Origin of the sequence: Pseudomonas sp. DR 5-09 (assembly GCF_001655595.1) — a bacterium.
Taxonomy (GTDB): Bacteria; Pseudomonadota; Gammaproteobacteria; order Pseudomonadales; family Pseudomonadaceae; genus Aquipseudomonas; species Aquipseudomonas pharyngis.
Window position 1 is genome coordinate 3,885,284 of sequence record NZ_CP011566.1, and the last position, 112,808, is coordinate 3,998,091.

Annotated in this window: 109 protein-coding genes and 2 pseudogenes (2 of these 111 running past the window's edge); 57 read left to right on the plus strand and 54 right to left on the minus strand. The window is 59.8% G+C overall.

The genetic code is table 11. From position 1 onward, the window contains the following. Positions 1-814, plus strand: partial view of a CAP domain-containing protein gene (locus PDR5_RS17350; RefSeq protein ID WP_064597492.1) — the 3' portion only. It extends 38 nt beyond the left edge of the window; the window shows 814 of its 852 coding nt (coding positions 39-852); its start codon lies off the left edge, out of view; it ends in the stop codon at positions 812-814. Positions 815-986: 172 nt separating this feature from the next. Here the strand turns inward: PDR5_RS17350 and PDR5_RS29385 are convergent, their stop codons facing one another. The 4 genes from PDR5_RS29385 to PDR5_RS17365 all read right to left on the minus strand — a co-directional run bounded on the left by PDR5_RS29385 (position 987) and on the right by PDR5_RS17365 (position 6,009). Beyond that, positions 987-1,139: a DUF2474 domain-containing protein gene (locus PDR5_RS29385; protein WP_074688757.1), complete on the minus strand. Its 153-nt coding sequence runs from the start codon at positions 1,137-1,139 to the stop codon at positions 987-989. Beyond that, positions 1,126-2,142, minus strand: coding sequence for a cytochrome d ubiquinol oxidase subunit II (gene cydB, locus PDR5_RS17355; protein ID WP_064597494.1), 1,017 nt, complete (start codon positions 2,140-2,142; stop codon positions 1,126-1,128). Before cydB ends, PDR5_RS29385 begins: the two co-directional genes overlap by 14 nt. Positions 2,143-2,159: 17 nt before the next feature. Next, complete coding sequence (locus tag PDR5_RS17360; protein ID WP_064600879.1) at positions 2,160-3,575, minus strand: cytochrome ubiquinol oxidase subunit I; 1,416 nt, start codon at positions 3,573-3,575, stop codon at positions 2,160-2,162. 109 nt (positions 3,576-3,684) lie between these two features. Further along, positions 3,685-6,009: an FdhF/YdeP family oxidoreductase gene (locus PDR5_RS17365; RefSeq protein WP_064597496.1), complete on the minus strand. Its 2,325-nt coding sequence runs from the start codon at positions 6,007-6,009 to the stop codon at positions 3,685-3,687. Positions 6,010-6,365: 356 nt separating this feature from the next. Here PDR5_RS17365 and moaA point away from each other — a divergent pair, with 356 nt between their 5' ends. Both moaA and PDR5_RS17375 read left to right on the plus strand, forming a co-directional pair. After that, entirely contained in the window at positions 6,366-7,364 is a 999-nt protein-coding gene (moaA, locus tag PDR5_RS17370; protein WP_064600882.1) for a GTP 3',8-cyclase MoaA, read from the plus strand. Positions 7,365-7,393: 29 nt separating this feature from the next. Further along, complete coding sequence (locus tag PDR5_RS17375; protein ID WP_064597498.1) at positions 7,394-8,293, plus strand: bestrophin family protein; 900 nt, start codon at positions 7,394-7,396, stop codon at positions 8,291-8,293. A gap of 34 nt (positions 8,294-8,327) precedes the next feature. Here the strand turns inward: PDR5_RS17375 and PDR5_RS17380 are convergent, their stop codons facing one another. The 3 genes from PDR5_RS17380 to PDR5_RS17390 form a co-directional block, all read right to left on the minus strand. Beyond that, positions 8,328-9,614 (minus strand): ATP-binding protein, encoded by a 1,287-nt coding sequence (locus PDR5_RS17380; RefSeq protein ID WP_064597500.1) that lies wholly within the window; start codon positions 9,612-9,614, stop codon positions 8,328-8,330. Next, a complete protein-coding gene (locus PDR5_RS17385) occupies positions 9,615-10,322 on the minus strand; it encodes a response regulator (protein WP_064597502.1) in 708 nt (235 codons plus the stop codon). A gap of 140 nt (positions 10,323-10,462) precedes the next feature. Continuing rightward, on the minus strand, positions 10,463-11,071 hold the full coding sequence (locus PDR5_RS17390; RefSeq protein WP_064597504.1) for a tRNA-(ms[2]io[6]A)-hydroxylase: 609 nt from the start codon (positions 11,069-11,071) through the stop codon (positions 10,463-10,465). A gap of 159 nt (positions 11,072-11,230) precedes the next feature. Between PDR5_RS17390 and PDR5_RS17395 the strand changes: the two genes are divergently transcribed. Then, complete coding sequence (locus tag PDR5_RS17395) at positions 11,231-12,094, plus strand: universal stress protein (protein ID WP_007958823.1); 864 nt, start codon at positions 11,231-11,233, stop codon at positions 12,092-12,094. Positions 12,095-12,218: 124 nt separating this feature from the next. Here the strand turns inward: PDR5_RS17395 and PDR5_RS17400 are convergent, their stop codons facing one another. Next, complete coding sequence (locus PDR5_RS17400; RefSeq protein WP_039767141.1) at positions 12,219-12,689, minus strand: DUF1289 domain-containing protein; 471 nt, start codon at positions 12,687-12,689, stop codon at positions 12,219-12,221. Positions 12,690-13,158: 469 nt separating this feature from the next. Here PDR5_RS17400 and acnB point away from each other — a divergent pair, with 469 nt between their 5' ends. Continuing rightward, on the plus strand, positions 13,159-15,768 hold the full coding sequence (gene acnB / locus PDR5_RS17405) for a bifunctional aconitate hydratase 2/2-methylisocitrate dehydratase (protein WP_041475328.1): 2,610 nt from the start codon (positions 13,159-13,161) through the stop codon (positions 15,766-15,768). 167 nt (positions 15,769-15,935) lie between these two features. Here acnB and PDR5_RS17410 read toward each other — a convergent pair whose 3' ends face one another. From PDR5_RS17410 to PDR5_RS17415, 3 genes are all read right to left on the minus strand, one after another. Further along, positions 15,936-17,216 (minus strand): HAAAP family serine/threonine permease, encoded by a 1,281-nt coding sequence (locus tag PDR5_RS17410; protein ID WP_064597506.1) that lies wholly within the window; start codon positions 17,214-17,216, stop codon positions 15,936-15,938. A 255-nt stretch (positions 17,217-17,471) separates the two neighbouring features. After that, positions 17,472-17,642, minus strand: coding sequence for a hypothetical protein (locus PDR5_RS29900; protein WP_172829490.1), 171 nt, complete (start codon positions 17,640-17,642; stop codon positions 17,472-17,474). Between the two features lie 48 nt (positions 17,643-17,690). Further along, positions 17,691-17,885, minus strand: coding sequence for a hypothetical protein (locus PDR5_RS17415; RefSeq protein ID WP_064597508.1), 195 nt, complete (start codon positions 17,883-17,885; stop codon positions 17,691-17,693). Between the two features lie 274 nt (positions 17,886-18,159). Here PDR5_RS17415 and PDR5_RS17420 point away from each other — a divergent pair, with 274 nt between their 5' ends. The 4 genes from PDR5_RS17420 to PDR5_RS17435 all read left to right on the plus strand — a co-directional run bounded on the left by PDR5_RS17420 (position 18,160) and on the right by PDR5_RS17435 (position 21,773). Next, positions 18,160-18,543 carry a tautomerase family protein gene (locus PDR5_RS17420; RefSeq protein WP_064597510.1) on the plus strand — a complete coding sequence of 128 codons (384 nt, stop codon included), beginning with the start codon at positions 18,160-18,162 and terminating at the stop codon, positions 18,541-18,543. Positions 18,544-18,714: 171 nt separating this feature from the next. Continuing rightward, positions 18,715-19,683: a 2-hydroxyacid dehydrogenase gene (locus PDR5_RS17425; RefSeq protein WP_064597512.1), complete on the plus strand. Its 969-nt coding sequence runs from the start codon at positions 18,715-18,717 to the stop codon at positions 19,681-19,683. A 216-nt stretch (positions 19,684-19,899) separates the two neighbouring features. Then, positions 19,900-20,967 carry a phosphotransferase family protein gene (locus PDR5_RS17430; protein ID WP_064597514.1) on the plus strand — a complete coding sequence of 356 codons (1,068 nt, stop codon included), beginning with the start codon at positions 19,900-19,902 and terminating at the stop codon, positions 20,965-20,967. 38 nt (positions 20,968-21,005) lie between these two features. Continuing rightward, a complete protein-coding gene (locus PDR5_RS17435) occupies positions 21,006-21,773 on the plus strand; it encodes an SDR family oxidoreductase (RefSeq protein ID WP_064597516.1) in 768 nt (255 codons plus the stop codon). 46 nt (positions 21,774-21,819) lie between these two features. On the opposite strand, the gene PDR5_RS17440 is transcribed toward PDR5_RS17435, so the two are convergent. From PDR5_RS17440 to PDR5_RS17450, 3 genes are all read right to left on the minus strand, one after another. After that, complete coding sequence (locus tag PDR5_RS17440) at positions 21,820-22,473, minus strand: trimeric intracellular cation channel family protein (protein ID WP_236189071.1); 654 nt, start codon at positions 22,471-22,473, stop codon at positions 21,820-21,822. Between the two features lie 854 nt (positions 22,474-23,327). Beyond that, positions 23,328-23,570 carry a DUF1652 domain-containing protein gene (locus PDR5_RS17445; RefSeq protein ID WP_039767197.1) on the minus strand — a complete coding sequence of 81 codons (243 nt, stop codon included), beginning with the start codon at positions 23,568-23,570 and terminating at the stop codon, positions 23,328-23,330. Positions 23,571-23,760: 190 nt separating this feature from the next. After that, positions 23,761-25,251, minus strand: a complete 1,491-nt coding sequence (locus PDR5_RS17450; protein ID WP_064597518.1) for a helix-turn-helix transcriptional regulator — start codon at positions 25,249-25,251, stop codon at positions 23,761-23,763. Positions 25,252-25,421: 170 nt separating this feature from the next. Between PDR5_RS17450 and PDR5_RS17455 the strand changes: the two genes are divergently transcribed. Then, positions 25,422-25,628 (plus strand): hypothetical protein, encoded by a 207-nt coding sequence (locus PDR5_RS17455; RefSeq protein ID WP_039767201.1) that lies wholly within the window; start codon positions 25,422-25,424, stop codon positions 25,626-25,628. Positions 25,629-25,688: 60 nt separating this feature from the next. Here the strand turns inward: PDR5_RS17455 and PDR5_RS17460 are convergent, their stop codons facing one another. Next, positions 25,689-26,972, minus strand: coding sequence for a Zn-dependent hydrolase (locus tag PDR5_RS17460; protein ID WP_064597519.1), 1,284 nt, complete (start codon positions 26,970-26,972; stop codon positions 25,689-25,691). A gap of 143 nt (positions 26,973-27,115) precedes the next feature. Next, entirely contained in the window at positions 27,116-28,600 is a 1,485-nt protein-coding gene (locus tag PDR5_RS17465) for an NCS1 family nucleobase:cation symporter-1 (protein WP_064597521.1), read from the minus strand. A 620-nt stretch (positions 28,601-29,220) separates the two neighbouring features. On the opposite strand from PDR5_RS17465, the gene hydA reads away from it, so the two are divergent. The 3 genes from hydA to preA all read left to right on the plus strand — a co-directional run bounded on the left by hydA (position 29,221) and on the right by preA (position 33,470). Next, positions 29,221-30,660 (plus strand): dihydropyrimidinase, encoded by a 1,440-nt coding sequence (gene hydA / locus PDR5_RS17470; protein ID WP_064597523.1) that lies wholly within the window; start codon positions 29,221-29,223, stop codon positions 30,658-30,660. Positions 30,661-30,827: 167 nt separating this feature from the next. Then, a complete protein-coding gene (locus tag PDR5_RS17475) occupies positions 30,828-32,195 on the plus strand; it encodes an NAD(P)-dependent oxidoreductase (protein WP_064597525.1) in 1,368 nt (455 codons plus the stop codon). Next, entirely contained in the window at positions 32,196-33,470 is a 1,275-nt protein-coding gene (preA, locus tag PDR5_RS17480; protein ID WP_064597527.1) for an NAD-dependent dihydropyrimidine dehydrogenase subunit PreA, read from the plus strand. Between the two features lie 228 nt (positions 33,471-33,698). Here preA and PDR5_RS17485 read toward each other — a convergent pair whose 3' ends face one another. After that, a complete protein-coding gene (locus tag PDR5_RS17485) occupies positions 33,699-34,319 on the minus strand; it encodes a TetR/AcrR family transcriptional regulator (protein WP_007952885.1) in 621 nt (206 codons plus the stop codon). A gap of 147 nt (positions 34,320-34,466) precedes the next feature. Between PDR5_RS17485 and PDR5_RS17490 the strand changes: the two genes are divergently transcribed. Genes PDR5_RS17490 through copD form a run of 3 tightly spaced genes read left to right on the plus strand, consistent with a single transcriptional unit; the run spans position 34,467 to position 36,172 of the window. Further along, positions 34,467-34,901 (plus strand): GNAT family N-acetyltransferase, encoded by a 435-nt coding sequence (locus tag PDR5_RS17490; RefSeq protein WP_064597529.1) that lies wholly within the window; start codon positions 34,467-34,469, stop codon positions 34,899-34,901. Positions 34,902-34,948: 47 nt separating this feature from the next. Continuing rightward, on the plus strand, positions 34,949-35,311 hold the full coding sequence (copC, locus tag PDR5_RS17495) for a copper homeostasis periplasmic binding protein CopC (RefSeq protein ID WP_064597531.1): 363 nt from the start codon (positions 34,949-34,951) through the stop codon (positions 35,309-35,311). A gap of 3 nt (positions 35,312-35,314) precedes the next feature. Next, positions 35,315-36,172, plus strand: a complete 858-nt coding sequence (gene copD / locus PDR5_RS17500; RefSeq protein WP_064597533.1) for a copper homeostasis membrane protein CopD — start codon at positions 35,315-35,317, stop codon at positions 36,170-36,172. Positions 36,173-36,174: 2 nt separating this feature from the next. Here copD and PDR5_RS17505 read toward each other — a convergent pair whose 3' ends face one another. Beyond that, a complete protein-coding gene (locus tag PDR5_RS17505; RefSeq protein WP_039767224.1) occupies positions 36,175-37,317 on the minus strand; it encodes an HlyD family secretion protein in 1,143 nt (380 codons plus the stop codon). Further along, positions 37,314-38,969: an MFS transporter gene (locus PDR5_RS17510; RefSeq protein ID WP_064597535.1), complete on the minus strand. Its 1,656-nt coding sequence runs from the start codon at positions 38,967-38,969 to the stop codon at positions 37,314-37,316. The genes PDR5_RS17505 and PDR5_RS17510 overlap by 4 nt, the downstream gene beginning before the upstream one ends. 208 nt (positions 38,970-39,177) lie before the next feature. On the opposite strand from PDR5_RS17510, the gene PDR5_RS17515 reads away from it, so the two are divergent. From PDR5_RS17515 to PDR5_RS17545, 7 genes are all read left to right on the plus strand, one after another. Beyond that, positions 39,178-40,128, plus strand: a complete 951-nt coding sequence (locus PDR5_RS17515) for a polysaccharide deacetylase family protein (protein ID WP_064597537.1) — start codon at positions 39,178-39,180, stop codon at positions 40,126-40,128. A gap of 171 nt (positions 40,129-40,299) precedes the next feature. Continuing rightward, positions 40,300-41,595 (plus strand): OprD family porin, encoded by a 1,296-nt coding sequence (locus tag PDR5_RS17520; RefSeq protein WP_064597539.1) that lies wholly within the window; start codon positions 40,300-40,302, stop codon positions 41,593-41,595. A 149-nt stretch (positions 41,596-41,744) separates the two neighbouring features. Further along, entirely contained in the window at positions 41,745-42,569 is an 825-nt protein-coding gene (locus PDR5_RS17525) for an NAD-dependent epimerase/dehydratase family protein (RefSeq protein WP_064597542.1), read from the plus strand. Positions 42,570-42,610: 41 nt separating this feature from the next. Beyond that, complete coding sequence (locus PDR5_RS17530) at positions 42,611-43,504, plus strand: SMP-30/gluconolactonase/LRE family protein (protein ID WP_064597544.1); 894 nt, start codon at positions 42,611-42,613, stop codon at positions 43,502-43,504. Between the two features lie 60 nt (positions 43,505-43,564). Further along, a complete protein-coding gene (locus PDR5_RS17535) occupies positions 43,565-44,536 on the plus strand; it encodes a TRAP transporter substrate-binding protein (protein ID WP_064597546.1) in 972 nt (323 codons plus the stop codon). 78 nt (positions 44,537-44,614) lie between these two features. Next, on the plus strand, positions 44,615-45,142 hold the full coding sequence (locus PDR5_RS17540) for a TRAP transporter small permease (protein WP_039767235.1): 528 nt from the start codon (positions 44,615-44,617) through the stop codon (positions 45,140-45,142). Then, entirely contained in the window at positions 45,142-46,422 is a 1,281-nt protein-coding gene (locus tag PDR5_RS17545; protein WP_039767236.1) for a TRAP transporter large permease, read from the plus strand. The genes PDR5_RS17540 and PDR5_RS17545 overlap by 1 nt, the downstream gene beginning before the upstream one ends. Positions 46,423-46,470: 48 nt before the next feature. Here PDR5_RS17545 and PDR5_RS17550 read toward each other — a convergent pair whose 3' ends face one another. Genes PDR5_RS17550 through PDR5_RS17560 form a run of 3 tightly spaced genes read right to left on the minus strand, consistent with a single transcriptional unit; the run spans position 46,471 to position 48,902 of the window. Beyond that, positions 46,471-47,271 carry a sulfite exporter TauE/SafE family protein gene (locus PDR5_RS17550; RefSeq protein ID WP_064597548.1) on the minus strand — a complete coding sequence of 267 codons (801 nt, stop codon included), beginning with the start codon at positions 47,269-47,271 and terminating at the stop codon, positions 46,471-46,473. Between the two features lie 9 nt (positions 47,272-47,280). Next, entirely contained in the window at positions 47,281-48,525 is a 1,245-nt protein-coding gene (locus PDR5_RS17555) for an NAD(P)/FAD-dependent oxidoreductase (protein ID WP_064597551.1), read from the minus strand. A gap of 38 nt (positions 48,526-48,563) precedes the next feature. Beyond that, entirely contained in the window at positions 48,564-48,902 is a 339-nt protein-coding gene (locus PDR5_RS17560) for an ArsR/SmtB family transcription factor (RefSeq protein WP_007952897.1), read from the minus strand. Between the two features lie 98 nt (positions 48,903-49,000). Between PDR5_RS17560 and PDR5_RS17565 the strand changes: the two genes are divergently transcribed. Further along, complete coding sequence (locus PDR5_RS17565; RefSeq protein WP_064597553.1) at positions 49,001-49,864, plus strand: MBL fold metallo-hydrolase; 864 nt, start codon at positions 49,001-49,003, stop codon at positions 49,862-49,864. Positions 49,865-49,874: 10 nt separating this feature from the next. Here PDR5_RS17565 and PDR5_RS17570 read toward each other — a convergent pair whose 3' ends face one another. From PDR5_RS17570 to bkdR, 3 genes are all read right to left on the minus strand, one after another. Continuing rightward, entirely contained in the window at positions 49,875-51,401 is a 1,527-nt protein-coding gene (locus tag PDR5_RS17570) for a metallophosphoesterase (protein WP_064597555.1), read from the minus strand. Further along, the gene (dctP, locus tag PDR5_RS17575; protein ID WP_064597557.1) at positions 51,398-54,220 is read right to left on the minus strand and encodes a TRAP transporter substrate-binding protein DctP; all 2,823 of its coding nucleotides are present in this window, start codon (positions 54,218-54,220) and stop codon (positions 51,398-51,400) included. Before dctP ends, PDR5_RS17570 begins: the two co-directional genes overlap by 4 nt. Before the next feature lie 122 nt (positions 54,221-54,342). Continuing rightward, the gene (gene bkdR, locus PDR5_RS17580) at positions 54,343-54,831 is read right to left on the minus strand and encodes a Bkd operon transcriptional regulator BkdR (RefSeq protein WP_007915088.1); all 489 of its coding nucleotides are present in this window, start codon (positions 54,829-54,831) and stop codon (positions 54,343-54,345) included. Between the two features lie 185 nt (positions 54,832-55,016). Here bkdR and PDR5_RS17590 point away from each other — a divergent pair, with 185 nt between their 5' ends. From PDR5_RS17590 to PDR5_RS17610, 5 genes are all read left to right on the plus strand, one after another. Further along, positions 55,017-56,252 (plus strand): 3-methyl-2-oxobutanoate dehydrogenase (2-methylpropanoyl-transferring) subunit alpha, encoded by a 1,236-nt coding sequence (locus PDR5_RS17590; protein WP_064597562.1) that lies wholly within the window; start codon positions 55,017-55,019, stop codon positions 56,250-56,252. Between the two features lies 1 nt (position 56,253). After that, positions 56,254-57,312 (plus strand): alpha-ketoacid dehydrogenase subunit beta, encoded by a 1,059-nt coding sequence (locus tag PDR5_RS17595; protein ID WP_003224000.1) that lies wholly within the window; start codon positions 56,254-56,256, stop codon positions 57,310-57,312. Further along, entirely contained in the window at positions 57,313-58,593 is a 1,281-nt protein-coding gene (locus tag PDR5_RS17600) for a dihydrolipoamide acetyltransferase family protein (protein ID WP_064597564.1), read from the plus strand. It abuts the gene before it with no gap. A gap of 4 nt (positions 58,594-58,597) precedes the next feature. Next, entirely contained in the window at positions 58,598-59,971 is a 1,374-nt protein-coding gene (gene lpdA / locus PDR5_RS17605; RefSeq protein ID WP_064597566.1) for a dihydrolipoyl dehydrogenase, read from the plus strand. A 165-nt stretch (positions 59,972-60,136) separates the two neighbouring features. Next, entirely contained in the window at positions 60,137-61,156 is a 1,020-nt protein-coding gene (locus tag PDR5_RS17610; RefSeq protein WP_064597568.1) for a branched-chain amino acid aminotransferase, read from the plus strand. 52 nt (positions 61,157-61,208) lie between these two features. Here the strand turns inward: PDR5_RS17610 and PDR5_RS17615 are convergent, their stop codons facing one another. Then, positions 61,209-62,048: a TIGR03915 family putative DNA repair protein gene (locus PDR5_RS17615; RefSeq protein ID WP_064597570.1), complete on the minus strand. Its 840-nt coding sequence runs from the start codon at positions 62,046-62,048 to the stop codon at positions 61,209-61,211. Continuing rightward, positions 62,045-63,265: a putative DNA modification/repair radical SAM protein gene (locus PDR5_RS17620; RefSeq protein ID WP_064597572.1), complete on the minus strand. Its 1,221-nt coding sequence runs from the start codon at positions 63,263-63,265 to the stop codon at positions 62,045-62,047. Before PDR5_RS17620 ends, PDR5_RS17615 begins: the two co-directional genes overlap by 4 nt. Positions 63,266-63,526: 261 nt before the next feature. Between PDR5_RS17620 and PDR5_RS17625 the strand changes: the two genes are divergently transcribed. Then, on the plus strand, positions 63,527-64,270 hold the full coding sequence (locus tag PDR5_RS17625) for an SDR family NAD(P)-dependent oxidoreductase (protein ID WP_064597574.1): 744 nt from the start codon (positions 63,527-63,529) through the stop codon (positions 64,268-64,270). Here PDR5_RS17625 and PDR5_RS17630 read toward each other — a convergent pair. Further along, on the minus strand, positions 64,267-65,028 hold the full coding sequence (locus PDR5_RS17630) for an ArsR/SmtB family transcription factor (RefSeq protein ID WP_064597576.1): 762 nt from the start codon (positions 65,026-65,028) through the stop codon (positions 64,267-64,269). The genes PDR5_RS17625 and PDR5_RS17630 overlap by 4 nt on opposite strands. 79 nt (positions 65,029-65,107) lie before the next feature. Between PDR5_RS17630 and PDR5_RS17635 the strand changes: the two genes are divergently transcribed. Then, positions 65,108-66,208, plus strand: coding sequence for a cytochrome P450 (locus PDR5_RS17635; RefSeq protein WP_064597578.1), 1,101 nt, complete (start codon positions 65,108-65,110; stop codon positions 66,206-66,208). Positions 66,209-66,227: 19 nt separating this feature from the next. Here PDR5_RS17635 and PDR5_RS17640 read toward each other — a convergent pair whose 3' ends face one another. Further along, positions 66,228-66,542: a helix-turn-helix domain-containing protein gene (locus PDR5_RS17640; protein WP_064597580.1), complete on the minus strand. Its 315-nt coding sequence runs from the start codon at positions 66,540-66,542 to the stop codon at positions 66,228-66,230. Between the two features lie 511 nt (positions 66,543-67,053). Between PDR5_RS17640 and PDR5_RS17645 the strand changes: the two genes are divergently transcribed. Together PDR5_RS17645 and PDR5_RS17650 are read left to right on the plus strand one after the other, a co-directional pair. Beyond that, positions 67,054-67,425, plus strand: a complete 372-nt coding sequence (locus PDR5_RS17645; RefSeq protein ID WP_064597583.1) for a DUF6124 family protein — start codon at positions 67,054-67,056, stop codon at positions 67,423-67,425. Between the two features lie 9 nt (positions 67,426-67,434). Next, the gene (locus PDR5_RS17650) at positions 67,435-67,716 is read left to right on the plus strand and encodes a hypothetical protein (protein ID WP_064597585.1); all 282 of its coding nucleotides are present in this window, start codon (positions 67,435-67,437) and stop codon (positions 67,714-67,716) included. A gap of 74 nt (positions 67,717-67,790) precedes the next feature. Here the strand turns inward: PDR5_RS17650 and PDR5_RS17655 are convergent, their stop codons facing one another. From PDR5_RS17655 to PDR5_RS17665, 3 genes are all read right to left on the minus strand, one after another. Then, positions 67,791-68,201 (minus strand): hypothetical protein, encoded by a 411-nt coding sequence (locus PDR5_RS17655; protein ID WP_064597587.1) that lies wholly within the window; start codon positions 68,199-68,201, stop codon positions 67,791-67,793. Between the two features lie 43 nt (positions 68,202-68,244). After that, a complete protein-coding gene (locus PDR5_RS17660) occupies positions 68,245-68,583 on the minus strand; it encodes an FKBP-type peptidyl-prolyl cis-trans isomerase (RefSeq protein WP_064597589.1) in 339 nt (112 codons plus the stop codon). 101 nt (positions 68,584-68,684) lie between these two features. Next, on the minus strand, positions 68,685-71,537 hold the full coding sequence (locus tag PDR5_RS17665) for a P-loop NTPase (protein WP_064597591.1): 2,853 nt from the start codon (positions 71,535-71,537) through the stop codon (positions 68,685-68,687). Between the two features lie 289 nt (positions 71,538-71,826). On the opposite strand from PDR5_RS17665, the pseudogene PDR5_RS17670 reads away from it, so the two are divergent. Further along, positions 71,827-72,902 (plus strand): annotated as a pseudogene (locus PDR5_RS17670) (diguanylate cyclase domain-containing protein). Positions 72,903-72,905: 3 nt separating this feature from the next. On the opposite strand, the gene PDR5_RS17675 reads toward PDR5_RS17670, so the two are convergent. Together PDR5_RS17675 and PDR5_RS17680 are read right to left on the minus strand one after the other, a co-directional pair. After that, positions 72,906-73,370 carry a hypothetical protein gene (locus PDR5_RS17675; RefSeq protein WP_064597593.1) on the minus strand — a complete coding sequence of 155 codons (465 nt, stop codon included), beginning with the start codon at positions 73,368-73,370 and terminating at the stop codon, positions 72,906-72,908. Between the two features lie 99 nt (positions 73,371-73,469). Further along, positions 73,470-73,778, minus strand: coding sequence for an RcnB family protein (locus tag PDR5_RS17680; protein ID WP_064597595.1), 309 nt, complete (start codon positions 73,776-73,778; stop codon positions 73,470-73,472). Between the two features lie 281 nt (positions 73,779-74,059). Between PDR5_RS17680 and PDR5_RS17685 the strand changes: the two genes are divergently transcribed. Then, on the plus strand, positions 74,060-75,352 hold the full coding sequence (locus tag PDR5_RS17685; RefSeq protein WP_064597597.1) for an MFS transporter: 1,293 nt from the start codon (positions 74,060-74,062) through the stop codon (positions 75,350-75,352). Positions 75,353-75,362: 10 nt separating this feature from the next. Continuing rightward, entirely contained in the window at positions 75,363-76,133 is a 771-nt protein-coding gene (locus PDR5_RS17690; RefSeq protein WP_064597600.1) for a substrate-binding domain-containing protein, read from the plus strand. Here PDR5_RS17690 and PDR5_RS17695 read toward each other — a convergent pair. Continuing rightward, positions 76,123-77,037 (minus strand): LysR family transcriptional regulator, encoded by a 915-nt coding sequence (locus tag PDR5_RS17695; protein WP_064597602.1) that lies wholly within the window; start codon positions 77,035-77,037, stop codon positions 76,123-76,125. The genes PDR5_RS17690 and PDR5_RS17695 overlap by 11 nt on opposite strands. A gap of 306 nt (positions 77,038-77,343) precedes the next feature. Between PDR5_RS17695 and PDR5_RS17700 the strand changes: the two genes are divergently transcribed. Then, on the plus strand, positions 77,344-79,152 hold the full coding sequence (locus PDR5_RS17700; RefSeq protein WP_064597604.1) for a monovalent cation:proton antiporter-2 (CPA2) family protein: 1,809 nt from the start codon (positions 77,344-77,346) through the stop codon (positions 79,150-79,152). A gap of 73 nt (positions 79,153-79,225) precedes the next feature. Here PDR5_RS17700 and hcnC read toward each other — a convergent pair whose 3' ends face one another. From hcnC to PDR5_RS17720, 4 genes are all read right to left on the minus strand, one after another. Continuing rightward, positions 79,226-80,485, minus strand: a complete 1,260-nt coding sequence (gene hcnC / locus PDR5_RS17705) for a cyanide-forming glycine dehydrogenase subunit HcnC (protein ID WP_064597607.1) — start codon at positions 80,483-80,485, stop codon at positions 79,226-79,228. Beyond that, complete coding sequence (gene hcnB, locus PDR5_RS17710; RefSeq protein ID WP_064597608.1) at positions 80,478-81,887, minus strand: cyanide-forming glycine dehydrogenase subunit HcnB; 1,410 nt, start codon at positions 81,885-81,887, stop codon at positions 80,478-80,480. The genes hcnC and hcnB overlap by 8 nt, the downstream gene beginning before the upstream one ends. After that, a complete protein-coding gene (locus PDR5_RS17715; protein WP_064597610.1) occupies positions 81,884-82,198 on the minus strand; it encodes a (2Fe-2S)-binding protein in 315 nt (104 codons plus the stop codon). The genes hcnB and PDR5_RS17715 overlap by 4 nt, the downstream gene beginning before the upstream one ends. 245 nt (positions 82,199-82,443) lie before the next feature. Then, positions 82,444-82,983, minus strand: coding sequence for a hypothetical protein (locus tag PDR5_RS17720; RefSeq protein WP_064597612.1), 540 nt, complete (start codon positions 82,981-82,983; stop codon positions 82,444-82,446). Between the two features lie 311 nt (positions 82,984-83,294). On the opposite strand from PDR5_RS17720, the gene uppS reads away from it, so the two are divergent. Further along, positions 83,295-84,047, plus strand: a complete 753-nt coding sequence (gene uppS / locus PDR5_RS29390) for a polyprenyl diphosphate synthase (RefSeq protein WP_172829491.1) — start codon at positions 83,295-83,297, stop codon at positions 84,045-84,047. Between the two features lie 48 nt (positions 84,048-84,095). Beyond that, positions 84,096-85,118: a terpene synthase family protein gene (locus tag PDR5_RS17725; RefSeq protein ID WP_156669345.1), complete on the plus strand. Its 1,023-nt coding sequence runs from the start codon at positions 84,096-84,098 to the stop codon at positions 85,116-85,118. 165 nt (positions 85,119-85,283) lie between these two features. On the opposite strand, the gene PDR5_RS17730 is transcribed toward PDR5_RS17725, so the two are convergent. Continuing rightward, the gene (locus tag PDR5_RS17730; protein WP_064597616.1) at positions 85,284-86,222 is read right to left on the minus strand and encodes a hypothetical protein; all 939 of its coding nucleotides are present in this window, start codon (positions 86,220-86,222) and stop codon (positions 85,284-85,286) included. Positions 86,223-86,519: 297 nt separating this feature from the next. Between PDR5_RS17730 and PDR5_RS17735 the strand changes: the two genes are divergently transcribed. Together PDR5_RS17735 and PDR5_RS17740 are read left to right on the plus strand one after the other, a co-directional pair. Continuing rightward, entirely contained in the window at positions 86,520-87,203 is a 684-nt protein-coding gene (locus PDR5_RS17735; protein WP_007952956.1) for a response regulator transcription factor, read from the plus strand. Further along, entirely contained in the window at positions 87,181-88,575 is a 1,395-nt protein-coding gene (locus PDR5_RS17740; protein ID WP_064597617.1) for a sensor histidine kinase, read from the plus strand. The genes PDR5_RS17735 and PDR5_RS17740 overlap by 23 nt, the downstream gene beginning before the upstream one ends. Before the next feature lie 124 nt (positions 88,576-88,699). Here the strand turns inward: PDR5_RS17740 and PDR5_RS17745 are convergent, their stop codons facing one another. From PDR5_RS17745 to PDR5_RS17755, 3 genes are read right to left on the minus strand one after another with little or no spacing between them, the layout of a single operon-like run. Beyond that, the gene (locus PDR5_RS17745) at positions 88,700-89,110 is read right to left on the minus strand and encodes an SRPBCC family protein (RefSeq protein ID WP_064597619.1); all 411 of its coding nucleotides are present in this window, start codon (positions 89,108-89,110) and stop codon (positions 88,700-88,702) included. A gap of 23 nt (positions 89,111-89,133) precedes the next feature. Beyond that, entirely contained in the window at positions 89,134-89,931 is a 798-nt protein-coding gene (locus PDR5_RS17750) for an SDR family NAD(P)-dependent oxidoreductase (RefSeq protein WP_064597620.1), read from the minus strand. Beyond that, a complete protein-coding gene (locus tag PDR5_RS17755; protein WP_064597622.1) occupies positions 89,928-90,950 on the minus strand; it encodes an aldo/keto reductase in 1,023 nt (340 codons plus the stop codon). Before PDR5_RS17755 ends, PDR5_RS17750 begins: the two co-directional genes overlap by 4 nt. A gap of 112 nt (positions 90,951-91,062) precedes the next feature. On the opposite strand from PDR5_RS17755, the gene PDR5_RS17760 reads away from it, so the two are divergent. Next, complete coding sequence (locus tag PDR5_RS17760; RefSeq protein WP_064597624.1) at positions 91,063-91,959, plus strand: LysR substrate-binding domain-containing protein; 897 nt, start codon at positions 91,063-91,065, stop codon at positions 91,957-91,959. A 193-nt stretch (positions 91,960-92,152) separates the two neighbouring features. Beyond that, entirely contained in the window at positions 92,153-92,524 is a 372-nt protein-coding gene (locus PDR5_RS17765) for an endonuclease domain-containing protein (protein WP_064597626.1), read from the plus strand. A gap of 315 nt (positions 92,525-92,839) precedes the next feature. On the opposite strand, the pseudogene PDR5_RS30220 reads toward PDR5_RS17765, so the two are convergent. Further along, a pseudogene (locus PDR5_RS30220) lies at positions 92,840-92,968 on the minus strand (pyridoxal-phosphate dependent enzyme); the annotation flags it as partial. 88 nt (positions 92,969-93,056) lie between these two features. On the opposite strand from PDR5_RS30220, the gene PDR5_RS17770 reads away from it, so the two are divergent. Continuing rightward, the gene (locus PDR5_RS17770; RefSeq protein WP_064597628.1) at positions 93,057-93,716 is read left to right on the plus strand and encodes a methyltransferase family protein; all 660 of its coding nucleotides are present in this window, start codon (positions 93,057-93,059) and stop codon (positions 93,714-93,716) included. Here PDR5_RS17770 and PDR5_RS17775 read toward each other — a convergent pair. Next, on the minus strand, positions 93,710-94,378 hold the full coding sequence (locus PDR5_RS17775) for an HAD family hydrolase (protein WP_064597633.1): 669 nt from the start codon (positions 94,376-94,378) through the stop codon (positions 93,710-93,712). The two genes, PDR5_RS17770 and PDR5_RS17775, sit on opposite strands and share 7 nt — an antisense overlap. A 63-nt stretch (positions 94,379-94,441) precedes the next feature. Next, a complete protein-coding gene (locus PDR5_RS17780) occupies positions 94,442-94,855 on the minus strand; it encodes a response regulator (protein WP_039767308.1) in 414 nt (137 codons plus the stop codon). Between the two features lie 188 nt (positions 94,856-95,043). Between PDR5_RS17780 and PDR5_RS17785 the strand changes: the two genes are divergently transcribed. Then, a complete protein-coding gene (locus PDR5_RS17785; protein WP_064597635.1) occupies positions 95,044-95,985 on the plus strand; it encodes a class I SAM-dependent methyltransferase in 942 nt (313 codons plus the stop codon). A gap of 6 nt (positions 95,986-95,991) precedes the next feature. On the opposite strand, the gene PDR5_RS17790 is transcribed toward PDR5_RS17785, so the two are convergent. Continuing rightward, positions 95,992-96,765 (minus strand): helix-turn-helix transcriptional regulator, encoded by a 774-nt coding sequence (locus PDR5_RS17790; protein WP_064597637.1) that lies wholly within the window; start codon positions 96,763-96,765, stop codon positions 95,992-95,994. A gap of 112 nt (positions 96,766-96,877) precedes the next feature. Here PDR5_RS17790 and PDR5_RS17795 point away from each other — a divergent pair, with 112 nt between their 5' ends. The 4 genes from PDR5_RS17795 to PDR5_RS17810 all read left to right on the plus strand — a co-directional run bounded on the left by PDR5_RS17795 (position 96,878) and on the right by PDR5_RS17810 (position 101,837). Further along, the gene (locus tag PDR5_RS17795) at positions 96,878-97,981 is read left to right on the plus strand and encodes a polyamine ABC transporter substrate-binding protein (protein WP_064600883.1); all 1,104 of its coding nucleotides are present in this window, start codon (positions 96,878-96,880) and stop codon (positions 97,979-97,981) included. A 38-nt stretch (positions 97,982-98,019) separates the two neighbouring features. Continuing rightward, positions 98,020-99,138: a DmpA family aminopeptidase gene (locus PDR5_RS17800; protein ID WP_064597639.1), complete on the plus strand. Its 1,119-nt coding sequence runs from the start codon at positions 98,020-98,022 to the stop codon at positions 99,136-99,138. A gap of 441 nt (positions 99,139-99,579) precedes the next feature. Next, complete coding sequence (locus PDR5_RS29705; RefSeq protein ID WP_156669346.1) at positions 99,580-101,034, plus strand: hypothetical protein; 1,455 nt, start codon at positions 99,580-99,582, stop codon at positions 101,032-101,034. After that, positions 101,031-101,837 carry a C1 family peptidase gene (locus tag PDR5_RS17810; RefSeq protein ID WP_064597643.1) on the plus strand — a complete coding sequence of 269 codons (807 nt, stop codon included), beginning with the start codon at positions 101,031-101,033 and terminating at the stop codon, positions 101,835-101,837. Before PDR5_RS29705 ends, PDR5_RS17810 begins: the two co-directional genes overlap by 4 nt. 76 nt (positions 101,838-101,913) lie before the next feature. Here PDR5_RS17810 and PDR5_RS17815 read toward each other — a convergent pair whose 3' ends face one another. Beyond that, the gene (locus tag PDR5_RS17815; protein ID WP_064597645.1) at positions 101,914-102,600 is read right to left on the minus strand and encodes a GNAT family N-acetyltransferase; all 687 of its coding nucleotides are present in this window, start codon (positions 102,598-102,600) and stop codon (positions 101,914-101,916) included. 183 nt (positions 102,601-102,783) lie between these two features. Between PDR5_RS17815 and PDR5_RS17820 the strand changes: the two genes are divergently transcribed. Then, positions 102,784-103,011: a YXWGXW repeat-containing protein gene (locus PDR5_RS17820; RefSeq protein ID WP_039767335.1), complete on the plus strand. Its 228-nt coding sequence runs from the start codon at positions 102,784-102,786 to the stop codon at positions 103,009-103,011. 6 nt (positions 103,012-103,017) lie between these two features. Here PDR5_RS17820 and PDR5_RS17825 read toward each other — a convergent pair whose 3' ends face one another. Both PDR5_RS17825 and PDR5_RS17830 read right to left on the minus strand, forming a co-directional pair. Then, entirely contained in the window at positions 103,018-103,575 is a 558-nt protein-coding gene (locus PDR5_RS17825; protein WP_064597647.1) for a YceI family protein, read from the minus strand. A gap of 86 nt (positions 103,576-103,661) precedes the next feature. Then, positions 103,662-105,017 (minus strand): MATE family efflux transporter, encoded by a 1,356-nt coding sequence (locus tag PDR5_RS17830; protein ID WP_064597649.1) that lies wholly within the window; start codon positions 105,015-105,017, stop codon positions 103,662-103,664. 146 nt (positions 105,018-105,163) lie between these two features. On the opposite strand from PDR5_RS17830, the gene PDR5_RS17835 reads away from it, so the two are divergent. From PDR5_RS17835 to PDR5_RS17855, 5 genes are all read left to right on the plus strand, one after another. Further along, positions 105,164-105,730, plus strand: coding sequence for a chorismate mutase (locus PDR5_RS17835; RefSeq protein WP_064597651.1), 567 nt, complete (start codon positions 105,164-105,166; stop codon positions 105,728-105,730). Positions 105,731-105,856: 126 nt separating this feature from the next. Next, positions 105,857-106,336, plus strand: coding sequence for a phage infection protein (locus PDR5_RS29395; RefSeq protein ID WP_082934426.1), 480 nt, complete (start codon positions 105,857-105,859; stop codon positions 106,334-106,336). Between the two features lie 112 nt (positions 106,337-106,448). Then, positions 106,449-106,850 (plus strand): hypothetical protein, encoded by a 402-nt coding sequence (locus PDR5_RS17845; protein WP_064597655.1) that lies wholly within the window; start codon positions 106,449-106,451, stop codon positions 106,848-106,850. Positions 106,851-106,939: 89 nt separating this feature from the next. Next, positions 106,940-107,257 carry a DUF6966 domain-containing protein gene (locus PDR5_RS17850; RefSeq protein WP_011334909.1) on the plus strand — a complete coding sequence of 106 codons (318 nt, stop codon included), beginning with the start codon at positions 106,940-106,942 and terminating at the stop codon, positions 107,255-107,257. A gap of 115 nt (positions 107,258-107,372) precedes the next feature. Then, the gene (locus PDR5_RS17855) at positions 107,373-107,735 is read left to right on the plus strand and encodes a hypothetical protein (RefSeq protein WP_064597657.1); all 363 of its coding nucleotides are present in this window, start codon (positions 107,373-107,375) and stop codon (positions 107,733-107,735) included. A gap of 72 nt (positions 107,736-107,807) precedes the next feature. On the opposite strand, the gene PDR5_RS17860 is transcribed toward PDR5_RS17855, so the two are convergent. Next, on the minus strand, positions 107,808-108,143 hold the full coding sequence (locus tag PDR5_RS17860) for a hypothetical protein (RefSeq protein WP_039767351.1): 336 nt from the start codon (positions 108,141-108,143) through the stop codon (positions 107,808-107,810). Between the two features lie 173 nt (positions 108,144-108,316). On the opposite strand from PDR5_RS17860, the gene PDR5_RS17865 reads away from it, so the two are divergent. Then, positions 108,317-109,996: a sensor domain-containing diguanylate cyclase gene (locus PDR5_RS17865; RefSeq protein ID WP_064597659.1), complete on the plus strand. Its 1,680-nt coding sequence runs from the start codon at positions 108,317-108,319 to the stop codon at positions 109,994-109,996. After that, the gene (locus tag PDR5_RS17870) at positions 109,989-110,483 is read left to right on the plus strand and encodes a hypothetical protein (RefSeq protein ID WP_064597664.1); all 495 of its coding nucleotides are present in this window, start codon (positions 109,989-109,991) and stop codon (positions 110,481-110,483) included. The genes PDR5_RS17865 and PDR5_RS17870 overlap by 8 nt, the downstream gene beginning before the upstream one ends. Before the next feature lie 6 nt (positions 110,484-110,489). Here PDR5_RS17870 and PDR5_RS17875 read toward each other — a convergent pair whose 3' ends face one another. From PDR5_RS17875 to PDR5_RS17885, 3 genes are all read right to left on the minus strand, one after another. Continuing rightward, the gene (locus PDR5_RS17875; protein ID WP_064597666.1) at positions 110,490-111,185 is read right to left on the minus strand and encodes a hypothetical protein; all 696 of its coding nucleotides are present in this window, start codon (positions 111,183-111,185) and stop codon (positions 110,490-110,492) included. Positions 111,186-111,380: 195 nt separating this feature from the next. After that, positions 111,381-111,767 carry a c-type cytochrome gene (locus PDR5_RS17880; RefSeq protein ID WP_064600885.1) on the minus strand — a complete coding sequence of 129 codons (387 nt, stop codon included), beginning with the start codon at positions 111,765-111,767 and terminating at the stop codon, positions 111,381-111,383. 55 nt (positions 111,768-111,822) lie between these two features. Continuing rightward, on the minus strand, positions 111,823-112,808 hold the 3' portion of the coding sequence (locus tag PDR5_RS17885) for an aminotransferase-like domain-containing protein (RefSeq protein WP_064597668.1). It continues 346 nt past the right edge of the window; 986 of the gene's 1,332 nt are visible here — the last part of the coding sequence; its start codon lies off the right edge, out of view — the gene reads right to left on this strand; its stop codon occupies positions 111,823-111,825.

Genomic DNA, 112,808 nt, shown 5'->3' on the forward strand with positions numbered 1-112,808 from the left:
GTCCGTGGGCCTGGCGCTGGCCACTTCGGCCATGGCCACCGACGAGTCGCAATTGATCGAATCGATCAACAGCTACCGCAGCCAGCCGCAGCGTTGTGGCAGCCAGGCGTCCAGCGAATTGCCGCCGCTGTCGGCCGATCCGCGCCTGATTCTGCCGGCCACCGGCGTGGTGGATTTGCAGCAGGCGATGTCCAGCGCTCGCTACCCGATGGTCAACGTGCAGGCGATCACCCTGAACGGACCACGGGACGCGGCGTCGGCGATGAAGGCGATTCAGGAGAGCTTCTGTCAGGTGGTGCTGGATCCGCAGTTCGTCGATATCGGTGTCAGTCGCGCCGACCGTGACTGGCGCATCACTCTGGCCCGACCGCTGCTGTCGGCCCGCCTCGGCGACGGTCAGGCGGAAGGCCAGAAACTCCTCGAACAACTCAATGCCGCCCGCGCCCAACCGCGCCAGTGCGGCAGTCAGGCATTCGCGGCGACCACGCCGCTGGCATGGAACGCCGTGCTTGGCGGCGTTGCCCAGGAACACAGCCGCGAGATGGCCAACAACAATTATTTCGACCACAAGGACCGCAACGGCGGCACTCCCGGCGACCGCGCCGAACTGGCCGGCTACAGCGGCCAGCAGGTCGGCGAGAACATCGCCGCCGGCCAGGACACGGTGCAGAAGGTCGTCGCCGGCTGGCTCGCCAGCCCCGGTCATTGCGCCAACCTGATGAACCCTCAATATCGTGAGCTTGGCGCTGCCTACGCAGTCGATCCGAAGAGCAGTGCCGGCATTTACTGGACCGCGATGTTTGGTGGCGAATGATGACTTGAATCCACCGCTGCCCTTGTGGGAGCGAGCCTGCTCGCGATAAGGCCATCACATCTTCATAGACTGAAAGATCGCTATCGCCAGCAGGCTGGCTCCCACAGGGGGTGTGCAGGGATGCAAAATGCAGGCAATAAAAAACCGGAGCCAGGCTCCGGTTTTTTTATGCTCAGTGGGTTCTCATTCCCGCTGCATACATCGCCAGCTTCAGCAGGCTCGCCACCACCGCCAGCGAAACCACGCTGCCGGACCAGATCAACAGCAACCAGCCCAGGCGTTTGTACCAGCGGCTTTTCACTTCACGCATCTCAATGGTAGCCATCGCCAATCCTCACTTTGCCGCGGAACACGTAGTAGCTCCAGAAGGTGTACATCAGGATCACCGGCAGGATGAACAGCGCGCCGATCAAGGCGAACAACTGACTGGTGGCCGGTGAAGCCGCCGCCCACAGGCTGACCGACGGCGGGATGATGTTCGGCCAGATGCTCAGTGCCAGGCCGATGTAGCCGAGAAACATCAGCACCAGGGTGAACACGAACGGCCAGTGGGTGTGGCGCTGACGCAGCGAACGCAACAGCCCGAACAACGCCAGAACCGCCAACACCACCAGCCCGGCGAACACGGTCAGGTGCGCATGGTTGAACCAGCGACTGGCCAGTTCCGGATGCAGTTGCAACGTCCACACGCCGATCACCACCACCATCGCCAGCAACAGCCACGCCAGCGGACGGCTGTAGTGGCGCATCCGCGATTCGAGCATGCCTTCGGTCTTGACCAGCAACCAGGTGCTGCCGAGCAAGGCGTAGGCGATCACCAGACCGACGCCGCATACCAGCGGGAACGGCGCCAGCCAGTCGAGACCGCCACCGGCAAACTGCCGATCCACCACCGGAATCCCCGCCACATACGCGCCGATCACCACGCCCTGGGAGAACGTCGCCAGCAGCGAACCGCCAATGAACGCCCAGTCCCACAGATGGCGTTTTTCAGCCGGCGCCTTGAAGCGAAACTCGAACGCCACACCGCGGAAAATCAACCCCGCGAGCATGAAGATCAACGGCAGATACAGCGCCTCGAGAATCACCCCGTAAGCCAGCGGAAATGCGCCGTACAACGCCGCGCCGCCGAGCACCAGCCAGGTTTCGTTGCCGTCCCACACCGGTGCGACGGTGTTCATCATCACGTCGCGTTCCTGCTCGTCGCTGATCATCGGGAACAGGATCCCGAGGCCCAGATCGAAGCCGTCCATGATCACGTACATCATCACCCCGAAGGCAATGATCACGCCCCAGATCAACGAGAGATCGATACCTTGAATACCCATGACTCAATGCTCCTTTTTCAGTGGACCCGGGTCGCGGATTCGAGGTTGTCGGTGACCGCCGAAAGTGGCCGGCGCGGGGTCTGCACCTGAGTGCCTTCGGGCGGATGTTCGTGGTGCGGCTGCGGGCCCTTGCTCACCAGTTTCATCATGTAGCCGATGCCCACGGTGAACACCGAGCAGTAGATGACGACGAACAGCGCCAACGAGGTGCTCATCTGCGCCACCGAGTGATGGGACGCGGCGTCATGAGTGCGCATCAGGCCGTACACCACCCACGGCTGGCGCCCGACTTCAGTGGTGATCCAACCGGCCAGCAGCGCAATCAGTCCGCTCGGCCCCATCAGCAGCACCAGCCGCTGGAAGCCGCGATGACGGTAGACCTTGCCGTTGCGACGCAGCGCCAGGCCCAGCACACCGACCAGAATCATCAACATCCCCAGCCCGGCCATCACGCGGAAGCTCCAGAAAATCACGGTCGAGTTCGGCCGGTCTTCTTTCGGGAAGCTCTTGAGCGCCGGGATCTGCTTGTCGAGGCTGTGGGTGAGGATCAGGCTGCCGAGGTACGGAATCTCGATGGCGTATTTGGTCTTCTCCGCCTGCATGTCGGGGATGCCGAACAGCACCAGCGGGGTCGGCCCGTTGTCGGCGTTTTCCCAGTGGCCTTCGATGGCGGCAATTTTCGCCGGTTGGTGTTCCAGGGTGTTCAAGCCATGGGCGTCACCGACCACCGCTTGAATCGGCGCCACGATCAGCGCCATCCACAGCGCCATGGAAAACATCTTGCGCACCGGTTTGCTGTCGTTGCCGCGCAGCAAATGCCAGGCCGCCGAAGCACCGACGAAGAACGCCGTGGCAACGAACGCGGCAATCGCCATGTGCGCCAGACGAAACGGAAACGACGGGTTGAACACGATCGCCAGCCAGTCGACCGGCATTACCCGGCCGTCGACAATTTCGAAGCCTTGCGGGGTCTGCATCCAGCTGTTGGAGGCGAGAATCCAGAAGGTCGAGATCAGCGTGCCGATGGCGACCATCACCGTGGCGAAGAAGTGCAAGCCACGGCCGACACGGTTCCAGCCGAACAGCATCACCCCGAGGAACCCGGCCTCGAGGAAGAACGCGGTCAGCACTTCATAGGTCAGCAACGGCCCGGTGACGCTGCCGGCGAAGTCGGAAAATCCGCTCCAGTTGGTGCCGAACTGGTACGCCATGACCAGCCCCGACACCACGCCCATGCCGAAGTTGACGGCGAAGATCTTTGACCAGAAGTGGTAAAGATCGCGGTAAGTGTCGTTACGGGTTTTCAGCCACAGGCCTTCGAGCACCGCCAGGAAACTCGCGAGACCAATGGTGATCGCCGGGAAAATGATGTGGAACGAAACCGTGAACGCGAATTGAATTCGCGCCAGGTCCAGTGCCTCCAGGTTGAACATGATGATGTCCTCATCAAGGCTGAAAAGCGGCAGCACACGGCCGGGCCACCGCCAGGCGCGAACGCCTGCAGCCAGTCAAAATGCAAAAGGGTTGGATCGCGTGGTTCGGTCAGGCCACCGACGACGGGATCAGGTTGCTCGCCTCGGCCGCTTCGAGGCGGATCGCCACGAATTTGGAGGTCGGCGTGTAGGTGCGGTCGCCGTAGCTTTCCAGCGGCACCAACGGGTTGGTTTCCGGGTAGTACGCGGCAGCCTGCCCGGCCGGAATGTCGTAGGCGATCAGGGTGAAACCGCTGACCCGACGCTCGCGCTCGTCGCCCCACAGCGCCACCAGATCGACCTGTTGCCCCGGTTCAAAACCGAGCCGGCGGATGTCCTGTTCGTTGGCGAACACCACGTCGCGCATCCCGTATACACCGCGATAACGGTCGTCGAGGCCGTACAGCGTGGTGTTGTACTGATCGTGGGAACGCATGGTTTGCAGGATCAGATGCGGTTTGACCGGCAGGTTGCGCACGCCTTCGCTGATCAGATGTTCCGGCAGCACACACGGGGTGAACTGGGCCTTGCCGGATTCGGTGTTCCAGACCCGGTCGGAGGCGTTGTTGCCGAGGTGGAAACCACCGGGGATCAGCAGCTTCTCGTTGAAGTTCTCGAAGCCCGGAATCACGTCGGCGATCAGGTTGCGGATGCGCCCGTAGTCGCCCACCGCCCATTCCCAGTCGATCGGGTGTTTGCCCAAAGTAGCGGCGGCGATCCCGGCAATGATCGCCGGCTCGGATTTCAGGTGCGCCGACTTCGGCTTCAGTTGGCCGAACGACAAGTGCACCATGCTGAAGGTGTCTTCCACCGTCACGCCTTGCGGACCTTCGGCCTGGACATCGATGTCGGTTCGGCCCAGGCACGGCAGGATCAACGCATCACGCCCGGTCACCAGATGGCTGCGGTTGAGCTTGGTCGAGATGTGCACGGTGAGGTCGAGTTTGCGCATTGCGGCGTGGGTGCGCGGGGTGTCCGGCGTGGCTTGAGCGAAGTTGCCGCCCAGACCGATAAACACCTTGGCTTCGCCGCGCTCCATGGCGCCAATCGCCATCACCGTGTTGTGGCCGTGCATGCGCGGCACCTTGAAGTTGAAGCGCTTTTCCAGGGCGTCCATCAGCTCGGTCGGGGCCAGTTCGTTGATGCCCATGGTGCGGTCGCCCTGCACATTACTGTGGCCGCGCACCGGCGACAGCCCGGCGCCCGGACGGCCAACGTTGCCGCGCAACAGTTGCAGGTTGATGACTTCCTGCAGGGTCGGCACCGAGTGCACGTGCTGGGTCAGGCCCATGGCCCAGCACATGATCACGCTCTTGGCCCGGGCGTACATGCGCGCGGCCAGTTCGATGTCATGCAGCGGCACGCCGGACTGCTCGACGATGTGCTCCCAGCTCGTGGCATCGACTTCGGCAAGATAGCTGTCGAGACCCGACGTGTGCTCGGCAATGAAGGCGTGATCGAACACCGGTTCGCCGCCAGTGGCCTGGGCTTCGCGCTCCCACTCCAGCAGGAATTTGGCCATGCCGCGAATCATCGCCATGTCGCCGCCCAGTGCCGGGCGGAAGTACGCGGTGTTGGTCGCTTCCCAGCCGTTGCTGAGCATCTCGATCGGGTTCTGCGGATTCTGGAAGCGCTCCAGTCCACGCTCCTTGAGCGGGTTGATGCACACCACCTGCGCGCCGCGTTTCACCGCTTCACGCAGTGGTTCGAGCATGCGCGGGTGGTTGGTGCCGGGGTTCTGGCCGATCACGAAAATCGCGTCGGCGTGGTGCAGGTCTTCATAGACCACCGTGCCTTTGCCGACGCCCAGGCTCTCGCCCATGCTCACAGCGCTGGCTTCGTGGCACATGTTCGAGCAGTCGGGGAAATTGTTGGTGCCGTAGGCGCGGACGAACAACTGATAGAGAAACGCCGCTTCGTTGCTGGCACGACCCGAGGTGTAGAACTCGGCCTCGTGGGGCGATTTCAGGCCTTTGAGGTGCTTGGCGATCAGCGCAAAGGCGTCGTCCCAGGTGGTTTCGACATAGCGGTCGACCCGCGCGTCGTAGCGCATCGGATGGGTGATCCGGCCCTGATACTCAAGCCAGTAATCACTTTGCTCGGCCAGGCTCGAGACTGTGTACTTGTTGAAGAACGCCGGATCGACCAGGCGGCCGGTGGCTTCCCAGTTCACCGCTTTGGCGCCGTTCTCGCAGAACTTCAGCATGCTCGCGCCGGGTGCCTCACCCCAGGCACAACCGGGGCAGTCGAAGCCGCCGTTCTGGTTGGTCTTGAGCATGGCGCGGATGTTCTTCAGGGCGTTTTCACTGCCCAGCCAGTTCTTGGTGAGACTGATGACAGCGCCCCAACCCGCAGCGGCGCCCTTGTAGGGTTTGTAACGGTCGACTTGTGACATGGGACTTCTCCATGACGATGCACACAGGCAAAAACCTGATCGGGTTTAAACAGCGACGACTGACTTTCAAGTTAAAAAGCGGTCGTTTCGTTTGACGGGGCCAAGGATAGGAACCGCTGCAAAAACTTGTCTAATCGCTATTAATGACTGCGTTATCGAAAGCATCTATCACCGACTTAATCCCTTTAAATCCGGGCACTTGCAAAACCAGGAAGGGAAAAATGACGAATAATTTTTTCATCATCGACAGCATCAATCGGCCGGTCATTAAGAGTGATTGGACGCTGTTCGAAGTTGCTCATAACCTGCGCCGACCCAATCCCTTCAATAGCGGATTTCACCCAAGCGAGGCTGTCATGTCAGAGCGCGTCTTGATCGATGGTTACAACCGCCGCGTCGACTACCTGCGCATGTCGGTCACCGACCGCTGCGACTTTCGCTGCGTGTATTGCATGGCCGAAGACATGCAGTTTCTGCCGCGCCAACGGGTACTGACGCTGGAGGAGATCTATCAACTGGCGCAGAGCTTCGTTGCGCTGGGCACCCGCAAAATCCGCCTGACCGGCGGCGAGCCGTTGATTCGTCCCGGCGTCGTCGGCTTGTGCAAGCAGATCGCCGCCCTGCCCGGTCTGCGCGAACTGTGTCTGACCACCAACGGCTCGCAACTTGGCAAACTGGCCAGCCCGCTGTTCGATGCCGGGGTCAAACGCCTCAACGTCAGCCTCGACAGCCTCGATGCCGAGCGCTTCAAGCAGATGACCCGCACCGGCGACCTGGCCCAGGTGATCGACGGCATCGACGCCGCGCGCGCCGCCGGATTTACCCGCACTAAACTCAACTGCGTGGTGATGCAGGGCCGCAACGATCACGAGATCAACGATCTGGTGCAGTTCGCCATCGAGCGGGATCTGGACATTTCCTTCATCGAGGAAATGCCGCTGGGGATCATCAGCGAACACAGCCGCGCCGAGTCGTTCTTTTCCAGCACCCAGGTGCGCGAAAAGATCGCCGAGCGCTACACCCTGATCGACTCCGCCGAATCGACCCAGGGCCCGTCGCGTTACTGGCGGCTGGCCGAAGCCCCGCACATCCGGCTGGGGTTTATTTCGCCCCACAGCCACAACTTCTGCGGCACCTGCAACCGGGTGCGGCTGACGGTCGAGGGGCGTTTGCTACTGTGTCTGGGGAACGAGCACTCGGTGGATCTGAAAGCGGTGCTGCGCGCCCATCCGGGCCAACCGGAACGGCTCGAGAAAGCCATCATTGAAGCAATGAAACTCAAGCCTTACCGGCACAATTTTGAAGTGAACGACGACGTGCAAGTGGTGCGTTTCATGAACATGACCGGCGGCTGATCCGCCACGTTTGCAAGGCAGAGAGCCGCATGATCATCCGACCCAAGGTCAATCAATTCGCCATTCTCTTCACCCTTAAAGGCTCGATTGCCAAGCGCATCGCCCTGCGCGCCCTGATGGTGACGCTGCTGGCGTCGGCCATCGTGCTGGTGGAAATGCTCCACCCGAGCAACTTCACCAAGGTCAACGCCACGCCGTTCACCCTGCTCGGCCTGTCGCTGTCGATCTTCATGAATTTTCGCAACAACGCCTGTTACGACCGCTGGTACGAAGCGCGCAAGGCCTGGGGCGAAGTGATCGTGCATGTGCGCTCGATGATTCGCGAGACCCATGTGATTCGCGAATCTGCGCAGCGCCGTCTGTTGCTGCTCAACCTCGCAGGTTTTGCCCATGCGCTGAATGCGCGGTTGCGCCGGGAAGACGAAGCCGCCGCCAGCGCCGAGTGGATCACCCCGCAGCACGATGCGCTGGTGCCGGACTACAGCGGGCGCATCCTGCAGACTGTCGGTCAGCAATGCTCCGATCTGCACGAATCTGGCGAGCTCAGCGAATGGCGTTACATGCTGCTGGCCAATCACCTGACCAGCCTGACCCAGGCGCAGGCGGTGTGCGAGCGGATCAAGAACACGCCGCTGCCCTTCCCTTACACCCTGCTGCTGCACCGCACGATTTACCTGTTCTGCATCCTGCTGCCGTTCGCCATGGCCGAACCGCTGGGCTGGCTGACGCCACTGTTCACGGCAATTGTCAGCTACACCTTTTTCGGGCTGGATGCGATTGCCGATGAACTGGAAGACCCGTTCGGCCGGGATGAAAACGATTTGCCGACCGATGCGCTGGTGCGCAGCATCGAGCGGGATATTCTCTCGGAGCTGGGGACTGAGCCGTTGCCGCCAGCGCTGAAACCGGTGGACTACGTCCTCAGTTAATCGACTGCCTCCCCCTTCCGGGGAGGGAAACTCATCAGTCCAGATGCGCCCAGGTCATACGGAACGACGCCCCGCCCCACAGTGAATCGCCGACGTCGACCTGCCCGCCATGGGATTGCGACACCCGCCGCACCAGCGCCAGACCGAGGCCAAAGCCGCCCGTGCGGCGGTCACGGCTGGCGTCCAGGCGCGAGAACGGTTCGAAGATTTTCTCCCGTCCTTCCAGCGGCACGCCCGGGCCGTCGTCGTTGACCTGCACTTCGTATTGATCGCCGATGCGCACCAGCGACACCTCGACCCGCTGCTCGGCATAGCGAATGGCATTGCGCAGCAGATTGATCACCGCCCGCGCCATGAACCGCGGTTCGATCCGTACTTCATCGACTCGGCAATCAACGATCAGCAATTGCACACCAGCCGCCTCGGCCTCCAGGGCTACGCTGCCGACCACGCTGTCGAGCCAGTTGGCCGCCTGGATGTTTTCGCGGGTAATCACCGTCGCGCCACGTTCGAGGCTGGCGTAGGTCAGCAGTTCGGAGACCATTTCTTCCAGCTCGCCGAGGTCGGCATACATGTCGGCGATCAGTTCGCGGTTCTGGCTGGCGTCCGGTTGCTGCTTGAGTTGATCGAGCTCGAACGACAACCGGGCAATCGGCGTGCGCAGTTCGTGGGAGACGGCGTTGGTCAGTTCGCGCTGATTGGCGATCAGCCCTTCGATGCGCGCTGCCATCAGGTTGAAGTGGCCGGCCAGGTCGCGGATGTTCGAGCGTTTGGACAGCTGAATCCGCACCGAGAGGTCGTTGTCGCCGAAGCGCTCGGCGGCCAGCCGGAGTTTTTCCAGATCGCGCCAATGCGGGCGAACCCAGAAGTACAGGACGATGCCCAGTAGCACCGCCAGCATCAGGTAGGCCCCGGCAATGTAGAACGGCATCAGGCTCGGCTCGGGCGGCAGCTTGATGCTGAGCAACTGCGAACCTCCGTCGATGTTGCTGATGAACTGGGTGTAATCGTCACGAATAACCAACACATCCTGGGCCAGTTCGGCTTTTTCCTGATCATTGAGGTTCAATTGGTCAGCCTCGACCAGGCTCAACGTCAGCCCGTAGTGCGGCCGCAACGCCTCCAGTTGCGCCTCGCGCGCCGCGCCCTGCTGGTCGCGCATGTGTTCGACCAGCGACCAGGCCTGACCGCGCACCGCTTCACGGTTGTAGGCCTGCATCTGGTTGTCGAGCAACGCGTTGAAGGTGTGTTCGACGGTTTGCAGCGCCGCTACCAGCCCGACGGTCATCACCAGAAACAGCCCGAGAAATAACCGCAGCATCTACAACTCCCACGCGAACGGATTGAACAGGTAACCCTTGCCCCACACGGTCTTGATGCACGCCGGTTCGCGAGGGTTGTCCTTGAGTTTGTTGCGCAACTTGCTGATGTACACGTCGACGCTGCGATTGAGGCCATCGAACGCGATGCCGCGCATGCGGTTGAGAATGTCATCGCGCGACAGGATCTTGCCGGCGGCGCTGGCCAGCAGCCACAGCAGTTCGAATTCCATGGTGGTCAGCTCGATCAGCTCGCCCGCCAGACGCACTTCGCGGCAACTGCGGTCGATGACCAGGTTGCCGAATTCCAGTGAACTGACCACGCCGCTGTCCGGCACCTGCCGGCGTTGCAGGGCCCGCAGGCGCGCGAGCAGGACCGGCGGCTTGATCGGTTTGATCACGTAGTCATCGGCGCCGGACTCCAGGCCCAGAATGTGGTCGAGGTCATCTTCCTTGGCCGTCAGGATGACAATCGGTGTGTCCGACACGCTGCGGATTTCCCGGCATACGTGCAGGCCGCTCTGCCCTGGCAGCATCAGGTCGAGCACCACCACTTTGGGCTTGAATTCGAGAAACGCGGCCACGGCCAGGTCGCCGCGATGCACCGTGCGTACCTCGTAGCCGTGTTGTTCGAGAAAGTGGGCGATCAGCGCGGCCAGCCGCTCATCGTCTTCCACCAGCAGGACTCTGCCAAAACCCAGGTTATCCATAACAACCGCCGCCAACCGCTTTGTGAAGTGGGCGCCATTATGGCGGCATTCGCGGGCGAGTCGTTTATCGCAGGCAGCAAAAACCGGCCTCTGGGGCCGGTTTTCGTTGATGTTTCATACTCTTAAGAGTTTTTAACAATTCATGCCGCGACGGGTACACCGCTGTGGAAGCGGAATTCCTCGTCCGGCGATTCGATCAGGTCCTGCTCGGCGGCGCGGACTTTCTCGATCACCTGGGCGATGTCCTTGGCGTCACCGTACTGGTAGGCCAGTTTCAGGTAACCCTGGAAATGCCGGGCCTCGCTTTTCAGCAGGCCGAAGTAGAACTTGCCGAGTTCTTCGTCCAGATGCGGCACCAGCGCTTCGAACCGCTCGCAACTGCGCGCTTCGATGAAGGCGCCGACCACCAGGGTGTCGACCAGTTTCACCGGTTCATGGCTGCGCACCACTTTGCGCAGGCTCGAGGCATAACGGCCGGCATGCAGCTGGCGCAGTTCGATCTTGCGCCGCTTCATGATGCGCATCACCTGCTCGTGGTGCACCAGCTCTTCCCGGGCCAGACGCGACATCATGTTGATCAGATCGACATGGGAATGGTACTTGGCAATCAGGCTCAACGCGGTGCTGGCGGCCTTGAACTCGCAGTTCTTGTGGTCGATCAGCAGGGTTTCCTGATCGGCCAGCGCGGCTTCAACCCAGGCATCAGGCGTGCGGCAACCAAGGAATTCGTGGATTTCGGGAAGGATCATGGGGCTCACGGTCAAAAGGTGTTCGAGCGAAGGGCGCCGATTATACCGGCCTGCCCGCAGACCACCAGCCGCGCGCGTTGATATGCATCAAGTCGCAGACGGATGCGCAGCAACTATAGTTGTGCAACGCCGTGCCTTTTCATTGCTGGAGACTCACTCATGCAAGCCATTCGCAGCATTCTGGTGGTCATCGAACCCGAACACGCGGAAAGCCTGGCGCTCAAGCGCGCCAAGCTGATCGCCGGGGTGACCCAGGCCCATCTGCACCTGCTGGTCTGCGACAAGAAGCACGATCACGCCGGCATGCTCAGCGTGCTCAAGGCCGCGCTGCTGGCGGACGGCTACAGCGTCACCACCGAACAGGCGTGGAACGAGAGCCTGCACGAAACCATCATCGACGTGCAGCAGGCCGAAGGTTGCGGGCTGGTGATCAAACAGCACTTCCCCGACAGCTCGCTGAAAAAGGCCCTGCTGACCCCGGCGGACTGGAAACTGCTGCGCCACTGCCCTACTCCGGTGCTGCTGGTGAAAACCGCCGGTTCGTGGAAGGACAAGGTGATTCTTGCGGCGGTCGACGTGGGCAATGCCGACGGCGAACACCGTCATCTGCACACCACGATCATCGACCATGGGTTCGACATCGCCAGCCTGGCCAAGGGGCATCTGCACGTAATTACCGCTCATCCGTCGCCGATGCTGTCGGCGGCCGACCCGACGTTCCAGCTCAAGGAAACCATCGAGGCGCGCTATCGCGAGCAATGCCGGGCGTTTCAGGCTGAGTTCGACATCGATGACGCTCATCTGCATGTCGAGGAAGGCCCGGCGGACGTGCTGATTCCGTTCATGGCGCACAAGCTGCAGGCGGCGGTGACGGTGATTGGCACCGTGGCGCGCAGCGGCGTATCCGGTGCGTTGATCGGCAACACGGCTGAACAGGTGCTGGATCAGCTGGAAAGCGACGTGCTGGTGCTAAAGCCTCAGGAGGTTGAAGACCATTTGGTCGAATTGGCGGTGAAGCATTAAGTATTGTGGCGCCTGCAAGGCCGTCATCGCTGGCAAGCCAGCTCCCACAGGAACTTCGGTGTGCACTCCATGGAGAGCTTTACACCATCATTGTGGGAGCTGGCTTGCCAGCGATAGCAATAGGTCAGTCGCCGAGGGCGTCCTTGAGAAAACCGGGCGCGATGTAGCGCTGATAGTGCGCTTCCGACAGCAGGAAAAATTCCCGATCAATGGCATCGCGCAGTTCCGGCAGGTTCCAGTCGCGAAACTCCGGCAGCAGCACCATGCCGTAGGCTTCCAGATTAATGATCACCCGCGCGCCCCGGGCGATCAGCTGATACGCCCAGCAATATTCCGACTGATGCGGCACGAAGCGGATCTTGCGCTGTTCCAGTTGCAGGCGCAGACGCGCCGGATCGAAGACCTCGACCTTGCTCGCCATCACTTGTGACAGCAATTGCTCAAGACGCAGCCAGACCGCACGCTTTTCCTCCTCGTTGTAACCGTTCCAATGGATCACTTCGTGGTGGAAACGCTTGCAGCCACGGCACACCAGATCACCGTAAACGGTGGAGCAGAGGCCGACGCAGGGGGTCTTGATGGTCTGATTGGGCATAGAATGGGCAAAACACTTGAAACGCGGAACAGGTCGGCATGTTAGCCCTTTGTCCGCCATTCATCACCCCTCAAACGTAAGGGACAAGCGCTGGATCAAGGTTTGCCCCACCCGTACACAACGCAACCAAAGTCCAATAGAGCGCGACTTACCTTTAAATTTTTTTTGCCGTAGAATCAGCCAGCCTTTTTAGGCGCCAATGTCCGTTAGAAGCTGTTTTCAAAGCGTCACGAGCACAGTCGTTCCTTCAGAGCGGTGTTGGCGTAAGGTTTTTCCAGCGGGGAAAAGCCATACGCCAACCCTCATCAGCTCCCCGTTCTGCAGGCGTAAAACTTTGAAAGCAGCTTCTGTAAGGAATTGCCGGTAATTCTGGCCGAACGACCCACAACGTCGTGAGGAGCATGAGTACGGCAATTTCGGGATGAGCGTCCCGGACACCCATTTGGGACCACTGATGAGGGTAATAACTGTGCTTGAAGCCTACCGCAAACATATCGAAGAGCGTGCAGCCCTGGGTATCGTTCCCCAGCCGCTTAACGCCGAACAAACTGCAGGCCTGGTCGAGCTGCTGAAGAATCCTCCGGCTGGCGAAGAAGCTTTCCTCGTTGACCTGATCACCAATCGCGTACCACCAGGAGTGGACGAAGCCGCCTACGTCAAGGCCGGTTTCCTCTCCGCACTGGCCAAGGGCGAAGTCTCCTCCCCTCTGCTGGACAAGAAGCGCGCTGTAGAACTGCTCGGCACCATGCAGGGCGGCTACAACATCGTGACCCTGGTTGAACTGCTGGACGACGCCGAGCTGGCGCCAGTGGCCGCCGAGGAACTCAAGCACACCCTGCTGATGTTCGATGCCTTCCACGACGTGGCTGAAAAAGCCAAGAACGGCAACGTTCACGCCAAGGCCGTACTGCAATCCTGGGCTGACGGCGAGTGGTTCAAGAAGCGCCCGGTGCTGGCCGACAAGATCAGCCTGCGCGTCTTCAAGGTCACCGGCGAAACCAACACCGACGACCTGTCCCCTGCCCCAGACGCCTGGTCGCGTCCAGACATCCCGCTGCACGCCCTGGCCATGCTGAAAATGGCCCGTGACGGCATCGTTCCGGACGAGCAAGGCAAGACCGGCCCGATGAAGCAGATCGAAGAAATGCGCGGCCAGGGCTTCCCTATCGCCTACGTCGGTGACGTGGTCGGTACCGGTTCCTCGCGTAAATCGGCGACCAACTCGGTCCTGTGGTTCTTCGGCGACGACATCCCTTACGTTCCGAACAAGCGCGCTGGCGGTTTCTGCTTCGGCAGCAAAATTGCCCCGATCTTCTACAACACCATGGAAGATGCTGGCGCACTGCCAATCGAGTTCGACGTATCGAACATGAACATGGGCGACGTGATCGACCTGTACCCGCACGCAGGCAAAGTCTGCAAGCACGGTACCGACGAAGTCATCACCACCTTCGAAATGAAAACCCCGGTGCTGCTGGACGAAGTCCGCGCCGGCGGCCGTATCCCGCTGATCATCGGCCGTGGCCTGACCGAGAAGGCTCGCGCCGAACTGGGTCTGCCAGCGTTCGACCTGTTCAAGAAACCGGAAGCTCCGGCTGAAAGCACCAAGGGCTTCACCCTGGCGCAGAAAATGGTCGGCAAGGCTTGCGGTCTGGCAGAAGGCAAAGGCGTTCGTCCTGGCACCTACTGCGAACCGAAGATGACCACCGTAGGTTCTCAGGACACCACCGGTCCAATGACCCGTGACGAACTGAAAGACCTGGCGTGCCTGGGCTTCTCCGCTGATCTGGTGATGCAGTCCTTCTGCCACACCGCGGCTTATCCAAAGCCGATCGACGTGACCACCCACCACACCCTGCCTGACTTCATCATGACCCGCGGCGGTGTTTCCCTGCGTCCGGGCGACGGCATCATCCACTCGTGGCTGAACCGCATGCTGCTGCCGGACACCGTCGGTACCGGTGGTGACTCGCACACCCGTTTCCCGATGGGCATCTCGTTCCCGGCCGGTTCCGGTCTGGTCGCGTTCGCCGCTGCCACCGGCGTCATGCCGCTGGACATGCCGGAATCGATCCTGGTGCGCTTCAAAGGCAAAATGAAACCTGGCATCACCCTGCGTGACCTGGTTCATGCCATTCCTTACTTCGCCATCCAGAACGGTCTGCTGACCGTCGAGAAGAAAGGCAAGAAAAACGCCTTCTCCGGCCGCATCCTGGAAATCGAAGGCCTGGAAGGTCTGACCCTGGAACAGGCGTTCGAACTGTCCGACGCCTCGGCCGAACGTTCGGCTGCCGGTTGCACCATCAAGCTGTCGAAAGAGTCGATCACCGAGTACCTGCAGTCCAACATCACCCTGCTGCGCTGGATGATCGGCGAAGGCTACGGCGATGCGCGTACCCTGGAGCGTCGTGCTCAAGCGATGGAAGCCTGGATCGCCAACCCGCAACTGATGGAAGCCGATGCCGACGCCGAGTATGCCGAAGTCATCGAAATCGATCTGGCCGATATCAGCGAGCCTGTGCTGTGCGCGCCGAACGATCCGGACGACGCCCGTCTGCTGTCCAGCGTTGCTGGCGAGAAGATCGACGAAGTGTTCATCGGTTCGTGCATGACCAACATCGGTCACTTCCGCGCTGCCGGTAAACTGCTGGACCAGGTCAAGGGTCAGCTGCCAACCCGTCTGTGGCTGTCGCCGCCGACCAAGATGGACGCTCACCAACTGACCGAAGAAGGCTACTACGGCATCTACGGCAAGGCCGGCGCCCGCATGGAAATGCCAGGCTGCTCGCTGTGCATGGGTAACCAGGCACGCGTTGAGCCGAACAGCACCGTGGTGTCGACCTCGACCCGTAACTTCCCGAACCGTCTGGGCGACGGCGCGAACGTCTACCTGGCTTCGGCTGAGCTTGCGTCCGTCGCTTCGATCCTGGGTCGCCTGCCGACCGTCGAGGAGTACATGGAATACGCTGGCAAGATCGACAGCATGGCGGCCGACGTTTACCGCTACCTGTCCTTCGACCAGATTGCCGAGTTCCGTGAAGCTGCTGCGAACGCCAAGATCCCGGTCGTTCAAGCCTAACGCTGCAACGCAATGAAAAACGCCGCCCATCGCGAGATGAGCGGCGTTTTTTTATGCCTGTCGGATGGGGCCTCGCCCCGCGCTGATCGCAGGCACAAAAAAGGCCGACCTGCGAGGCAGATCGGCCTTTCTGTTTCACCAGATCAAACGGGATCTTGTGTTGGATCTCACGCCGTCAGCGAATAGATCAACGCCGAAATGGCCACCAGACCCACTGCGGTGACAAACACGTTCGACATCTGCCCACGATAACGGGCCATCGCCGGCACCTTGCGGATCGCGTACATCGGCATCAGGAACAGGATCGCCGCGATGACCGGGCCACCGATGGTTTCGATCATGCCGAGGATGCTCGGGTTCAGGGTCGCCACGATCCAGCACACCACCAGCATGAACGCCGCCACGATGCGGTCCAGCGCCTTGGCGCCCGGACGCTTGCCGCTTTTGACGATCAAGCCCTTCAGGCCTTCGCTGGCACCGATGTAGTGACCGAGGAACGACTTGGAGATGGCCACGAACGCAATCAGCGGCGCCGCGAACGCGATAGTCGGGTTGCTGAAGTGGTTGGCCAGGTACGACAGGATCGACAGGTTCTGCGCCTTGGCTTCCGCCAGTTGCTCCGGCGACAGGGTCAGCACGCAGCTGAACACGAAGAACAGCACCATCACCACCATCAGCAGGTGCGCGCGGGACAGGATCTGCGAGCTGCGCTCATCCGCGTGAATGCCGTAACGACGCTTCTGATCCACAGCAAACGCCGAGATGATCGGCGAGTGGTTGAACGAGAACACCATCACCGGAATCGCCAGCCACAGCGTGTGCAGCAGCGCCGACGGTGCCGGCACCTGCGAAGCGGTGGTCAGGATGCCGCCGTTCCAGTGCGGAATCAGGTACACCGCCAGGAACAGCAGCGCGACGATGAACGGATACACCATCAGGCTCATGGCCTTGACGATCACTTGCTCGCCGCAGCGCACCACGGCCAGCAGGCCGAGGATCAGCACGAACGAAAGCAACGCGCGCGGTGGCGGCGTGATGTGCAGTTGGTGCTCGAGGAAACTGGCGACCGTGTTGGTCAGGCCAACGCTGTAGATCAGCAGGATCGGGAAGATAGCGAAGAAGTACAGCAGGGTGATCAGCGCGCCGGCCTTGATGCCGAAATGCTGTTCCACCACGTCCGTGATGTCGGCGCCTTCGCGACCGGAAAGCACGAAGCGGGTCAGGCCGCGGTGTGCGTAGAACGTCATCGGGAAGGCCAGCAGCGCGAGGATCACCAGCGGCCAGAAGCCACCCAGACCTGCGTTGATCGGCAAAAACAGGGTACCGGCGCCGATGGCCGTCCCAAACAGTCCCAACATCCAGGTAGTGTCATGGCGATTCCAGCTCGACAGTTCGGCTGGTGCTGCCGCCTCAAAGCGTTGTTCGACGCTATTGGCCTGATCATTCATCCGGTCGGATCTCCGCATTCCGGTCACTTGCCACTCGGTCAGGACGCGTCGGAAAAAACCGACAGACATGCTCCGGCCGAAACAGGGGCGCGATTCTCCGCGATAAATGAGCAGAAGCAAAGACTTAGCTGAGGAATGGTTGTGCGGAGCAGATCGGAGGCTTGTCGCTTTTGGGAAAAAGACTGTCGGCGCCAGATACGTCACATGTCGTTCTATGGCATGTGCTGGCGCCGAATGTGCCATGGGAAAACCCGATCAGATCGATCGGGCCAATATGAAGCCGAGGGACATGCAAAAGATGCCCAATCCCAGCAACCCCCAGATCGGGCGCATTTCTTTCCTGTTCTTGATCCGTATTTTTTCGGCCCACTCATCGTGTTCCCGTTCCAATTGCTCCATTCTGGCTTTGGCGTCATAGGTGCTCATGTTTATTTCCTTTTGGGTCATGTGTCTGAAGATTGCGAAAACGAACGTTCAAAACTTGAAAAAGACGCCCGCTAACGCCGCGCTTGCCGTCAACACGCCGGCCACCACCGCGACTGGATAGAAATACGTCTCCCACTTCAGCTTCTTCTCTTCCGCCAGAAGCTTCTGCCGCTCAGCCACCAGTTTTCGCGTTTCGTTATGCAGCCTGTCCAGTTCCAGGTTTTCACGGTTGTTCTGAAGCATTGGCCTTCCTTGGCTGATGGCAATTTCCGTCCGGGTTGCCGCTCCGTCCTGAAGAGCGCATCCCGTCCTGCTCTCTATGGTTCCGCGCTTCTCACCCCGCCGTATAGCGGATGAATCCGGCAGCACTTGTAGGCAACATCCGTAAATCCCGCAGGATGGTGCGTCCATTTCCTAACGTTTTTAAACAACCTCACTGACCGGCATTTTTCGGCTATACCCAATGGCGAATTGACTGACATTCCCGTCCAGTCCCCCTCGCCTGTGGAGCCATCCCATGCCCCTCGTCCGCGTCGACATCAAGAAGAACCCGGACCCGACGTTCGCCAAACGCATTGGCGAAGTGATCTACGCCGCCCTGCGCAGCGAGATCAATGTGCCGGAACATGACAACTTTCAGGTGCTGGCCGAGCACGACGACCAGCACTTGATCTATGACCCGCAATATTTGGGAATCCAACGCAGCGACGGCATCGTGTTCATCCAACTGACCATCAGCGAAGGCCGCACCGTGGAGATGAAACAACGGCTGTTCCAGACCATCGCGCGCAACCTGAACCAGCAACTGGCCGTGCGTCAGGAGGATGTGTTTATCAACCTGGTGGAGGTGAAAAAAGAGAACTGGTCGTTCGGCAACGGCATCGCCCAGTACGTGACCTGATCCTGTGACCACCGGCGCCGGCCTCACCTTCTGACGAAGCACCCGAGCGCTCCCCGCATCAGCTCCTACACTGCCTGATGCGGGGCCGCGCCAGCCATTGCCAAACCGCTCTGGAGTCAGCACTCTGAACCGACTTTTGCGCCTGAAGACCGACGATCAAGGAGCCGAGCAATGCCCGCCACCGTTCTGGTACTGGTTGAAACCATCAATGACTATTTGCCGATTCTAGAACATCAGGGTTTTCACCTGATTCTCGCGCCGACCCCTGCCGAACGTGCGCAAGCCATCGCCACCCACGGGGCGCGGATTGACGCGGTGCTGACCCGCGGCCCGCTGGGTTTATATGCTGAAGAGATCGCCGCATTGCCCGCGCTGAAAATCATCTGCGTGATCGGCGCCGGTTACGAGCAGGTCGACCTGCAGGCCGCCAGCGACCGGGGTCTGATCGTGACCAACGGCGCCGGCGTCAATGCTTCGTCGGTGGCCGACCACGCCATGGCCATGCTGCTGGCGCTGGTGCGTGACATACCGCGCTGCGACGCAGCCGTGCGTCGGGGCGAGTGGCCGAAAATCATGCGCCCGTCACTGGCCGGCAAGCGCCTGGGGATTCTCGGACTGGGCGCGGTGGGAATGGCGATTGCCAAACGTGCGGGCCTGGGCTTCGACATGGAGATCAGCTACCACAACCGTCAGGTGCGCAGCGACGTGCCTTACGCGTTCTGCTCGACCCCGACCGAACTGGCCCGGGCCTCGGACTTTCTGGTGGTCGCCACGCCCGGCGGCATCGGCAGCCAGCATCTGGTGACCCGCCCGGTGCTCGATGCCCTGGGGCCCAACGGTTTTATCGTCAACATTGCCCGCGCCAGCGTCATCGCCACCGCTGAACTGATCAGCGCACTGGAACAACGTCGCATCGCCGGGGCGGCGCTGGATGTGTTCGATCACGAGCCGCAAGTGCCCGATGCACTGAAAAACCTCAGCAATGTGCTTCTGACCCCGCACGTCGCCGGGTTATCACCGGAAGCCACCCAGGGCACCGTGGAACTGGTGGGCAAAAATCTGGTGGCTTTCTTCTCCGGCCAACCGGTGCTGACGCCCCTCCAGTTGCCGCCGAAGCTGAACAACCAGCGCGTGCACTAAAGCGCGCCAGGCAAAGTTCAAGACGCCGGGATTCGGCGTCTGCCGAAATCATGCCAAGCGTGGCGGCGTTGGGCTGCGGGACGCCACGCCCATTCCCAAAGTTGATTACCGTCCAACACGCTAACCTATAAGACCGGACCGCGCTTGTGACGACCCGAGCGCGCCATTAGATTAGCCAATGATGTCTGGCCTCCAAAATAAGCAGAAGGGATAAGCATGGCGCTTACTGACCAGTCCACCCGTATCCGCTCTGGCGAAGAACTCGATGCCAGCCTGATCGATCCGTACCTCAAGGCGCATATACCGGGCCTGACCGGCACACCGCAAATCAGCCAGTTTCCCGGCGGCGCGTCGAACCTGACCTACCTGCTGGAATACCCGGACCAGGAATTCGTCCTGCGCCGTCCGCCGTTCGGCCACAAGGCCAAGTCCGCCCACGACATGGGCCGCGAATTCCGCATCCTCAACCAGCTGCGCGACGGCTTCCCGTATTGCCCGAAAGCCTATGTGCACTGCACCGATGAGTCGGTGATCGGTGCCGAGTTCTACGTGATGGAACGGGTCAAGGGGATCATCCTGCGCTCGGACCTGCCGCCTGAACTGGGGCTGGATTCAGCGAAAACCGAAGCCCTGTGCAAGAGTTTCATCGACCGTTTCGTCGAGCTGCACCGGGTGGATTACAACGCCTGCGGCCTCGGCGATCTGGGCAAGCCTGAAGGCTACGTCGCCCGCCAGATCAAAGGCTGGAGCGAGCGTTACGAAAAAGCCCTGACCCCGGACGCTCCGCACTGGGAACAGGTCAAAGCCTGGCTCACCGACAAGATGCCGGCCGACCACCCGACCTCCAGCATCGTCCACAACGACTACCGCTTCGACAACGTCATCCTCGACCCGAACAACCCGATGCAGATCATCGGCGTGCTCGACTGGGAACTGACCACCCTCGGCGATCCGCTGATGGACCTGGGCAACACCCTCGCCTACTGGATCCAGGCCGACGACCCGGCACCGGTGCAACTGATGCGCCGTCAGCCAAGCCACGCGCCAGGGATGCTCACCCGCCGCGAATTCGTCGACTATTACGCCGAGCGTTCGGGGATCCGGATCGACAATTTCGACTTCTACTACACCTACGGCCTGTTCCGCCTGGCCGGCATCGTGCAGCAGATCTACTACCGCTTCTTCCATGGCCAGACCCAGGACAAACGCTTCGCGCAGTTCATTCACATGAACAAACTGCTGGAGCAGATGAGCCTGCAGGTCATTGCCAAATCCAGCCTCTGATGACGGCGTTATAACAAGGCTTACTACAAGGGAATCCCATGTCCAAGACTCAGTTGTTCGACCTCGACGGCAAGATCGCTTTCGTCTCCGGCGCCAGCCGCGGCATCGGTGAGGCCATCGCCAAACTGCTGGCCCAGCAAGGCGCCCATGTCATCGTTTCGAGCCGCAAACTCGAAGGCTGCCAGCACGTGGCCGATGCCATCATTGCCGACGGCGGCAAGGCCACAGCGATCGCCTGCCACATCGGCGAAATGGAACAGATCAGCCAGGTCTTCGCCGGGATCAAGGAACAGTTCGGCCGGCTGGACATCCTGGTCAACAACGCCGCGACCAACCCGCAGTTCTGCAACGTGCTGGACACCGACCTCGGCGCTTTCCAGAAAACCGTCGACGTGAACATCCGCGGCTACTTCTTCATGTCGGTGGAAGCCGGCAAGCTGATGCGCGAAAACGGCGGCGGCAGCATCATCAACGTGGCCTCGATCAATGGCATCTCGCCAGGCATCTTCCAGGGCATCTACTCGGTGACCAAGGCTGCGGTGATCAACATGACCAAAGTCTTCGCCAAGGAATGCGCGCAGTTCGGCATCCGCTGCAACGCCCTGCTGCCGGGCCTGACCGACACCAAATTCGCCTCGGCCCTGGTTAAGAACGACGCGATCCTGAAACAGGCCCTGACACAGATCCCGCTCAAACGCGTCGCCGACCCGAGCGAAATGGCCGGCGCCGTGCTGTACTTGGCGAGCGACGCCTCGAGCTACACCACCGGCGTGTCGCTGAACGTGGACGGCGGATTCCTGTCCTGAGCCGCTTCTGACGCAAAAGAAAAGGGCAGCCCGAGGGCTGCCCTCTTCATGCCTCCAGAACCTTCGGCAACTGCCAGCCGAAATGCACCGACAACAACCGCAACAACAGACACGCCGCCCCGGCCAGCAACGCAGCCGCTACCGGTGGCACACCCAGCCTGCGCCCGACGATCAACACTGCCGCCCCGACAAACGCCGAGCTGGCATACAAATCCGCCTGCAACACCACCGGCACCCGCGCCAGCACAATGTCACGCAGCACCCCGCCACCGACCCCGGTAATCGTGCCCATCAACATGGCCACAAACGGCGAGATCCCGAAATTCAACGCCTTCTGCGCCCCGGCCACGGCAAACAGCGCCAATCCCGCCGCATCCAGCACGATCAGGGTCGAACCGGACCAGCCCAGCACCAGCTCATGAAAAACAAACGCCACCCCGCCCATGGCAAACGCCAGCGCCGGATAGCGCCAGTCCGCCACAGCCTTGGGCGGCGTAGCACCGATCAACAGATCACGCGTCACCCCGCCACCGAGCGCGACGATAAACGCAATCACCATCACCCCGAGCAGATCGAGCTGACTGCGCATCGCCGCAATCGCGCCTTCCACGGCAAAGACTGCGGTGCCAACCAGATCGGCCACCAGCACAATCCACTCGACCCGCGCCTTCAACGGCGCCCGGCTTATTGAGTGACGCAACGGGTCTTGGTGATGTGTCGAGTCACTTGCCCGTCGGCATAGGCATCACCGGCGACCTCGGTATTTTCCATGACCTGACAAGTGCGCTCAGGTGGCGGAGGCGGCGCTGCCGGCGGAGGGGGTGGAGGACTGGCGCAACCACTGAGCAGCACCAGACCGAAAGCCGACAACAACGAAGCACACACGCGTTTCCCAGGATTGTTCATAGGATGACCCGCGATGAATGGAAGAAAACTCCCGTCGCCGAGCAGGACAACGCCCGGCTATGGAAACCGAACCACTCATTCCTTATAGACCAGTGGGGGGTGAGTGCCAGTGAAATGGCTCGAACTGGCAGGATTTGCTGTCGATTTTCGGAATGAGTCGACTGATCCATCGCCACCGCCGACAAGCCATCACCCACAGGTGAAAGTCGGATTGGGACGCAGAGCGTCCTGGGCTGCATTCCCACGCGGAGCGTGGGAACGATCAAAATCGGCCCTACGCTCCTCACCACTCACCACTCACCACGATGAGCGTTAGCTCGAGAAAGGCTTTTGACGTGCTAGCCCCGTCGGCAGGCTGAGTGGAGGGATTGATCCGGGGGTGGGAGCGCAGCGACCGTTTGGCGAAGCCAAACACATCGAGAGGAGGTGCAGCGAAGCAAACCGTAGGCGATGCCCCCGGATCAATCCCGGAGCGAAGGAACCCGAGCCACAGCGAGGGCCGTACGTCAGGGCACAAGACCTTTGGTTACTTTGGGGCGTTTGCCAAAGTGACCCGCTGTAAGAGCGGAACCGCCAGCCGCAACACCCGAAGAATCGGATATTCACCCAAAAACCCCATGAACCAGGTCGGCCCAGAGACCGCTAAGTTCACCCCGGCGTTCGCAACGAATTACTCTCAAGCTCATACCGCAATTCATCAACCAAAGCATCCACCGCTTCCGAAGTACGCAAGGCATCCAGACTCAACCCACTAATCACCAGATCAACCTGCCCTGAAGCCGGGTGATACAACTTCACAGTAAGGGAATGATCCCCATCCACCACACACTCACAAGCCAACGGCGAAAAACTACGCTCAAGTTGCGCCCGCAACTGCGTCAGATAAATCATCGCGCCAGCTCCGAAAATCGACGCAACACGCCAGGTTCAATGACAAACAACACATTCATGGTCTGATCCAATAACAACGACGGAAGGGACACGATCACGAACGAAACCCGCATCGCACCCCACCAGCCTAAGAACAGCCTGCCTTGTCAGACACCCGAATTTGCACCTCATGAACTAGTGCATTTGCACCTTAGCGCTGTCCCCGGCTGCTCCCCGAGAACAACCCCCGTTCGCGGGCCCAGACAATCGCCTCGCTGCGGCTGTGCACATCCAGCTTGGAATAAACCGTCGCCACATGATTGCGCACTGTATTCGGCGCCAGTTTCAACCGTGCAGCAATTTCCTTGTCCGCCAGCCCCTCGCAGATCAGCCCCAGAACATCGCGCTCGCGGGCGGTCAGATCGGTGAACGAAACGCTGGGCAACTGCGGCGAGTTGATCTTCTTCACATTGGCCAGCTTTTCGATCAGCGTGCGGCTGAACCACGACGCATCCTTCATCACCTCTTCAATCGCTGCCACCAGTTCAAGCTCAGTGTGCTTGCGCTCGGTGATGTCCATCAGCACCAGCAGATAGCACACTGTGTTCTGGATGTTGACGGTGTCAGCGGACACCGCGCACTCCAGCACTTCGGCGTTTTTCTTGCGGATTCGCATATCGGCGCGATCGACCCGGCCGGTCTTCTCCAGCGCCGCCAGCAAACGGGCGCGCTCAGCCTTTTCATCGATGAAGTCCAGTTGCGCGACGGTCTTGCCGAGCACGTCGTCGCTGTCGTAAGCCAAGGTATCGAGGAAGGCCTGGTTGACATCGATCAGCCGCTGCTCGTCGGCACTGCAAATCAGGATCGGCACCGGCGTCAGGCGAAAGGCCTTGGCGAACCGCTCCTCACTCTGGCGCAGGGCGACCTCGGCCTTGTGCCGTGGCTCCATGTCGACGAACGAAAACAGCATGCAGTCTTCGTCGTTGAGCACCAACGGCTGGCCGGCGACGATAACCTGTTTGCTGCCACCGTCCGGCAGACGCAGTTCGGCCTGCATCTGCGGAATGGTCGCGACATCACGCAGGCGCTGGATCGCCAGATCCTTGCGCTCGGCCCGTTCGAGAATATCCAGCTCATAAGTCGAGGCGCCGATCACCTGATCGCGGGCGTAGCCGGTCATTTCCAGAAACCCCGGATTGACCTTGATATAACGCAGATCGCTGAGGCGGCAGATCACCGCCGGCGCCGGGTTGGCATTGAAGGTTTTTTCGAAGCGCTGCTCGGCGTTGGCCCAATCGGTGACGTCGCTCATGATCAGCACCAGCGACTCGACCTCGCCATCGCGATCGGTCAGCACCATGCTGCGCACACTGTGTACCCAGGTGCGTTCCTCGTCACTGCACGGGGAGACTTCGACCAGCATGTCGCTGAAGGTTTCGCCGGCGGCCACACGGCAGATCGGGTACTGCTCCGGTGCCAGCGCGTGGTTGTTGCGATACCGCAGATTGAAGCGCTCGGCATATTCCCCGGCGTTGTTGCCCAGCTCGCCGATGCGGCTGACGCCATGCATCGTCAGCGCCGCCTCGTTGGCCCAGAGAATCGTCTGGTCGATCTCCAGCAGAATCACCCCGTCAGACAGCCCGGCAATGATTTGCTGCAACTGACGGCGATTGGTTTCGGTGGTCAGGACGTCCCGGCTCATTGATTCTCCACAAGTTCGCGCATGTGAAATTTACGACCGCGGACGGTTGTGATCGTGCCAACCACGATTGAGCGTTGACTATTAGCGCCTCGCGGCTTTCTCGTCTAACGTTAGTACCTCGACGGATTGTGTCCGCGCCTGCGGCCGGGCATCTGATCAAGGAGAGACAAATGACGAGCGACCGTATTACCGAACGGACCTATCGCACGTGGTCCACACCCATTCTGTTGGAGCTGAAAAAGCGCGAACACCAGATGGACCCGGCAGAGCGGCAGGCACTGGAAAACGTGATGATCGAAAGAAGGCTGTTGAACATCGGCAGCCCGGATGGCAAGGAACGGCGCAAGGCAGAGCTGAGCCACAAAAGAACAACTTGAGCCGGGTGTCTGTGGCGATCTGCCAGATCGCCACAGTCTCTTGACTACCCAACCCTGGCTTTACGCCGCGCGTTGCTTGCCCGCCACCGCCGCCGAAGCCGCCAGCATCGCCCGCAGCAACACCGCGCATCCGGCCGCCAGATCGTCCGGCGCGGCGTTTTCGATTTCGTTGTGACTGATACCGCCTTCGCACGGCACGAAAATCATCCCCGCCGGGCCGAGTTCGGCGAGGAAAATCGCGTCGTGGCCGGCGCCGCTGACGATGTCCATGTGCGACAGGCCCAGACCTTTGGCGGCGCCACGAACCGCGTCGACGCAGCCTTTTTCGAAGTACAGCGGCGGGAAGTCGGCGGTCGGGGTCAGTTCATAGGTCAGGCCGTGTTCTTCGCAGGTCGCTTCGATGACTTGCTTGACCTCGGCGATCATCGAGTCGAGGCGTGCCGGTTCCAAATGCCGGAAATCGAGGGTCATGCGTACTTCGCCGGGAATGACGTTGCGTGAGCCGGGATAGGCTTGCAGGCAACCGACCGTGCCGCAGGCGTGGGGTTGGTGGCCGAGGGCAGCGCGATTGACCGCGCCGACGATCACCGAGGCGCCGACCAGAGCGTCCTTGCGCAGGTGCATCGGGGTCGGGCCGGCGTGGGCTTCGACGCCGCGCAGTTTCAGGTCGAACCACTTCTGCCCCAGTGCGCCGAGTACTACGCCGATGGTTTTCTGCTCGTCCTCAAGAATCGGGCCTTGCTCGATGTGCGCTTCGAAATAGGCGCCGACCTTGTGTCCGCTGACCTTGCGCGGTCCGGCGTAGCCGATGGCGTTCAACGCTTCGCCAACCGTTATGCCGTCGGCATCGACCTTGGCCAGGGTTTCTTCGAGGGTGAATTTTTCCGCGAACACGCCGGAGCCCATCATGCACGGGGCGAAGCGCGAGCCTTCTTCGTTGGTCCAGACCACCACTTCCAGCGGTGCCTCGGTTTCCACGCCGAGGTCGTTGAGGGTGCGCAGAACCTCGACCCCGGCGAGCACGCCGAAGCAACCGTCGAACTTGCCGCCGGTGGGCTGGGTGTCGATGTGGCTGCCGGTCATCACCGGGGGCAGGTTCGGGTTGCGGCCGGGGCGGCGGGCGAAGATGTTGCCGACTTCATCGACCGTGACGCTGCAACCGGCGTCCTTGCACCATTGCACGAACAGGTCGCGGGCCTGGCGGTCGAGGTCGGTCAGGGCCAGGCGACAGACCCCGCCCTTGACCGTCGCGCCGAGCTTCGCCAGCTCCATGAGCGACGCCCATAAGCGGTCGCGGTTGATGTGCTGATGGGTCGATTGCAGAACGTCTACGGCTGCGTTCATGGGGATCTCCTCAGGCAGTTTTCTTATGAGTTTCTTCGGATACATCTCCGGCGTTAGTCAGGCCGTCTTCGCGAGCAGGCTCGCTCCCACAGGGGAACGCATTCCAAATGTGGGAGCGAGCCTGCTCGCGATAAGGCCCTCCATCACACCGGTGATTTCGCGACAGAAGGCTGCGCACGCATCGCGCACAACCCGTAATAGATCAACCCGCCCAGCGCCGAGCCGGTGAACCAGCCGTAGCTGTAGAACCAGCTGAATGCGCTGCTGCCCAGCGACAGCAGGGTCAGCACCACCGGCATGCCAAACGCGATGAACCCGGCCCAGTTCCACGCCGGGTACACGTCGTCGCGGTACAGGCCAGCCAGGTCCAGTTGCTGTTTCTTGATCAGGAAATAGTCCACCACCATGATCCCTGCAATCGGTCCGAGCAGGCTGGAATAGCCCAGCAGCCAGTTCGAATACACGGTTTCCAGGCTGACATCGGAGACGATCAGCCCGAGCTTCTTCAGCAGCTCATGGCCCATCAGCGCCAGCCCGACAAACCCCGTGAGGATCACCGCTTTGGTGCGGTTGATCACTTTGGGCGCGATGTTCTGGAAGTCGTTGGTTGGCGAAACAATGTTGGCGGCGGTGTTGGTCGACAGCGTGGCGATGATGATCAGCGCCATGGCCACCGCGACCCACACCGGGCTCTGGATATGGCCGATCAACGTCACCGGATCGGAAACGCTGACGCCCACCAGTTTCACCGAGGCGGCGGTCATCACCACGCCCAGTGCGGCGAACAGGAACATGGTCAGCGGCAGACCGAAAATCTGCCCGAGGATCTGATCCTTCTGGCTGCGGGCATAACGGCTGAAGTCAGGAATGTTCAGCGACAGGGTGGCCCAGAAACCGACCATCGCCGTCAGGCCGGCGGCGAAGTAGCTGACCACGCTCGCGCCTTCGGGACGCTTCGGCGGGATCGCCAGCAATTCAGTCATCGACACATTGGGCATGGCCCACACCAGCAACCCGATGCCGACCGCCACCAGCAGCGGCGCCGACAGGGTTTCCAGCCATTTGATCGACTCGGCGCCACGGATCACCACCCACAGGTTGAGCGCCCAGAAGACCATGAAACCGATCACCTCTCCCGTCCCGCCGAGGGATTTCCAGCCGTCAAACACCGAGCCGAGAAACAGGTGAATCGCCAGCCCGCCGAACATGGTCTGAATGCCGAACCAGCCGCACGCCACCAGCGCGCGGATCAGGCACGGCACGTTGGAGCCGAGAATCCCGAACGACGAGCGCAGCAACACTGGAAACGGAATCCCGTACTTGGTGCCGGGAAACGCATTGAGCGTGAGGGGAATCAGGACGATGACGTTGGCAAACAGAATCGCCAGCAAGGCCTCGCCGACGCTCAGGCCGAAATATGCGGTGAGCACGCCGCCGAGGGTGTAGGTCGGCACGCAGATCGACATGCCGACCCACAGCGCGGTGATGTGCCATTTGTTCCAGGTTCGTTCGCGCACCTTGGTCGGTGCCATGTCGTGGTTGTATCGGGGACTGTCGAGGACGTCGCTGCCGGCTTCGAGTTCGAACAAGCCGTCGCGCTCGGTCACTTGCGATCTGTTCTGTTGCATGGCCGCTCCACTGTTCTTCTGATTATTTTTTTGCTCATCAGGCGGCTGCACACGCAGGTGCGGGCCGGACGATGGCCGGAGGAACTGACAACCTTAATGCACCGGCCATGGTGTCAGCGGCGGCATCAATAAACGTGCCGGGTGCCCCGCTTCGCATCGGGCCGTGCTTTCTATTTCCTGCAACTGACTGATGTTTATCAGTTTTAATTATTCACCTTGTGAGGCCGCGAAAACTTGACTGAACACTCAGGCTAAATGCCAGGCAAGTTGTCCGAACTGTCAGGACTCAATCTGGTGCACTGCATTATTTTTCTTCAGGACGCGTCACTCTCCGCTCAACTTCAAGCGGCTGATTTCACATAGGAAATCTTGCTCATATTTCCAACCTGTCAAGTGCGTCAAAATGGTGAAGCGCCTCACCATTTTGGTGATTTTGTATTTTTATTTTTATTTATCAGCTACTTAAAACAGTCATAAGCTTATAAAAAATAATCTTGATCAATTGCAGAACTGCGACTAGCGTCTATTCCTGACAGCGCTGACAAGATTACGCATTTGCCGCTGCAGACAATAAAACACTAGAACCGGCACAAGTCGGTCATGCCTGCGAGGAACTCGGAATGTCTCTGTTGATCCGTGGCGCCACCGTTGTTACCCATGATGAAAGTTACCGCGCCGATGTCTATTGCGCTGACGGCGTGATCAAAGCCATTGGTGAAAACCTGGACGTTCCCGCCGGCGCCGAAGTGCTCGACGGCAGCGGCCAGTACCTGATGCCCGGCGGCATCGATCCGCACACCCACATGCAACTCCCGTTCATGGGCACCGTAGCCAGCGAAGACTTCTACAGCGGCACCGCCGCTGGCCTGGCCGGCGGCACCACCTCGATCATCGATTTCGTGATTCCCAATCCGCAGCAGTCGCTGCTCGAAGCCTTTCACCAGTGGCGCGGCTGGGCGGAGAAGTCCGCGTCCGACTACGGCTTCCACGTCGCGATCACTTGGTGGAGCGAGCAGGTGCGGGAGGAAATGGCCGAGCTGGTCAGCCATCACGGGATCAACAGCTTCAAGCATTTCATGGCCTACAAGAACGCGATCATGGCCGCCGACGACACGCTGGTGGCGAGCTTCGAGCGCTGCCTGGAACTCGGCGCGGTGCCGACCGTGCACGCGGAAAACGGCGAGCTGGTCTATCACCTGCAACGCAAGTTGATGGCCCAGGGCATCACCGGGCCGGAAGCGCATCCACTGTCGCGGCCATCGCAGGTTGAAGGCGAAGCCGCGAGCCGGGCAATCCGGATCGCTGAAACCATCGGCACGCCGCTGTACCTGGTGCACGTCTCGACCAAGGAAGCCCTCGACGAAATCACCTATGCCCGCAGCAAGGGCCAACCGGTTTACGGCGAAGTGCTGGCCGGGCATCTGCTGCTGGACGACAGTGTCTACCAGCACCCGGACTGGCAGACCGCCGCCGGTTACGTGATGAGCCCGCCGTTCCGTCCGCGCGGGCATCAGGACGCGCTTTGGCATGGCTTGCAGAGCGGCAATCTGCACACCACCGCCACCGACCACTGCTGCTTCTGCGCCGAGCAGAAAGCCGCCGGCCGCGACGATTTCAGCAAGATCCCCAACGGCACCGCCGGCATCGAAGACCGCATGGCGGTGTTGTGGGATGAAGGGGTGAACTCGGGACGGTTGTCGATGCAGGACTTCGTCGCCCTCACCTCCACCAACACCGCGAAAATCTTCAACCTCTACCCGCGCAAGGGCGCGATCCGCGTCGGCGCAGATGCCGACCTGGTGCTGTGGGACCCGCAAGGCACCCGCACCATCTCCGCCAAGACCCACCATCAGCAGGTGGACTTCAACATCTTCGAAGGCAAGACCGTGACCGGTGTGCCGAGCCATACCGTCAGCCAGGGCCGGGTGGTCTGGGCCGACGGCGACCTGCGCGCCGAGCGTGGCGCAGGCCGCTATATCGAACGGCCGGCGTATCCGGCGGTGTTTGATTTGCTGAGCAAGCGGGCTGAGCAACATAAGCCTACTGCTGTGAAACGCTGAAAGCGGCCTTCGGCCTCATCGCGGGCAAGCCCGCTCCCACAGGTTTTTATGAGCGCCATAGATCCCTGTGGGAGCTGGCTTGCCAGCGATGAGGCCAGTTCAGACACCACAAAAAACCACTGCCCGACAGAGGCAGAAAACCTCAAATAACCGTGAGGCAAAAAACCGTGATCGAAACCCTGAACCATCTCCCGCACCCACACGAAAGTGCGGCCGCCCTCGCCGGCCATTTCACCGATCTGGCGCCGCCGCTCAACGACCGCCAGGCGCATCTGGAAGCCTCGCGCTGCCTGTATTGCTACGACGCGCCGTGCGTGAATGCGTGCCCGAGCGAGATAGACATTCCGTCGTTCATCCGCAATATCCATCAGGACAACGTGCCCGGCGCCGCGCAGAAAATCCTCTCGGCGAACATCCTCGGCGGCAGTTGCGCCCGGGTCTGTCCGACCGAGATCCTCTGCCAGCAAGCCTGCGTGCGCAACAACGCCCACGAATGCGCGCCGGTGCTGATCGGCCTGCTGCAACGCTACGCCGTGGACAACGCGAACTTCACCGAACATCCATTCCAACGCGCCGCCGCGACGGGCAAACGCATCGCCGTGGTCGGTGCTGGCCCGGCCGGGTTGTCCTGCGCGCATCGCAGCGCCATGCACGGGCATGACGTGGTGATTTTCGAAGCGCGGGAGAAGGCTGGCGGGCTTAACGAATACGGGATCGCCAAATACAAACTGGTCGACGACTACGCGCAGAAGGAGCTGGATTTCCTCCTGCAGATCGGCGGCATCGAAATCCGCCACGGACAGAAACTCGGCGACAACCTGACTTTGAGCGAACTGCATCAACAGTTCGACGCAGTGTTCCTCGGCCTCGGTCTTAATGCGAGCAAGCAACTCGGCCTGGCCCACGAAGACGCCCCCGGCCTGCTCGCCGCCACCGACTACATCCGCGAACTGCGTCAGGCCGACGACCTGTCGCAACTGCCGTTGGCCGAACACTGCATCGTCCTCGGCGCCGGCAACACCGCCATCGACATGGCCGTGCAAATGGCCCGCCTCGGTGCCCGTGACGTCAATCTGGTCTATCGCCGTGGCGCGGCGGACATGGGCGCCACCGGCCATGAACAGGACATCGCCAAGGCCAATCAGGTGCGGCTGCTGACCTGGGCACAACCGGAGGAAGTGCTGCTCGACGCTCAAGGCAAAGTGCGCGGCATGCGCTTCGCCCGCACGCATCTGGTGGATGGTCGCCTGCAAACCACGGGTGAGACGTTCGAGTTGGCCGCCGATGCGATCTTCAAAGCGATCGGCCAGGCCTTCGACGGCAGTGCCCTCGTCGACCCGCTGGCCCGCGAACTCAAACGTCAGGGCGAACGGATTCAGGTCGATGAAAACCTGCGCACCAGCATCCCCGGCGTGTATGCCGGCGGCGACTGCACCAGCCTCGATCAGGACCTGACCGTGCAAGCGGTGCAACACGGCAAGCGCGCCGCCGAGGCGATCAACGCTCAACTGATGCTCAACGTGGAGGCTGCGTAAATGGCCGATCTCTCGATTGTCTTCGCCGGTATCAAAGCCCCCAATCCGTTCTGGCTGGCCTCCGCGCCGCCGACCGACAAGGCCTACAACGTGGTGCGCGCCTTCGAGGCCGGTTGGGGCGGCGTGGTCTGGAAAACCCTGGGTGAAGACCCGGCGGCGGTCAACGTGTCGTCGCGTTATTCGGCGCACTATGGCGCCAACCGCGAAGTGCTGGGCATCAACAACATCGAACTGATCACCGACCGCTCGCTGGAAATCAACCTGCGGGAAATCACTCAGGTGAAGAAGGACTGGCCGGATCGCGCGCTGATCGTGTCGCTGATGGTGCCGTGCGTTGAAGAGTCGTGGAAACACATACTGCCGCTGGTGGAAGCCACCGGTGCTGACGGCATCGAGCTGAATTTCGGCTGCCCCCACGGCATGCCCGAGCGCGGCATGGGCGCAGCGGTCGGTCAGGTGCCGGAGTACGTCGAGCAGGTCACGCGCTGGTGCAAGACCTATTGCTCGCTGCCGGTGATCGTCAAGCTGACGCCGAACATCACCGACATCCGCGTCGCCGCGCGTGCGGCCCATCGCGGCGGCGCCGATGCGGTGTCGCTGATCAACACCATCAACTCGATCACCAGCGTCGACCTCGAACACATGGTCGCCCTGCCCACCGTCGGCAGCAAAAGCACCCACGGCGGTTATTGCGGCTCGGCGGTCAAACCGATCGCGCTGAACATGGTCGCGGAAATCGCCCGTGATCCACAGACCCAGGGCCTGCCGATCTGCGGCATCGGCGGCATTGGCAGCTGGCGTGATGCGGCAGAGTTCATCGCACTGGGCAGCGGCGCGGTGCAAGTGTGCACGGCGGCGATGCTGCATGGCTTCCGGATTGTCGATGAGATGAAGGATGGCCTGTCGCGGTGGATGGACAGTCAAGGCTACGCCAGCATTGCCGAGTTTTCCGGGCGCGCGGTGGGCAACACCACGGACTGGAAGTACCTGGACATCAACTATCAAGTCATCGCGAAGATCGACCAGGCGGCGTGCATCGGTTGCGGGCGTTGCCACATTGCCTGCGAGGATACTTCACACCAGGCGATCAGCAGCCTGAAACAGGCCGATGGCACGCATAAATATGAAGTGATCGATGATGAGTGTGTGGGGTGCAATCTGTGCCAGATCACTTGTCCGGTGGCGGATTGCATCGAGATGGTGCCGATGGAAACGGGCAAGCCGTTTCTGGACTGGAATCATGATCCGAGGAATCCGTATCACGTTGCGGTCTAGATCGCCTGTGGATCCGGAAGTCCCCTCACCCTAGCCCTCTCCCAAAGGGGAGAGGGAACCGACCGGGGAATATTGATGAACTGCACCGACATGAACGATCTGCTTTGAATCCATAATCGACCCGGTCTTGCAGGTCGATGTAACCCGAATGACACCTCCGTAGGCTCCCTCTCCCTCCGGGCGGTCCGACGTTTCGGGAGGGCTGGGGTGAGGACCAGCTTTTGACTTTCAGGGCTCCAACCCGATCCCCCGCAAAATCACACTCGTCACCGTCTGCACCGCCCGCTCGAACTGCATGTCCGACAGCGGCTGGTGCTCATTCAGAATATTCACCTGATGATCGAAGTCCGCATAGTGCTGCGTCGAGGCCCAGATCATGTACAGCAGGCTCGACGGCTCCACCGGCAGAATCCGCTTGTCCTCCACCCACTGCCGGATCTTCGCCTCCTTCATCTTCGCCCAGTCGTACAGGCTCACATCCAGCGCCTCGCCGAGGGTCGGCGCGCCGTGGATGATTTCGTTGGCCCAGACTTTCGACCCGTAAGGCCGGCTGCGCGAGTGGTTCATCTTGGCGCGGATGTAGCTGCTGAGCACCACGCGCGGATCGTCGAACATCTCGAAGCACAGCGCGTCCTGCTTCCACACTTCCAGCAGGTCGAACAGCACCGCGCTGTACAGCTCGCTCTTGGTCGAAAAGTAGTAATGCAGATTGGAGCGTGGCAGCTGCACTTCCGCGGCGATGTCCGCCATGGCGGTGCCGCCGAAACCTTTCTCGGCGAAGACTTTCTCCGCCGCCAGCAGGATCTTGTCGACGTTGGTGCGGCGGATTTCGATCTTGTGATTGCCCATGAGGGCTCCCTGAAGACAACGTGGTTGAAGACTAGCATCCGCTCTGGGCAAGGGGCGACAGCCGAGAACGATTCTTCACACACTTGCGCTTTTTTCTGGTTTAGGATCGCCCTCCTTCTCCCCGTCAGACACTGAAGGATCCTGCCCATGACCATTCGAAAGCGCATCGCTGCGGATGATCCGCAGCTCGCCGCACTGTGGGAGCGCTCGGTCCGCGCCACCCACGATTTCCTCCCGGAAGACGACATCCATAGGCTGTTCCCGCTGGTGCGTGACACCTACCTGCCCGCGCTGGATGTGCAGGTTTTCGAGAACCCCGACCACTCCCCGGCAGGCTTTATCGCCACCGACGAGGACACCGTACAAATGCTGTTCATTGACCCGGCTCACCGTGGCCAGGGCATCGGCCGGCGCTTGCTCGACCATGTCCGCCGCCCACTGCTGAAGGTCGACGTCAACGAACAGAACCCGCAAGCCCACGGCTTCTACCGGCACTACGGATTCGAAGACATCGGCCGCTCGGCACTCGACGGCGAAGGCCGGCCCTTTCCGGTCATTCACATGCGCCTGAAAGCCCTGTGATCCAGGTTCTATACTCAGCCCGCCATTTCACTGAAAGGAATCTTTCCATGCCGATGAAAAAACTCTTCACCGCTGGCGCGCTGCTGGCTTCGCTGATCGTCACTTCCCAGGCGTTCGCCCACGCCCATCTGAAAAGCCAGACCCCGGCTGCCGACAGCACCGTCGCTGCACCGGCAGATCTGCGCCTGGTGTTTTCCGAAGGCGTCGAAGCCAGCTTCACCAAAGTCACCATGACCCACGATGGCAAGCCGGTGGCGGTCAAACCGCTGACCACCGAAGGTGACAAGAAAACCCTGATCGTCACCCCCGAAACACCGCTGACCGCTGGCGAGTACAAGGTCGAATGGCATGCGGTGTCGGTCGACACACACACAAGCGAAGGCGCCTATCAGTTCAAGGTTGGCCAGTAATTCATGAGTGAAGCGCTGGTGCTGTGCCGGTTCCTGCATTTCATCGTGGTGTTGATGCTGTTCGGGGCCTGGCTGTTCCGGCCGCTGCTGCTCAAGGGTGAAGCGCCGACGCTGGATCGGCAGCTGGCGCGACTGGCTCGCTGGCTGGTGGCGATTGCCTTGGCCAGCGGCGTCACCTGGGCGTTGTTGATTACCGCAAGCATGGCCGGTTCGGCGGCTGCCGCGTTTGATCCGCCCACCGTCGAGCTGGTTCTCGGTCATACGTTTTTCGGTCAGGTCTGGCGCTGGCATCTGTTGATCAATGCGCTGTTGCTGGCGTTGCTGTTTACGCCGTGGCGTTCGAGCCGACCATTGCAGCTGGGCTTGAGTGCGGTGCTGCTGATGACGCTGGCACCGGTCGGACACGGGGCGATGCTCGACGGCTTCAGTGGCCAGATGCTGATCCTCAATCAGGTCATTCATTTGACCTGCGTCGGCGCCTGGCTCGGTGGGTTGTTGATGCTGGTGATGATCCTGCGCCAACCTGACAAAGACATGCGCGAAGTCTTGCAGCGTTTCAGCGGGCTCGGTTACGCACTGGTCGCCGGCCTGCTGATCACCGGGCTGATCAATGTGCGCGTACTCACCGGCCAATGGTGGCCGACACCGCTGTTCTCGGGCTTCGCCCTGATCCTGTTGATCAAGGCGCTGCTGGTGTTCGGCATGCTTGCACTGGCGCTGTTCAATCGCCTGCGGATCAACGATTGCGAACAGCGGATCGACACCCTCAAGCGCAGCGTCATGCTCGAATGGCTGCTGGGGATCGGCGCCGTGGCGGCAGTTTCCGTGCTTGGCACCTTGCCGCCGATGACCGCCGCCTGAGGTCAGTGTTTCTGGGTGTCACCCGCCGCCGTATCAATGCTGACCACCACCGACATCCCCGGTCGCAGGCGCTCGCTCTCCTGCTGATCCGGATCGATGGTGATGCGCACCGGCACCCGCTGGGCGATTTTTACGAAGTTGCCGGTAGCGTTGTCGGCCTGCAACAACGCGAATTCGGAACCGGTGCCCGGTGAGATGTGCTGCACATGGCCGGTGAATTTGCGGTGGTTCAAGGCATCGACGGTGAAGCTCGCCGGCTGCCCCACGCGCACATTGTCCATCTGGGTTTCCTTGAGGTTGGCGATCACCCATTTCTGGTTCGGCACCAGCGCCATCAACTGCGCCCCGGAGTTGACGTAAGCGCCCAGACGCACGCCGATCTGCCCGAGCTGACCGTCACGCGGGGCGATGATCCGGGTGTTGGACAAATCGATCCGCGCCAACTGCACCGCCGCCTCGGCACTGGCCACCGCCGCTTCCAGCGAACCGCGATTGACGATCACCGTTTGCAGATCCTGCCGGGCGATTTCCAGATTGGCCTTGGCCTGCGCCACCGCCGCAATGCTTTGCGCATTGGCGGCCAGCGCCACGTCCATCTCACGCTTGGACACGGAACCGTCATTGACCAGCGCCTTGTTGCGTCGCAAGTCGGCCTCGCTTTTGCGCAGCTGCGCCTCGCTGTCGGCCACCACCGCCTGCCGCAACTTGATCGTCGCTTCGGCGCTGTTGCGCTGCTGCACCACGTTGGCCAGCGAGGCCTTCTGCACCGCCAGTTGTGCCAGCGACTGGTCGAGGCGTTGCTGATAGATGCGGTCATCGAGACGGACCAGCAAATCGCCCTCCTTCACAAACTGGAAATCCTGCACCGGCACCTCAAACACATAGCCGCTAAGCTGCGGGCCGATGATCGTCACCTGCCCACGCACCAGAGCGTTTTCGGTGGTCTCAACTGCGCTGCTGAACGGCGGTAGCTGCCAGGCGTAAAGCACGATCAGCACGCCGACGATGGCAATCGCGGCAAAGCCCAGCGACGAGATGATCCGCACCCGCAACGAACGCGGCTCGGTGTTCGGTGATGACGGCGGCGCCACGCCTTCAGGGGTGGCGGCGATGGCATTGGTGGTCGTGGTAGTCGGTTCGGTCATGAAGAAGTGGCACCGCTGGAAGGTACGGAAGGTGTCGGGACGACGGCTTTGGTGGTACTGATCAGCCACAGCGCACGGATGGAAATCCAGATCATGGTCAGGATCGCGATCACCGCGATCAGCATGAACACATCGTTATAGGCCAGTACGTTGGCTTCGCGCGTGGCAGCGTTGGCCAGGCTGCGAATGCCCTGCAGATTGCGCAGACTCGGGTCGGCAATCACGGAGCCGACCGCCGATCCGCCGCTCTGTACCCGGGCGGCGACACGCGGGTCGGACATCACCAGTTGCTCCACGATATGGCTGGAATGAAACTTCTCGCGCACGATCTGGAAAGTCCCCAGCAACGCCGCGCCGATCAGGCCGCCGAGGTTGTTGCAGATCCCGAACAACACCGAAAAACTCACGAGGTTGCGCGGGTTGGTCAGCACGTTGCGCGTGCCCAGCACCATGGTCGGGCCGAGGAAGAACGTACTGCCGAACGCCAGCAGGAACTGGCTGAAATACAAGTTGCCGGGGCGGGTCAGGTTGTTCGATGAGCTGTCCATGATCGAGCCGGTGGCCATCAACGCCAGCGAAATGATCAGCGGCATCAGCAGGTGTTTCGGGTCGATGGTCAGCGCACTGGTCAGCAGCCCGGCGACGCTGCCGATCAGCATCACCACATACAGGCTATGAAGCTGCTGGCTGCTCATGTTCAGGTTCTGCATGAAGCCCACGGCGCCGGTGGATTGCTCCGAGGTCACCATGCGAATCAGGATCACCGCCAGCGCCAGGCGGATCATCACCCCGCTGCCGAGCCAGCGGGTCATCAACATCGGGTTGCTGCGGTTATGTTCGATGGCCAGCCCCGCGAGAATCAGCGCAATCGACGCGGCCAGGGCGATACCGATCCAGTCGGCCTCCAGCCACCAGTCGATCCGCCCCAGGGACAACACCGCGCACAACAGCGCGACGCCGCTGGCGAGGATCGCGAAGGTCAGGAAGTCGAGCGGTTCGAAGGTCTTGAACCGGTCACCCGGCGGCAGTTTGAGCATCAGGACGCAGCCCAGCGACAGCAGCGCCATACCCAGTTCAAACAGGTACAGGCCGCGCCATTCGGCGATCTGCAGCAGGTCTTCGGAAAACAGTCGCGCCAGTGGCAAGGCCAGCTGTGAGGTGCCGAGGCCCAGCACCAGCGCCTTCATCCGCCATTTGGCCGGGAACGCCTGCACCATGTAATACAGGCCCAGCGAACTGAGCGCCGCGCCAACCATGCCGTGGGCCGCCCGCACCGCGACTGCTGAATTCAAGTCATTGACGAATAGATGGCCGAAGGTCACCAGCGCATACAGCACCAGAAACACCTCGGTAAACGCCCGCAGCCCGAACTGCTGGCGAAACTTCACCAGCAGCAGGTTCATCGACACGTTGGTCATCACATACGCCGCCGGCAGCCAGGCCATCTCCGCCGTCGTCGCCCCGAGCGCGCCTTGCAGATAAGGCAGGTTGGCGACCACCAGCGCATTACCCAGCCCACCGGTCACCGCCACCAGCAAGCCCACCAGCGCATAAGCCAGGCGCTTGGGGTTGGAGTGCAGCGGCGTCGAGGGAGAACCGGGCAGACTGGGCTTCTCGTGCGGCTGCCAGTTGCGCGGGGCGTATTGATCCATTGAAAGGCCTTGTCTTGTAGTCGCTTAAGTGTGCCGCAAATCCTGACCAAACACCTATCCACTGTGGGAGCAAGCTCGCTCCCACAAGGGATCTGGGTGGGGCGGGATTCGTAAATTCTGTTTAAAAGACATCTCGCCCGCAGCTGATTTTTCCCAAGCGTAGCGGATGCCAACCTTGCAGCACTTCTCAACCTGCAAGGTGCCCGATATGACCACTCCCCGTTGGCAACGCTCCCCGCGTCTGCTGAAAAACCTGCTGGCCGCCGCGCTGTTGCTGCCCGCCCTCACCTTCGCTCAGGAACGCCCGTGGCCGGATGGCTCGCAACTGGTGATTTCAGTGTCGATGCAATTCGAAACCGGCGGCCAGCCCGAGGGCGCTGAAAGTCCGTTCTCCGGCACACCGCTGCCAAAAGGCTACCCGGATCTACCGGCGCAGACCTGGTTCGATTACGGCTACAAGGAAGGCCTGTGGCGCATGCTCGATCTGTGGGATCGCACCGGCATTAAAGTCACCTCCCACGTGGTCGGCGAAGCGGCGCTCAAGCACCCGGACCTGGCCAAGGCGATTGCCGAGCGTGGCCATGAACTGGCGGCCCACGGCATGCGCTGGGCCGACTCGTACAACATGAATTACGCCCAGGAAAAACAGTTCATCAGCGACGGCGTCGCAGCGGTGGAGAAAATCACCGGCCAGCGCTCGGTCGGCTACAACGCCAACTGGCTGCGCCGCAGCCCCAATACGTTGAAGGTGCTGCAGGATCTGAATTTCACCTATCACATCGACGACGTCAGCCGCGACGAGCCGTTCGTGACCATGGTTCGCGGGCGCAAATTCGCCGTGGTGCCGTACACCCTGCGCAACAACGACATCGTGCTGGTCGAGGGCCGGCATTTCTCTGCCGAACAGTTCTATCAGCAACTGGTGCTGGAGTTCGATCGCCTCTACGCCGAAGGCGCGAGCAAGCGGCGGATGATGTCGGTGAGTCTGCACGACCGCATCGGTGGCACCCCGGCGATGGTCGAGGCCATGGAGCGCTTCATCCGGTACGCCCAGTCGCATTCGAAGGTGAGTTTCATGCGCAAGGATCAGATCGCGCAGATCGTGCTGACCGAAAAAAATCCCCTGATCGATAACACTGAAGCGCTCTACAACCAGTAAACGTGCCGAAAGCAGCCCTCTTCACAACGCTTTCAGGGCTGCCCGCTCACCCAAAGTCATCGTACGACGCCCTGTTGACTTTTCCGGAAAACCTCGCAAATATCCGCAACCATGTTGTACGACGACGTATAACAAATAATAAAAACAACAAATGAAACAGGGAGCGTCACAGTGAGCACACTCGTCTGCAATTCCGTCCGCACGTCCCGTTTTTCTATCCCCCGCCCGCGTTCCACCCTGAGCCTGATCGGCTGCGGCAGTCTCGCCCTCGCCTTGCCGATGAGCGCCGATGCCGAGGGCTTCCTCGAAGACAGCAAAGCCACGCTGAACCTGCGCAACGCCTACTTCAACCGCAACTTCGTCAACCCGAACTATCCGCAGGGCAAGGCTGAAGAGTGGACGCAGAACTTCATCCTCGACGCCAAATCCGGTTTTACCCAGGGCACCGTCGGCTTTGGCCTGGACGTGCTGGGTATGTATTCGCAGAAGCTTGATGGCGGCAAAGGCACGGGCGGTACGCAGCTGCTGCCGATTCACGATGACGGACGCCCGGCGGACAATTTCGGGCGACTGGGTGTTGCGCTCAAGGCCAAGGTGTCGAAGACCGAACTGAAGGTGGGTGAATGGATGCCGGTGTTGCCCATCCTGCGCTCGGACGATGGTCGCTCCCTGCCCCAGACCTTTCGTGGCGGCCAGATCACCTCTACCGAAATCAATGGCCTGACCCTTTACGGCGGGCAGTTCCGTGGCAACAGCCCGCGCAACGATGCCAGCATGGAAGACATGTCGATGAACGGCCGCGGCGCCTTCACCTCCGACCGCTTTAACTTTGGCGGCGGCGAATACACCTTCAACGACAAACGCACGCTTGTCGGTCTGTGGTACGCCGAACTCAGCGACATCTACCAACAACAGTACTTCAACCTCAGCCACAGCCAGCCGCTGGGCGACTGGACGCTGGGCGCCAATCTCGGTTTCTTCACCGGCAAGGAAGACGGCAGCGCCCAGGCCGGCGACCTCGACAACAAAACCGCATTCGCCATGCTCTCGGCCCGGTACGGCGGCAACACGTTCTACATCGGCCTGCAAAAGCTCAGCGGCGACGATGCCTGGATGCGCGTCAACGGCACCAGCGGCGGCACCCTGGCCAACGACAGCTACAACGCCAGTTACGACAACGCGCAGGAGCGTTCCTGGCAGATCCGCCACGACTACAACTTCGTGGTCCTCGGCGTCCCCGGGCTGACGCTGATGAACCGCTACATCAGCGGTGACAACGTGCACACCGGCACCATCACCGACGGCAAGGAATGGGGGCGCGAGTCGGAGCTGGCCTACACCGTGCAGAGCGGTCCGCTGAAAAACCTCAACGTCAAATGGCGCAACGCGACGATTCGCCGGGACTTCAGCACCAATGAATTCGACGAGAACCGGATCTTCATCAGTTACCCGATTTCGTTGTTGTAAACCCTGGCATGGGGTGAACGGAGGGTGAATCGGCCTTCCGTCACTTACACCGAAAGTCGCGTTGACAAGTTCCGGAAACCCTACCGATACTTCAGCGCAGTCATACGACAACCTACAACAAACCTAATAACAACGTGTAAGGGATTGCCATGACGTCCACCTCCACCGCCCCAACTCCGTTCAATCGCCTGCTGCTGACCGGCGCCGCCGGTGGCCTGGGCAAAGTCTTGCGCGAACGTCTGCGCCCGTATGCCAACGTGCTGCGCCTGTCGGACATCGCTGCCCTCGCCCCGGCCATCGATGACCGCGAAGAAATCGTGCTCTGCGACCTCGCCGACAAAGTTGCCGTGCATCAGCTGGTCGAAGGCGTGGATGCGATCCTGCACTTCGGTGGCGTCTCGGTGGAGCGCCCCTTCGAAGAAATCCTCGGCGCCAACATCTGCGGCGTATTCCATATCTATGAAGCGGCACGCCGACATGGTGTGAAGCGGGTGATCTTCGCCAGCTCCAACCATGTCATCGGCTTCTACAAACAGAACGAACACCTCGACGCCAGCTCTGCTCGCCGCCCCGACGGCTACTACGGTCTGTCCAAGTCCTACGGCGAAGACATGGCCAGTTTCTACTTCGATCGCTATGGCATCGAAACTGTCAGCATCCGCATCGGCTCGTCGTTTCCCGAACCACAGAACCGCCGAATGATGCACACCTGGCTGAGCTTCGACGATCTCACCCAACTGCTCGAACGTTCGCTGTACACCCCCAACGTCGGCCACACCGTGGTTTATGGCATGTCCGCCAACAAGGATGTGTGGTGGGACAACCGCTTCGCCAGTCACCTCGGTTTCGAGGCCAAAGACACCTCCGAAGTGTTTCGCGAAAAGGTCGAGGCGCAGCCGATGCCCGCCAGCGATGACCCGGCGCGGATCTATCAGGGCGGCGCCTTCGTTGCGGCCGGCCCGTTCGGCGATTGACCGGCGCGATTCACGTCTCCAATAAAACCAAGGGAATGAGTATGCAAGCCGAATTGATCGTCGACGCCCGCAACGCGGTGGGTGAAAGCCCGGTCTGGGTGCCACAGGAAAACGCCTTGTACTGGGTCGATATCCCCAACGGTGGCCTGCAGCGCTGGAACGCCGACACTGGCCATGTTCACGCCTGGAAGGCGCCCGAGATGCTCGCCTGCCTCGCCCGACACAGTCGCGGCGGCTGGGTGGCCGGCATGGAGAGCGGATTCTTTCACCTGCAACCGCATGCCGATGGCAGCCTCGACAGCGACCTGCTCGGCCCGGTGGAACACAGCCGCCAGGACATGCGCCTGAACGACGGTCGCTGCGACCGCCAGGGTCGGTTCTGGGCCGGCAGCATGGTGCTGAACATGGGTCTGAATCTGTCCGAGGGCCGGCTCTATCGTTACGGTGCCGGGCAAACAGGCGTGATCGAGGCACAGCTTGATGGCTTCATCGTGCCCAACGGCCTGGGCTTCAGCCCGGACGGCAAAACCATGTACCTGTCGGACTCGCACCCGAACGTCCAACTGATCTGGGCTTTCGACTACGACACCGAGACAGGCACACCCTCCAACCGGCGGGTGTTCGTGGACATGAACCATTTTTACGGCCGCCCCGACGGCGCAGCCGTGGATGCCGATGGCTGCTACTGGATCTGCGCCAACGACGTCGGCCTGATCCATCGTTTTACCCCCGACGGTCGCCTTGACCGCTCGCTGCAGGTACCGGTGAAAAAACCCACCATGTGCGCCTTCGGCGGCAGCCGGATGGACACCTTGTTCGTGACTTCGATTCGCCCCGGCGACGACCAGGATCCGCAGTCCCTGGCCGGCGGCGTGTTCGCCCTCAACCCCGGCGTCAAAGGCCTGCCGGAGCCAATGTTCGACGATCTGCTGTAACCCGCCCTTGCTGCATTGCTGTGCCTTGAACACAAAAATAACAAGACTGGAGAACCCCTCATGGACTTCAAACGCACGTTGCTCGCCGTCGCCCTCCCCCTCGCGCTCACCTTCGGCAGCGCGGCCCAGGCGCTGGAAATCAAGTTCGCCGACATCCACCCCGCCGGGTATCCGACCGTGGTCGCCGAAGAACAGTTGGGCAAGACCCTGGTTGCCGAAAGTGACGGCAAGCTGACCTTCAAGATGTTCCCCGGCGGTGTACTCGGCTCGGAAAAGGAAGTGGTCGAACAGGCCCAGGTCGGCGCCATCCAGATGGCCCGCGTCAGCCTCGGGATCGTCGGCCCTGTGGTGCCGGACGTGAACGTGTTCAACATGCCGTTCGTGTTCCGTGACCAGGCGCACATGCGCAAAATCATCGACGGTGAAATCGGTGACGAGATCCTCGACAAGATCACCAACTCCGAATTCAACCTCGTGGCGCTGGCGTGGATGGATGGCGGCACGCGCAACATCTACACCAAGAAACCGGTGCGCAGCCTGGCGGACCTCAAGGGCATGAAAATCCGCGTGCAGGGCAACCCGATGTTCATCGAAACCATCAACGCCATGGGCGGCAACGGTATTGCCATGGACACCGGCGAAATCTTCAGTGCCCTGCAGACCGGCGTCATCGATGGCGCGGAAAACAATCCGCCGACCCTGCTTGAGCACAACCACTACCAGAACGCCAAGTTCTACAGCCTGACCGGGCACCTGATCCTGCCCGAGCCCATCGTGATGTCGAAAATCACCTGGGAAAAACTCAGCCCCGATCAGCAGACCCTGGTGAAAAAAGCCGCCAAGGCTGCGCAGGCCCAGGAGCGCACCTTGTGGGATGCCAAGTCGGCCAGCAGTGAAGAGAAACTCAAAGCCGCCGGCGTCGAGTTCATCACCGTCGACAAGAAACCCTTCTACGAGGCCACCGCTTCGATTCGCGAAAAATACGGCGCGCCCTACGTCGACCTGATCAAACGCATCGAAGCCGTTCAGTAACCTCCCTGCCCTCAATACAAGGCCCGGCAGCGCTGGCGTCGCTCGGCGCTCACGCCTGCCCGGTTACGGTGGAACCCGATGAAGAATTTGCTGCTGCGCATCAATGACCGGATCTACATGGCCTGCATCTGGGTCGCCGGTCTGTCGGTGCTGACCATTTCCCTGATCATTCCCTGGGGCGTGTTCGCCCGTTACGTCCTCGGCACCGGCTCAAGCTGGCCGGAGCCCACCGCCATCCTGCTGATGATGGTCTTCACCTTCATCGGCGCCGCCGCCAGCTATCGCGCCGGCGCGCACATGGCGGTGGCGATGGTCACCGACCGCCTGCAACCGAACATGCGTCGAACCATGAGCATCGTTTCCCAAGTGCTCATGGGCACCATCTGCCTGTTCATGACCATCTGGGGCACCAAGCTCTGCCTGTCAACGTGGAACCAGTTCATGAGCGCCCTGCCGACATTGCGCGTCGGCATCACCTACATGCCGATCCCGATTGGCGGCGCGCTGACGCTGATTTTCGTGCTGGAAAAACTCTTGCTCGGCGATCAAAGCAATCGCCGCGTGGTGCGGTTCGACTTGGTTGAAGAAAACGAAGGGGCTGCCTGATGGACGCATTGATTCTGCTGGGCAGTTTTATCGCACTGATCCTGATCGGCATGCCGGTTGCCTACGCGCTTGGGCTGTCGGCGCTGATCGGCGCATGGTGGATCGACATCCCGTTTCAGGCCTTGATGATCCAGGTGGCAGGCGGGGTGAACAAATTCTCGCTGCTGGCGATTCCGTTCTTCGTGCTCGCCGGCGCCATCATGGCCGAGGGCGGCATGTCGCGGCGGCTGGTAGCGTTCGCCGGGGTCTTGGTGGGCTTCGTGCGTGGCGGGCTGTCGCTGGTCAACATCATGGCCTCGACGTTTTTTGGTGCGATTTCCGGCTCGTCGGTGGCCGATACCGCGTCGGTGGGTTCGGTACTGATCCCGGAAATGGAGCGCAAGGGTTATCCCCGGGACTTCTCCACGGCAGTGACCGTCAGTGGTTCGGTGCAGGCCTTGCTGACTCCGCCGAGTCACAACTCGGTGCTCTACTCGCTGGCCGCCGGCGGCACCGTGTCCATCGCTTCGCTGTTCATGGCGGGTGTCGTGCCGGGCCTGCTGATGAGCGCGTGCCTGATGGTGCTGTGCCTGATTTTCGCGCGCAAACGCGACTATCCCAAAGGCGAAGTGATCCCGATGCGCGAAGCCTTGAAGATCTGCGGCGAAGCGCTGTGGGGCCTGATGGCGATGGTGATCATTCTCGGCGGGATTCTCTCGGGGATCTTCACGGCCACCGAGTCGGCGGCCATCGCCGTGCTGTGGTCGTTTTTCGTCACCATGTTCATCTACCGCGACTACAAATGGAGTGAGCTGCCGAAACTGATGCATCGCACGGTGCGCACCATTTCCATCGTGATGATCCTGATCGGCTTCGCCGCCAGCTTCGGCTACATCATGACCCTGATGCAGATCCCGGCGAAAATCACCACGCTGTTCCTGACCCTGTCCGACAACCGCTACGTGATCCTGATGTGCATCAACGTCATGCTGCTGTTGCTCGGCACTGTGATGGACATGGCGCCGCTGATCCTGATCCTTACGCCGATCCTGATGCCGGTGATCCTCGGAATCGGCGTCGACCCGGTGCAGTTCGGCATGATCATGCTGGTCAACCTCGGTATCGGCCTGATAACGCCGCCGGTGGGCGCCGTGCTGTTCGTGGGTTCGGCGGTGGGCAAGGTCAGCATCGAAAGCACCGTGAAGGCGCTGCTGCCGTTCTATGCGGTGCTGTTTCTGGTGCTGATGCTGGTGACCTACGTTCCGGCACTGTCGCTGTGGTTACCGCACCTGGTGTTGTAACGCGATCACTGTGGCGAGGGCGCCTGCTCCCTCGTCACAGACTTCATATCAAGCCCGCAGCAACATGTAAGCCGCAACCACCAGGCACACACTGGCAAACCCCACCTGCAACGTCCTCGCCGGTACTCGCGCGCAAAGTTGGCGACCGATGATCATGCCGACGATGCTCGCCACAATGAACGCAGCACCCAGGCGATCAATCCGCACCCCCGCGTGAAACGCGCCGATCACGCCGATGGCGGAAATCAGGCTGATGACCATCAGTGAAGTGGCGACGATCCCGCGCATCTGTACATCGGTCAGTTGCTTGAACGCCGGCACGATCAGAAACCCGCCGCCCACCCCCAGCAACCCGGACACCACACCGGTGACAGCGCCCAGTGCCGCGAGGGTCGCGGTGCATTTGGCGGTCCAGTCGAAACGGCCGGTCTGTTCATTGAGCATGCAGTTCTTCTGGCCCCAACTGGCGTGGCCATGGTCGCTCGGGCCCTCCTGCTGGCGTTCGCGACGCAGCATGCGCCACGCCACCATCACCATCAGCAGGCTGAACAGAATCATCAAAACCTTTTCCGGCAACTGATGCGCGAAGTAGATGCCCACTGGCGAAAACACCGCGCCGAGCGCTGCAATCAGCAGCGCCGCGCGATAACGCACCAGACCATGGCGCAAACCATCGATCGCGCCGACCGCCGCCGCGCTGCCCACCGCAAACAACGCCACCGGCGCCGCTTGCGTCATCGTCCAGCCCAGCCCCAGCACCAGCGCCGGCACCGCGAGAATCCCGCCGCCGGCCCCGGTCAGACCAAGGACCAATCCCATCACCACGCCAAACAGACTTGCCAGCAACATAGAGTGTTCTCAGTCGACCCTGGACAGACGCGTCAGCCATTCGCGGCCCTTGAGCATGCCGTTCCAGTAGAACCACGGCAGCAGCGTCGCCTTCAGCCACCACGCGGAGCGGCGCGGCACGGTCGGGTCGAGGGGAAAGGTCGGCAGCAATTTTCCGCCGTAGCCGAACTCGGCGAGGATCACCTTGCCCTTCTCTACCGTCAGCGGGCACGAACCATAGCCGTCGTACTTCAGCGGCAGTGCCAGATCCTTGCGCAGGGCGAGAAGGTTTTCCGCCACCACCACGACTTGCTTACGCACTGCCGCGGCGGTTTTCGCATGGGTGGTGCCGCAGATATCGCCCAGGGCAAACACATCGGGATAACGCGGATGTTGCAGCGTGTGCGGATTGACCTCGCACCAGCCGCCAGCGTCGGCCAACCGACTCTGCGCGATGAAATCCGGCGAAACCTGCGGCGGGACGACGTGCAACAGATCGAAGGTTTTCGCCTGACGGGTGACACTGCCGTCCGCATCCTTGACGTCGAACCAGGCGGTTTTCGCCGGGCCGTCGACCTTCACCAGATTGGAATTGAATGCCAGCCGCGCGTTGTATTTCTCGATGTACTTCATCAGCGGCGGCACGAAGGTCGGGACGCCGAACAGTGCGGCGCCGGCCAGATTGAACTCGACCTCGACCTTGCTCAGCACGTTGCGCTTGAGCCAGTGATCGCAGGACAGGTACAGCGCCTTCTGCGGCGCGCCGGCGCACTTGATCGGGATTGGCGGCTGGGTGAACAGGGCTTTGCCGCCGCGCAGTTTCTGCACCTGATCCCAGGTGTATTGCGCGTACTGATAGCTGTAGTTGGAAGTGACGCCGTGCTGGCCGAGGCTGTCCTGCAGGCCTTCGATCTTCTCCCACGCCAGGCGCAGGCCGGGGCAGACGATCAGGTTCTGATAGGTGATGGTGCGTTGATCGTTGAGGGTGAGACGGCGCTGGTCGGGGTCGATGCCGGTCACTGCCGCCTGAATCCAGGTGGCCTGGCGCGGCATCACTTTGTTCATCGGTCGGGCGGTGTCTTTGGCGTCATAGGCGCCACCGCCGACCAGCGTCCACGCCGGTTGGTAGTAATGCAGGGTGCTCGGCTCGATCACCGTGATTTTCAGGCCGGGATCACGCTTGAGCAGGCTCGCGACAAAACCGATACCGGCAGTGCCGCCGCCGATGACCACGATGTCCGCACTGATGGATGGGCCCCAGTGTTGATCGTTCATTGTTTGTTCCTTATGGCTGCACGCAAGGATAGCCGGGACTATTGCGCCCAGCTTTTGAGCACGGCTCCGCAGTAGAGTCCGGAAAGGGTTTTCATCACCTGGATCACTTCGTGACTGGCGAGACCGTAAAAAATGTACTTGCCTTCACGACGAGTCGCGACCAGCCCTTCATCGCGCAGGATGCCCAGTTGCTGGGACAGGGTCGGCTGACGCACGCCGGTCATTTTTTCCAGCTCGCCGACGTTGCGCTCGCCCTGGGTCAACTGGCACAGGATCAGCAGCCGATCCTCATTGGCCAAGGCCTTGAGCAAAGAACAGGCCTTGGAAGCCGAGGCGCGCAGTTGCGCCACTTCACATTCGGTCAGACTGGATTGCATTTGCAGGATGCCTTCAACGTCACTTAAGCTGCGGACATTATGTGTTTACATAAAGTGTTGCAACCCTGACTTCCCACCTTCTGCACAGGACCGTGTTCATGCCCGCGCTGATTGAAGCTTTCCTCGACCCCGCCTCCTCGACCTACAGCTACGTGGTCTACGAGGCCGACGGCGGGCAGTGCGCGATCGTCGATCCGGTGCTCGATTATGACGGCGCTGCCGGTCGCACTTGTACGGCTCAGGCGGACAAGATCATCGCCTTCGTTCGCGCCCACAACCTGCAAGTGCAGTGGCTGCTGGAAACCCACGCCCACGCCGATCACCTGTCCGCCGCGCCGTACCTGCGCCGGGAACTGGGCGGGAAAATCGCGATTGGCGAATCGATCAGCAAAGTGCAGAACGTGTTCAAGGCGCTGTTCAACCTGGAACCGGAATTTCGAGTTGACGGCTCGCAGTTTGATCATCTGTTCGCACCGAACGAGTCGTTCCGGATTGGTAATCTCAAGGCCACCGCCCTGCACGTCCCCGGGCATACCCCGGCGGACATGGCCTACTTGATCGATGGCGAGCAGATTCTGGTCGGCGACACGCTGTTCATGCCCGACGTCGGCACCGCCCGTTGCGACTTCCCCGGCGGTAACGCCCATCAATTGTTCAATTCGATTCACAAGCTGCTGGCCTTCCCCGCCAGCGTGAAGCTTTACGTCTGCCACGACTACCCGCCGCAAGGCCGTGACTCGCAGTGCCAGACCACTGTAGGCGAACAGCGCAAAAGCAATATCCATGTGCATGACGGCATCGATGAAGCCACGTTCGTTGAAATGCGCACACGGCGGGACGCGGGGTTGGGAATGCCGACGCTGTTGCTGCCGGCGATTCAAGTCAACGTCCGGGCAGGAAACTTGCCGCCGGCGGAAGGCAATGGCGTTGTCTACCTGAAGATCCCTATCAACAAGCTTTGATTGACAGAGCTCAACGACAATCCATCACGCCCGGCTCCCGGTATCGACCACCACCCGTCTCTGCCATTTCCCAAAGTTTCAGTTCCGGTTCTGGCGGAGTCCTCCCTCCTTTAATGAACACGGCCGAGTAACAGGGTTTAAGATCTTCCGGTTGTAACTGCTGCAGGGCGACAACCGGGGTGATGTTTCTGTCTTTAGCGAGTTGCTTGAATGCCTCATCTTCAATTAGACGTTGGAACGCACCCGTATTGACCACAGTTGCGAGGCGACCGTTACCAATATCCAGCGGCCATGGTTTTACCCAAAGATGGGTGTGCCCGTAGACAAAAACATCGAACTTGCCAAATTCAGCCTCTCTGGAGTTGAGATGTTTTTTAAGCGTTGCCGCAAGTGGCACGAATGCTCCGGCGATTGCTGATGTGAGTGAGGAGCGGCATGGGTGACCACCGGTATTCAGGGCAGCGCTCGCGCACAATAATCGAAGATCTTCATCGTTCATGGTAGTCAGTAATTGCGTTAACTCACTGCGCAATGCACTGCCGGCAGCGTCCGGTTTATCGAGCAACATTTTGCTTGAGTCCCCGTCAGGAAGTGAGTCACCGAACAATAAATAGCCTCTTCTTAGCGCTGCATCCCGATCAAATTCTTGGTCTTCACCAGGTTGTTGTGTAAGCGCGCCAGACTTTTGCGCCCATGATGTCTCGAATATGTTGAACGCAATAAACTTTGCGATATCTGCGGCCGTTCCGAAAATCCCCTGTTCGTCCATACGGTAACGCGCACCAGCCGATTCCGGGTTCAGATTGTCGATGATTGGATAATGAACCTCCTCCGCATTGAACAGCCGTTGCACAAAACGCTCTCCCCAGGGACGGATCATTAGTAGTTGACCATCTCCAGCTTCAGTGGTCACCACAGGCCAATCCTTGAACGCATTGACGTCACTGCCAATCTGCTGACCATGCTCGGCCAGCACCTGATGATCTTCAGACGTCCACACTCCTTTACGGACAAATATTATGCGTCCGCTATCCCCCCCCAACTCTTTCGCAACAGGAGCCCAAACTTGAGGAATCAAAAGGGCAGCATCGTGATTGCCAGGCACCACGTGAATCCGATTGGAGCCTCGCAATGAAAAGTTTTTCAGTGCCTCAAAATCTCCAGCATGAGCTTGCGTAATACGTGTCGACAAATCGACAAGCTCGTTTATCGAACAACCTGCTCCTGCGCCTGATCCCTCGCATTTAATGTCATCAGGCAGTTGCCACATTTCCAGAAAATCCCCAAGAATTACCAAGTCAACGCTGTCATTACCCTCCTTCGATATTGAAGCAAGGAAACCTTTCAGCGCCTGACTCCATCGAAAATCTTCATAGGGGTGCCACTGTTTTTTGCTGATATGACCAAGCCCGAAATGCAGATCGCTAATGAAAACGCTTAAACGCTCTCCGTTCGTTGATATGGGATCGGCAGTAACTTTCGACATAGCTAAAACGCTGAATAATGCCAGCAGCACTCCTTGCCATTCACGCTTCATGGTTGTTCTCCAGAACTTTCATTGGATACGAGTGGGGCCTTGCACATTTTTAGTTGCGGATCACCGATGATCTGAAATTCAAGGGCCATGTCCGCGTACCCTGATTTTTTGCCATAGGCGTCAATGGTTTTCTGCATCGCTTGATTGAAGATATCCATGAGCGAAGCCGTACTTGCGCTTGCCCGTAACTCTTTTACAACCGACACAAAGCTGACTGACAACCGTGTGCCGAAATCTGAATCGACAAAAAAAGGTGAAGCAATCACCGCGCCCACCCCTCGGTTGACGAGCGTATCTACAAAGGTTCGGTCAGCAGGCGCGGCTCCCAATGTCGAGCACGCGGCGAGAATCGCGATGCTTCCTGGCACAAAGCGACGCTTTATATCAGTGCTCAAAACTTGATCCGGCAACCCATTTTTGGAAAAAGTGATTCCGCCATTACCGTAATGAGCAAGTACCAACAGAGCACTACTCTGAGTCGACATTGAGCCAGGCTGAACGACAAAGTCGAATAAATCGTTATTGCTCTGATACCAGCTAATATCGGACCCTTGCATTCGCCAGTCTTCTTTCATTAATAATTCGGCGGAATCTGCGCCAACATCATCAAGTTTCTTTGGAATCGCGAAATCCCATGCACTGAAACAACTTTCCTGTTCAGTTTGACGTGCAAACTGCAATGGCTGAACAACAGTGACTCGTTCGGAAAACAATCGCTTTGGCGCATTCGCGCCCAACAACCCCAAGGGCAAGCTTTGCATTTCACCCCACGGATCGAAATAACGCACCAAAAGCACAGGATTATCTTGACGCAGCCCCAACTTCCTGAGCGCAGCTTGAGCTCCATCGGCCTCAAGTTGATCTTCGGGTTCCTTGCCATTAAAAAGAGCGTTACTGAATTGTTGAACCACCTGGCTGTAGGGCTGAGCTGAGCGTAAGCGTTTGTGGGTGCTGACCACAGCATTGGGTAACATCTTTTCCTGGAACTGCTTCCAGTAAGAACCTAACTCCCAAGCGTAAATAGTGCCATCGGTAGAATAAGTGGCGCGATCGACCAGAACTGCGACCGTCGAGGGGCTTCCTTCACCTTCCGGAATCGAATCGAACAAGTGCAAAGCTGCATCTGCCTTGAATGGTTGATCTCCCTGTCGCCCAAGATCCATCAGATGTTCCACCCCGGAAACCAGGTTTCCTCCTTTCAACCTACTATCACAGCCCTCCAGGTTTTGACCAGGTTTGTTCACCGGGACACTGACCACAATGTAATCCAAGGGACGCAATCCTGAAGCATCCCAAATGGAAAGCGCTATTTGGGCACATCCGGGTCGACGAGCGATCAGCGACCACGCCAGTGGTTTGTCTACACTTAAAGCTGAGGCTAAGTCGTTTAGTGATAAAGTTTTCTGGATAACTTTTTCCCGAAGAGCGTCATCACCCGGCTTAGAACCAAGGTGACTCATCTGCACCTTGAATGTCTGGGCGCGCAATAATTCCGTAGGAGCAAACTTGAGCATCGAGCCCAATAATACGGGCCGAATCACTAGTTGGACCTCAGCCTCCGATGACTGAGATGCTATTTCGTCACCCAATCTGCTACTGATAGCGCCGCCTAATGCCCCTGGGTAGAAACCACGCCCCAGATCCAAAAGAAACTCATAGGGTTTGCCAACCACCAATGAGTCCTTTATCTGCTCAGGCGATGACTGAAACCATGCGTTCCAGTTGATGGACAAACGAGGTACAGCCGAACGTGTAAAGTCTCTGCCGTCGGCCCCCGGCGACGGACTTGCCGACGTACTTTTTGTCTGACTGAGCGAGACAGAGACACGCCCCCTCAGAATGTTATCCACTTCTACTGTGCCTATCTTTTTAATTAAAGACGTCTCGCTTTTAGCGATGGCTGCTCGCCAGTCATTGCGTCCATCCGCATTAAAATCTATCCAGGTAACTTTGGGGTTTTTAGGAGCCGTTTCCAATGTATCCCACTCAAAGTCAGAGATATTCATTGAAACATCCTTTCTGGCCTTCTCAATCGCTTGAATGATGCGCCCACTATCCTTAGCCGACATCGCAAAATATTGCGAATCCGACTTTTTTATAGCGATTAAGGAAAGAAAACTGTGATCAGTCTGAGTAACGTACCCAGACTTCAACCCACCCAATTGGGAGTACATCATCTCTGCAGCGTCGATACGACCTTCGTTCAATGCAGATGCTACCTGAGCATCTGATATAACTACTGTTCTGGCGCCAACATCCGACCATCCTTTCAAATCACCGCTTTCATCGCTTACAGCAACCACAGCATCTTTAAAGTCTAGGGGAGAGCGCCGAGGAAGCTTACTGACGACCACTTTGCTCCCGCCGTACCAAATTCCACCCAAGCTGGAAATCTTGGATTTCTTCAATTGTTCAGTGGCCTTTTCACTCAGTGAACTATCTCGCGAAAACCCAAAAGCCTGATAGTTTGAAAATGTAAAAGGCAGCTCATAAGCCTGCAAAGCCGGCGCCAACTTCGTCAATGCAGAAATGGGGACGATAGCAACTCCCACCTCACCATTCATGACTTTCTTTACCGCTTCACCAGCGAACTCCACACCACTGATCCTGACCTCAGCCACGTCTCGTAGGGATTCCTTGAGAGAGTTAACTGAAGAACTGAATGTAGGGTTGTCAGGAATCGCAACATCGATAATAAAAGCGCGGTCTTGGGCCAGTACAAATGAAGAAAGTACCGCCCAGCCCGTCAAAATAAGAAATAGAGAAGTACTCTTCAACAAGGTTGTGTACCGACCGTACGTATTCTCCGCGCTATCCATTTGACCACCTCAGAAATAAGGTAACGCTCAAAGGTCATTGCAGAGGAGGACGTCAGACTCTCTTTTGCGTCCTATGACTTAAGCACAACCCCAGTTATGGCAAAGTGCTGGCAGATGAACGGCTAGTTCCCCAGCGTCAACCCGTTCGCCGGCAACGGCAACGCCGTCTTGTAGCGAACCTGCTTGAGCGCAAAACTTGACCGGATGTTGGCCACGCCCGGCACCTTGGTCAGAAAGTCCATCATGAAGCGTTCGAGCGACTGGATGGTCGGCACCAGCACCCGGATCAGATAGTCCGGGTCGCCGGCCATCAGGTAGCACTCCATGACCTCAGGGCGATCGGAAATCGCCTCTTCAAAATGCTGCAGCGCTTCCTCTACCTGTTTCTCGAGACTGACGTGGATGAACACGTTGACGTGCAGCCCCAGCAGGTCGGCATCCAGCAGGGTTACCTGCTCGCGGATCAGCCCCAGCTCCTCCATCGCCTTGACCCGGTTGAAGCACGGCGTCGGCGACAGATTGACCGAACGGGCCAGGTCGGCGTTGGTGATACGCGCGTTCTCCTGAAGGCTGTTGAGAATGCCGATATCGGTACGGTCCAGTTTGCGCATGAGACAAAACCACCTGTTTTTTATGTTTATGCAGAATTTCTATCTGCAAATGATCTTCAGCGCAACGAAACAGAGAGAAATATTCTTCTTGCCCGGGCCTATGATTGTTGTAGGACAAGATTTCTTTTATCGAAGAATGACTGCCAGCTCACTACAAGAAATTCACAAGATCGAGCGTAGAAGCCATGACCCAAGCGTATGAACCGCTGCGTCTGCACGTCCCTGAACCCTCGGGCCGCCCAGGCTGCAAAACCGATTTCTCCTACCTGCATCTGACCGATGCCGGCACGGTGCGCAAACCTTCCATCGACGTTGAACCGGCCGACACCGCCGACCTGGCCCGTGGCCTGATCCGCGTGCTCGACGACCAGGGCAACGCCCTCGGCCCATGGGCTGAAAACGTGCCGGTCGAGATCCTGCGCAAAGGCATGCGTGCCATGCTCAAGACCCGGATCTACGACAACCGCATGGTGGTCGCCCAGCGTCAGAAAAAAATGTCGTTCTACATGCAGAGCCTCGGCGAAGAAGCCATCGGCAGCGCCCAGGCCCTGGCCTTGAACATCGACGACATGTGCTTCCCGACCTACCGCCAGCAAAGCATTCTGATGGCCCGCGACGTGCCATTGGTCGACCTGATCTGCCAACTGCTGTCCAACGAGCGCGATCCGCTCAAGGGCCGTCAGCTGCCGATCATGTACTCGGTCAAGGATGCGGGTTTCTTCACCATTTCCGGCAACCTCGCCACCCAATTCATTCAGGGCGTGGGCTGGGGCATGGCCTCGGCGATCAAGGGCGACACCAAAATCGCCTCGGCCTGGATCGGTGACGGCGCCACCGCCGAATCGGACTTCCACACCGCCCTCACCTTCGCCCACGTTTACCGTGCGCCGGTGATCCTCAACGTGGTCAACAACCAGTGGGCGATCTCGACCTTCCAGGCCATCGCCGGTGGTGAAGCCACCACCTTCGCCGGACGCGGCGTCGGTTGCGGCATCGCTTCGCTGCGGGTTGACGGCAACGACTTCTACGCGGTCTACGCCGCCTCCGCCTGGGCTGCCGAACGCGCGCGCCGCGGCCTCGGCCCGACCATGATCGAATGGGTCACCTACCGCGCCGGCCCGCACTCGACCTCCGACGATCCATCCAAATACCGTCCTGCCGACGACTGGAGCCACTTCCCGCTGGGCGACCCGATTGCCCGCCTGAAACAGCACCTGATCAAGGTCGGCCACTGGTCGGAAGAAGAGCACGCCGCCGTCAGCGCCGAGCTCGAGGCCGAAGTGATTGCCGCACAGAAACAGGCCGAACAGTACGGCACCCTCACCGGCGGCCAGATTCCAAGCGCCGCGACCATGTTCGAAGACGTCTACAAAGAGATGCCGGAGCACTTGAAACGCCAGCGTCAGCAGTTGGGGATCTGACATGAACGATCACAACAACAATATTCAGTTGGAAACCGCCATGACCACGACCACCATGACCATGATCCAGGCCCTGCGCTCGGCCATGGATGTGATGCTTGAGCGTGACGACAACGTGGTGGTGTTCGGCCAGGACGTCGGTTACTTCGGCGGCGTGTTCCGTTGCACCGAAGGCTTGCAGACCAAGTACGGCACCTCGCGGGTGTTCGATGCGCCGATCTCCGAAAGCGGTATCGTCGGCGTCGCGGTGGGCATGGGCGCTTATGGCTTGCGTCCGGTGGCCGAGATCCAGTTCGCCGACTACGTGTACCCGGCGTCCGACCAGATCATTTCCGAAGCCGCCCGCTTGCGTTATCGCTCGGCCGGCGAGTTCACCGCCCCGATGACCCTGCGCATGCCGTGCGGCGGCGGCATCTACGGCGGCCAGACCCACAGCCAGAGCATCGAGGCGATGTTCACTCAGGTCTGCGGCCTGCGCACCGTCATGCCGTCCAACCCGTATGACGCCAAAGGCCTGCTGATCGCCTCCATCGAAAACGATGACCCGGTGATCTTCCTCGAGCCGAAACGCCTGTACAACGGCCCGTTCGACGGGCACCACGACCGCCCGGTAACCCCGTGGTCGAAACACCCGCAAGCCCAGGTGCCAGATGGTTACTACACCGTGCCATTGGACGTTGCCGCCATCACTCGTCCGGGCAAGGACGTGACCGTGCTGACCTACGGCACCACCGTGTACGTGTCGCAAGTCGCCGCCGAAGAATCCGGCGTGGATGCGGAAGTCATCGACCTGCGCAGCCTGTGGCCGCTGGATCTGGAAACCATCGTCAAATCCGTGAAGAAAACCGGCCGTTGCGTCGTGGTTCACGAAGCCACCCGCACCTGCGGTTTCGGCGCCGAACTGGTGTCGCTGGTGCAAGAGCATTGCTTCCACCACCTGGAGGCGCCGATCGAACGCGTCACCGGTTGGGACACCCCCTACCCGCACGCGCAGGAGTGGGCGTATTTCCCTGGGCCGTCCCGAGTGGGCGCGGCGCTGAAACGGGTCATGGAGGTCTGAATGGGCACGCACGTTATCAAGATGCCGGACATCGGCGAAGGCATCGCGGAAGTAGAACTGTCGCAGTGGCACGTCAAGGTTGGTGATCTGGTCGTTGAAGATCAGGTGCTGGCGGATGTGATGACCGACAAGGCGATGGTCGATATTCCCTCGCCGGTCCACGGCAAGGTGATTGCGCTGGGTGGTCAGCCGGGTGAAGTGATGGCGGTCGGCAGTGTGCTGATCAGCATCGAGGTCGAGGGCGCCGGCAATCTGAAGGAGTCGGACAAACCGGCGCCAGTTGCGGCGAAAGAAACGCCAGTCGCACCCAAAGTTGAAGCTGTCGTTGAAAGCAAATCTGCTGCCGCCGCACCGCGTCCGGCGGCTGCCGTTTGCCAAGGCCCGATGGTCGCTCGCGAAGCCGATGAGCGCCCGCTCGCCTCGCCGGCCGTGCGCAAACATGCGCTGGATCTGGGCATTCAATTGCGTCTGGTGCGCGGCTCCGGCCCAGCCGGTCGCGTGTTGCACGAAGACCTCGAGGCCTATCTGGCGCAGGGTCAATCGAACGCTTCGGCGCCGGTCGCTGCCGCGTACGCCCAGCGTCACGATGAAGAACAGATTCAAGTGATCGGCATGCGCCGCAAGATTGCCCAGCGCATGCAGGACGCCACTCAGCGTGCCGCGCACTTCAGTTATGTTGAGGAAATCGACGTCACCGCAATTGAAGAACTGCGTGCCCACCTGAACGAAAAACACGGCGCCAGCCGTGGCAAGCTGACCTTGCTGCCGTTTCTGGTGCGTGCACTGGTCGTCGCCCTGCGCGACTTCCCGCAGATGAACGCCCGTTACGACGACGAAGCCCAGGTCATCACCCGCCTCGGCGCGGTGCATGTCGGCGTCGCGACCCAAAGCGATGTCGGCCTGATGGTGCCAGTGGTGCGTCACGCCGAGGCTCGCAGCCTGTGGGACAGCGCGGCGGAAATCTCCCGCCTCGCCACCGCCGCGCGCAATGGCAAGGCCAGCCGCGATGAACTGTCCGGCTCGACCATCACCCTGACCAGCCTCGGCGCCCTTGGCGGCATCGTCAGCACCCCGGTGCTGAACCTGCCGGAAGTCGCGATCGTCGGCGTCAACAAAATCGTCGAACGCCCAATGGTCGTCAAAGGCCAGGTGGTGATCCGCAAGATGATGAACCTCTCCAGCTCCTTCGATCACCGCGTGGTCGACGGCATGGACGCGGCGCTCTTCATCCAGGCCATTCGTGGTCTGCTCGAACAACCCGCGACCCTGTTTGTGGAGTGATCGCATGCAAACTCTGAACACCACGCTGCTGATCATTGGTGGCGGCCCCGGCGGTTATGTAACGGCCATTCGCGCCGGGCAACTGGGCATCCCGACCATTTTGGTCGAGGGCGAATCGCTGGGCGGCACCTGCCTGAACATCGGCTGTATTCCGTCGAAAGCGTTGATTCATGTGGCCGAGCAGTTTCACCAGACGCAACATCACAATCAGCATTCGGCACTGGGCATCAGCGTTTCGGCGCCGACCCTCGACATCACCAAGAGCGTCGAGTGGAAGGACGGCATCGTCGATCGCCTGACCACCGGCGTCGCCGCGTTGCTGAAGAAGCACAAGGTTCAGGTCATCAATGGCTGGGCCAAGGTCATCGACGGCAAGACCGTGGAAGTCGGCGATACCCGCATCCAGTGCGAGCATCTGGTGCTGGCCACCGGCTCGAAAAGCGTCAACCTGCCGATCCTGCCGATTGGCGGGCCGATCATTTCGTCGACCGAAGCGTTGGCACCGAAGTCGGTTCCGAAACGCTTGATCGTGGTCGGCGGTGGTTACATCGGTCTGGAGCTGGGCATTGCCTATCGCAAGCTCGGCGCCGAGGTCAGTGTGGTCGAGGCGCAGGATCGCATCCTGCCGGCCTACGACGCCGAACTGACCCAACCGGTGCACGACGCGCTGAAGCAGTTGGGCGTGAAGCTGTACCTCAAGCACAGCGTGCTGGGTTTCGACGGGACGTTGCAGGTGCGCGATCCGAACGGCGACACCCTGAACCTTGAAACCGATCAGGTGCTGGTGGCTGTCGGTCGCAAACCCAATACCCAAGGCTGGAACCTTGAAGCGCTGAACCTGGACATGAACGGTTCGGCGATCAAGATCGACAGCCGCTGCCAGACCAGCATGCGCAACGTCTACGCCATCGGCGACCTGAGCGGCGAACCGATGCTGGCCCACCGCGCCATGGCTCAGGGCGAGATGGTCGCCGAGCTGATTAGCGGCAAGACCCGCGAGTTCAACCCGACCGCCATCGCTGCGGTGTGCTTCACCGACCCGGAGCTGGTGGTCGTCGGCAAGACCCCGGACGAGGCCAAGGCGGCGGGACTTGACTGCATCGTGTCGAACTTCCCGTTCGCGGCCAACGGCCGGGCGATGACCCTGGAATCGAAAACCGGCTTCGTGCGGGTGGTCGCTCGTCGGGACAATCATGTGATTGTCGGCTGGCAGGCGGTGGGTGTCGGGGTCTCCGAACTGTCGACTGCGTTCGCGCAAAGCCTGGAAATGGGTGCGCGACTCGAGGACATCGGTGGCACCATCCATGCGCACCCGACCCTGGGTGAAGCGGTGCAGGAAGCGGCGTTGCGTGCGCTTGGGCACGCGTTGCACCTGTAAAAACCCGACACGGGGGAGTTTTTTCATAAGCAGGCTAATAAATCTGCTACTCCCCCCATCGCCCGGGCTGCGAAACCGCTCAAGAATGAAGTATTGTTGTGCCCATCCAAAAAAACGTCAGAAGCCTTGAACCGCTTCGGCGGTTGTTCAGTGATAGAGGGTGTCATGGGTAACGAAAGCATCAACTGGGACAAGCTGGGTTTTGACTACATCAAGACCGACAAACGCTATCTGTCGTACTTTCGCAATGGCGAGTGGGACAAAGGCACCCTGACCGAAGACAACGTGCTGCACATCAGCGAAGGCTCCACTGCCCTTCACTATGGCCAGCAATGCTTCGAAGGCCTGAAGGCCTATCGTTGCAAGGACGGCTCGATCAACCTGTTCCGTCCGGACCAGAACGCCGCGCGCATGCAACGCAGCTGCGCCCGCCTGCTGATGCCGCATGTCTCCACCGAGCAGTTCATTGAAGCATGCAAGCAAGTGGTACGCGCCAACGAGCGCTTCATCCCGCCTTACGGCACCGGCGGCGCGCTGTACCTGCGTCCGTTCGTGATCGGCGTGGGTGACAACATTGGCGTGCGTACTGCACCTGAGTTCATCTTTTCGGTATTCGCGATCCCGGTCGGCGCCTACTTCAAGGGCGGCCTGACCCCGCACAACTTCCAGATCTCCACCTTCGACCGCGCCGCGCCACAAGGCACCGGTGCCGCCAAGGTCGGTGGCAACTACGCTGCCAGCCTGATGCCGGGCTCCCAGGCCAAGAAAGCGCACTTCGCTGACGCCATCTACCTGGATCCGCTGACCCACAAAAAGATCGAGGAAGTCGGTTCGGCCAACTTCTTCGGGATCACTCACGACAACAAGTTCGTGACCCCGAACTCGCCGTCAGTACTGCCGGGTATCACCCGTCTGTCGCTGATCGAACTGGCCAAGTCCCGCCTGGGCCTGGAAGTGGTCGAAGGTGATGTGTTCATCGACAAGCTGTCGGACTTCAAAGAGGCCGGTGCTTGCGGTACTGCTGCGGTGATCACCCCAATCGGCGGCATCAGCTACAACGACCACCTGCACGTGTTCCACAGCGAAACCGAAGTCGGCCCGGTCACCCAGAAGCTCTACAAAGAGCTGACCGGCGTACAGACTGGCGACGTCGAAGCGCCAGCAGGCTGGATCGTCAAGGTTTGATCTGACGGCCAGATGCACAAAAGCCCCCATCGAGTGATCGATGGGGGCTTTTTCATTCGCCTCGCTCGCCGGCCTTCATGGCAATCCGCTTACCCGCGCGACCGGCGATCCCGCTCGCCTGCCCGTTCTGCTGCTTGCCCATTCGTGCCTGAGTAATCAATCCGGGAATCAGCTCTCCTTCCGGCAGGTTCTTCCAGAACCGCGTCGGCAAATGCCCCTGCATGACTTTCTCGTTCAAACGCGCCGGGTTGAAGATGTGGCTGTAGTACGTCAGCCACAAGTCACCGTGGGGATCATCGACGTTCTGCGCCAGTTGCTGCCACTCCAGCGGACACTGACGTTCATGGATCAGTTGTTCACCATCGTAATAAACCCCGTCGCGGGGCGTGGCGATCAGCCAGCGATGCCGGCCCATGCGCCCGACGAAGTGTTCGCTGGCGCTGTGCAGAATGTCGTGGGCCGGTTCGTGCCATGCGACATATTGCGGGCCCGGCAGCTCTGCCGGGCGCTCGATGAAACGCACGAACGCATGCAGATGATGGGCTTCGCGCTGCACCTGCTTGATCCGCCGCTGCAACTCGCTGCCCAGCTTGTCGCCGGCCATCATTGCCGTGCGGTCGCCGTGGCTGACTCGCCACAGCACTTCATACAGCAAACTCCAGCGTTGATCGCCACGGTATCGCGACGCTTGTTCCAGGGTGTCGAGCAACGCACGCGGAATCCGCGCCTGAAACGGCCCCTGCCCTTCGGGCACCGACACGTCATTGGCAAACAGATCACTTACCCCTTCCGACGCCCAGCTCACCAGACTCGGATCGATTTCATGGCTGAGCAGCCAGCGCGCCTGCTGGCGCCAGGTGTCGAACAGGTCATCGCAATCGAGGTTGATCATCCCCACAGCCCCATCTGCTGCGGCATCGGCCGGTCGCGCAACTGCTGATAGAGCATCTGGCTGGTGACTTCTGCCTGCTGTGGGTGGTAATCGCTGGTGATGATGAACGGCTTGGCCTTGGCCAGCACACAGCGCATGCGAGCCACATCTTCGTAGCGAATGCGCCGCTGTCGACGCAGCTCCACCAGACGTTCGGTGGTGCGCAGGCCGATGCCGGGTATGCGCGAAATCAACGCCGGTTCGGCACGGTTGAGATCCAGCGGGAACACCTCGCGATTCTGTAGCGCCCAGGCCAGTTTCGGGTCGATGTCCAGCGCCAGATTGCCCGGCCCCTGAAGCAACTCACCGGCGGTATAGCCATAACCGCGCAACAGGAAATCAGCCTGATACAGGCGGTGCTCGCGCATCAGTGGCGGCGCGGCCAGAGGTACGCTTTTCGGGCTGTCGGGAATCGGGCTGAAGGCCGAGTAATAGACCCGGCGCAGGCGGAAGTTGCCATACAGGGCCTGAGCGCTGTGCAGGATGGTGCTGTCGTCGGTGTCATCGGCACCGACGATCATCTGCGTGCTCTGCCCGGCCGGGGCGAACTTCGGAGCGCGGGGTTCGTTGAGCACGGTCTGCACGCCGGTGTAGATGGTGTTCATCGCCTGCTTGATCGAACCGATGTGCTTCTCCGGCGCGAGGGTTTGCAAGCTTGCGTCGGTGGGCAATTCGATATTGACGCTCAAGCGGTCGGCGTAACGCCCGGCTTCTTCGATCAGCGCGGGGTCCGCATCGGGAATGGTCTTGAGATGAATGTAGCCACGGAACTCATGCTCTTCGCGCAACAGCTTCGCGACACGCACCAGTTGCTCCATCGTGTAGTCCGCCGAGCGAATGATCCCCGAGCTGAGGAACAACCCGCTGACGCAGTTGCGCCGGTAGAAATCCAGGGTCAGCGTCACCACTTCCTCGGGCGTGAAACGCGCACGGGGCACATCGCTGGAGCGGCGGTTGACGCAGTATTGGCAGTCGTAGAGGCAGAAATTGGTCAGCAGGACCTTGAGTAGTGACACGCAACGCCCGTCCGGCGTGTAGCTGTGGCAAATGCCCATGCCATCGGTCGAGCCCAGCCCGCTCTTGCCCTCGGAACTGCGCTTGGGCGCGCCACTGCTGGCGCAGGAGGCGTCGTACTTGGCGGCGTCGGCGAGGATGCTGAGCTTGTCGATGATTTGCATGGCACGGACTCGATACTGTTCGCATATACAGTATAGAGAGCGATTGGCTCACACAAGGCGCAATGCGGCTCTTCGTCGGAATGTCGCGCCGCAGGAGTCAGGTCAATTTGACTCAAAGGCAGTCAGATTGACTCGATTCCACAAGCGTCATAATGACTATCAAACCTGCGCAGCCCTTGATATCAAAGGCTGTCCGGCATGGCCCGAAAATTGACTGGCTCCCGGTAGCATTTGGCTGAAGACCAAAAACGGGAGTCGAACATGGATCATGTTTTTCAGGGCAAGCTTGCCGTCATCACCGGTGCCAGTTCAGGCATAGGCCTAGCCGCTACCGAGCGTCTGCTGGATCAGGGCGCGCGCGTATTGGCCATGTCGCGAAAACTCGGCGCACTGGCCGAACTGCTTGAGCGGTATCCCCACCAACTGGTCTGGCATCCCGGCGATGTCACTCAAGCTTCCGACCTAAACGCTTTGGCCGAACAGGCTACACGCCTCGGTCCGGTGAATTTCGTAATCCCTAACGCCGGTATTGCGGAGCTCGCTGACGGGCTCAACAGCTCGGCGTTCGATCGCCAATGGGCAGTGAACGGCGCCGGCGCCCTGAACACCTTGGCCGCCCTGCGCCCGCACCTTGCAGACAAGGCGTCAGTGGTGTTCATCGGTACTTTTCTGGCCCAAATCAGTTTCGCAGGACTGGCTGCCTACATCGCGTCAAAAGCGGCATTGATCGCCCATGCCCGAACCCTTGCGGTCGAGCTTGCACCCCACGGCGTGCGCATCAATTGCGTCTCCCCCGGCCCGACCGCAACGCCGATCTGGTCGACACTGGGCTTGAGCGACGAAGCGCTCGGCGACGTGGCCCAAGGCGTCAACAAACGACTATTGGGCGGACAATTCCTCGAACCTGCGGCGGTGGCCGACGTCATTCTTTTCCAGCTGGGCAATGGTGCTCGCGGCGTCATGGGTCAGGACTGGGTGGTCGACAGCGGATACACCTTGAGCTAACGCGCATGCACCGATCCGGGCGTGGAATCAGCCAACTGGCGACCTGACGAATCCCGCCCGGACTCCGGCAAAACCAGACCCCAGCGCGACGCAAATTCTCGGCGCCCTTGCACCGTCAATGTCAGCGCCCGACTGTCCAGATCCTGCGTCACCCATTTGCGCTTCAGAGCCGCCTGCAACAACGCCGCACCGAGCGAACCGCCCAAATGCGGCCGACGCATGCTCCAGTCCAGACACGGGCAGGCGAACCGTCGGCGCAGCGTCGACAGATCCTTGACCTCAATGCCCAAGCCTTCAAACATCGCCTCGCCGCTTTCACTGAGGCGATAAACCTGCTCATCGGTTTCCACCAGCCATCCCGCTTCAAGCAGGCGGTCATGCAACAACACCGCCAGCGTGCCGGCCATGTGGTCGTAGCAGGTGCGGGCAAATTGCAGGCGATCCGGCGTGTGCGGTTTGAAGGTCGGCGCGGGGTTCTGACCGATCACCATCAGCGCTTCGAGCGCCTGGGCCACGCGCTTGTCGGCGAGGCTGTAATAACGGTGGCGGCCCTGCACATGCAGGCGCACCAAGGCCAGATCCTTGAGCTTGGCCAGGTGTGCGCTGGCGGTCGAGGCGCTGACTTCGGCAAGGGTCGCCAGCTCGGTGGCGGTGCGGGCGTGGCCGTCCATCAGCGAGCACAGCATTTTGGTCCGCGCCGGTTCCGCGATGGCGGCGGCCACTTGCGAGACGCCGATGTCTTGATGTTCTGCGTGCATATTTCGCTCCCGGACGAATCATCGCCCTCAAGGACTGGAGATAGTAGCAACACTTTCCCCACCGACAAGGTTGCGATCCATGGACCCGATCATCGCGGCGACTCACGCCGACCCCTACCCCTACTACGCCGAACTGCGCGCGGCGGGCGGGCTGACCTTTAATCATGGACTGAAACTGTGGGTCGCCAGCAACGCCCGGGCGGTTTGCGCAGTGTTGGCGCATCCGGATTGCCGGGTGCGTCCGGTGCAGGAGCCAGTGCCCAAAGCCATCGCCGATGGCATGGCGGGCAAGGTGTTTGGCCTCTTGATGCGTATGAATGACGGTGAAGCTCAGCGTTGCCCGCGTTCGGCCATTGAGCCTCCGCTGGGGCTCTTTGATCGGGAAGAAGTCAGCGCTCTGGTGTCCGCGCGGTTGATCACCAATGATTCCGACGGCCTCTATAAAGCCATGTTTCGCGGCCCGGTGTGCGTGATTGCATCGTTGCTCGGATTCACCCCGGCGCAGGCGCGGGTCATCAGTGAACTGACGGCGGATTTCGCGGCGTGCCTGTCGCCGTTGAGCAATGACCTGCAACTGGCGGCAGCCCATCGGGCGGCGGAGCAATTGCGCGGATACTTCATCGAATTGCTGGCGGATCCGAATCCGTTTCTCGCCGACATTCGCCAGCGTTTTGTCGGCAATGAGGACGTGCTGCTCGCCAACCTGATCGGCCTCTGTTCGCAGACGTTCGAGGCCACCGCCGGGTTGATTGGTAATGCGCTGGTGGCGTTGCAGCGTCAGCCTGAATTACGCAATGCGTCCTTAGATTCGCTGCTCGCCGAAGTCCAGCGTTTCGATTCCTCGGTACAGAACACTCGCCGTTTTGTGGCGAACAGCTGCGAAATCGACGGCGTACGGCTGGAAGCCGGCGACGTGATTCTGGTGCTGCTGGCCTCGGCCAATCGCGATCCGGCACTCAATGAAAACCCGGATCGTTTTATGCCGGATCGCCCGAATCGCCGCAGCTTCACGTTTGGCAGCGGTCGGCATCAATGTCCCGGACAAATGCTGGCGATGACGATCGCCCGCGCCACGCTCACTGAAATCCTCGCCCGCGACATCGATCCGGGGCGACTCGCGTGGCACTACCGGCCTTCGTTGAATGGGAGAGTTCCGATGTTCAGCGAGGTGCAGATTTAAGCACCGCTGCAATCAAGGATCAGGTGGCCCATTCCAGGGAAGCAGGCAACTGGAAACAGAGATCTACTTCCAGTTTTGCGGCCGCCGACAGGTTGACCAGCGCATCCAGCGAGAACTTGTCGATTTTGCCGTTGAGTACGTCGTTGAGACGCGGCTGAGTGACGCCAAGACGCTTGGCCGCCTCCTTTTGGGGAAGCTCCCACGCACGAATCGTTTCGCAAAGCGTGCGCATCAGCTTGGCCCGCAGACGCATGTTGGCCGCTTCCTGCGGCGTGTCTTCCAGTGCGTCCCAGATGTTTGAGAAACGCTGGGGTGGGTTTTGATGATCCTTCATGGTTTCACCTGTTCCTGGCATTTGAATGTGCCACGCAGGCTATATCGAAACCGATATAAATCAAGCTCGAAGTGGCTTATTAAATATTCGGTATCACAAAGAGGATGTTCACAAGCAAGCACGCTTCACAGGCCGGCGGCGACCTCTTATGTGCGCCATAAAGCCTGACAAATGAAGCATCATTTTGCCGTCATCCGAGAGGCTACATCGCCTTGCGCCTTTGCCTACAACTACGCCAGAATCCGCCGGCTTGTGCAGTTTGGAGCCTGCCCGTAACTTGATTCGCATCACTGAATGGTCAGTGAACGGGTTTAGTCGCTCGGTGTTCTCCAACTTCGCATGCAGTCATTCAGTCAGGTGCTTTTGCGCCTGCGCTCAATGGTAGCTGTGCGCAGGGCGCCTTCGGGTGCGCCGGTAAAGCTTGGTGTCCCGGTCGACTAACCTGCGCATAGCTACCACCCAATCGTTTAGTCGCGAAATGGGTGTCAGCATTACTGGAGACTCTGAGCAAATGATCAAGCCAACGCCTAATCCACCGGAAACAGACTTAACGTCCGAATCCGACCCAACTTCCCCCTACTCCTCCACCGACTCAAAAAAACTCCACGAAGCCGCCGAGCGCGCCCTCGACCATTACCTGAAACCCACAGCCCCGAAACAACACTGCCCCGGCCGCATGTTCCTCGTCGCCCCCGACCTGGATCAGCATGCCCTGCTGGCCCACGCCTGCGAATCGATGACTTCGGCCAGCGTGATGCTCAGCGACTTCGCCGCGCTGCTGGACCCGCCCTACCGCAGCACTGTGCTGGGCATCGCCCAAGTGGTGATGTGTGGCGAACTGGCTGTGAACCGGGCGCTGGACACTCTCGATGCCACGACCTGAGGAACACCCATGGAAAGCAAATCCGATGCACACATCGTCGCCGCCCTGATCTCCATCGGCCTCAACGAGAAAGACAGCCAATGGGCCCAGAAAGCCTGTCTGCTATTGCTCGAGAGCGAACGGAAATCCATCGTCAGCGCCGCCCTCACCGCCCTCGTCCAGATTGCCCGGGACCATGGCGAACTGGACCGCAACCGCCTGCTGCCGGCACTCGCCAGCGTAAAACGCAGGTTCCCAAGCCTGACCGGCACGGTTGCCGCGACGCTGGATGAGATGGCAATGGCTGCGTAATACCCGGGGCGCAAGGCAAGAAAAAACCCGCAGCCTCCGTTGAGGGAGGCTGCGGGTTTTGTGTGCAGATGTGGTTAACGCCGAAAGTCAGACAGAATGAAAGGCGTATGCGCCCTCAAGTAAGCCTCGACCTCTATCAGCGAAAACAACCCGTCGCGGGACGAAACAGTGGCTTCTTTGTCATCGTCGCGAGTCACTGTCACGGTGTAAGCGCCTTCCGTCTCCTGCAAAACGCCGGTGAGTCTGACCTTCTGCCCGTCTTCCTCGGCGAAGGAAATCGCAGACAGTGGCTTTGACGCCAAGACCTGAGCCTTGCGGGCCAGAAAGGCTTCTCGCCGTGCGAGGACATCCTTTCCGGCGAACCACAAAAAAACCATCGTGGCCGCCATGATTACCAGCTCGATGTTGTACATCGATCTCCGTCTTCCCGGGTGTTCGATAGTCAACCACGCAACGGTTTTGTAAATGATCTGTTCAACATCCATCGACCTGATCCTTGAGCCGTTCGAACAAGATGACCTCCGGTCATCAATCCTCCCGCGTCAAAACCTCAAGCAACTCAATCTCAAACACCAGATTCGAATTCGGCGGAATCTTGCCCATCGTCCGCTCGCCGTAACCCAGATGCGCCGGCACCAGCAGTTTGCGCTTGCCGCCCACCTGCATCCCCATAATCCCCTGATCCCAACCCTTGATCACCCGACCGGTGCCGATCACACACTGAAACGGTTTGCCCCGGCTCCAGGATGAATCGAATTCGGTGCCGTCTTCCAGCCAACCGGTGTATTGGGTGGTGATCAACGCGCCTTTGACGGCGGTTTTTCCGTCACCAGTTTGCAAGTCAATGATTTGCAGTACGTCGCTCATGTTACTAACTCGCAAAAAGTGGCCGTATCAGAGCCCACACGCACGTTATCCCCGAAACGGGTAGACAATGGCGGTGGACTCTTCACGAAGAAACCGTATGCCTACGCCCGAGACAGGCTCGGTGAGTGCCCCTTATGTTGCTGATCCGATGATAAGTGTCGCTCAAGCATCGTGAAGGAAATCCGGCTCGGGCTTGCCAAGCTTTTCAGTAAAGCGTCTCCGACCAATTGCCCCGCACTTGCAGTTCCCGCGGTTAGCCAGCCGATGGCTTGGGCAATACTTGCGGGTTTCGGCGTCCCGAGGCGGTCTGCCTCTTGATCGTACTTGTCGAAATAACGCTTTCCTTTAACGTCACTGCCGTCGAGACGACCAAGATACGCAACAGCGCGCTTGGCGAGTGCAAAGGGGCAGTCAGGTTGAGGCTTTGCAAGCTTGCCAAACGCGACACCAAGCCCGGCGAAGATCATCCTTGCATTTTCTGCAGTGATGGCGACCGGCCGGAAGTGGTCAGAGAGGGCTATACCCTGGATCCATGCATCCGCCCCTCGATTACTCCCGTCCTGATCAGTCGTCCCCGCCCCCTCCGAAACACCCCACTCGTATGAGTAACCACGAATTACATTTTTGTAGTCCGCTTTTCTCTGCGCATCCTTCAGATGGGTGCGGAATGTCGTGATGGCATCCGCGGGCAGGCCGGCCATTCGATAGGCGTTGCCTAATCCCACCACGCAGGCCAGCCATTCAGGCTTGCATTCAAGGGCCGTACGAGCTGTCGCCAGCCCTATCGCAACCCGCTCATCTTCGGGAATAGCCTTGGGCAGTTGTTCGCGAAGGCGTGGGCCGACGTGGACAATCTTGGAAAACCAGTACATCGGCAACCTTAGTTCGCGATCTACCTTCACAGTTTGGTGCAGCAGTGAGGACCACGTCTCAGCCAGGTCGATGTCGAAGGTTGAATGGGCCTCGGTCACGATCGCCATGGCCACGCGCGCATGTCGTGTGACTACACACCCAGCCGTCCTGACCGCAACGGATTCTTCGCCCAGAGGACGCACCACGCGAGTGTGGAGACGATCCCTGGGTACGGACAGCAAGTCGGCGAGGACGGTCTCATGAATACCTGGAATGCCGACCGAATGGCAGACAGCAATATACAAGGCCGCATCGAAAAGCGTGGCGTCACACCCCTCGATCGGAACATCTCGCAGATGAACGAGTAGCTCGCGCACGTGGGTGAGCAGGCTCGCGTCATCGAAGCGTACGGCGAGCAAGCCACCAAAGAGAGAACCGTCGCCGCGCCGCGTATCCACTTCTTTTGTGGCGCGCAGCAATGCCGCGGCACGTTCTTCTGGATTATGGATCTTGATCAGCTGCCCCAGGCCTTTGGTTCCGAACCGCGCCCATGCATCAACAATTGAACGCGCGTCCTCGATGCCGATATGGCGAAGGATGATATCGGGCATGACGTTCAACCATTGGCCCCATGGATACTCATAGGCACGTGCATTGCGCCAATCCGTATCGCGTGCCGCCAAAAGGAAGTCAACATTGGCTTGCCCGGCTGCATGCAATGAGCGGGCACAGGCCGCCACATCCTGAGCGATGCTTTCAGCGTCATCCGCCACAATCAGCCATTGTTTGTCAGTTCCGAGCTTTGCAACGTCTGCCGGCTTGAGCTGGGCCTCCGGAGACATACGCCAGAGAACGGTTCGCGCACCGCTGCGCACGATATCGGCGGCTGCCTGGAGAAGAACCGTGGTTTTTCCCTCACCACCTGCTGCCTTGATCAACTGAATGCATCCATCAGAGACGCTTCCCGCTTGTGCCGGCCACTTCGCCAGAGTTTTGGCGATCTCGCGGCGAGGGATGTCCTGCGATACGGAGTGCCGCCATGTCGGCACTGCACCATCGAAAAAGCGAATTACCTCGTCCTGACGAAGTGGTTCCAGCGTTTCCAGGTAGTGTGTATCGATCACGCTCCAACCGGGTATCGGTGATCTGGTGGTCATGTTTGCGACGGGGGTGGCTGTCGCACTCGGCACACTGAGCTCCGAGAAAATAGAATGGCAATCAATGCCTCCATACATGACAAACCGGCCTTGGCCAATGGCAGACTGCACTCGGGAAATCAGCCTCGCGTAGCGGGCCTCAATGCTCGATGGATCCTTGTCGTAAAAGCACCACAGGATGTTGATTTTGGCCTCTTCGTCATCCAGGAGAGTTGCCAAGGCTTCTGTGAACACGTCGTCCCACCCGGCATAGGCGGCAACGACCAACGTGTGGTCGCGGAGCAGGTTCTGCAGGGAGGCTTTCAGCTTGGGCCTGGGGCTCGTGAGTTGCGTGACGGTATGCAACGTGTCTGCTCCACGCCAGTAACCATGCATGTGGACGACCAGGTTGCTGCCGTCTTGCGTCTCGACCCTTTTGCCAGTGCTTCCATCGGAATCCAGGACGCGGATATTCGCCTGGCCACCATTGCTCCTGATCGCAAGGGACAACAGTGGATCGAAATTCGTCGTCAGTATGGGGCCGGTGAACTTCGCGCGCCCATTGACCACGAGCTTTGCCAGTTCATTAGTGCCCCGGGGCAACGTCCAGTCGCCAGCGTCTCCATCTTTGTCAAACGGAGAAGGAGCACCGCTTTTTCGAGCCTTGAGGACCGCACGCTCAATCACTCGATTGACTGCATCTTGTCCAAGGTTGCCTTGGAGCCAGCGCATCGCTGTTTGATACTGATCGGCAGGCGTTGCGCCCTTAAGATCGGCCTCGTATCGCGCGACCTCGTCCGGGACAGTCGCAGCAATTTCTTCGAGAACAATTTCAAGCATTGCGGCAACCCCAGGCACGCCTCCTGACGAATCAGTCGAGAGCGCCGAGCCCACGAGAAATGCGACGGGCCGCGTGGTAGCCTTTATGGCAGTTATAAGCGCCACCTTAGGATGAACGTCAATCACTTCCTTTCTCCCTATTCCTCTAAAGTGACAGCCTTGCTGCCGTCATTGCCACCCTATTATCCCGCTGGATGATACCTATTCTTCTTGAGTAATGGCAGTTTGGATAACTTGAACATTGACAGCTCCGGAAACCGGCTTCCATTTTCTGCATCGACTCCCAAAACGACGACCCGCTGCCGAAAAAACCACACAAACTTTCTAATGATCTGTTTCCGCGCAAAGCACTGATTTAAGCTACGCGGCAACTTCGTCTGAGTACGGTCCCGCTCGCCATGAGGGCAATTTCTGAATGAATCTGATCTGGACCGTCATGGTTCCGGGCACCATTGCTGTGGGCGTGATCGGCTGTCTGCTGTGGCGCCAGCACTTCTGCGAAAAGAACTCGAAACCTTGCAGGCGCTGATCACTCGCCTTATGGAAAACCCGCCACTGCGTGCCGATAGCGACGCCGACCGTTTCAAGCGCAGCCAGTATTTTGCCCGGATCGGCACCTGGGACTGGGAGGTCGACACTGACCGGCTCTATTGGTCGGACGCAATCTTCGGCATGTTCGGGTTCAAGATCGGCGAGGTGACGCCCTCCTACGCCCTGTTCTGCTCCTGCGTACACCCCGAAGACCGCGCCAAGGTGCGCGCCGGGGAATTGCGATGTCTTGAGACCGGTGAAAACCACGATGAGGAATACCGCGTGGTCTGGCCCGACGGCACGATTCGCTGGCTGCGTGAAACCGGCAATGTGGTGCGCAACGATCACGACGCGGTGATCAAGATGATGGGCGTGGTGCGCGACATCACCGAAGAAAAGGCCTCGGCCAGCTACCTTCAGCATCTTGCTCATTTCGACCCATTGACCGGCCTGCCGAATCGGCTGGTGCTGGAAGACCGGCTATCGGAAGCACTGGAACATGCGCGCGTGGCCGAGACGCGGGTGGCGCTGGTGTTTCTCGATCTCAACGGTTTCAAAGCGATCAACGACCGCTACGGCCACGCCGCCGGCGACCGCGTTCTGACCACCACCGCCACACGCCTGAAACGCATCCTGCGGGTCAGCGACACGGTCGCGCGGATCGGCGGCGACGAATTCGTGGTCATCCTGCAAGGCCTCGCCCCCGGCCTGAACCTGCAGGACGAAGCCCGCAGCATCTGTCAGAAAATCTTCATCGAACTGTCCCCACCAATTCCCATCGGCAACGAACAACGCCACATCGGCACCAGCCTCGGCGTCGCCGTGTTCCCCGACCACGCACCGACCATGGACCGGTTGCTGCACATTGCGGATCTGGCGATGTACGAGGCCAAACGCAGCGGGAACAATCAGTATCGGTTGGGTGGCGGGCAGACGCTGAGTTATGGCCACGCTGATTGAGTTTCAGCGCTCGGGCGTACCGAATACAACGCCATTAAAGGTATACGTGCAGCACTGGCACGTAGGCGTCATGTCTTCGGCTTTCAGGGCTGAATTGACGATTTGCAGGCGCTTGTTCTCATCGACGTATAACCCACTGTAGATGCTGGACTCACCCACCCCCACCACATCCCTTCGCTCGTGTTCATGCAAAGCGACCATCCAGAACACCGGATCTTGCCGATCCAGCCGCGACACGGCTTCACTGAAAATTTCGTCCCAATCACCGCCAACACGCGACAGCAAAAAGCGAAACAACGGCGTGTAATCGTAGCCATGGTGCTTGATGCCATGCATCGAACCGCGTGTAGCCTCGCTGTGGATTTCAGACTTGGTGTTTCGTTGATGTCGGTAATGCCCGCCCGAGTTGTTGCGCCAAACGTTGTGGGCGGTGGTGTTTTCTTTTCGATAAAGGGGTTTCTTGTCCAACGAATTGCTCCTGACATCCAGTCACTCGAAACGCCCTCGCGTTTTACCGGAATGGCGCTCGAATGCAATCAACCGTCCATGGCCAATTGTTGCTTGAGGTCAGCGCTCCACCGGCTGAATCGCCACAATCGTCCCGTTGGTGATCATCACCATCACGTACTTGTCATTGATCTGTACCCACTGCGCCTGCGGCTCCGGCTGTTTGAGGCCTTTCTGTTTCCAGTTTTTGATGGCTTTTTCGCTGCGCTGGTAGATATCCGGGGCGCGGTCGTTGACGTTCAATTCGCGGTTGCCGGTCGGTGATTGTTCGACAGTGTCGTTCGAGGTTTGCGCCGCTTGAACTAGGGGGCTGATCCCGGCGATGCCGGCGACGAGTGCCAGGCTGGCGATTAGGGTCTTGTTGTTCATCGGTGAACCTCCTGAGATTTGTGATACCTGAACTCCGACTGCTGAGTTCCGGAATCATTCCTTGTTTTTTGATGGCGCTGAGCCGGAGATTGTAGTCGCCAGTCATGACGCCATCGCTGGCAAGCCAGCTCTCACAAAGTTTCCATTGATCTGCATAGCGCATCAATCCATACCAACAATGCAATTAACAAATCGATCCCTGCGCGCCACTATCCGCCCCAATAAGAACCGTGCGCCGCCTCCCCGTCGCGCACGTCATAAAAGCGGTGGAGTACTTTTCTATGACAGCCTCAATCCCACACGGCGGCTCGCGGGCCGGCGCCATTTTCCGGGTGACCTCGGGTAACTTCCTCGAACAGTTCGACTTCTTTCTGTTCGGCTTCTACGCCACGCAGATAGCGGCGGTGTTCTTTCCGGCGAGCAGTGAGTTCGCGTCCCTGATGATGACTTTCGCAGTGTTCGGCGCAGGCTTTTTGATGCGTCCGCTGGGGGCTATCGTGCTCGGCGCGTACATTGATGACGTCGGTCGTCGCAAAGGTTTGATCGTCACCCTGTCGATCATGGCCAGCGGCACGATCCTGATTGTGCTGGTGCCCGGATATGAAACCATCGGCCTGTTTGCCCCGGCGCTGGTGTTGATCGGGCGGCTGCTGCAAGGCTTCTCCGCCGGTGCCGAACTGGGCGGGGTTTCGGTGTATCTCTCGGAGATCGCCACACCCGGTCGCAAAGGCTTTTTCACCGCCTGGCAGTCGGCCAGTCAGCAAGTGGCCATCGTCGTCGCCGCTGCGCTGGGTTATGGCTTGAACCAGTGGATGGCGCCGCAAGCCGTCGCCGATTGGGGCTGGCGGATTCCGTTTTTCGTCGGCTGCATGATCGTGCCGTTCATCTTCTTTCTGCGGCGCAATCTGGCGGAAACCGAAGAATTCGCCGCTCGCAAACATCGCCCGAGCATGAAGGAAGTGTTCCGCACCCTCGGTCAGAACTGGGGCGTGGTGCTGGGCGGGATGCTGATGGTTGCCCTGACCACCACCGCGTTTTACTTGATTACCGTGTACGCACCGACCTTCGGCAAAACCGTGCTGCACCTGAGCACATCGGATGCGTTGCTGGTGACGCTACTGGTGGGCGTTTCCAATTTCTTCTGGCTGCCGATTGGCGGGGCATTGTCCGATCGCGTCGGCCGCCGTCCGGTGCTGATCGCCATGGCGCTGCTGGCGCTGGCCACCACGTATCCGGCGCTGTCGTATCTGGTGCAGGCGCCTAGCTTCAGCCACATGCTGCTGTCGCTGTTGTGGCTGTCGTTTATCTACGGTCTGTACAACGGCGCGATGATCCCGGCCCTGACCGAAATCATGCCGGTGGAAGTGCGGGTGGCCGGTTTCTCCCTGGCCTATAGCCTCGCCACTGCCGTGTTCGGCGGGTTCACCCCGGCAATGTCGACCTTCCTGATTGAGTACACCGGCGACAAAGCCGCACCGGGTTACTGGATGAGCATCGGCGCGCTCTGCGCATTGTGCGCGACGCTTTATCTGTATCGCCGGGCCGGCGGTCGTCTGCAACCTGTTACTGCCTGAGAACATCACCATGAAAAAACTGTTTACCGTTACAGCCCTGCTCGCCGGTCTTGCGTTCAACGTTGCGGCCCAGGCCGAAGAACTGCGGGTCATGACCTCCGGCGGTTTCACCGCCGCCTACAAGATCCTCGGGCCGAAATTCGCCGCCGCCACCGGCAACACGCTGGACACCCAACTCGGTCCGTCAATGGGCAAGGCCCCCGAAGCGATCCCCAACCGCCTCGCCCGTGGTGAAAAGGCCGACGTGGTGATCATGGTCGGTTACGCCCTCGACGATTTGATCAAGCAAGGCAAGGTCGACCCGGCTTCGCGTGTGGAACTGGCGGATTCGCGAATCGGCCTGGTAGTGCGCGAAGGCGCGCCGAAGCCGGACATCAGCAACGTCGATGCCCTGAAGAAAACCTTGCTCGGCGCCCAATCGGTGGCCTACTCCGACAGCGCCAGCGGCGTGTACATCGAGCAGCAGTTGTTCAAGAAACTCGGCATCGAAGATCAGCTGAAACCGAAGGCGAAGATGATCCCGAAAATCCCGGTGGGCTCGGTGGTCGCCACCGGCGACTATCAACTGGGCTTCCAGCAGGTCAGCGAATTGCTGCCGGTGCCGGGAGTGAGTTTTGTGGCGAAGATTCCTGAATCGGTGCAGTCGGTAACCCGATTTGCAGCGGGGATTCCGGTGGGTGCGCAGCATCCACAGGAAGCCAAGGCGTTGCTCGCTTATCTGGCCGCCCCCGCTGCCCAGGCCGACGTGCAGGCCACCGGGCTCGACTCGGTCAAGCGCTGACGGTCGGCGGCTGGACTTTCATTTCCACCACCAGCCGCTCCAGTTCCAGTGCCGCCGGGGTCAGCGTACGACCCCGGCGTTTGATGATGCCGACGCTGCGCATCACTTGCGGCTCAGTCAGCGGCACCCGCGTCAGGATCGGATGATCCGCCGCCGGCATCGCCATCAATGGCACCGCTGCCACCCCCAACCCCGCTTCCACCAGACCAATCATGGTCGTCACATGCCGCGTCTCGCAGATGCTCGGGCGCTGCGGCACCACTTTGGCCAGGGCCTGATCCAGCAGAAAACGGTTGCCCGAGGTTTTGTCGAGCGAGATGTAATCCTGCCGGTAGAACTCGTCCCAGGTCACGCTGCTACGCCCGGCCAACGGATGATCGCGGCGGCAGGCAACGACGTAGCTTTCCTGTACCAGAGGCTCAAAATCCACGCCCGCCTCCTGGGTGCCCATGAAACTCAGACCGAAATCCGCCTCGCCGTTGACCACCGCGCTCAGCACGTCGTGGGCGCTGGAATCGAGGACTTTGACTTTGATGCGCGGAAACTGCCGGTGATAACGGGCGACCACGCTCGGCATGAAGTAGTACGCCGCCGACGGCACGCAGGCAACGGTTACGTGGCCCTGCCGATTCGAGGCGACTTCGCTGATGCCCAGCAACGCGACGTCCAGATCGTCGAGCAAACGTTCGACGCTGGGCATGAAACCGCGTCCGGCCTGGGTCAGGCTGACCTTGCGCGTGGTGCGTTCGAACAGCTTCACGCCGAGGGCGTCTTCGAGCTTTTCGATGCGTCGGCTCAGGGCCGGTTGCGACAGGCGCACGGTGTCGGCGGCCTTGCGGAAACTGCCCTGCTCGACCACGGCGCGAAAGGCTTGCAGATCGTTGAGGTCGAAGTTGATGGCCATGGAAGACTCGAAAGGAATTGATTCGCTGAGGCTATAAATGTAACCAATTGATGCAAATTATTACAGAAGCACATCTGCTCAAGCATGTGCTGCCCTGGAGTGTTCACATAGCCTGGGATCATCTCAGTCTCCCTTGTGGGAGTGGGCTTGCTCGCGAAGAGGTCGTGTCAGGCAACTAGTCTGCGGAATGACACACCGCCTTCGCGAGCAAGCCCGCTCCCACATCAGGATCTGCGGTGGATCTTGAATCGTTGCAACCTTTATCCTTGTCGCCCCCCGCCGTACCGCGTTACTGGAGTTCCGCTCATGCCCCATGAAGGCAATCTGTTACAAGCCGCCGTCGTCTTTCTCTTCGCCGCCGTGCTTACCGTTCCCCTGGCCAAGCGCCTGCAACTGGGCGCGGTGCTCGGTTATCTGTTTGCCGGGGTGATCATCGGCCCGTCAGTGCTGGGCCTGATCGGCAATCCGCAAAGCGTCAGCCATATCTCGGAACTGGGCGTGGTGCTGCTGTTGTTCATCATCGGTCTGGAGCTGTCGCCGCGACGTTTGTGGGTGATGCGCAAATCGGTGTTCGGCGTGGGTCTGGCGCAGGTGCTGCTGACCGGTTCGGTGATCGGGGTGCTGGCGTTATCGGTGTTCGGTCAGCCGTTGAACAGCGCGATTGTCTTGGGCCTGGGTCTGGCGCTGTCGTCCACCGCGTTCGGGTTGCAAAGCCTCGCCGAGCGAAAGGAACTGACCAGCCCCCACGGTCGTCTGGCGTTTGCGATTCTGCTGTTCCAGGACATCGCCGCGATCCCGCTGATCGCGCTGGTGCCGATGCTCGCGGGGGTCGATCACCACACCAGCACCGCCGACGACGTGCGCCACAGTTTGCAGGTGCTCGGCGGCATCGCGGTGGTGGTGATCGGCGGACGTTATCTGTTGCGTCCAGTGTTTCGCATCGTGGCGAAAACCGGTCTGCCGGAAGTCTCCACCGCCACCGCGTTGCTGGTGGTGATCGGCACCGCGTGGCTGATGGACATGGTCGGTGTGTCAATGGCGTTGGGCGCGTTTCTTGCGGGCCTGCTGCTGGCGGATTCGGAATATCGCCATGAGCTGGAAGCGCAGATCGAGCCGTTCAAGGGCCTGCTGCTGGGACTGTTTTTCATCAGTGTCGGCATGGGCGCCAACCTCAGTCTGCTGCTCAGCGCGCCGATCACTGTGCTGGGGCTGACGCTGCTGCTGATCGCCCTGAAGTTGCCGCTGTTGTTTGTGGTCGGGCGTCTGGCCGGCGGGTTGAACAAGGTCAGCGCGATTCGCCTAGGCATCGTGCTGGCGGCGGGCGGTGAATTTGCGTTTGTGGTGTTCAAGATCGGTCGCGATCAGGGGCTGTTCGAACCGCGCCTGTATGACCTGCTGGTGCTGACTATCACCCTGTCGATGGCGGTCACGCCGCTGTTGCTGTTGGTCTGCGCACGACTGGTCAGCCCGAAAGTGCAACCGGTGGAAGTCCCCGAGAAATTCCGCCAGATCGAAACCGAAACCCCACGGGTGGTGATCGCCGGCATGGGTCGGATGGGCCAGATCGTGGCGCGGATCCTGCGGGCGCAGAACATCAAGTTCGTGGCGCTGGATACCTCGGTGGAGACTATCGAACTGTCGCGCAGTTTTGGTGGCGTGCCGGTGTTCTACGGTGACCCGATGCGTCCGGAAATCCTTAGTGCGGCCAAGGCCGGGGAAGCGGAGTATTTCGTGATTGCCACGGACGATCCGGAAACCAACATCAAGACCGCCGAGATCGTGCGCAAGCTCTACCCGCACATGAAGATCATCGCCCGCGCGCGTAACCGGCAGCATGTGCATCGGTTGGTGGATGTGGGGGCCGATCCGATCCGGGAGACCTACTACTCAAGCCTGGAAATGAGCCGTCGCACCCTGGTTGGCCTCGGCTTGACCCAGGCCCAGGCCGATGCGCGGATCAAGCGCTTCAAGCACCATGACGAACAGGTGCTCGAGGCGCAACACGCAGTGTATGACGACGCGGCCAAAGTCCTGCAGACCGCCCAGGAAGCGCGGGCGGAACTGGCCCGGTTGTTCGAGTCGGATCAACTGGAAGAACAATCGGGCAAGTCCTGAAGGTTGCAGAGTTCCAAATGTGGGAGATTCTATGGTTGAGGGGAACCCCTCAACCATAGAATCTCCCACAAGTTCAGGCTATCTCCAGCTCCCTCTCTTCTTTGGCCGGCGCCACTTCAAACCGATCCGCCAGAAACGGCGTGATGTCCAGCGGCAGCGGTTCATCGTTGACCAACTTGTCCAGCAACACCCCGGTGATCGCCGACGTCAGCACACCGGTGCGGAAATGCCCGCAGGCGTTGAGATACCCCTCTACCCCGGCCATCGGCCCGAGAATCGGCAACTCATCCGGCGAGCCCGGCCGCAATCCGGCCCAGGTACGCTTGAGGTTGATGTCCGCCAATTCCGGCAAACAACGCACGGCGCCCTGTACCAGCCCGGCGATTTCCGGCCAGGTGGTGGTGACGTCGAAGCCCTTGTCCTCGGTGGTGCTGCCGATCAGGATTTCGCCGTTGTCCTTCTGCGCCATGTAGCAATCGCTGGTGGTCAGGCAACCGTTGAGGATTTTCGGCAGGCGTTCGGTCAGCAGGATCTGGCCTTTCACCGGTTTCACCGGAATCCGGATGCCCGTGGCCCACTCGCTCAAGTCCGCTGCCCAGGCGCCGGCGGCGTTGATCAGGGTTTTGCAGTGGAACACCCCGGCTTCAGCCGTCTGCACCCCGGTCACCCGCGTGCCGTGATGCAACACGCCGGTGATGTTGGTGTTGACGAACATGTCCACGCCATTCTGCCGGGCGCCTTCGGTGTAGCCGTCGGCCAGGCGGAACGGGCTGACCTGATGGTCGCAGAGAAACTCCAGCGCCCCGCTCGCTTCATGGCTGACGCTCGGCTCGGACTCGCGCAATGCCGCCTGATCCAGCCAGCGCACCTGATCGGCCAGATGCGGAATGCAGCCGACGATGTGCTCGGCGTACAACCGGTCTTCATCGTCATAAATGACGAATTTCAGCCCGGTCTTTTCGAACTTGAAATCCATCCCGTGGTTGTCTTTCAGCTCACGGTGCAACGCCGGGTACAACGCATTGGATTGCAAGGCGAAATCGAAGAACGACGGCGGCAGAATGTGCGGCGTGCTGGCGTCCACTGCCACCGCCGCGCCCTGGGTTTCGCGCTTGCGGTTGGCCGACATCATGCGGAAGAAAATCACCCCGCAGCCCAGCCCCACCGACTCGCCGATGGCCCACAAGCCACCGGCCGAAGCGCGGGTCGCGTTGCCCGGGCGCTTGGCATCGATCAGCGCGACCTTGAGGCCTTTGCGCTTTGACAATTGATAGGCGATGGACGCGCCGATCACACCGCCGCCGGCGATGACCACGTCATAGAACTTACTCATGGGAAACGGCCTCCGTGCCGAGGGACTGGAACGCGGAAAAAGGAATCGGATCGATCGGGAAACGCGGCCGCAGCCAGCCGACATCCTGCCGCCCGGTGGCCTGCCGCAAACGGTCGCTGCAATAGCCGACGCACATCCGACCCTGGCAGTCGCCCATGCTTACGCGGGTGCGCATTTTCAGGCTGGCGATGTCTTGCACGCCCTGCTCCAGCGCGCGGTCGATGTCGGCGCGGGTCGCGTGTTCGCAACGGCAGATCACCGTGTCGGCGGCCGGCAAGGCGATTTGCCCGACGCCGCGTTCGGTGTAGCGATCCACCGCTGCGCGGAAACGCACGATGGCTTTGAGTTTGCCCAAGTAGCGGTCGCGACGGACGCGCGCCAGCTCTTCTTCCAGCACGCCGCGTTGCAGCAGGATCGAAGTGGCAGCGATCTTGCCGGCGAGCATCGCCGCTTCGCCGCCGCGAATCCCGCCCATGTCACCGGCCAGGTGTACGTAGGGCTCGCTGCTTTGCTGCCAGATGTTGGCGTTGGCGCGCAGGTAGCCGTCGTCGCTGAAGCCGTGATCCAGACCCATTTGCTGACTCAGTTGCGTACGCGGAATAAAGCCGTAACCGACCGCCAGCGTCTTCGCTTCGAAGCGCTCAACGCGGCTCATGTCCGGCTCCCACGTCGCCGAATACGGCGCCACGCTGACGCTTTTCAATTCGCCTTCGCCGTGCGCCTCGACCACGCCCCAGCCGTAGTGCATCGGGATGCCGTGCAGTTTCAGATAGGCGAGCATGCTCAAGCCATCGAGGAACAGCTGCGGCTTGTTGAGCAGCGCCAGACTTTCCTTGGCGATCTTGCCGAACGCGCAGGCCTCGTAGACCCCTGCCACGCTCACGCCCGACGCATGCAACTGGGTCGCCACCAGCGGCAACAATGGCCCGGTGCCGGCGATCACCACCGGCCCCTGCGGTTTGACCACGCCACTTTTGATCTGCAATTGCAGGCCGCCGAGCATGATCACACCGGGCAAGGTCCAGCCGGGAAACGGCACGCTGCGCTCATGGCAACCGGCGGCCAGCAGCAATTGCGGGTATTCGATTTCGTGCAGACGCTCGTCGCCGTCCAGCACCACCAGCGAGCGCGTGCCTTCGGCGCCGACCACGCGATGGTTGAGGCGCACGTCGATCAGCCCGGACTGCTCCTGGAAATCGCCGTGCAGTTTGCCCAGCGCCTCGGCATAGCGCGGCCCCAGGTAATCCAGCTGCACACCATCACGCAGCGGCCCGCGATAGACCACGCCACCCAGGCGCGAAGCTTCTTCAAGCAAGGTGCAGCGCACCCCGTGCCGGGCCAGTTCGATGGCCGCCGCCATGCCCGCCGGACCACCGCCGACGATTACCGGATTCAGGCTCATACCACCTCCTGCCCGTGAATGCGGTTGACCTGGGTTTCGATCAGCATGCCGTCGCGCACCACGGTCTGACAGGCGCGGCGCTTGTGCCGACCGTTGATTTTCACCAGGCAGCACTGGCACACGCCCATGCCGCAATAGGCACCGCTGATCTGGTTGTGATCGTTGCGCGCGACCTGGCGCACGCCGAGGGACTGAATGACGCTGAGCACGGTTTCGCCGATGGCGGCGCTGACCGGCTGATCGTTGATGTACACAGTCATATCCGCCTGCGTCAAAGGCTGGATATCGAAGGTTCTTTCTAGGCAGTTCATTACGATGATCGTCCGTGAAAAGTTCAGGTGAGGTTGAAACAGCTCCTTGCTGCACTACACCTCGCCGGCTCGTGGGGGTTATCGCTCTCTATCGGGCCGGCAGGCGGGTTTTGCTCGCGCAGCAAAGTGCGCGCAAGCAATGTAGTCGATCCAGCGGCAAGGGCCTGGAAATTTCACGGTAGGGGATATTGCGCCGACGAATATTGATCCAGGCCATGGAAATGACTGTAGGGTTCTGCGGCCGATCAGTTGGAGAAGACGAACTGGCCCTTGATCTTTTTCGACCCGATGAAACCAAGGTCGGGGAACAGTTTGGTTTTCAGCCACGCCACAAAAAACACCATGGCCAAGGTCAGGCCTGCACCGATCAGGGTGGATACCGGATCCTCGGAATAGCCTTTGAACAGGCGAGAAATCTGACTGAGCGTGAGGATCACGTAAATGGTGTAAGCCTGAGCGGAATATTTATAGAAGCCCCAGGCAAACAGCAGCGGAATACCGGCGGCGATCAGCGTGAATACCAGGGCAAATCCGACACCGATGTCCAGCCCCATGAAAAAACCGACGAGCGCGCCGAGCAGTGCCTGAATACAGGTCAGGACGATCAGAATCGTGACCTTGCGCGCATGCTGCCGGCGCAACTGGGGGTCAATCCGCGAACCTATCCAGTAAGCCAGAACCCGATCCTTGACCGCTCCACCGGAAAACGCCTTGAAGGTTTCATTTTTCGAGCGTCCTGCATCGAGCATCTCATCCAGCTGCCGTTTGATTTCCTTCTTGTCCAACGTATTCATCCTTAAATAAAAGACAGAAACGGCCATCCCACTTCTGCCGCGAGATAATCGCCGCTTACCTACCAGAAAGCAAAAACCTCAGATGCACGCGGGATAATTTGTTATCCCCGCGATTCGTAAACAGCTGACCAAGACATCACGACATCCATCAAAAAAGGTTCAAATCACGTCTTCTTTAGTCAATAAAGATATAAAAGATTGGTATTTCTTACAGTTATGCACTTTTTGAAAAGCCCGCATCCTGAGTGGCGCCTAACCTCCTCTTCCCACCTGGACAAGACAGAAATCAAGGACGATCGATGATGAATACTGCGAGCCAAAAGCCTTCAGAAATTTTGAATCTTTCTCTCAACTCAACCAATCAGCGGCTTCAGCATCTGGCAGTCATTCTCGACGGAAACAGACGCTGGGCACGAGCGAATGGAGTGTCAACGCGAGAGGGTTATCGCAAAGGAGGTGAGGCAGTACACAGGCTGCTTTCATGGTGTGTAGAAAACTCCATTCCCCTGGTTACATTATGGCCTCTCTCTAAAGACAACTTGAAACGTGAACCTACCGAGGTGGAAGATTTACTGATAACCATCGCCGAAGTAATAGAGCAACTCGTCGATAGTGGCAAATGGCGCCTGTCTTTTTTTGGCGAGAAAAGTGTTCTTCCAGAAAAGCTGATCAAGATCATCTCTAACGCGGAATCAAGCACCCGAACAATCAGTGGAACCCGCGTCAACATCGGCGTGGCATACAGTGGAAAACTGGAAATCATTCACGCACTTCAAGAAATACTGGCTACGCGTATATCTAAAAACCCACCCAATGCGCCAAACCGCAAAATATCTATCGATGAAATAACAAACAACTTATACAGCGCAGGAACACCAGACCCTGATCTTGTAATCAGAACGTCCGGAGAGCAACGCCTTTCCGACTTTATGCTTTGGCAATGCGCTTACAGCGAATTTTATTTTTGCGATGTTTGTTGGCCAGACTTCAGCCGTGAGGATTTTGATCTAGCGCTGCAAAGTTTCGCAACACGGCAGCGTCGTATCGGTTACTAACTATAAAAATGATCCATCGATAATGATAACTTCAAGGGGCCGCGCGCTATGTTTTCGACAAAAAACCATCTTGATTTCCCTTTCTTGAATTATCCTTTCCCATCTGAAAAACATCCGTCAGCAGAATTAGTCGATACACAAATGATCGAGTGGTTGTCCCTGCACAAATTACTAGAAAATGAAAAACTTGCATTTGCCGTTCACCATGGTCGCTTCGGTGAATTTGCCGCGAGAGAATATCCCAACGCCACAGCTGATGGATTGCAACTTATAACCTATGTATTCGGATGGCTTTTCGTTATCGACGACATTATTGCTGACTGTGGCTTTCTCGGAAAACAACCTGCAGAGCTTTGCCGCGTTCAGCTTTGGCTGCGTGAAATAATGGACGCACCAAGAACATTCGACAGGAAAACTTTCGACTTTTCGAACTACCCATCGGATCAAATAGCGATTTTGAGTAATTTGGGAGAAGCAACTGCTGATCTATGGGAACGTTTAGAAAATTTTTGCTCGGCCACTCAATATATGCGCTGCGCTGAAGCAGCCAGCTACTATTTTCTCGGTCTTATATGGGAGGCTGGGTGGCACCAGGCAAATAAACTCCCGACACCGAACGAATATCTTAGTGGAAGAAAATTTACGACAGCCACACCCCTTGGACTTGCACTTCAAGACGTAGCAATGCAACGCGAAGTACCTTCTGAAGAATACCAAAGCAAAGAAATTCGCAAACTGATTGCAATAACTACCAGTTTGACTGCGTATTGCAATGACATTTTTTCTTTTCCAAAGGAGCGGGACGAGCCTCATACGTTATCTCTCAACTACCCTGCCACTCTAATTTTCCACAAAGGACTTGATGCACAGGACGCCATAAACTTCGCAGCTGATAGCCATAACAAACTGATGGCGGAATTTTTACACCTGGAACAAACTTGCAGCCAACATGCAAGCCTGCAATGTCTTCATTTTCTTAATGCCATGCGTTCAGAGTTGAGAGGACATTACGACTGGGCCCTCAACTCTCCGCGGTATGCCCTCTCAAAGCACTACGCTAACGTTGGTTAGATCGTCCGCCCCTGCTCGACGAAAAAGCCGCTTCAACCCGAAGGTTGAAGCGGCCAAGGCATATGCCTCAAGGAATCAGTGCACGAACAGGGCGATCAGGATGATGATCGGGATCGGTACGCCGAGGAAAAACAGCAGTAGTGAGCGCATGGTGGTTCTCCTTGATTAACGGACTGGCGGCAGCGTGGTCGTGGTGTAGGTTTCGACTTCGACGTACTCGACCGCATCCCGGCGGCGACCGCCGAAGGTGGCCGAGAGGCTGGCGAAGAACGCACCGGCCAGCAGCGCGATGAACATCCACAGCGAAGTCCAGGCAGCGACTTTGGCGGCGGTGTCGGCGGCTTGTTGCGCTTTCACCTTGGCGTCGGCGATTGCCTTCTGGGTGCGGGCGTAGATTTCATCAACCCGACGTTCGGCGTCAGCCTGGGTCAGGTTGGTACGCTGGGCGACCAGTTGGGCGAGGTAGGTGCGGTCTTCGGCGCTGAGCTGACCGTTTGCCAGGCTCTGGGCGAAGATCCGGGTCACGGTGCCACGGGCGGCGTCATCGCTGACGGCGGCGGGACGATCGTCGCGGAACAGGCTGTCGACGAAGTAGCCGTACTGATCGCCGTCAGTGTTGGCCGCTGCGGTGCCGGCTGCTTGGGTCATCGCACTGGCTGCGCCACCGGCAACACTTGCACCGGCCTGCACGCCACCGCTGACAATGCTGCTGACCGAACCGACCACCAGCGTAGCGGTGACCAGCGTGGCCACGCACCAGGCGAGGAAGCCATGAGCGGTGTCGCGGAAATACACCTCGTCACCGTGCATGTTGGCCCACTTCACCCGCAGGCGACCGGCGATATAGCCACCGAGCCCCGAGGCAATGATTTGCGTGGCGGCCAGCCAGATGATGGTGGAAATGCCCAGGCCCTTGGCGCTGACGCCCTCCCCGGCCCACGGAGAAACGGCGGAGAAGCCCAGACCGAAACCCAGCAGCACCAGAATCAGCGACAGCGCCGCAGCCGCGGCAGCCCCTGCGAAGATCGCGCCCCAGGACACGCCCGAGACGTTGCTCGACTCTCCTTCGTAGGCAGGATAAAACCCATCAGAGGATCTATTCATTGTTGTAGTGCTCCAGGCATGAAAAATGGTGTTACAACTCGTCATCAGATGAATTGCAGTGACCGTGCCAGTCGGCAATATTAAATAAATCGTTTTAATTCAATCAGTTAAAAACTCTGAACTTCTTAGGACCATGCAATTTGCAACAACGGCTCGATAACAGCGGGTTTTATGCATTGGCACAAAAGCCCGGTCGTAGCGTTTGTATCCGCTAAAACATGAAAGTTAATTTAAAGCGCCCGCGCAAAATCTTGGCAAAATGCTGCCATTGCGTTTGAACAGACCAGCAGGCCCACCATGACTCGCATCCTCACCATCGAAGACGACGCCGTGACCGCCCGGGAAATTGTCGCCGAACTGAGCAGCCACGGCCTCGACGTGGACTGGGTCGACAACGGCCGTGAAGGCCTGGACCGCGCCGTCAGCGGCAACTACGACCTGATCACCCTTGACCGCATGCTGCCGGAGCTTGATGGCCTGGCCATCGTCACCACGCTGCGGACCATGGGCGTGGCGACGCCGATCCTGATGATCAGCGCCCTCTCCGACGTCGACGAGCGTGTGCGTGGCTTGCGCGCCGGCGGCGATGACTACCTGACCAAACCGTTCGCCACCGATGAAATGGCCGCCCGGGTCGAAGTATTGCTGCGTCGCCAGAACAGCAACGGCGCACAACCGACCACGTTGCAGGTGGCGGATCTGCAACTCGACCTGATCAGCCACGAAGCCCGCCGCGCCGAGCAGGTGCTGACGCTGTTGCCGACCGAGTACAAGCTGCTGGAATTCCTGATGCGCAACAGCGGCCAGATCCTGTCGCGGATGATGATTTTCGAGGAGGTCTGGGGCTATCACTTCGACCCTGGCACCAACCTGATCGACGTGCACATCGGCCGCCTGCGCAAGAAGATCGACCCGCCGGGCAATGTCCCGCTGATCCGTACGGTGCGAGGCTCGGGTTATGTCATTGCCGAACCCGTCTGACGGTTGGCGTTCTTCCAGCAGTCGCTTGCTGGCGCTGTACAGTTCGTTGTTCGTGGCCTGGAGCGCGATCCTGATGGGGGTCATGTACTTCGAGGTCTCCGGTTACCTCGACAACCTGGCCAAGCATTCGCTGATGCAACGTCAGCATCTGTTTTCGCACTTTCGCGGCGATCAGCTGGAAGACGCGCTCGCCGCCAGCATGACCTTCGACATTCGCGGCATCGACGCCTACGGTCTGTTCGACGCCCAGCATCGCTACCTCGGCGGCGCGCTGCAGAGGATCCCCGAGGGCCTGCCGCTGGACGGCAAGATCCACATGCTCAGCGAATGCGCCGACTCCGACGACCCGACCCTGCCCGCCGACAGCTGCGACGCAGTCGCCACCCCGACCCGCGACGGCCGCTGGCTGGTGTTGTTGCGCGACAACGGTTCGCTGTTCGCGGTGACCAGGATCATTCTGCATGCGTTGCTCTGGGGCGTGTCGCTGACGATTGTGCCGGGGATCATCGGCTGGCATCTGCTGCGTCGGCGGCCGATGCGGCGGATCCGGGCGATCCAGGACAGTGCCCAGTCGATCGTCGCCGGCGACCTGACCCATCGCTTGCCGCTGTCCAATCGCCGCGATGAACTGGACATGCTCGCCGCCATCGTCAACGCCATGCTTGATCGCATCGAGCGCTTGATGAACGAAGTCAAAGGCGTGTGCGACAACATCGCCCATGACCTGCGCACCCCGCTGACCCGTTTGCGTGCGCAGTTGTATCGCATGCAACAACAGGCCGGCGAAGGCTCGCCGGAAGCGGCGCAACTGGATCTGGTGCTGGCCGAGGCCGATACGCTGATGGCGCGGTTTCGCGGTTTATTGAGGATTTCCGAACTGGAGGATCGTCAGCGGCGCTCGGGGTTTGTCGAGCTCGATCCGGTGTTGTTGCTGCAGGAACTGCACGAGTTCTATTTGCCGCTGGCCGAAGACGACGAGTTGCGCTTCGAGCTGAACATGCCGGAAACCCTGCCGATGCTGAACGGTGATCGAGCGTTGCTGTTTGAAGCGCTGGCGAACCTGTTGAGCAATTCGATCAAGTTCACCCCGGCCGGTGGCACGGTGGTGTTGCGCGGGGTCAATGATGCGGGGCATACGCGGATCGAGGTGCATGACTCCGGCCCCGGTATTCCCGAGACCGAACGGGAGGCGGTGTTCCAGCGCTTTTATCGCGCCGAGGGCGGGCAGTTGCAGAATGGCTTTGGCCTGGGGCTGTCGATTGTCGCGGCGATCGTCAACCTGCATGGGTTCAGTCTTGAGGTGGGACGCAGTGATCTGGGCGGGGCGAAGCTGGTGCTGGATTGTCGGCAGAGCTTGATTTCACAGTCCTGAACTTCATGTATTCCCCATGTGGGAGCCAACCTGCTGGCGATGACGGTGTGTCAGTCAATGAATAGTTGAATGATCGACCGTTATCGCTAGCAGGCTAGCTCCCACAAGGGGTTCTTGCAGAAACTCAGGCGGGATAGTTCGCGCGCAGCGCTTCGAGGCCACCCTGATAGATGCCGCTGAACAGCGCCACCACTTCCTCATCGCTCACGCCCTTGGCCGTGAAGCGTCCCGACCACGTCACCTTCGCGCCTTGCCCCTGGGCTTCAACGCGAATCGTCGCCAGATAATCGGTGGCCGGAAACGGTGCCTGCAGAATCGAATAACTGTAGGTTTTGCCCGCGTTATCGAACGTCTCCAGACGCTCGACCACCACCCCGCCGTCAGCGGTTTGCAGGGTGCGCACACGCCCGCCTTCACTCAGTTCGCTGTTGGGAATGAACGGCAGCCAGTCCGGCAGGGTGTTGAAGCCGCCAATCAATTGCCAGACCTGATCGGCCGAAGCCGGGATGTCGATCGTTGCTGATGCTGTTGCCATAAATAAAAAGTCTCTCGATAAATTCAGATAGTCAGGCTGTCGACCACGCCGCCGTCGACCCGCAACGCGGCGCCGGTGGTGGCTGAAGACAGCGGTGAAGCGATGTAGGTGACCAGGTGCGCGACCTCTTCGACATCCGCCACGCGCTGGATGATCGAGCTCGGGCGGGCGCGGCGCACAAAGGCGTCAGCCTCGTCCCGCAGGCTGCGGCCAGACTCGGCGGCGGCATCCTTGAGCATTTCCTCGACACCGTCGGTGAAGGTCGGCCCGGGCAAAATCGCATTAACCGTAACCCCGGTGCCAGCCAGACGTTTGGCCAGACCATGGGACACCGCGAGGTTGGCGCTTTTGGTCACGCCATAGTTGATCATGTCGGCCGGGGTGGCCACGCCGGATTCCGAAGACAGGAAGATCACCCGGCCCCAGCCCTGTTCGACCATCGCCGGTACGTAATGCCGCGACAGGCGAACGCCGGAGATCACGTTGATTTCGTAGAAGCGCGTCCACTCATCGTCCGGCGCATCGAAGAAATCCACGGCGTTGTAGATGCCGAGGTTGTTCACCAGGATGTCGGCTTTCGGTTCAGCGGCGAACAGTTTCTGCGCGCCTTCGGCCGTGCCCAGATCCGCCGTCAGACCGCGCAGTTGCGCCCCCGGCACTTTGCCTCGAATGCTTGCCAGCGCCTGCTCGACCTTGGCCGCGTCGCGACCGATCACCACCACCGTGGCGCCCGCCTCGGCCAGCGACTGGCTGATGCCCAAACCGATGCCCGCCGTGCTGCCGCTGACAATCGCCAGTTTTCCGCTCAGATCGATCTTCATGCTTTCACCTCGTCGATGGGTAATGGTGCACGTTCGGACACCAGTTTCGCTTCACGCATGGCCTGCCAGAAACCGGCCGGAATGACCGCCGACAGCGCCGCCACATCTTCAACGATGCGCCCCGGTTTGCTCGCGCCGGGAATCACGGCTGCCACGGCCGGATTGGCCAGCGAGAATTGTAGTGCAGCCGCTTTGACATCCACGCCATGGGCCGCAGCAATGCGTTTGATCTGCTCGACCTTCGCCACGATCTCAGGGCTGGCCTTCTGGTATTCGAAGTGCGCGCCGCCGGCCAGGATCCCCGAGCTGTAGGGGCCGCCGACCACGATTTCAACATTCTGCGCCCGCGCCGAATCCATCAAACGCTGCAAGGCGCGGTCGTGGTCGAGCAAGGTGTAGCGGCCGGCCAGCAGGAAGCCGTCAGGCTGCGCCTCGGTCAGGTCCAGCGTCAACTCGCACGGTTCAACCTTGTTCACGCCCAGGCCCCAACCCTTAATCACGCCTTCTTCACGCAGACGGGTCAGGACTTTAAAGGCACCGGTGCGGGCCTGATTGAAGTACTCGAGCCATTGATCGCCGTAGAAATCCTGAGCGATATCGTGGACCCAGACGATGTCGAGGCGATCGGTTTTCAGACGCTTGAGGCTGTCTTCGATCGAACGCAAGGTGGCGTCGGCGCTGTAGTCGTTGACGATCTTGTTCGGGCGACCGTGTTCGAACACCCCACTTTTCTCGCCCAGATCCCGGGCGGCGGCGTCTTCGACTTCATCGAGAATCACCCGGCCGACCTTGGTGCTGAGCACATAGTCGTCGCGCTTGTAGCGGGACAGTGCTTCGCCGAGGCGGATTTCCGAGAGGCCCGAGCCGTAGAACGGTGCGGTGTCGAAGTACCGCACGCCGGCATCCCATGCCGCGTGCACGGTGGCTTGCGCTTCTTCTTCAGGAATGGCGCGGAACATGTTGCCCAGTGGCGCGGTGCCAAAGCCGATTTGGCCGGGGAGTTTGTCTTTCAAGCTCATGATGCAGTCCTCGTAGTTCGTGGTCGGTGTTGACCGTTGAGCAGATCCTAGATTGCGCTACTCAGACCGTCCAAGACATAATCCGCAGCACTTGAGTCCCTGAAGGTCTGACATGATCGACATCCGCCAATTGCGCTACTTCGTCGCCGTCGCCGAGGAAGAACACGTCGGCCGCGCCGCCGAGCGCCTGCACATTTCCCAGTCGCCCCTGAGCCGACAGATCGCCCAGCTCGAAGAACGCCTGGGCCTGACCCTGTTCGAACGCAGCCAGCAGCGCATACGCCTGACCCGCGACGGCCAGACCTTTCTCGCCGAAACCCGCGCCCTGCTGACCCACGCCAACCGCCTGGAATCCCTCGGCAAACGCCTGGGCCGTGGCGAAGAAGGCGGCCTGTGCATCGGCTACATCGAGAACGCGATGCACGCCGGGGTTTTGCCCAATGCCTTGCGCGTACTGCGGGTCGACCGGCCTAACGTGCATGTCGCGCTGTACAACCTGAGTTCTGCCGAACAACTGGAAGGCCTGCGTCAGCGTAGCCTCGATATCGCGCTAGTCAGTGAACCGCCGACGATCGACGATCCCGACCTGCTGGGCTTTCAGGTGCTGGACGACCCGATGCTGCTGGCGCTGCCCGAAGGACACCCGCTGAACCAACTGGCGTCGCTGACCCCGGCGGATCTGGCCGATCAGGAATGGATCGGCGTGCAGCCACGCCAAGGGGCCGACGATGAGTTCGTCAGCGCCTGCATCCGTGCAGGCTTCACCCCGGATGTGCGGATGCAGGCCACCGAGCCGTTTACCGCGCTGGGGCTGGTCGCTTCGGGCCTGGGGATCGCGATGATCCAGAAAGGCCTGAGCCATAACGCACCGCCGGGTGTGGTGCTGCGGGAAGTGCCGTGGCTGGCGTTTACCACGCCGTTGTGGGCGGCTTGGCACCGAGTCAATTTACGGCCGTTGGTGGAGACGTTTCGTAAAGTGTTGACCGGGTCCGATATCTCCGGCGCCTGAAAATCCGCAGACCCTCACCCTGGCCCTCTCGAAACGTCGGACCGCCCGTAGGGAGAGGGAACCTATCGAGGGATATTGACGTGATAAATCGACCTGAAAAATCTGGTGTGAATCCATAACCAGGTTGATCCGGCACTGAGAGTTGGTCTGGTCTACAGTGAATTTTCCATTCCACTTCACAAGGACGTGAAGCATGCAAAATCGCCCTACCCTCGACCAACGCCGATTCGCCCGCCACTTACGCGCCAGCCAGACCGATTGTGAGCAACTGCTCTGGCAGAAGCTGCGAGCACGGCAGGTGGCGGGGCTGAAATTTCGGCGGCAGGTGCCGGTTCCGCCATTTGTGCTGGATTTCTATTGTGTGGAATTGAAGTTGGCGGTTGAGCTGGATGGAGGGCAGCATTTTGAGGCAGCGGGAAAGATTCATGACCGGCGGCGTACGGTTTATCTTCAGCGGCTGGGGATTGAGGTGGTGCGATTTAGTAACGTGGAGGTGATTCGGCAGATGGGTGAGGTGTTGGAGCAGATTGAGCGGATTGCGCAGGAGCGTCGATTGCGACTCTGATCCAGAAGCCCCCTCACCCTAGCCCTCTCCCGGAGGGAGAGGGAACCGATCGGGGGATATTGAAGAGATCCGCCGACGTGAGCGAAATGTTTTGAATCCATAATCGACTCGAAGTCCCAGGTAGACGCCCGGAATCCATAGTCGACTCGAAGTCCCAGATAGACGCCCGGAATCCATAGTCGACTCGGTATCTCAGGTCGATGCATCCCTCAAAACACCTCGGTCGGCCCCCTCTCCCTCCGGGCGGTCCGACGTTTCGGGAGGGCTGGGGTGAGGGCAAGCGGTCTACGCGGAACTCCTGAGCATTCAAGCCCCCTACCGCGCCCACCCCGCCAACAGCTGCGCACTGATACTCACCCCGCCACAAACAATGACCACCACATCATGCGCCCCCGCCAGCGCCGAATGATCAAGGTACGCCACCGCCAGCGAAACCGCGCACGCCGTTGATCCTCCATACGCCGTTGCCACCGGCTAAACGCCGGGGATCGTGCCGGGATCTACACTGAACGGAACAGCCCGTGAGGTGCCTATGAAAATGTCTGCGCAAATGACCGTGGTCGCAGTGCTCGCCACCCTCGCCTATCTGGGCCTGGCGATGTGGGGCATCGGTGGCGTGGCGGTGTTTTTTTCTCACGGCGCATTGGTCGTGGTGGCCCTGGCCACGCTGGCCATGGTGGTGGCGTCGCTGTTCACGGAAGTGAATCTGAGCACCGGCGAGCGCGAGGACCGGGCCAATCGCTGGGTGATTCCGGCGTTCGCCGTAATCGGATTGGTCAGTGCCTTTCTGCCGGCTTATTGCGACCGCATCGGCTTTTGGACCATCGGCCGCGAAGGCACCCGTTGGCTGGGAGCGCTGTTGTTTATCGTCGGCGGCGGATTGCGTTTATGGCCGGTGTTTGTGCTGGGCCATCGGTTCAGCGGGTTGGTGGCGATTCAGCCGGGGCACAGGTTGGTCACCGAAGGCATCTACCGGCATCTGCGCAACCCCAGTTATCTGGGGCTGGTGATCAATGCGATCGGCTGGGCACTGGCGTTTCGTTCGGTGGTCGGCCTGTTGCTGGCGGCGCTGACGCTGATCCCGCTGATCGCCCGCATCCACGCCGAAGAGGCCCTGCTGCGTGCGCAGTTCGGCGCCGAATACGACGCTTATTGCGCGCGCAGCTGGCGACTGGTGCCCTGGGTTTATTGAGGTTGCAGGCGCAGCTGGCCGTCGCTGTCGATGCTCAGCGCAATGTCGCGGTAACTGGCGATGGTCGCGTGTGCAGTTTCAAGCGGATGCTGGTGAGTCGTGGTGATGATCATCAACGGCGCACCGGCGGCTTCAGCGGCCTGGATGCCGACGGTGGCGTCTTCGAAAATCAGGCAGTCCGCCGGCTCAAGGCCCAGGCGTTTGGCCGCCAGTCGATAACCGGCCGGATCCGGTTTGCCGGCGCTCACGTCTTCAGCGGTGATCATCACCGCCGGTTCAGGAATCCCCGCCGCCGCCATCCGCCGCAATGCCAGATCCCGTGGCGCCGAGGTCACCATGGCCCAGCGATCCGCCGGCAACGACTTGAGAAACGCCGCAGCACCGGGAATCTCGACAATGCCTTCGACGTCTTCGATTTCCGCCGTGTTGATGAACGCCGCTTGCGCCTCGGCGTCCACGCCCGGCAGGTTCAAACGCGTGATGGTGTCGATGGCGCGCACGCCATGGATGGTCGGCAGGAACGTTTCGACGTTCACCCCGTGGCGCACGGCCCAGGCGGACCAGATCCGCTCGGCGGCGGCGATGGAGTTGAGGACGGTGCCGTCCATGTCGAACAGGAACGCGCCGAACGCGCGGTTGAAAATAGTCTCGTGAGCTGACAAAAGATCACTTCCTCGCAAGGGGCCGGGCAACGATGCCCGGCAATGTAGCACTTGCAGGACGCTTCAGTGCAGACGCGGCGCCCTGGATTTGAACGCACTGTCCACGCAATCGAGCAACTGGCCGATTGCCCAAGGCTTCTTGATGAACGCCACCGGATGTTTCACCCCTGAGGTTTCCGGCGTTTCATAACCGGACATGACCATCACCGGTTTGTCCGGCCAGCGATCGCCGACCAGATTGGCCAGGTCCGCGCCGTTAAGGGTGCCGGGCATGGTGATGTCGGTGAGCAGCAGCGCCACTTCCGGCGCGTGCTCTTCCAGGTATTGCGAGGCCGCATCGGCACTGGTCTGCGGCTCGACCTTGAAACCTTCCTCCTGAAGAATTTCGCAAAGAAACTCCAGAATCAACGGATCGTCCTCGACTACCAGAATCAATCCGCCAGGAAGGTGCGCGCTCGACGTCGAAATTGGACACATGAACTGGCACTCCCTGAATTGCATGAACGATTTAGCGGCTTGATTCCGCTGCTTATCAGGTATGAGCAGCACCTTCTACAGAAATTCATTTTTGATACATGTCTTTTCGATAACAGCCGTTCGACGGGCAGTCGCCGGCGCATAATTGCGGTTAAAATGCGCGCCCTTTTGCTGGCCGATCCTGATTGATGAACCCTCAAGCCCTCGCCGTTCTCCATGCCCACCTGCTCACCGCGCTGACTTCGGCCCCGGCCGAAACCCGGCGTCTGTTCCATGGGCGCGGGCGTTGCTGGCCGGGGCTGGAGCAAGTCACTGTGGATTGGCTGCAGGGCGTGATGCTGGTGTCATTGTTCAAGGAGCCCGAGGCTTCGCAGCTGGAAGACCTCAAGCGTCTGTTGCTGGAAATCACCGTTTCGGCGCCATGGCAGCAGTCCGGTGCCCACACTCTGCTGATCCAGCATCGTTACCTGCCGCAGAGCACTGCCGAATGGCTGTTGGGCGAAGAAATCGACGAGATGACCATCGTCGAGGGCGGGCTGAAATATCGGGTGGATCTGGGCCGCAAGCAGAACGCCGGGCTGTTCCTCGACATGCGTTACGGGCGCAACTGGGTACGTGAACAGGCGGCGGGCAAACGGGTGCTGAACCTCTTCGCCTACACCTGCGGCTTCTCGGTGGCGGCCATCGAAGGTGGCGCCAGCCATGTGGTCAACCTCGACATGTCCCGCGCGGCCCTGAGCCGGGGCCGCGACAATCACCGGTTGAACGGGCACGACCTGAGCAAGGTGAGTTTCCTCGGCCACGACCTGTTCAAGTCCTGGGGCAAGGTGATCAACAGCGGCCCGTATGACCTTGTGATTATCGACCCGCCGTCGTTCCAGAAAGGCAGTTTTCTGCTGACCAAGGATTACCAGCGCGTGCTGCGCCGTTTGCCGGAATTGCTCACGGCGCACGGCGCGGTGCTGGCGTGCATGAACGATCCTTCGTTCGGTTCGGACTTCCTGATTGATGGCGTGACCCAAGAGGCGCCGAGCCTGCGCTTCGAGCAACGGCTTGAAAACCCGCCGGAGTTTCCGGATATCGACCCGGAAAGCGGTCTGAAGGCGCTACTGTTCAAGCAGATCGGCTGATTCCGGTCAGCGCGGGCGCAGCACCAACGCAAACAGCTCACCATGCCCGGTGACGTTGAGCTTGTGATAGAGATTGCGCCGGTGCACCTTCACGGTCTCCGGCGAAATGTTCATGTGCTGGGCGATGGCCTTGCTGGAGAAGCCCTGAAGAATCAGACGCGCCGTATCGATCTCGCGCGCGGTCAGACGGGCGTCGAAGCGGTCGAGCAGCGCCGCAATATCGCCGACCGGCGCTTCGACCGCCGCGCCTTGCGGCGGCATCAACTGCACATGCCGACGCATCGCTGACAGCACCCAATCCCGCACGCAGAGCAGGCGCCCCTGCTCCTGCAAACTGAACGCCGTCGAGCGGCCCATCGACAAGCCGAGCACGCCGTCGTCGAGGTTGACCAGAAATTGCAGCTCATCCGCGCCGACCACCGAGCGGAAGTAACTCTGGTAGTACTCGCTGTGCAGAAACTGGTCCGGCGCCACGGATGCAAGGCTGTGCAAACCGTCGGAGATCCCGGCGCAGGCGGCCTGATAGAACGGATCAAGCAGGTACATGCCGGCACAGTAACCAGCCAGTTCTTCCTGCTCGTCGGCGCGGCCCTGGCTGTCGAAGTCGATCAGCAATAGCGGCGGCCGCCCCGTCTGCATCACCGCCACCAGCGCATTGTCCAACGGCACCAGCAACCGCAGCGTATCGACCAGCGCCCGCCAGAAACCGTCCTGACCTACCGTAGCGAACACTCGCGACAGGCTCTGATGCACCGGCAATTCCTGCAGTAACGCGTCCACGCTCTACCCCTTTTGAGTAACCCATGATGGGAATGGGTGCGGCGCGGCCCGCCCGATAAGCTGACCACTCCTGTTCATCACCGGCCTGCCAACAGGCCAGGAGTGCCGCATGATGCGTGGTCATCGTGGGTATATCAACCTGGGTCTGATGGGCGTTTTGTCCGCGGCGCTGAGTGCGCAGGCGGCCGATGCGCCGAGCGTGCATGTCTATAACTGGTACGACTACATCGGCCCGAACACCCTGCATGATTTCAAGCGTGACAGCGGTATCGAACCGGTCTACGACACCTTCGACAGTGCCGAAGTACTGGAAGGCAAACTGATGACCAGTCGCAGCGGCTACGACGTGGTGGTGGCGAGCAACTTCAGCCTGCCGACCCTGATCAAGGCCGGCGCCCTCGCCCCGCTGCCCCGCGATCAACTGCCGGGCTGGAAGAACCTCGACAACGATCTGCTGAACAAACTGGCCAACAACGACCCCGGCAACCAGTACGCCGTGCCGTATCTGTGGGGCACCAACGGCATCGGCTACAACGTCGACAAGGTGCGCGCCGTGCTGGGCGATAAGGCCCCGCTGGATTCCTGGGATCTGGTGTTCAAGGAAGAGAACCTGGCCAAACTCGGCGAATGCGGCGTGGCGATGCTCGATTCGCCGTCGGAAATGCTCCCGGTCGCGCTGCACTACCTCGGCCTGCCGCCGAACAGCACCAAGGCCGAGGACTATCAGAAAGCCGAAGCGCTGCTGCTGAAACTGCGCCCGCACATTGCCTACTTCAATTCCTCGAAATTCATCAGTGATCTGTCCAACGGCAACATCTGCGTGGCGGTCGGTTGGTCCGGCGCAATGCTCGAAGCCAAGACCACCGCCGAGCAGGCCGGCAACGGCGTGAAGATTCAGTACAGCCTGCCGAAGGAAGGCGCGCCGGTGTGGTTCGACACGCTGGTGCTGCTCAAGGACGCACCGCATCCGGCCCAAGGCCTGGCGTTCATCGACTACCTACTGCGGCCCGATGTGATTGCGCCGGTCAGCGATCACCTGTCCTACCCCAACGGCAATCGCGCCGCCACGGCGCTGGTTGCCCAGATCACCCGCGACAACCCGGCGGTGTACCCGTCAGCCACAGCGATGGCCACGTTGTACACCCTCGAGCCCTTGCCCAAAGCCACAGAACGGGTGCGTACGCGGGTGTGGAGCAAGGTCAAGAACGGTCAATAAAAACCCTCGAATCACTGCCTTCAACAGAGAGAACATCAATGAAACCACGTGCCCGCGATCTCCATATCCGCATCGGTCAATTGCAGCCTGGCCCGCTCAACGCCATCACCGACGTACCCGGCGTACGAATCGGCCACAGCAATGTGCGCGGCCGCAGCGCCAGCGGTCGTGACATTTGCAGCGGCGTCACCCTGATCGAACCCCGCGCCGGTTCGACCAATGCCCAGCCGTGTTTCGCCGGGGTCCATGTGCTTAACGGCAATGGCGATGCCACGGGACTTGAATGGATTCGGGAAGCCGGCCTGCTGACCAGTCCGATCGCCTTCACCAACACCCACAGCCTCGGCGTGGTGCGCGATGCCTTGATCGAACTGGATCGCGCGCAGCAACCGGACGACGGTCGGCTCTACTGGAACATGCCAGTGGTGCTGGAAACCTTCGATGGCTTGCTCAACGACATCAACGGCTTTCATGTGAAACCCAAACATGTGGCCGAAGCGATGAGCAATGCGGTTGATGGCCCGGTGCAGGAAGGCGCGGTGGGCGGTGGCAGCGGCATGATCTGTCATGAATTCAAGGGCGGGATCGGCACCGCATCACGCCGCTTGAGCAAGGCTCAAGGTGGCTGGACAGTGGGTGCCATCGTGCAGGCCAACCACGGGATTCGCAGCGAACTGCGAGTCGACGGCTACCCGGTCGGGCGATATATGGAACAAGTGGATTCGCCGTTCCTGCGCGCTTCGTTGCCGCATCCTGGCATGGGCTCGATCGTAGTGGCCCTCGCCACCGATGCACCGCTGTTGCCGCATCAATGCACGCGACTGGCGCAACGGGCGAGCCTCGGTCTGGCGCGCACCGGCGGCGGCAATGAGGATCACAGCGGTGACATCTTCATCGCCTTCGCCACTGGCAACGGTCATATCCCGCCCGCCGCCTACGAAGGTAAAGGCGCATCGACCTGCGACGGCTTGCGGATGGTCAACAACGATCACATCAGCGAGCTGTTTCTGGCGGCGACCGAGGCGGTGGAAGAAGCGATCATCAACGCCTTGCTTGCCAGCGACAGCACCGAAGGCAACGGGCATTCGGTGCCGGGGCTGGATGCCGCCACCCTGCTCGCGGCCCTGGATAAAGCCGGGTGGCCGGGTGCGCGCTGATACCATGACGCCCTTATGCGCCCCCTCCGCCAGCGCCCCAACAGCAGGTGACTGACGGTACTTGAGCGCATCCCCCCACCTTCCTACGATGGAATGACGCAGCCGCTTGGCCCGCCAAACCGCTGCGTAGGTGCGGGTGCTCTGAACCCCAATCAAGCCCGCACCTGGCTTCATGCGCATCTTGAGCCTCGCGGGCTCTACTTCCTCCCCATCAAAGAGTCTTGAGGCTCTTTTTTGCCCTGACAAATGTAATCCACAAGAATTGCTACGCAGTGCTGGCGCTTTGACACCAAGCAGCCATACTCTACTTGTTTTGCGGGTTCAGTTGTCACGCCAAACAGGGAATCTGGGCGGCAGCGAAATTTTTCAGTCGTTTTTGCATATACCGCCAGGATGAATCTATTTAGCGGAAACTTTCCGCCTTTAGATAAAGGTATCGATATGCAAAATCTTGGAATCGCCGTGTTGCTAGCGCTGGCGTCAACTCTGGTCGCATGTTCCTCTCACCTTGAAACCCGGGAGTTTGTACCCGGCGGTGCAACACCCACTGGCGTACCCTACCGACTGACATTCAATCAGTACGACATCACGGTCAAGTGGCAGGCAACTGAATGCAATCGTCAAACTAACGAATTAGCCATAAAAATCAGCGCATCTCTTAAACAGAAGACAGCGCATGACCCGGAGGTTTATTACATTGATCCGCGATCACTTACCGGCTGGTTCAAAACAGGAGAAAGTACATTTGAGTGGCACCCCAATCGAGCAACCAAGTCGGTAAACGCTTCAGCTGACGACAAACTGGGTCAATCCATAGTTAACATTGCTACAGGAATCGGAAAAATCATTCCTGCCACGATAGCCGGTGGATCACCCAGAGGCCAAACATGTACGAGCTTGATGGCACAGAACATTAACGATGTGGACTCTGCTCAGGACAAGGTATTACGTGCGAGCGATAACGTCGCCGCAATGACACTCGAACTGACACGTCAAAATTCGCGAATCACATCCATGGGATCAAATGTTGATCGAGCATCGAGCAAAGCCAAATCAAAAGCAGTGCGACAATTGGAAGTCACCACCCTTAATCTGGAACAAGAAAAACTGGCTCTGGAGCAGGCTCTGAAAAAAGTCAGCTTCCAACAAACCCAAACCTGGCCAGCCACACCTGACGAACTTAAATCAACAACAGCGTTAAAGTTACCAACTCTATTTGTGAAGAAATGGGGACTGTCCTCGGGCAAAAGCTCCGACACATTAAAAACAATTAATGATCTTGACGTGTACTTCCAGCTTTCCACCATTCACAACATGACATATCCCTCCTCTGCACCGGTAAAAATCGATTCGGAACGAGTTGCGAGTAAATCCGTTGATGTCCGTGGATGGAAGGGTCTTCCCTATAGGGAGCCGGTAGACGGAGTACTGACAGTTTGCGCAAAAAAAGCCTGTTCTCAATCGGGATCGATAGCCGTTGATTCCATTGAAGTACAGTCACTTCAGTTAGGGCCAATGCTTGTGATGCCGTTCGAGGGACGCCCCTTTGCATCCAACAAGGCTTCCGCCGTTTTCGCAGAGGACGGCACGTTGAGCTCCGCAGGCTATTCCCAGATAAGGTCGACAGCGGAGGGCGTTACCGAAACATTCAAAAACTCCTCGGAGCAATTGGCACCAGTCATTACTGCAGAGAGAGAGGAGGAGCTGAAAACTTTGACCTTGAAGGCGAACACAGCAAAAGCCAAAAAGGAACTTGAGGATGCACGAGCCAATCCGACCGCGGATGAAGCTCTTTTAAAATCGCTTGAAAGCGAACTTGCCCTGGCCGAGGCCGAAACAAAACTGATCAATGCAAAAAAAGCGTTGATTGCGGCTAAAAATGGAGGTGCGCAATGAGCCCCGCTAAAATAAAATCTGGCAGCCTCAACCCCGAACTCAGATCAGCCTTACTTGAAAAGGAGCTTACTTGGAAAGTAGCTGATCAAAAATCCCCCCCATTTATTGCCGAACCAGAAACTCTCGATATTCGCACCGTATCGCTTGAGAAAAACGTAATAGATGTTTTCGCCAAACACGTAGACATCGCATTCCCCCTAATCACCGACAAATCCAATTTTCAACCTGTTAAAGATCAGGGAGAAACTCAAGCGTGCACAAGTTTCGCTTTGGCATCCACAATAGAAGACCGCCTGCGTGTATCCAACAAAGCCACACTCAGCCTCTCGCCTCTTTTTATTCATTACTGCATTGCAGAGCTGACGTTGGATAGTCCGCTGGATTTAACCTACGCGATGGAAACCGACGCACCCAACGCCACATTCGCCTTGTCTGAATCGGGGGATTCCAAAGATTTACCCGCTCAGTGCGGTACCAGACAGGGTGCTGTTCGCTTGATAAATATTGCGCCAGTCACTGGTGACGAAGAAGCGCGTAACGCACTGCAAACAGGCCCGATCATCGCGACAATGGAAGACTGGGAAGACTTTCACAGGTTCTACGGCGGAGGTGTTTATCGGCATGCCTCGGGCGTCGGAAAACAACTACATACAATTGAGGTCGTGGGCTTCGATAGTGAGAGTTGGATAGTAAAAAACAGCTGGGGAACGTCATGGGGAGAAAAAGGTTTCGCCAGAATTGCTTTTGGCGAATGTAATCTTTTCAAGCTTGCAGCATTCAGCTTCGACCCCGTACTGACCTGATGCTTAGCGATGGCTAGCAAACCTGCCCGATCCGGGGCACAGGCCGGATCGGGTACCGCCGCCCTGGAGAAACCAATCAATGCAAGATCAGGCGCTGACGAACAAATTCTTCGGTGCGGCGGGTGACCTGATCCAGATGCCGGTCGCGCTGTTTCTCGGCATCGAGCATCGCGCGCTTGCCGTGCTTTTGCAGAAGGTAGGTGTGGATTTGCTGCACTTCCAGCGAACGGTAGATCGGTGTCGTGTCGATAAAACCGCGCAACCCGTTGCTGCGGTAATGCCGAGTGCTCATCAGCACCTGCGTTTCGAGCTGGCCCAGCACCTCGAAACCCAGCGCTTCGAAATACGGCACCTTGCCGACGCTGCAGGTCAGTTCGGCATGGGGGTAACGCGCCACCATGTCCGCGATCAACGAACGGGCCACACCCTGACGCCGATGCCCCTCGCGCACCGCCAGATAGGCCACGTTGCACGCCTCCCAATCGCCCTGCACCGGCAGGTACAACAGGAAGCCGATCACCTGCTCCGGATCATCGTCGTCGGTGGCCACCAGCAGCTCCACTTCGGTGCCCTTCTCGCCGTTCAACGCCTCCAGGTACAGATGAACCTCGTAGCCGACCGCGTACTGATAAACGTTGTACAGCAGATTGCTCGGGCCCAGCCCTACAGCGCTGATGTCGGTCAGATAGTCGACCACCATCTGCAGGATCTGGCTGTTGACGCCTTCGGGGCATGGGGATTTGTAGTGGGTGATGCGGGGCATGGCGGGCGGACTCCAACGGTAAAACACAGGTTGCCGGGCGAGTTGAGCGACCGGCGAACCGCGACATCATACCTTGTGCACGCCTGACAAAAATTTCATCTGCCCGAGAACGGATCTTTCGCCGATTTGGCGTCCAATTTTTCAACTGCGTTCATTTCCCGACGCAGGCCTTGAGGAGTTGCCATGAACGTTCTGCGTTCCGCGAAAACCATCAAATCCTTGCTCGCTGCCGCGCTGGTAGCGATCACCCTCTCGGGCTGTGTCGTCGAACCGGTTCGCCCGCATCGGCCACCACCGATCGTTGAGGTGGTTCCGGTCATGCCTGCGCCGGGTTATCACTGGGTTGCCGGGCATTACCGCTGGGCCGGCAACCAATGGCGCTGGATGCCAGGGCATTGGCGAGCGTACTGAGGCCGGTCACTGCGCGGGGGCAACGACCTTGAACTTGATGTCGATGTCCTTGGAAACCACGGTGTCCGCCCACTCCCCTGCACCGAGCCCGAACTGGTCGCGCTTGAGCACCAGTTCGCCGTCGAAAATGCCGATGCTGCTGTCGGGTTTGAGTTGCACCGGCACCTGCACCTCACGGGTGATGCCTTTGAGCGTGAGATGGCCGTCGACCAGATAACGGTTGTCGCCGGCCGGGCTGAAGCGGGTCGATTCGAACACAGCCACCGGGAATTTCTCGGTGTCGAACCATGCCGGTTTCACCAGCTCGGTGTTGGCGTCTTCACTGCCGGCGTCGATGCTGGTCAGGTCGATGTGCAGCGTGGTGCGGGCATTGGCGAGATTGTCGCTGTCGAAATCCAGCGTCGCATCGAACTTGCCGAACGTGCCGTACATCCGCGAGCCCATCTGGTTGTAGGTGAAACTGATCTGACTGGCGGTGGTATTGACGCGGGTGTACTCCACCGCTTGCACAGCAGGGACGACAATCAGGCAACACGCGGCAGCCAATAACAATCGAATCGACATGGAATGCTCCGGCGCCCGATGGGGCTCGAATGACTTAAGCAAACATCCGGCACTTGCGCCAGCCCCGCCAAGGCCCACCCGGCCCGTCACACCAATCGCTCGATCTTCTGATGCTGCCAGACCCGTTTGTAATACAGCGTCTGCAGCACCAGCATCCCCAGATACGCGATCGGAAACGCCATCCACACACCCTGCAGACCGAACTGCCCGTCCAGCCAGTAGGCCGCCGGCAACTGCACACCGAGCACACAGATGATCGCCACGCCCACCGGCACCAGCACCGTGCCGCTGGCGCGCATGATGCCGCCGATGATCGCCTGGAAACCGAAGATCAACAGGCTCCACAACATGATGTGCAACAGGTGCTCGGCCATCGCCCGGGTCGAGTCTTCGGTCAGGAACAACCCCAACAACCAGTGCGACAACAGGTAACCCGACAGGATCAAGCCACCGGTCAGGCACACGTTGATCCACAGCCCGGTGCGCAGGATCGGGCCCATTCGCTCCAACCGTCCGGCACCGATCGCCTGGGCGCCGAGGATCGACGCGGTGATCGCAATCGACAGCGCCGGGAACTGCACGTAGTTGACGATCTGCGTCACCGCACCATAGGCCGCCGTCGCCTGCGAGCCGTGCTGGTTGACCAGCGCCAGAATCACCAGCTCCGACAGCGACAGCACAATCATCTGCACCCCGGTCGGCAGGCCGATACGCAACACCTTGCCGAGAATTGCGCCGTCCAGTCGCAGCGCCGCGAAGAACTCACGATCCGGCGCCAGTGGATGACCCTTGCGGATCAGGCTCCATGACAGCCACGCCATCGACGTCAGCGTGCCGGCCAGACCTGCAACCGCCGCGCTCTGGATGCCCAGTTGCGGCAAGCCGATCCAGCCGCGAATGAACGCCGGAGTCAGCGCCAGCCCGACAACGGTCGACAGCAGCAGCGCCAACATCGGCGACAGTGTGTCGCTCACCCCGCGTAACAACTGGGTGAACAGCACGTACACCAGCACAAACGGCAAGGTCCACATCATCACCCGGGCATAGGCCACCGCATCGTCCAGCACATCCGCCGGCGTGCCCAAACCCTGCAAGGCCTGACGCGCAAACACACTGCCCAGCACCGCCGCCACCAGCCCGATCAATACCCCAAGCAACAGCGTCGCCCCGGCAATCGCCTTGACCATATGCGACTCACGCGCGCCCCACGCCTGACCGATCAACACCCCTGCCCCGGCGCCCAGGCCGATGACCAGCGCGATAAAGAAAAAAATGATCGGAAACATCCCCGACACCGCCGCCAGCGCCTGCGTACCGAGCATCTGGCCGATGTAGATGCTGTTGACCGTGCCCGACATCGATTGCAGGAAGTTCGACAGCACCATCGGGGCCAGGAACAGCAGGTAGGTTTTCCAGAGGGGGGATTGAGCGGGGGTTTGCATTGAGGTCCGTCTCGGGTGGGAGCTGATGACAGAGTCTAAGGTATGCGATGCCGTTCAGGTCGTACCGGTTTGCATTAAAACTTCGTAATCTGCACCTCGACCAATGTGCATAGCCTCCCCATCACGACAGGAAGTGAATCCCCCCCATGCGCCGTTCCCCATTTCTGCTGAGTTGCACCTTATTGACTGTTCTGACGACGACTGCCCACGCCGCTCCCGCCCCCTCGCCCGAGGTGGTGCAAGGATTGGTGAACACGTTGAACGAACGCCTGAACATCGGCGACCTCGTCGCGCTGACCAAATGGGACAGTGGCAAGCCGATTCAGGACAGCCCCCGTGAGGCGCAGGTGATCGACAACGCGCGCAAACTGGCCACCGAACGCAAGCTCGACCCGGAAGACGTCGCGCAACTGATCGCCGCGCAAATGGAGGCCAACAAACTGGTGCAATACGGTTTGCTCGCACAGTGGCAGGCAGCCGGTACCGCGCCGGACACGCCGCGCCCGGATCTGGGCAAGCAGATTCGCCCGCGTCTGGATCAGTTGCAAACCCGTCTGCTGCAGCAATACGCCGACTTCACGCCCTACCGTCAGGACCCGGACTGCCCGGCGTGGCTGGCCAAGGCGCGCACCGGTCTGACCCGCGATGCGCTGCATGATCTGGCCCTGACCCGCGCCACCGGAGAGCTGTGCATTCGGCCGCTGGAGCCCTAGAACAAGGGTTCCGGCGTCCATTGCTGGCGTCGATAGTCACCATCAGTTCAATGAAGTTCTCATAAAAAATCCGCGGCGTAACATCGGCTCCATACCAAACAAACAACACCCCTGGAGCACACGATCATGAAACGCCAAATCCTTCTCGGCATCGCTTTCTCGGTTCTTGCAGTCAACGCTTTTGCAGCCAAACCCGTCCACACCATGATCGCCGAAGGCGGTTCGGATCGGTTGATTGAAAGTCGTTTAGCTGAGGGTGGTTCGGATCGTTTGATCGAACGCCGTGTTGCTGAAGGTGGCGCTGATCGTCTGATCGAACGCCGCGTTGCTGAAGGTGGCGCTGATCGTCTGATCGAACGCCGTGTTGCTGAAGGTGGCGCTGATCGCCTGATCGAACGCCGCGTTGCCGAAGGTGGCGCTGATCGCCTGATCGAACGTCGCGTTGCTGAAGGTGGCGCTGATCGCCTGATCGAACGCCGCGTTGCTGAAGGTGGCGCTGATCGCCTGATCGAACGCCGCGTTGCTGAAGGTGGCGCTGATCGCCTGATCGAACGCCGCGTTGCTGAAGGTGGCGCTGATCGCCTGATCGAACGCCGCGTTGCATAAGTAAGCAGCGCATAAAGATAAGCCCGGCCTGATCAGCCGGGCTTTTCTTTGCGCGCGCTTTTTGCGTTTGCTGGGTAAGCTCTTAGCCCGACGCTGCGAATTCAGGTTTCCCATGGACATTGAACGACTACGGAAGAAAAAACAGCTCAACGTGCAGGAGCAAAACGCAGTCGTTGCGCATCGTTTGATGCTTTGCGCCAGTGAATGGCGCAAACAGGGTGTGCCTGTCGCCCTGGCCCGATACGGAGAATCCCAAGGCACCGATTGGTCGTCGTCCATCGTGCTGGAACTGGAAATCGACTTTCCCGGCATGCCTCGCCTGTTCGGACTTTTGCTGGATCAAAACGAATGTTTCATCGCATTTGAAATCGGTACGGACGCCTCCCATGAACACATTGAATCCGTGGATCGCTGGGAGGACGTCTCGTCGATGCAAAATACTTCGACATCTAATCCGGGCACAGGTAAAGGCTTTGCCTCGATCGCGCTGGACGTGAAGCGTCAGCTTGTTTGATCGCTCTTTGCGCAACGCTCACTCTTCGGCGTCTTGAAGTCGTCACTGGTTGAGTATCTACGCCTCATCAAAAGGAGCACTCATTGAACATGGGCCCGAAAACCGAAACGCTGATCAAGGTACTGAATGAGCTAATCAGTGTTCTGGAAAGCGACGGAGAAGCGCACTGGAGCGCGTGGATGCGAAAAGCTCGCGCACGATTGCTGGACTCCGATTATTCCGGAATCACGTGGCTGCTCTCGGCCTATGGCGGGATGGGGTCCTTCAATGATGTCGTGCTCGGACAAACCAGCATCAACGGTGCATTTGCCTGGAAGCGCGGCTATGGCGAACTGAATGCAAAATTTGCCGAACTCCGTGAGCAAGCCTACGAGCTGGCCAATGAAATCAGGCACATGCAGCGATAACGGCATTCATTGCTGGCGTCGATAGTCACCATCAGCTCAATGAAGTTCTCATAAAAAATTCGCGGCGTAACATCGGCTCCATACCCAACAAACAACACCCCTGGAGCACACGATCATGAAACGCCAAATCCTTCTCGGCATCGCTTTCTCGGTTCTTGCAGTCAACGCTTTTGCAGCCAAACCCGCCCACACCATGATCGCCGAAGGCGGTTCGGATCGGTTGATTGAAAGTCGCTTGGCCGAGGGTGGTTCGGATCGTTTGATCGAACGTCGTGTGGCTGAGGGTGGCGCTGATCGTCTGATTGAACGCCGCGTTGCCGAAGGTGGCGCTGATCGCCTGCAAGAACGCCGCGTTGCTGAAGGTGGCTCGGATCGTCTGCAAGAACGTCGCGTTGCCGAAGGTGGCTCGGATCGTCTGCTGGAACGCCGCGTTGCCGAAGGCGGCGCTGATCGCCTGCAAGAACACCGCGTCGCCTGAATCAAACGCTTTGCCGCTGCACAAACAAAAAGCCCGGCCTGATCAGCCGGGCTTTTTCACATCCACCGCCGCTTACTGAACGGTTTTCAGCTTGACCACATCACCGGAGACCTTGGTGGTGTAGCCGCTCAGGACCCATGCCCAGAACCAGTTTTCCTGAATCTGAGTGTTGATCATGGCATCGCCGCCCTTGGCCTGGATGGCGGCCTCTTGCGCACGGACGAAACGGCTGTTCTGCCGGATCGGGATCACGCCGAACAGCATCAGGCCGGTGGCAGTGGCTTCGCTGTGGCCAATCACGGTGTATTGGCTGCTGTCGTAATGTCTGGTGTTCATCGGGGTGCCGGTGCAACCTGCCAGAACCACACCGAACAGTGCGGCGGCGACTACTTTGCTGAGGTATTTCACTGCAAGACTCCATGGGTAAACGCCCGGGATCCGTCTCTCGGGCGGCGCACACTCTACCGAACGCAGTGGCTCATTGATATCAGCCTCGGCAGATTTTCATTAAACGCCTTGCTGGCAGCCCGTCCGCAATGTCGCATACCATGGCGCCACTTCAATAAAAACAGACTTCGCCCATGCTCAAAGCCAGCCTGCGTAGCCACCTGACTCTCTGGTTTGCCGGTTTGTCCCTGCTGACGCTGTTGAGCGTTGGCTTCTATGTCGGCCACATCGCCACCGAACAAATGAAACAGGCCAGCGGCAATGCCCTGTTGAGCACCGCACGATCGGCCGCAGCATTGCTGGGTGAGCAATTGCGTGAGCGACAACTGGAGGTTTATCTGCTCAGTCGCGCGCCGCATCTGGAGCGTGGTGATCTGGATAACCCGGCGATCCTCAAATCGATGCAGCTGCGCACCCAGGCCCGCGCCGAATATGCGTGGATGGGCATCGCCGACGCCAACGGTCAGGTGCATCAGGCCGTCAACGGATTGCTGGTGGGCCAGTCTGTCCAACAGCGTCCGTGGTTCCAGGCGGGTTTGCGCGGTGAATACACCGGCGACCCACACGAAGCCGTGTTGCTGGCAAAAATGTTGCCGGCGCTGGCGAATGGTGAACCGCTGCGCTTCATCGATTTCGCCGCGCCGATTCACAATGCCGACGGCCAGGTGATCGGCGTGCTCGGCGCCCACGCGCACTGGAGTTGGGTGACGCGCATCGTCGAATCGGCGGCGCTTTCGCACAAAGGCGTCGCGCCGGACATCGAGGCATTGATCGTCGATCACGACGGCAAAGTGCTGTATCCGGAAGCGCTGGTTGGCCAGCAACTGGCAGCGAACAATCCCGACTCGCCGGGCTGGACCGTCGGCGACGGTTACCTGACCAGTGAGGTGACGGTGCCGACGCCCTTGAGCACCGCGTTATCCTGGTCGATTGCCGTACGCCAGCCGTTGGACACCGCGCTGCAACCGGCGCGCCTGCTGCTCTATAAATTGTTGCTGCTGGGAGTGATGGCTGCGGTGGTGTTTGCACTGGTCGCCTACTATCTGGCGCTGTACCTGAGTCGCCCGATCGAGCAATTGGCACGTTCGGCTCAACAGGTGCAGAACAATCAGCCGGGGACGCGTTTTCAGTTGCAGCACCCGGTACGGGAAATTGCCCAGCTCGGCCAGTCCATCGACACGATGACCCAATCGCTGCTGGCCAAGGAGCGCGAGTTGCAGGAAGCCAACGCTTCGCTGGAAGCCACAGTCGCACAACGTACCGCTGCCCTCACCCAGGCCAATGCCGAGCTGCTGAGTCTGGCGACTCATGATGGTTTGACCGGCGCGTTCAACCGTCGCCGGTTTGACGAAAAGCTCACCGAGTACAGTCTTTTGTTTCGCCGTACCGGACGGCCGTTTGCGTTGTTGCTGATCGACGTCGATCATTTCAAACGCATCAACGATACCCACGGCCACGCGGTCGGAGATGACGTGCTGCGACAACTGGCACAACTCATACAGATCAGCACCCGGGCCACCGATTTTGTCGCACGTTATGGCGGTGAGGAGTTTGCCGTGCTGCTGCCGGAAATCGCCAAACCGGACACCCCGGAAGTGGTCGCCGAGAAGATCCGGACCACCATTGCCGAAGCGACTTTTCCGCTGGTCGGGCTTGTTACCGTAAGCATTGGTGTCGGCCTGGCCGATCCGGCCGACAACACCCCGACAGCACTGGTCAAACGTGCCGACCAGCGGTTGTACAAGGCAAAAGCGGCAGGTCGCAATCAAGTGGCCTGCCAGGCTTCGCTCATCGAGGTGAGCGAAAATGGCTGATGCGCACTCGATCCCGCCACGATTCATCCTCCACGAAACCGAACACTGGATACTCAATCACCACATGGCTTCGTCCCTGCCCGGCTATCTGATGCTGGGATCGCGACAGGGCGCTCACTCGCTGGCCGACCTGCCGGAGGCGGCATTGGCGGAACTCGGCATTCTGCTCGCCAGAGTGCAGAAGACGCTGGAGCAACAACTGCAACCCAAATGGCTGTACATCAGCCGCTTCGGTCATGAGCCCGGTTATCCCATCCACTTTCATTTCATCCCGGTGTACGACTGGGTAGAAACGTTGTTCTGGAAAGACGAGCGTTATCGGGCCTTACAGGTATTCGGCAGTCTGGAGAATGCGCAGACTGCCACCGATGGCGCCGAGTTGACGTTGTTTATCTGGCGAGAGTTTGGCGAAAGCCCGACACCCCCTGCGATTCGGGGGGCGTCGATCAAAGATGTGACTGCGCGATTGAGGCTGGCGCTGAAGTAAACCGCTTCATTGCTTCATATCTTTGACCAGTTCAGCCATCAGCAGATCAGACACATGGGTAAATGCCTTGCGCAGGACTTCCGGATCTTTCGCGTATTGCTCCGGTAGATAGGCAAGGTTGTTGGCATCATTGAATACCGTGATCGTTTCAAAGTTTCGCCAGACCGCCGAACCCTTGCGCTTGATCTGGGCGTTGGCGCCGATCACCGGATACAGCACCTCGCTGAAGTTTTTGAGGCACAGCCCCCACTGTCCGACCATGATTTCGATTTCGGCGTCGGCCTGCTCGCCTTCTCCGACTATTGTGAACAGCCGCTCCTGCTGAACCCGGTCAACGAAACTCTGGCGGACCAGTTTGGCCAGGTCGATATCATTGGCCTTCATGTTGTTGAGGATTGCCCGGGAAATATCCCCCGTCAGCACATCACCATTTTTTGTCCCCTCCACGGACCCCGCGCCTGCCAATGCATTGACTTGTGTCGTCGATGCACCGGCCGCCATCCCAGTGGCCGCCCCGGCACCGGCACCCAGTCCCGCGCTCCAGGCTTGAGTCATGCTGGTGTATTTGAAGTTATCGACGGCGACAAATACCGGTAGCAGCTTCAGTGTCTTGATCTGTTGACGATCTTCGACACTGAAGTTCTTGGTGACGCATCCACATAACAGCAAGAGTGCGCCAATAACAACGAGCAATTTTTTCATGGTGGGGAAAGTTCGAGGGATTGGACATCAGACTTATCGCCCGCACTCGTCAATCCTTGAACCTGGCATGACTCATTGCCACCGAAAGGTTGGGTCGGGTGCAAGGCTTAGGCGTAGCCGTTCTTTTCGTAAGGCGCGCTCTTGGAATACCGTCGTCACGCGGGAACTGCGTTGCGCAGCCCCTGCACAGATTCTTCATTGCTGAGAAAAGGTCTGAAGATACGCCAACAAATTATCAATCTTCTCCTCGTCACTCAGCCCCCAAAAGATCATCCGCGTCCCCGGCACCACGCCCTTCGGATCCTTCAGATACTTCGTCAGCGTTTCACGATCCCAGGTCAGGCCGGAGTTTTTCATGGCGTCGGAGTACACGTAATTCGCCGACGTCCCCGCCGGGCGGCCGATGATGCCGTTGAGTTCCGGACCGAATCCCGGGCGGGCAGATTCGCCGACTTGATGACAACCGCCGCACAGGCGCGGGAAGATTTTTGCGCCGGCCTCGGCGTCACCGGCAGCCAGTGTCGGCGTGCAGAACAGGCCAGCGTTGAGGATCAGGGCGAAAGTCAGTGCAGCGTTTTTCATCAGGGATTTCCAGGTCTTCGGCGGCGCCAAGGGTAATCCTGCGCGGTCACTTGCGCTACAGGTAGGCGCCCACGACCTGGCGGACTTTGAGCAAGGCTTGACGCAGGGCAAGCATGTCCACCGAGCCCAACGCCAGACGAATCGCGTGGGGCACATAGGCGGACACGGTGAAGGGCTCGGCGGTGGTGACGGAAACCTGTTCGTGCATCAACTCGACCACGATGTGGTCGGCCCGAACATCTTCCGGCAGCGGCAGCCAAAGAAAATACGAAGAGGGATGGCCGACAGTCGGCAGGCCTTCGAGGATCTGCGCGGCCAGAACTTGCCGGGCCTGGGCGTCGCTGCGCTTTTGCGCTTCGAGCAAGGTGACGGTGCCGTCGTCGAGCCAGCCGCAGGCGATGGCGGTCATCACGCCGGGGGTGTTCCAGGTGGTCGCGCGGATGATCCGCTCCAGCGCCGCCACCCGTTCGACCGGTGCGGCGATGAAGCCGACACGCAGGCCGGTGGCGATGTTTTTCGACAGGCCCGACACGTAGACCGTGCGTTCCGGTGCCAGAACCGCCAACGGAGGTGGCGGGTTCTCGACCAGAAAGGCGTAGGCCGCGTCCTCGATGATCGTCAGATCATGTCGGCGGGCAATCGCGATCAAATCCTCACGTTGTTCCAGAGGCATCACCCAGCCCAGTGGATTGTGCAGGGTCGGCATGCTGTAAACCGCACGCACCGGTCGTTGGCGGCAGAGTTTGTCGAGGGCCGCCAGATCGGGGCCCTGCTCATTGACGGGGATCGCCACTACTTCCAGGTGCAGCGCTTCGGCCAACACTTTGAATCCCGAATAGGTCAAGGCGTCGGCGGCAATCACATCGCCGGGTTTGAGTAGCGCCATCAACGTGACTGCCAGCCCTTGCTGCGCGCCGTTGACGATCAGCACCTGCTCGGCCTCGACACTCAAACCGCGTGTTTGCAGATGCCGCGCCACCGAGGCCCGTTCATGCTGGCGACCGGCGTGGGGCTGATAGCGCAGCAGCGCTTCAAGGTCGC

Bases quoted from the DNA above. Each gene is read 5' to 3' on its own strand.
- PDR5_RS29385 (WP_074688757.1), bottom strand. From the start codon at position 1,139: ATGGCTACCATTGAGATGCGTGAAGTGAAAAGCCGCTGGTACAAACGC.
- cydB (WP_064597494.1), bottom strand. From the start codon at position 2,142: ATGGGTATTCAAGGTATCGATCTCTCGTTGATCTGGGGCGTGATCATT.
- PDR5_RS17360 (WP_064600879.1), bottom strand. From the start codon at position 3,575: ATGTTCAACCTGGAGGCACTGGACCTGGCGCGAATTCAATTCGCGTTC.
- PDR5_RS17365 (WP_064597496.1), bottom strand. From the start codon at position 6,009: ATGTCACAAGTCGACCGTTACAAACCCTACAAGGGCGCCGCTGCGGGT.
- moaA (WP_064600882.1), top strand. From the start codon at position 6,366: ATGTCAGAGCGCGTCTTGATCGATGGTTACAACCGCCGCGTCGACTAC.
- PDR5_RS17375 (WP_064597498.1), top strand. From the start codon at position 7,394: ATGATCATCCGACCCAAGGTCAATCAATTCGCCATTCTCTTCACCCTT.
- PDR5_RS17380 (WP_064597500.1), bottom strand. From the start codon at position 9,614: ATGCTGCGGTTATTTCTCGGGCTGTTTCTGGTGATGACCGTCGGGCTG.
- PDR5_RS17385 (WP_064597502.1), bottom strand. From the start codon at position 10,322: ATGGATAACCTGGGTTTTGGCAGAGTCCTGCTGGTGGAAGACGATGAG.
- PDR5_RS17390 (WP_064597504.1), bottom strand. From the start codon at position 11,071: ATGATCCTTCCCGAAATCCACGAATTCCTTGGTTGCCGCACGCCTGAT.
- PDR5_RS17395 (WP_007958823.1), top strand. From the start codon at position 11,231: ATGCAAGCCATTCGCAGCATTCTGGTGGTCATCGAACCCGAACACGCG.
- PDR5_RS17400 (WP_039767141.1), bottom strand. From the start codon at position 12,689: ATGCCCAATCAGACCATCAAGACCCCCTGCGTCGGCCTCTGCTCCACC.
- PDR5_RS17410 (WP_064597506.1), bottom strand. From the start codon at position 17,216: ATGAATGATCAGGCCAATAGCGTCGAACAACGCTTTGAGGCGGCAGCA.
- PDR5_RS29900 (WP_172829490.1), bottom strand. From the start codon at position 17,642: ATGAGCACCTATGACGCCAAAGCCAGAATGGAGCAATTGGAACGGGAA.
- PDR5_RS17415 (WP_064597508.1), bottom strand. From the start codon at position 17,885: ATGCTTCAGAACAACCGTGAAAACCTGGAACTGGACAGGCTGCATAAC.
- PDR5_RS17420 (WP_064597510.1), top strand. From the start codon at position 18,160: ATGCCCCTCGTCCGCGTCGACATCAAGAAGAACCCGGACCCGACGTTC.
- PDR5_RS17425 (WP_064597512.1), top strand. From the start codon at position 18,715: ATGCCCGCCACCGTTCTGGTACTGGTTGAAACCATCAATGACTATTTG.
- PDR5_RS17430 (WP_064597514.1), top strand. From the start codon at position 19,900: ATGGCGCTTACTGACCAGTCCACCCGTATCCGCTCTGGCGAAGAACTC.
- PDR5_RS17435 (WP_064597516.1), top strand. From the start codon at position 21,006: ATGTCCAAGACTCAGTTGTTCGACCTCGACGGCAAGATCGCTTTCGTC.
- PDR5_RS17445 (WP_039767197.1), bottom strand. From the start codon at position 23,570: ATGATTTATCTGACGCAGTTGCGGGCGCAACTTGAGCGTAGTTTTTCG.
- PDR5_RS17450 (WP_064597518.1), bottom strand. From the start codon at position 25,251: ATGAGCCGGGACGTCCTGACCACCGAAACCAATCGCCGTCAGTTGCAG.
- PDR5_RS17455 (WP_039767201.1), top strand. From the start codon at position 25,422: ATGACGAGCGACCGTATTACCGAACGGACCTATCGCACGTGGTCCACA.
- PDR5_RS17460 (WP_064597519.1), bottom strand. From the start codon at position 26,972: ATGAACGCAGCCGTAGACGTTCTGCAATCGACCCATCAGCACATCAAC.
- PDR5_RS17465 (WP_064597521.1), bottom strand. From the start codon at position 28,600: ATGCAACAGAACAGATCGCAAGTGACCGAGCGCGACGGCTTGTTCGAA.
- hydA (WP_064597523.1), top strand. From the start codon at position 29,221: ATGTCTCTGTTGATCCGTGGCGCCACCGTTGTTACCCATGATGAAAGT.
- preA (WP_064597527.1), top strand. From the start codon at position 32,196: ATGGCCGATCTCTCGATTGTCTTCGCCGGTATCAAAGCCCCCAATCCG.
- PDR5_RS17485 (WP_007952885.1), bottom strand. From the start codon at position 34,319: ATGGGCAATCACAAGATCGAAATCCGCCGCACCAACGTCGACAAGATC.
- PDR5_RS17490 (WP_064597529.1), top strand. From the start codon at position 34,467: ATGACCATTCGAAAGCGCATCGCTGCGGATGATCCGCAGCTCGCCGCA.
- copC (WP_064597531.1), top strand. From the start codon at position 34,949: ATGCCGATGAAAAAACTCTTCACCGCTGGCGCGCTGCTGGCTTCGCTG.
- copD (WP_064597533.1), top strand. From the start codon at position 35,315: ATGAGTGAAGCGCTGGTGCTGTGCCGGTTCCTGCATTTCATCGTGGTG.
- PDR5_RS17505 (WP_039767224.1), bottom strand. From the start codon at position 37,317: ATGACCGAACCGACTACCACGACCACCAATGCCATCGCCGCCACCCCT.
- PDR5_RS17510 (WP_064597535.1), bottom strand. From the start codon at position 38,969: ATGGATCAATACGCCCCGCGCAACTGGCAGCCGCACGAGAAGCCCAGT.
- PDR5_RS17515 (WP_064597537.1), top strand. From the start codon at position 39,178: ATGACCACTCCCCGTTGGCAACGCTCCCCGCGTCTGCTGAAAAACCTG.
- PDR5_RS17525 (WP_064597542.1), top strand. From the start codon at position 41,745: ATGACGTCCACCTCCACCGCCCCAACTCCGTTCAATCGCCTGCTGCTG.
- PDR5_RS17530 (WP_064597544.1), top strand. From the start codon at position 42,611: ATGCAAGCCGAATTGATCGTCGACGCCCGCAACGCGGTGGGTGAAAGC.
- PDR5_RS17535 (WP_064597546.1), top strand. From the start codon at position 43,565: ATGGACTTCAAACGCACGTTGCTCGCCGTCGCCCTCCCCCTCGCGCTC.
- PDR5_RS17540 (WP_039767235.1), top strand. From the start codon at position 44,615: ATGAAGAATTTGCTGCTGCGCATCAATGACCGGATCTACATGGCCTGC.
- PDR5_RS17545 (WP_039767236.1), top strand. From the start codon at position 45,142: ATGGACGCATTGATTCTGCTGGGCAGTTTTATCGCACTGATCCTGATC.
- PDR5_RS17550 (WP_064597548.1), bottom strand. From the start codon at position 47,271: ATGTTGCTGGCAAGTCTGTTTGGCGTGGTGATGGGATTGGTCCTTGGT.
- PDR5_RS17555 (WP_064597551.1), bottom strand. From the start codon at position 48,525: ATGAACGATCAACACTGGGGCCCATCCATCAGTGCGGACATCGTGGTC.
- PDR5_RS17560 (WP_007952897.1), bottom strand. From the start codon at position 48,902: ATGCAATCCAGTCTGACCGAATGTGAAGTGGCGCAACTGCGCGCCTCG.
- PDR5_RS17565 (WP_064597553.1), top strand. From the start codon at position 49,001: ATGCCCGCGCTGATTGAAGCTTTCCTCGACCCCGCCTCCTCGACCTAC.
- PDR5_RS17570 (WP_064597555.1), bottom strand. From the start codon at position 51,401: ATGAAGCGTGAATGGCAAGGAGTGCTGCTGGCATTATTCAGCGTTTTA.
- dctP (WP_064597557.1), bottom strand. From the start codon at position 54,220: ATGGATAGCGCGGAGAATACGTACGGTCGGTACACAACCTTGTTGAAG.
- bkdR (WP_007915088.1), bottom strand. From the start codon at position 54,831: ATGCGCAAACTGGACCGTACCGATATCGGCATTCTCAACAGCCTTCAG.
- PDR5_RS17590 (WP_064597562.1), top strand. From the start codon at position 55,017: ATGACCCAAGCGTATGAACCGCTGCGTCTGCACGTCCCTGAACCCTCG.
- PDR5_RS17595 (WP_003224000.1), top strand. From the start codon at position 56,254: ATGAACGATCACAACAACAATATTCAGTTGGAAACCGCCATGACCACG.
- PDR5_RS17600 (WP_064597564.1), top strand. From the start codon at position 57,313: ATGGGCACGCACGTTATCAAGATGCCGGACATCGGCGAAGGCATCGCG.
- lpdA (WP_064597566.1), top strand. From the start codon at position 58,598: ATGCAAACTCTGAACACCACGCTGCTGATCATTGGTGGCGGCCCCGGC.
- PDR5_RS17610 (WP_064597568.1), top strand. From the start codon at position 60,137: ATGGGTAACGAAAGCATCAACTGGGACAAGCTGGGTTTTGACTACATC.
- PDR5_RS17615 (WP_064597570.1), bottom strand. From the start codon at position 62,048: ATGATCAACCTCGATTGCGATGACCTGTTCGACACCTGGCGCCAGCAG.
- PDR5_RS17620 (WP_064597572.1), bottom strand. From the start codon at position 63,265: ATGCAAATCATCGACAAGCTCAGCATCCTCGCCGACGCCGCCAAGTAC.
- PDR5_RS17625 (WP_064597574.1), top strand. From the start codon at position 63,527: ATGGATCATGTTTTTCAGGGCAAGCTTGCCGTCATCACCGGTGCCAGT.
- PDR5_RS17630 (WP_064597576.1), bottom strand. From the start codon at position 65,028: ATGCACGCAGAACATCAAGACATCGGCGTCTCGCAAGTGGCCGCCGCC.
- PDR5_RS17635 (WP_064597578.1), top strand. From the start codon at position 65,108: ATGGACCCGATCATCGCGGCGACTCACGCCGACCCCTACCCCTACTAC.
- PDR5_RS17640 (WP_064597580.1), bottom strand. From the start codon at position 66,542: ATGAAGGATCATCAAAACCCACCCCAGCGTTTCTCAAACATCTGGGAC.
- PDR5_RS17645 (WP_064597583.1), top strand. From the start codon at position 67,054: ATGATCAAGCCAACGCCTAATCCACCGGAAACAGACTTAACGTCCGAA.
- PDR5_RS17650 (WP_064597585.1), top strand. From the start codon at position 67,435: ATGGAAAGCAAATCCGATGCACACATCGTCGCCGCCCTGATCTCCATC.
- PDR5_RS17655 (WP_064597587.1), bottom strand. From the start codon at position 68,201: ATGGATGTTGAACAGATCATTTACAAAACCGTTGCGTGGTTGACTATC.
- PDR5_RS17660 (WP_064597589.1), bottom strand. From the start codon at position 68,583: ATGAGCGACGTACTGCAAATCATTGACTTGCAAACTGGTGACGGAAAA.
- PDR5_RS17680 (WP_064597595.1), bottom strand. From the start codon at position 73,778: ATGAACAACAAGACCCTAATCGCCAGCCTGGCACTCGTCGCCGGCATC.
- PDR5_RS17685 (WP_064597597.1), top strand. From the start codon at position 74,060: ATGACAGCCTCAATCCCACACGGCGGCTCGCGGGCCGGCGCCATTTTC.
- PDR5_RS17690 (WP_064597600.1), top strand. From the start codon at position 75,363: ATGAAAAAACTGTTTACCGTTACAGCCCTGCTCGCCGGTCTTGCGTTC.
- PDR5_RS17695 (WP_064597602.1), bottom strand. From the start codon at position 77,037: ATGGCCATCAACTTCGACCTCAACGATCTGCAAGCCTTTCGCGCCGTG.
- PDR5_RS17700 (WP_064597604.1), top strand. From the start codon at position 77,344: ATGCCCCATGAAGGCAATCTGTTACAAGCCGCCGTCGTCTTTCTCTTC.
- hcnC (WP_064597607.1), bottom strand. From the start codon at position 80,485: ATGAGTAAGTTCTATGACGTGGTCATCGCCGGCGGCGGTGTGATCGGC.
- hcnB (WP_064597608.1), bottom strand. From the start codon at position 81,887: ATGAGCCTGAATCCGGTAATCGTCGGCGGTGGTCCGGCGGGCATGGCG.
- PDR5_RS17715 (WP_064597610.1), bottom strand. From the start codon at position 82,198: ATGAACTGCCTAGAAAGAACCTTCGATATCCAGCCTTTGACGCAGGCG.
- uppS (WP_172829491.1), top strand. From the start codon at position 83,295: ATGAATACTGCGAGCCAAAAGCCTTCAGAAATTTTGAATCTTTCTCTC.
- PDR5_RS17725 (WP_156669345.1), top strand. From the start codon at position 84,096: ATGTTTTCGACAAAAAACCATCTTGATTTCCCTTTCTTGAATTATCCT.
- PDR5_RS17730 (WP_064597616.1), bottom strand. From the start codon at position 86,222: ATGAATAGATCCTCTGATGGGTTTTATCCTGCCTACGAAGGAGAGTCG.
- PDR5_RS17735 (WP_007952956.1), top strand. From the start codon at position 86,520: ATGACTCGCATCCTCACCATCGAAGACGACGCCGTGACCGCCCGGGAA.
- PDR5_RS17740 (WP_064597617.1), top strand. From the start codon at position 87,181: ATGTCATTGCCGAACCCGTCTGACGGTTGGCGTTCTTCCAGCAGTCGC.
- PDR5_RS17745 (WP_064597619.1), bottom strand. From the start codon at position 89,110: ATGGCAACAGCATCAGCAACGATCGACATCCCGGCTTCGGCCGATCAG.
- PDR5_RS17750 (WP_064597620.1), bottom strand. From the start codon at position 89,931: ATGAAGATCGATCTGAGCGGAAAACTGGCGATTGTCAGCGGCAGCACG.
- PDR5_RS17755 (WP_064597622.1), bottom strand. From the start codon at position 90,950: ATGAGCTTGAAAGACAAACTCCCCGGCCAAATCGGCTTTGGCACCGCG.
- PDR5_RS17760 (WP_064597624.1), top strand. From the start codon at position 91,063: ATGATCGACATCCGCCAATTGCGCTACTTCGTCGCCGTCGCCGAGGAA.
- PDR5_RS17765 (WP_064597626.1), top strand. From the start codon at position 92,153: ATGCAAAATCGCCCTACCCTCGACCAACGCCGATTCGCCCGCCACTTA.
- PDR5_RS17770 (WP_064597628.1), top strand. From the start codon at position 93,057: ATGAAAATGTCTGCGCAAATGACCGTGGTCGCAGTGCTCGCCACCCTC.
- PDR5_RS17780 (WP_039767308.1), bottom strand. From the start codon at position 94,855: ATGTGTCCAATTTCGACGTCGAGCGCGCACCTTCCTGGCGGATTGATT.
- PDR5_RS17785 (WP_064597635.1), top strand. From the start codon at position 95,044: ATGAACCCTCAAGCCCTCGCCGTTCTCCATGCCCACCTGCTCACCGCG.
- PDR5_RS17795 (WP_064600883.1), top strand. From the start codon at position 96,878: ATGCGTGGTCATCGTGGGTATATCAACCTGGGTCTGATGGGCGTTTTG.
- PDR5_RS17800 (WP_064597639.1), top strand. From the start codon at position 98,020: ATGAAACCACGTGCCCGCGATCTCCATATCCGCATCGGTCAATTGCAG.
- PDR5_RS29705 (WP_156669346.1), top strand. From the start codon at position 99,580: ATGCAAAATCTTGGAATCGCCGTGTTGCTAGCGCTGGCGTCAACTCTG.
- PDR5_RS17810 (WP_064597643.1), top strand. From the start codon at position 101,031: ATGAGCCCCGCTAAAATAAAATCTGGCAGCCTCAACCCCGAACTCAGA.
- PDR5_RS17815 (WP_064597645.1), bottom strand. From the start codon at position 102,600: ATGCCCCGCATCACCCACTACAAATCCCCATGCCCCGAAGGCGTCAAC.
- PDR5_RS17820 (WP_039767335.1), top strand. From the start codon at position 102,784: ATGAACGTTCTGCGTTCCGCGAAAACCATCAAATCCTTGCTCGCTGCC.
- PDR5_RS17825 (WP_064597647.1), bottom strand. From the start codon at position 103,575: ATGTCGATTCGATTGTTATTGGCTGCCGCGTGTTGCCTGATTGTCGTC.
- PDR5_RS17830 (WP_064597649.1), bottom strand. From the start codon at position 105,017: ATGCAAACCCCCGCTCAATCCCCCCTCTGGAAAACCTACCTGCTGTTC.
- PDR5_RS17835 (WP_064597651.1), top strand. From the start codon at position 105,164: ATGCGCCGTTCCCCATTTCTGCTGAGTTGCACCTTATTGACTGTTCTG.
- PDR5_RS29395 (WP_082934426.1), top strand. From the start codon at position 105,857: ATGAAACGCCAAATCCTTCTCGGCATCGCTTTCTCGGTTCTTGCAGTC.
- PDR5_RS17845 (WP_064597655.1), top strand. From the start codon at position 106,449: ATGGACATTGAACGACTACGGAAGAAAAAACAGCTCAACGTGCAGGAG.
- PDR5_RS17850 (WP_011334909.1), top strand. From the start codon at position 106,940: ATGGGCCCGAAAACCGAAACGCTGATCAAGGTACTGAATGAGCTAATC.
- PDR5_RS17855 (WP_064597657.1), top strand. From the start codon at position 107,373: ATGAAACGCCAAATCCTTCTCGGCATCGCTTTCTCGGTTCTTGCAGTC.
- PDR5_RS17865 (WP_064597659.1), top strand. From the start codon at position 108,317: ATGCTCAAAGCCAGCCTGCGTAGCCACCTGACTCTCTGGTTTGCCGGT.
- PDR5_RS17870 (WP_064597664.1), top strand. From the start codon at position 109,989: ATGGCTGATGCGCACTCGATCCCGCCACGATTCATCCTCCACGAAACC.
- PDR5_RS17875 (WP_064597666.1), bottom strand. From the start codon at position 111,185: ATGAAAAAATTGCTCGTTGTTATTGGCGCACTCTTGCTGTTATGTGGA.
- PDR5_RS17880 (WP_064600885.1), bottom strand. From the start codon at position 111,767: ATGAAAAACGCTGCACTGACTTTCGCCCTGATCCTCAACGCTGGCCTG.